Annotated in this window: 104 protein-coding genes (2 of these 104 only partly in view); 43 read left to right on the forward strand and 61 right to left on the reverse strand. The window is 66.5% G+C overall.

What is annotated here, in order from left to right:
• The 10 genes from yvcK to BIU82_RS11145 all read right to left on the reverse strand — a co-directional run.
• Positions 1-814, reverse strand: the 5' portion of a protein-coding gene (yvcK, locus tag BIU82_RS11100) for a uridine diphosphate-N-acetylglucosamine-binding protein YvcK (RefSeq protein ID WP_070349530.1). Its footprint begins 203 nt before the window's first position; 814 of the gene's 1,017 nt are visible here — the first part of the coding sequence; its start codon is at positions 812-814; its stop codon lies beyond the left edge, outside the window.
• Positions 815-1,738, reverse strand: coding sequence for an RNase adapter RapZ (gene rapZ, locus BIU82_RS11105; RefSeq protein WP_070349531.1), 924 nt, complete (start codon positions 1,736-1,738; stop codon positions 815-817).
• Between the two features lie 85 nt (positions 1,739-1,823).
• A complete protein-coding gene (uvrC, locus tag BIU82_RS11110) occupies positions 1,824-3,827 on the reverse strand; it encodes an excinuclease ABC subunit UvrC (protein ID WP_070349532.1) in 2,004 nt (667 codons plus the stop codon).
• 41 nt (positions 3,828-3,868) lie between these two features.
• Complete coding sequence (locus BIU82_RS11115) at positions 3,869-4,537, reverse strand: lysophospholipid acyltransferase family protein (RefSeq protein WP_070349533.1); 669 nt, start codon at positions 4,535-4,537, stop codon at positions 3,869-3,871.
• Entirely contained in the window at positions 4,524-5,258 is a 735-nt protein-coding gene (locus BIU82_RS11120; protein WP_070349534.1) for an HAD hydrolase-like protein, read from the reverse strand. The genes BIU82_RS11115 and BIU82_RS11120 overlap by 14 nt, the downstream gene beginning before the upstream one ends.
• Positions 5,259-5,392: 134 nt before the next feature.
• Entirely contained in the window at positions 5,393-8,314 is a 2,922-nt protein-coding gene (uvrA, locus tag BIU82_RS11125) for an excinuclease ABC subunit UvrA (RefSeq protein ID WP_070349535.1), read from the reverse strand.
• 41 nt (positions 8,315-8,355) lie between these two features.
• Positions 8,356-8,736, reverse strand: coding sequence for a GntR family transcriptional regulator (locus tag BIU82_RS11130; RefSeq protein WP_070349536.1), 381 nt, complete (start codon positions 8,734-8,736; stop codon positions 8,356-8,358).
• Positions 8,733-10,508, reverse strand: coding sequence for an ABC transporter ATP-binding protein (locus tag BIU82_RS11135; protein WP_253182747.1), 1,776 nt, complete (start codon positions 10,506-10,508; stop codon positions 8,733-8,735). Before BIU82_RS11135 ends, BIU82_RS11130 begins: the two co-directional genes overlap by 4 nt.
• A gap of 62 nt (positions 10,509-10,570) precedes the next feature.
• Positions 10,571-12,352 (reverse strand): ABC transporter ATP-binding protein, encoded by a 1,782-nt coding sequence (locus tag BIU82_RS11140; RefSeq protein ID WP_070349537.1) that lies wholly within the window; start codon positions 12,350-12,352, stop codon positions 10,571-10,573.
• 136 nt (positions 12,353-12,488) lie between these two features.
• Positions 12,489-13,274 (reverse strand): trans-aconitate 2-methyltransferase, encoded by a 786-nt coding sequence (locus BIU82_RS11145; RefSeq protein WP_070349644.1) that lies wholly within the window; start codon positions 13,272-13,274, stop codon positions 12,489-12,491.
• A 58-nt stretch (positions 13,275-13,332) separates the two neighbouring features.
• On the opposite strand from BIU82_RS11145, the gene BIU82_RS11150 reads away from it, so the two are divergent.
• From BIU82_RS11150 to BIU82_RS11165, 4 genes are read left to right on the forward strand one after another with little or no spacing between them, the layout of a single operon-like run.
• Positions 13,333-15,879 (forward strand): DEAD/DEAH box helicase, encoded by a 2,547-nt coding sequence (locus BIU82_RS11150; protein ID WP_070349538.1) that lies wholly within the window; start codon positions 13,333-13,335, stop codon positions 15,877-15,879.
• Between the two features lie 7 nt (positions 15,880-15,886).
• Positions 15,887-17,263: a CoA transferase gene (locus BIU82_RS11155; protein ID WP_083292288.1), complete on the forward strand. Its 1,377-nt coding sequence runs from the start codon at positions 15,887-15,889 to the stop codon at positions 17,261-17,263.
• On the forward strand, positions 17,260-17,763 hold the full coding sequence (locus tag BIU82_RS11160) for a GNAT family N-acetyltransferase (protein ID WP_070349539.1): 504 nt from the start codon (positions 17,260-17,262) through the stop codon (positions 17,761-17,763). The genes BIU82_RS11155 and BIU82_RS11160 overlap by 4 nt, the downstream gene beginning before the upstream one ends.
• The gene (locus tag BIU82_RS11165; protein WP_070349540.1) at positions 17,756-19,093 is read left to right on the forward strand and encodes an alpha/beta fold hydrolase; all 1,338 of its coding nucleotides are present in this window, start codon (positions 17,756-17,758) and stop codon (positions 19,091-19,093) included. The genes BIU82_RS11160 and BIU82_RS11165 overlap by 8 nt, the downstream gene beginning before the upstream one ends.
• Here the strand turns inward: BIU82_RS11165 and BIU82_RS11170 are convergent.
• The 4 genes from BIU82_RS11170 to coaE all read right to left on the reverse strand — a co-directional run bounded on the left by BIU82_RS11170 (position 19,090) and on the right by coaE (position 25,114).
• The gene (locus tag BIU82_RS11170; protein ID WP_070349646.1) at positions 19,090-20,406 is read right to left on the reverse strand and encodes an MFS transporter; all 1,317 of its coding nucleotides are present in this window, start codon (positions 20,404-20,406) and stop codon (positions 19,090-19,092) included. The two genes, BIU82_RS11165 and BIU82_RS11170, sit on opposite strands and share 4 nt — an antisense overlap.
• Before the next feature lie 122 nt (positions 20,407-20,528).
• Entirely contained in the window at positions 20,529-21,557 is a 1,029-nt protein-coding gene (locus BIU82_RS11175) for a TerC family protein (protein ID WP_070349541.1), read from the reverse strand.
• A 164-nt stretch (positions 21,558-21,721) separates the two neighbouring features.
• Positions 21,722-23,839: an excinuclease ABC subunit UvrB gene (uvrB, locus tag BIU82_RS11180; RefSeq protein WP_070349542.1), complete on the reverse strand. Its 2,118-nt coding sequence runs from the start codon at positions 23,837-23,839 to the stop codon at positions 21,722-21,724.
• 63 nt (positions 23,840-23,902) lie between these two features.
• Positions 23,903-25,114, reverse strand: a complete 1,212-nt coding sequence (gene coaE, locus BIU82_RS11185; protein ID WP_070349543.1) for a dephospho-CoA kinase — start codon at positions 25,112-25,114, stop codon at positions 23,903-23,905.
• Between the two features lie 18 nt (positions 25,115-25,132).
• Here coaE and BIU82_RS11190 point away from each other — a divergent pair, with 18 nt between their 5' ends.
• Positions 25,133-25,819, forward strand: a complete 687-nt coding sequence (locus tag BIU82_RS11190) for a YigZ family protein (RefSeq protein ID WP_070349544.1) — start codon at positions 25,133-25,135, stop codon at positions 25,817-25,819.
• 147 nt (positions 25,820-25,966) lie between these two features.
• Here BIU82_RS11190 and rpsA read toward each other — a convergent pair whose 3' ends face one another.
• From rpsA to polA, 4 genes are all read right to left on the reverse strand, one after another.
• Entirely contained in the window at positions 25,967-27,442 is a 1,476-nt protein-coding gene (gene rpsA, locus BIU82_RS11195) for a 30S ribosomal protein S1 (RefSeq protein ID WP_070349545.1), read from the reverse strand.
• 200 nt (positions 27,443-27,642) lie between these two features.
• Complete coding sequence (locus BIU82_RS11200; protein ID WP_070349546.1) at positions 27,643-28,575, reverse strand: polysaccharide deacetylase family protein; 933 nt, start codon at positions 28,573-28,575, stop codon at positions 27,643-27,645.
• A 54-nt stretch (positions 28,576-28,629) separates the two neighbouring features.
• Positions 28,630-29,943 (reverse strand): GNAT family N-acetyltransferase, encoded by a 1,314-nt coding sequence (locus BIU82_RS11205; RefSeq protein ID WP_070349547.1) that lies wholly within the window; start codon positions 29,941-29,943, stop codon positions 28,630-28,632.
• A gap of 149 nt (positions 29,944-30,092) precedes the next feature.
• Complete coding sequence (gene polA, locus BIU82_RS11210) at positions 30,093-32,927, reverse strand: DNA polymerase I (RefSeq protein WP_083292289.1); 2,835 nt, start codon at positions 32,925-32,927, stop codon at positions 30,093-30,095.
• Here polA and BIU82_RS11215 point away from each other — a divergent pair.
• Entirely contained in the window at positions 32,926-33,393 is a 468-nt protein-coding gene (locus BIU82_RS11215; RefSeq protein ID WP_070349548.1) for a hotdog fold thioesterase, read from the forward strand. The genes polA and BIU82_RS11215 overlap by 2 nt on opposite strands.
• Before the next feature lie 60 nt (positions 33,394-33,453).
• Here BIU82_RS11215 and BIU82_RS11220 read toward each other — a convergent pair whose 3' ends face one another.
• From BIU82_RS11220 to BIU82_RS11245, 6 genes are all read right to left on the reverse strand, one after another.
• The gene (locus tag BIU82_RS11220) at positions 33,454-34,008 is read right to left on the reverse strand and encodes a dihydrofolate reductase family protein (protein ID WP_070349549.1); all 555 of its coding nucleotides are present in this window, start codon (positions 34,006-34,008) and stop codon (positions 33,454-33,456) included.
• Positions 34,009-34,021: 13 nt separating this feature from the next.
• The gene (locus BIU82_RS11225; protein ID WP_070349550.1) at positions 34,022-34,924 is read right to left on the reverse strand and encodes a hypothetical protein; all 903 of its coding nucleotides are present in this window, start codon (positions 34,922-34,924) and stop codon (positions 34,022-34,024) included.
• Entirely contained in the window at positions 34,921-35,874 is a 954-nt protein-coding gene (locus tag BIU82_RS11230) for a hypothetical protein (RefSeq protein ID WP_139146583.1), read from the reverse strand. The genes BIU82_RS11225 and BIU82_RS11230 overlap by 4 nt, the downstream gene beginning before the upstream one ends.
• 179 nt (positions 35,875-36,053) lie before the next feature.
• Entirely contained in the window at positions 36,054-36,275 is a 222-nt protein-coding gene (locus BIU82_RS11235) for a hypothetical protein (RefSeq protein WP_070349552.1), read from the reverse strand.
• Positions 36,272-37,471, reverse strand: coding sequence for an inorganic phosphate transporter (locus BIU82_RS11240; RefSeq protein ID WP_070349648.1), 1,200 nt, complete (start codon positions 37,469-37,471; stop codon positions 36,272-36,274). Before BIU82_RS11240 ends, BIU82_RS11235 begins: the two co-directional genes overlap by 4 nt.
• Positions 37,472-37,602: 131 nt before the next feature.
• On the reverse strand, positions 37,603-38,151 hold the full coding sequence (locus BIU82_RS11245) for an HAD domain-containing protein (RefSeq protein WP_070349649.1): 549 nt from the start codon (positions 38,149-38,151) through the stop codon (positions 37,603-37,605).
• A 224-nt stretch (positions 38,152-38,375) separates the two neighbouring features.
• On the opposite strand from BIU82_RS11245, the gene BIU82_RS11250 reads away from it, so the two are divergent.
• The 4 genes from BIU82_RS11250 to BIU82_RS11265 are packed head-to-tail and all read left to right on the forward strand — an operon-like array spanning position 38,376 to position 41,769.
• Positions 38,376-39,617 (forward strand): aminotransferase class V-fold PLP-dependent enzyme, encoded by a 1,242-nt coding sequence (locus BIU82_RS11250; protein ID WP_070349553.1) that lies wholly within the window; start codon positions 38,376-38,378, stop codon positions 39,615-39,617.
• Positions 39,614-40,468: a PaaX family transcriptional regulator C-terminal domain-containing protein gene (locus tag BIU82_RS11255; RefSeq protein WP_070349554.1), complete on the forward strand. Its 855-nt coding sequence runs from the start codon at positions 39,614-39,616 to the stop codon at positions 40,466-40,468. The genes BIU82_RS11250 and BIU82_RS11255 overlap by 4 nt, the downstream gene beginning before the upstream one ends.
• 9 nt (positions 40,469-40,477) lie before the next feature.
• Positions 40,478-41,098, forward strand: coding sequence for an L-threonylcarbamoyladenylate synthase (locus tag BIU82_RS11260; RefSeq protein WP_070349555.1), 621 nt, complete (start codon positions 40,478-40,480; stop codon positions 41,096-41,098).
• Entirely contained in the window at positions 41,095-41,769 is a 675-nt protein-coding gene (locus BIU82_RS11265) for an alpha/beta family hydrolase (protein WP_070349556.1), read from the forward strand. The genes BIU82_RS11260 and BIU82_RS11265 overlap by 4 nt, the downstream gene beginning before the upstream one ends.
• 16 nt (positions 41,770-41,785) lie before the next feature.
• Here BIU82_RS11265 and hrpB read toward each other — a convergent pair whose 3' ends face one another.
• Positions 41,786-44,425 carry an ATP-dependent helicase HrpB gene (gene hrpB, locus BIU82_RS11270; protein ID WP_070349557.1) on the reverse strand — a complete coding sequence of 880 codons (2,640 nt, stop codon included), beginning with the start codon at positions 44,423-44,425 and terminating at the stop codon, positions 41,786-41,788.
• Between the two features lie 236 nt (positions 44,426-44,661).
• Between hrpB and BIU82_RS19705 the strand changes: the two genes are divergently transcribed.
• The 4 genes from BIU82_RS19705 to BIU82_RS11285 are packed head-to-tail and all read left to right on the forward strand — an operon-like array spanning position 44,662 to position 46,926.
• On the forward strand, positions 44,662-44,832 hold the full coding sequence (locus BIU82_RS19705; protein WP_139146584.1) for a DUF4175 domain-containing protein: 171 nt from the start codon (positions 44,662-44,664) through the stop codon (positions 44,830-44,832).
• A 24-nt stretch (positions 44,833-44,856) separates the two neighbouring features.
• Positions 44,857-45,114, forward strand: coding sequence for a DUF6458 family protein (locus BIU82_RS11275; protein WP_070349558.1), 258 nt, complete (start codon positions 44,857-44,859; stop codon positions 45,112-45,114).
• A gap of 33 nt (positions 45,115-45,147) precedes the next feature.
• Complete coding sequence (locus BIU82_RS11280) at positions 45,148-45,963, forward strand: DUF1206 domain-containing protein (protein ID WP_070349559.1); 816 nt, start codon at positions 45,148-45,150, stop codon at positions 45,961-45,963.
• 6 nt (positions 45,964-45,969) lie between these two features.
• Complete coding sequence (locus BIU82_RS11285) at positions 45,970-46,926, forward strand: DNA topoisomerase IB (protein ID WP_070349560.1); 957 nt, start codon at positions 45,970-45,972, stop codon at positions 46,924-46,926.
• Here BIU82_RS11285 and BIU82_RS11290 read toward each other — a convergent pair.
• On the reverse strand, positions 46,923-47,255 hold the full coding sequence (locus BIU82_RS11290) for a MerR family transcriptional regulator (protein WP_070349561.1): 333 nt from the start codon (positions 47,253-47,255) through the stop codon (positions 46,923-46,925). The genes BIU82_RS11285 and BIU82_RS11290 overlap by 4 nt on opposite strands.
• Positions 47,256-47,377: 122 nt before the next feature.
• On the opposite strand from BIU82_RS11290, the gene BIU82_RS11295 reads away from it, so the two are divergent.
• The 4 genes from BIU82_RS11295 to BIU82_RS11310 all read left to right on the forward strand — a co-directional run bounded on the left by BIU82_RS11295 (position 47,378) and on the right by BIU82_RS11310 (position 49,377).
• Entirely contained in the window at positions 47,378-47,800 is a 423-nt protein-coding gene (locus tag BIU82_RS11295; protein WP_070349562.1) for an Hsp20/alpha crystallin family protein, read from the forward strand.
• A 92-nt stretch (positions 47,801-47,892) separates the two neighbouring features.
• Entirely contained in the window at positions 47,893-48,210 is a 318-nt protein-coding gene (locus BIU82_RS11300) for a J domain-containing protein (RefSeq protein WP_070349563.1), read from the forward strand.
• A gap of 46 nt (positions 48,211-48,256) precedes the next feature.
• Positions 48,257-48,823, forward strand: coding sequence for an isochorismatase family cysteine hydrolase (locus BIU82_RS11305; RefSeq protein WP_070349564.1), 567 nt, complete (start codon positions 48,257-48,259; stop codon positions 48,821-48,823).
• An 89-nt stretch (positions 48,824-48,912) separates the two neighbouring features.
• Positions 48,913-49,377 (forward strand): SRPBCC family protein, encoded by a 465-nt coding sequence (locus BIU82_RS11310; RefSeq protein ID WP_070349565.1) that lies wholly within the window; start codon positions 48,913-48,915, stop codon positions 49,375-49,377.
• A gap of 22 nt (positions 49,378-49,399) precedes the next feature.
• On the opposite strand, the gene BIU82_RS11315 is transcribed toward BIU82_RS11310, so the two are convergent.
• The 13 genes from BIU82_RS11315 to BIU82_RS11375 form a co-directional block, all read right to left on the reverse strand.
• Complete coding sequence (locus tag BIU82_RS11315; RefSeq protein WP_253182748.1) at positions 49,400-50,566, reverse strand: cytochrome P450; 1,167 nt, start codon at positions 50,564-50,566, stop codon at positions 49,400-49,402.
• 133 nt (positions 50,567-50,699) lie between these two features.
• Positions 50,700-50,948: a hypothetical protein gene (locus BIU82_RS11320; RefSeq protein ID WP_070349567.1), complete on the reverse strand. Its 249-nt coding sequence runs from the start codon at positions 50,946-50,948 to the stop codon at positions 50,700-50,702.
• Positions 50,949-50,961: 13 nt separating this feature from the next.
• Positions 50,962-52,122 (reverse strand): Vms1/Ankzf1 family peptidyl-tRNA hydrolase, encoded by a 1,161-nt coding sequence (locus BIU82_RS11325; protein ID WP_070349568.1) that lies wholly within the window; start codon positions 52,120-52,122, stop codon positions 50,962-50,964.
• Positions 52,119-52,352, reverse strand: a complete 234-nt coding sequence (locus BIU82_RS11330; protein WP_070349569.1) for a hypothetical protein — start codon at positions 52,350-52,352, stop codon at positions 52,119-52,121. Before BIU82_RS11330 ends, BIU82_RS11325 begins: the two co-directional genes overlap by 4 nt.
• A gap of 9 nt (positions 52,353-52,361) precedes the next feature.
• Positions 52,362-52,898, reverse strand: a complete 537-nt coding sequence (locus BIU82_RS11335) for an SRPBCC family protein (RefSeq protein ID WP_070349570.1) — start codon at positions 52,896-52,898, stop codon at positions 52,362-52,364.
• Positions 52,899-52,986: 88 nt separating this feature from the next.
• A complete protein-coding gene (locus BIU82_RS11340) occupies positions 52,987-54,747 on the reverse strand; it encodes an alpha-amylase family protein (protein WP_070349571.1) in 1,761 nt (586 codons plus the stop codon).
• Between the two features lie 2 nt (positions 54,748-54,749).
• Positions 54,750-55,724, reverse strand: a complete 975-nt coding sequence (locus BIU82_RS11345) for a TIGR03885 family FMN-dependent LLM class oxidoreductase (protein WP_070349572.1) — start codon at positions 55,722-55,724, stop codon at positions 54,750-54,752.
• A 78-nt stretch (positions 55,725-55,802) separates the two neighbouring features.
• Positions 55,803-57,650 carry a gamma-glutamyltransferase gene (gene ggt, locus BIU82_RS11350; protein ID WP_070349573.1) on the reverse strand — a complete coding sequence of 616 codons (1,848 nt, stop codon included), beginning with the start codon at positions 57,648-57,650 and terminating at the stop codon, positions 55,803-55,805.
• Between the two features lie 124 nt (positions 57,651-57,774).
• Positions 57,775-59,382, reverse strand: coding sequence for an ABC transporter ATP-binding protein (locus BIU82_RS11355; protein ID WP_070349574.1), 1,608 nt, complete (start codon positions 59,380-59,382; stop codon positions 57,775-57,777).
• Complete coding sequence (locus BIU82_RS11360; protein ID WP_070349575.1) at positions 59,375-60,208, reverse strand: ABC transporter permease; 834 nt, start codon at positions 60,206-60,208, stop codon at positions 59,375-59,377. The genes BIU82_RS11355 and BIU82_RS11360 overlap by 8 nt, the downstream gene beginning before the upstream one ends.
• A complete protein-coding gene (locus tag BIU82_RS11365) occupies positions 60,201-61,142 on the reverse strand; it encodes an ABC transporter permease (RefSeq protein ID WP_070349576.1) in 942 nt (313 codons plus the stop codon). The genes BIU82_RS11360 and BIU82_RS11365 overlap by 8 nt, the downstream gene beginning before the upstream one ends.
• Positions 61,143-61,158: 16 nt before the next feature.
• A complete protein-coding gene (locus BIU82_RS11370; protein WP_253182749.1) occupies positions 61,159-62,718 on the reverse strand; it encodes an ABC transporter substrate-binding protein in 1,560 nt (519 codons plus the stop codon).
• Positions 62,719-62,887: 169 nt separating this feature from the next.
• Positions 62,888-63,901: a 2-oxoglutarate and iron-dependent oxygenase domain-containing protein gene (locus tag BIU82_RS11375; RefSeq protein WP_070349578.1), complete on the reverse strand. Its 1,014-nt coding sequence runs from the start codon at positions 63,899-63,901 to the stop codon at positions 62,888-62,890.
• A gap of 147 nt (positions 63,902-64,048) precedes the next feature.
• Here BIU82_RS11375 and BIU82_RS11380 point away from each other — a divergent pair, with 147 nt between their 5' ends.
• Complete coding sequence (locus tag BIU82_RS11380; protein WP_070349579.1) at positions 64,049-65,326, forward strand: MFS transporter; 1,278 nt, start codon at positions 64,049-64,051, stop codon at positions 65,324-65,326.
• Here BIU82_RS11380 and BIU82_RS11385 read toward each other — a convergent pair.
• The 4 genes from BIU82_RS11385 to BIU82_RS11400 all read right to left on the reverse strand — a co-directional run bounded on the left by BIU82_RS11385 (position 65,323) and on the right by BIU82_RS11400 (position 68,753).
• A complete protein-coding gene (locus tag BIU82_RS11385; protein WP_253182750.1) occupies positions 65,323-67,128 on the reverse strand; it encodes a bifunctional polysaccharide deacetylase/glycosyltransferase family 2 protein in 1,806 nt (601 codons plus the stop codon). The genes BIU82_RS11380 and BIU82_RS11385 overlap by 4 nt on opposite strands.
• Positions 67,125-67,616, reverse strand: coding sequence for a hypothetical protein (locus BIU82_RS11390; protein ID WP_070349580.1), 492 nt, complete (start codon positions 67,614-67,616; stop codon positions 67,125-67,127). Before BIU82_RS11390 ends, BIU82_RS11385 begins: the two co-directional genes overlap by 4 nt.
• A gap of 69 nt (positions 67,617-67,685) precedes the next feature.
• The gene (locus tag BIU82_RS11395) at positions 67,686-68,060 is read right to left on the reverse strand and encodes a cupin domain-containing protein (protein WP_070349581.1); all 375 of its coding nucleotides are present in this window, start codon (positions 68,058-68,060) and stop codon (positions 67,686-67,688) included.
• 99 nt (positions 68,061-68,159) lie between these two features.
• Positions 68,160-68,753, reverse strand: coding sequence for a TetR family transcriptional regulator C-terminal domain-containing protein (locus BIU82_RS11400; protein WP_070349582.1), 594 nt, complete (start codon positions 68,751-68,753; stop codon positions 68,160-68,162).
• Positions 68,754-68,855: 102 nt separating this feature from the next.
• On the opposite strand from BIU82_RS11400, the gene BIU82_RS11405 reads away from it, so the two are divergent.
• The 3 genes from BIU82_RS11405 (at position 68,856) to BIU82_RS11415 (ending at position 72,896) form a co-directional block, all read left to right on the forward strand.
• A complete protein-coding gene (locus tag BIU82_RS11405) occupies positions 68,856-70,814 on the forward strand; it encodes a primary-amine oxidase (RefSeq protein ID WP_070349583.1) in 1,959 nt (652 codons plus the stop codon).
• Positions 70,815-70,833: 19 nt separating this feature from the next.
• Positions 70,834-71,349 carry a hypothetical protein gene (locus BIU82_RS11410; protein WP_070349584.1) on the forward strand — a complete coding sequence of 172 codons (516 nt, stop codon included), beginning with the start codon at positions 70,834-70,836 and terminating at the stop codon, positions 71,347-71,349.
• A 137-nt stretch (positions 71,350-71,486) separates the two neighbouring features.
• On the forward strand, positions 71,487-72,896 hold the full coding sequence (locus tag BIU82_RS11415; protein WP_070349585.1) for an aldehyde dehydrogenase family protein: 1,410 nt from the start codon (positions 71,487-71,489) through the stop codon (positions 72,894-72,896).
• Positions 72,897-73,004: 108 nt separating this feature from the next.
• Here BIU82_RS11415 and BIU82_RS11420 read toward each other — a convergent pair whose 3' ends face one another.
• Complete coding sequence (locus tag BIU82_RS11420) at positions 73,005-73,439, reverse strand: Hsp20/alpha crystallin family protein (protein WP_070349586.1); 435 nt, start codon at positions 73,437-73,439, stop codon at positions 73,005-73,007.
• 211 nt (positions 73,440-73,650) lie between these two features.
• On the opposite strand from BIU82_RS11420, the gene BIU82_RS11425 reads away from it, so the two are divergent.
• A complete protein-coding gene (locus BIU82_RS11425; RefSeq protein ID WP_070349587.1) occupies positions 73,651-74,247 on the forward strand; it encodes a dihydrofolate reductase family protein in 597 nt (198 codons plus the stop codon).
• Here the strand turns inward: BIU82_RS11425 and BIU82_RS11430 are convergent.
• The 4 genes from BIU82_RS11430 to BIU82_RS11445 all read right to left on the reverse strand — a co-directional run bounded on the left by BIU82_RS11430 (position 74,244) and on the right by BIU82_RS11445 (position 77,621).
• Positions 74,244-74,843, reverse strand: a complete 600-nt coding sequence (locus BIU82_RS11430; RefSeq protein ID WP_070349651.1) for a dihydrofolate reductase family protein — start codon at positions 74,841-74,843, stop codon at positions 74,244-74,246. The genes BIU82_RS11425 and BIU82_RS11430 overlap by 4 nt on opposite strands.
• A gap of 11 nt (positions 74,844-74,854) precedes the next feature.
• The gene (locus BIU82_RS11435; RefSeq protein WP_070349588.1) at positions 74,855-75,760 is read right to left on the reverse strand and encodes an alpha/beta hydrolase; all 906 of its coding nucleotides are present in this window, start codon (positions 75,758-75,760) and stop codon (positions 74,855-74,857) included.
• Between the two features lie 46 nt (positions 75,761-75,806).
• A complete protein-coding gene (locus BIU82_RS11440) occupies positions 75,807-77,324 on the reverse strand; it encodes an MFS transporter (protein WP_083292290.1) in 1,518 nt (505 codons plus the stop codon).
• 105 nt (positions 77,325-77,429) lie between these two features.
• Positions 77,430-77,621 carry a three-helix bundle dimerization domain-containing protein gene (locus tag BIU82_RS11445; protein ID WP_070349589.1) on the reverse strand — a complete coding sequence of 64 codons (192 nt, stop codon included), beginning with the start codon at positions 77,619-77,621 and terminating at the stop codon, positions 77,430-77,432.
• A 116-nt stretch (positions 77,622-77,737) separates the two neighbouring features.
• On the opposite strand from BIU82_RS11445, the gene BIU82_RS11450 reads away from it, so the two are divergent.
• Positions 77,738-78,793 carry a DNA polymerase IV gene (locus BIU82_RS11450; RefSeq protein WP_070349590.1) on the forward strand — a complete coding sequence of 352 codons (1,056 nt, stop codon included), beginning with the start codon at positions 77,738-77,740 and terminating at the stop codon, positions 78,791-78,793.
• A gap of 2 nt (positions 78,794-78,795) precedes the next feature.
• On the opposite strand, the gene BIU82_RS11455 is transcribed toward BIU82_RS11450, so the two are convergent.
• Together BIU82_RS11455 and BIU82_RS11460 are read right to left on the reverse strand one after the other, a co-directional pair.
• Positions 78,796-80,250 carry an NCS1 family nucleobase:cation symporter-1 gene (locus BIU82_RS11455; protein WP_083292302.1) on the reverse strand — a complete coding sequence of 485 codons (1,455 nt, stop codon included), beginning with the start codon at positions 80,248-80,250 and terminating at the stop codon, positions 78,796-78,798.
• A 194-nt stretch (positions 80,251-80,444) separates the two neighbouring features.
• Complete coding sequence (locus BIU82_RS11460) at positions 80,445-81,215, reverse strand: DUF6299 family protein (RefSeq protein ID WP_070349591.1); 771 nt, start codon at positions 81,213-81,215, stop codon at positions 80,445-80,447.
• A 354-nt stretch (positions 81,216-81,569) separates the two neighbouring features.
• Between BIU82_RS11460 and BIU82_RS11465 the strand changes: the two genes are divergently transcribed.
• Genes BIU82_RS11465 through BIU82_RS11480 form a run of 4 tightly spaced genes read left to right on the forward strand, consistent with a single transcriptional unit; the run spans position 81,570 to position 83,536 of the window.
• Positions 81,570-81,899, forward strand: a complete 330-nt coding sequence (locus BIU82_RS11465; protein WP_070349592.1) for a DUF3040 domain-containing protein — start codon at positions 81,570-81,572, stop codon at positions 81,897-81,899.
• Positions 81,900-81,909: 10 nt separating this feature from the next.
• On the forward strand, positions 81,910-82,206 hold the full coding sequence (locus BIU82_RS11470; RefSeq protein WP_070349593.1) for an SHOCT domain-containing protein: 297 nt from the start codon (positions 81,910-81,912) through the stop codon (positions 82,204-82,206).
• Between the two features lie 29 nt (positions 82,207-82,235).
• The gene (locus BIU82_RS11475; RefSeq protein ID WP_070349594.1) at positions 82,236-82,676 is read left to right on the forward strand and encodes a universal stress protein; all 441 of its coding nucleotides are present in this window, start codon (positions 82,236-82,238) and stop codon (positions 82,674-82,676) included.
• 5 nt (positions 82,677-82,681) lie between these two features.
• Positions 82,682-83,536: a universal stress protein gene (locus tag BIU82_RS11480; RefSeq protein ID WP_083292291.1), complete on the forward strand. Its 855-nt coding sequence runs from the start codon at positions 82,682-82,684 to the stop codon at positions 83,534-83,536.
• 205 nt (positions 83,537-83,741) lie between these two features.
• Here the strand turns inward: BIU82_RS11480 and BIU82_RS11485 are convergent, their stop codons facing one another.
• Positions 83,742-84,608, reverse strand: coding sequence for a universal stress protein (locus BIU82_RS11485; protein ID WP_070349596.1), 867 nt, complete (start codon positions 84,606-84,608; stop codon positions 83,742-83,744).
• A 407-nt stretch (positions 84,609-85,015) separates the two neighbouring features.
• Here BIU82_RS11485 and BIU82_RS11490 point away from each other — a divergent pair, with 407 nt between their 5' ends.
• Positions 85,016-85,702 (forward strand): response regulator transcription factor, encoded by a 687-nt coding sequence (locus tag BIU82_RS11490; protein WP_070349597.1) that lies wholly within the window; start codon positions 85,016-85,018, stop codon positions 85,700-85,702.
• Between the two features lie 11 nt (positions 85,703-85,713).
• Here the strand turns inward: BIU82_RS11490 and BIU82_RS11495 are convergent, their stop codons facing one another.
• Entirely contained in the window at positions 85,714-87,456 is a 1,743-nt protein-coding gene (locus BIU82_RS11495) for a GAF domain-containing sensor histidine kinase (protein WP_070349598.1), read from the reverse strand.
• A 121-nt stretch (positions 87,457-87,577) separates the two neighbouring features.
• On the opposite strand from BIU82_RS11495, the gene BIU82_RS11500 reads away from it, so the two are divergent.
• Entirely contained in the window at positions 87,578-88,051 is a 474-nt protein-coding gene (locus BIU82_RS11500) for a pyridoxamine 5'-phosphate oxidase family protein (RefSeq protein WP_070349599.1), read from the forward strand.
• 47 nt (positions 88,052-88,098) lie between these two features.
• Here the strand turns inward: BIU82_RS11500 and BIU82_RS11505 are convergent, their stop codons facing one another.
• On the reverse strand, positions 88,099-88,899 hold the full coding sequence (locus BIU82_RS11505; protein WP_070349600.1) for a universal stress protein: 801 nt from the start codon (positions 88,897-88,899) through the stop codon (positions 88,099-88,101).
• A gap of 51 nt (positions 88,900-88,950) precedes the next feature.
• Positions 88,951-89,373 carry a pyridoxamine 5'-phosphate oxidase family protein gene (locus tag BIU82_RS11510; protein WP_070349601.1) on the reverse strand — a complete coding sequence of 141 codons (423 nt, stop codon included), beginning with the start codon at positions 89,371-89,373 and terminating at the stop codon, positions 88,951-88,953.
• A gap of 193 nt (positions 89,374-89,566) precedes the next feature.
• Here BIU82_RS11510 and BIU82_RS11515 point away from each other — a divergent pair, with 193 nt between their 5' ends.
• The 5 genes from BIU82_RS11515 to BIU82_RS11535 all read left to right on the forward strand — a co-directional run bounded on the left by BIU82_RS11515 (position 89,567) and on the right by BIU82_RS11535 (position 93,663).
• Complete coding sequence (locus BIU82_RS11515; RefSeq protein ID WP_070349602.1) at positions 89,567-90,049, forward strand: pyridoxamine 5'-phosphate oxidase family protein; 483 nt, start codon at positions 89,567-89,569, stop codon at positions 90,047-90,049.
• Between the two features lies 1 nt (position 90,050).
• Positions 90,051-90,569 carry an NUDIX domain-containing protein gene (locus BIU82_RS11520; protein ID WP_070349603.1) on the forward strand — a complete coding sequence of 173 codons (519 nt, stop codon included), beginning with the start codon at positions 90,051-90,053 and terminating at the stop codon, positions 90,567-90,569.
• Positions 90,570-90,856: 287 nt separating this feature from the next.
• Positions 90,857-92,269: a multicopper oxidase family protein gene (locus tag BIU82_RS11525; protein ID WP_070349654.1), complete on the forward strand. Its 1,413-nt coding sequence runs from the start codon at positions 90,857-90,859 to the stop codon at positions 92,267-92,269.
• Positions 92,270-92,342: 73 nt separating this feature from the next.
• A complete protein-coding gene (locus BIU82_RS11530) occupies positions 92,343-92,561 on the forward strand; it encodes a hypothetical protein (RefSeq protein ID WP_070349604.1) in 219 nt (72 codons plus the stop codon).
• Positions 92,562-92,628: 67 nt separating this feature from the next.
• Positions 92,629-93,663 carry a GTP-binding protein gene (locus BIU82_RS11535; RefSeq protein WP_070349605.1) on the forward strand — a complete coding sequence of 345 codons (1,035 nt, stop codon included), beginning with the start codon at positions 92,629-92,631 and terminating at the stop codon, positions 93,661-93,663.
• Between the two features lie 77 nt (positions 93,664-93,740).
• Here the strand turns inward: BIU82_RS11535 and BIU82_RS11540 are convergent, their stop codons facing one another.
• Both BIU82_RS11540 and BIU82_RS11550 read right to left on the reverse strand, forming a co-directional pair.
• Positions 93,741-96,080, reverse strand: a complete 2,340-nt coding sequence (locus BIU82_RS11540) for an FdhF/YdeP family oxidoreductase (protein ID WP_253182751.1) — start codon at positions 96,078-96,080, stop codon at positions 93,741-93,743.
• Between the two features lie 774 nt (positions 96,081-96,854).
• Complete coding sequence (locus tag BIU82_RS11550) at positions 96,855-98,639, reverse strand: serine/threonine-protein kinase (protein WP_070349607.1); 1,785 nt, start codon at positions 98,637-98,639, stop codon at positions 96,855-96,857.
• A 407-nt stretch (positions 98,640-99,046) separates the two neighbouring features.
• Here BIU82_RS11550 and BIU82_RS11555 point away from each other — a divergent pair, with 407 nt between their 5' ends.
• Entirely contained in the window at positions 99,047-102,577 is a 3,531-nt protein-coding gene (locus BIU82_RS11555) for a hypothetical protein (protein ID WP_070349608.1), read from the forward strand.
• Positions 102,578-103,583: 1,006 nt separating this feature from the next.
• Here the strand turns inward: BIU82_RS11555 and BIU82_RS11560 are convergent.
• Complete coding sequence (locus tag BIU82_RS11560) at positions 103,584-103,952, reverse strand: type II toxin-antitoxin system death-on-curing family toxin (protein WP_070349609.1); 369 nt, start codon at positions 103,950-103,952, stop codon at positions 103,584-103,586.
• Complete coding sequence (locus BIU82_RS19330; protein ID WP_253182752.1) at positions 103,949-104,155, reverse strand: ribbon-helix-helix protein, CopG family; 207 nt, start codon at positions 104,153-104,155, stop codon at positions 103,949-103,951. Before BIU82_RS19330 ends, BIU82_RS11560 begins: the two co-directional genes overlap by 4 nt.
• A gap of 1,191 nt (positions 104,156-105,346) precedes the next feature.
• Between BIU82_RS19330 and BIU82_RS11575 the strand changes: the two genes are divergently transcribed.
• Both BIU82_RS11575 and BIU82_RS11580 read left to right on the forward strand, forming a co-directional pair.
• Positions 105,347-105,946, forward strand: a complete 600-nt coding sequence (locus BIU82_RS11575) for a hypothetical protein (RefSeq protein ID WP_070349612.1) — start codon at positions 105,347-105,349, stop codon at positions 105,944-105,946.
• A gap of 238 nt (positions 105,947-106,184) precedes the next feature.
• Positions 106,185-106,883 carry a TIGR02391 family protein gene (locus BIU82_RS11580; protein ID WP_070349613.1) on the forward strand — a complete coding sequence of 233 codons (699 nt, stop codon included), beginning with the start codon at positions 106,185-106,187 and terminating at the stop codon, positions 106,881-106,883.
• 211 nt (positions 106,884-107,094) lie between these two features.
• Here the strand turns inward: BIU82_RS11580 and BIU82_RS11585 are convergent, their stop codons facing one another.
• From BIU82_RS11585 to fbaA, 3 genes are all read right to left on the reverse strand, one after another.
• Positions 107,095-107,667, reverse strand: a complete 573-nt coding sequence (locus tag BIU82_RS11585; protein ID WP_074466433.1) for a maltotransferase domain-containing protein — start codon at positions 107,665-107,667, stop codon at positions 107,095-107,097.
• A 75-nt stretch (positions 107,668-107,742) separates the two neighbouring features.
• Positions 107,743-108,726: a class II fructose-bisphosphatase gene (gene glpX / locus BIU82_RS11590; RefSeq protein ID WP_253182753.1), complete on the reverse strand. Its 984-nt coding sequence runs from the start codon at positions 108,724-108,726 to the stop codon at positions 107,743-107,745.
• Positions 108,727-108,740: 14 nt separating this feature from the next.
• Positions 108,741-109,760 carry a class II fructose-bisphosphate aldolase gene (gene fbaA / locus BIU82_RS11595; protein ID WP_070349616.1) on the reverse strand — a complete coding sequence of 340 codons (1,020 nt, stop codon included), beginning with the start codon at positions 109,758-109,760 and terminating at the stop codon, positions 108,741-108,743.
• 215 nt (positions 109,761-109,975) lie between these two features.
• Here fbaA and BIU82_RS11600 point away from each other — a divergent pair, with 215 nt between their 5' ends.
• The 5 genes from BIU82_RS11600 to BIU82_RS11620 form a co-directional block, all read left to right on the forward strand.
• The gene (locus tag BIU82_RS11600; RefSeq protein ID WP_083292294.1) at positions 109,976-111,316 is read left to right on the forward strand and encodes an FGGY family carbohydrate kinase; all 1,341 of its coding nucleotides are present in this window, start codon (positions 109,976-109,978) and stop codon (positions 111,314-111,316) included.
• A gap of 51 nt (positions 111,317-111,367) precedes the next feature.
• The gene (locus BIU82_RS11605; RefSeq protein WP_070349618.1) at positions 111,368-112,135 is read left to right on the forward strand and encodes an ATP-binding cassette domain-containing protein; all 768 of its coding nucleotides are present in this window, start codon (positions 111,368-111,370) and stop codon (positions 112,133-112,135) included.
• Entirely contained in the window at positions 112,132-113,139 is a 1,008-nt protein-coding gene (locus BIU82_RS11610; protein ID WP_070349619.1) for an ABC transporter permease, read from the forward strand. The genes BIU82_RS11605 and BIU82_RS11610 overlap by 4 nt, the downstream gene beginning before the upstream one ends.
• 55 nt (positions 113,140-113,194) lie before the next feature.
• Positions 113,195-114,181, forward strand: a complete 987-nt coding sequence (locus tag BIU82_RS11615; RefSeq protein ID WP_070349620.1) for an ABC transporter substrate-binding protein — start codon at positions 113,195-113,197, stop codon at positions 114,179-114,181.
• A gap of 70 nt (positions 114,182-114,251) precedes the next feature.
• Positions 114,252-114,601 carry the 5' end (the start) of a DeoR/GlpR family DNA-binding transcription regulator gene (locus BIU82_RS11620; protein ID WP_070349621.1) on the forward strand. Its footprint extends 448 nt past the window's final position, so 350 of the gene's 798 nt are visible here — the first part of the coding sequence; its start codon is at positions 114,252-114,254; its stop codon lies off the right edge, out of view.

Here is a 114,601-nt window from a genome sequence, read left to right on the forward strand (position 1 = left end):
GGGCGTCCAGGTGGTCGGCCGCGGTCATACCGGACGTTTCCTTGGTGTCCATGGCCAGGTTCATGGTGAGGCACCGCTTGGCCGGCGTGCTGACCAGCGCCTGCCGCATTTCCGGCAGGAGCAGGTGCGGCAGGACCGAGGTGTACCAGGAACCCGGTCCAAGGACTACCCAGTCGGCGAATTCGATGGCGTTCAGGGCCTCATTGCAGGCCGGTGCGTCCTGCGGGATGAGCCGGACGTCTTCGAGCGACCCGGCCACCGCGCACTTGGCCTGGCCGCGGATGGTTTCCAGTCCATAGCCGCCGCCCGGCAGCGGTACGCGGACGTCGCCTTCGATGGTGAGCGGCACGCTGGACATGGGCAGCACCTGGCCGCGCGCGCCAAGCAGCGCACCGGCCCATTTCAAGCCGGCCACGGTGTCGCCCAGCAGTTCCCAGAGGGTGACGATGAGCAGGTTCCCCATGGCGTGGTTGTCCAAGGAGCCTTCACGGCCGTCGGGTGCCTTGAAGCGGTGCTGCATGACGTCGCGCCAGGTGCGGCCCCAGTCGGTGTCGTCGCAGAGGGCGCTTAGGGCCATGCGGAGGTCTCCCGGCGGGAGGACGCCGTACTGTTCGCGGAGCCGCCCGGACGAGCCGCCGTCGTCGGCTACTGTCACGATGGCGGTGAGCTCGGAAGTGAGCAGGCGCAGCGCGGACAGCGACGCGGCCAGCCCGTGGCCGCCGCCCAGGGCGACCACCGACGGACTCTTCTCCTTCTGGCTGCCGGGCGTGCCCTTCGGCGGGATCAGCGGCAGCGGACCCGTCAGGACCCCCATCTATTCGCGGCCCAGGTCGCGGTGGGTGGTGGTGACGGTGACGCGCGGATATTGCGCCAGGCGTTTGGAGAGTTCGACGGCGACCGCCACCGAACGGTGCTTGCCGCCGGTGCAGCCCACGGCGATGGTGGCGTAGTGCTTGTTCTCGGTGCGGTAGCCGTCCAGCACGGGCTCCAGTGCGTGGACGTAGCGGTCGACGAATTCCTTCACGCCCGCGGCCTCGAACACGTAGTCGCGGACGTCGTCATCGAGGCCCGTGTGCGGGCGCAGCTGCGGCACCCAGTGCGGGTTGGGGATGAAGCGGGCGTCGGCCACGAAGTTCGCGTCGACGGGCAGGCCGTACTTGAAGCCGAAGCTCATGACGTTCAGCCGCAGAGTGACAGGGCCGGTTTCGCTGAAGAGCTCGGTGATGGCGGTGGCGAGGCCGTGGACGTTGTAGCTGCTGGTGTCCAGGACGATGTCAGAAGAGTCCCGCAGTTCCCGCAGGAGTTCGCGCTCGGCGGCGATGCCGTCCAGGATGCGCCCGCCTGCCTGCAGCGGGTGCGGCCGGCGGCCCTGCTCGAAGCGGCGGACCAGGACGTCGTCGCTGGCGTCGAGGAAGAGCACCCGGTAGGCGACGCCGCTGGCGCTCAGGGCACTGAGCGCGCTGCGGATATCGGTGAAGAGGCCTTCGCTGCGGACGTCCACCACCACCGCGAGCTTCGGAATGGACCGCGGTGCGTGCGACACGATCTCGGCGAGCGTGCCAAGCATCTGCGGCGGAAGGCCCTCGACGACGTACCAGCCGTGGTCTTCGAGGGCGTCCGATGCGGTGCTCCGGCCGGCGCCCGACATGCCCGTGACCACCAGCAGTTCCGCTTCAACAGGCTTGACGGGAACGAGCCCGTCCTGCTCCGCGCCGGATTCTGCCGTTGGCTCTGACATCAAGTCTCCCCGTATTTCGATCGTCCAGGTCCGGGGCCGCCGCGGCGGCGCCCGGTTCCAGCGTTGGCTGGCGTTCCTACCCTAGCTAATCTTCGATGATTTCGCCGGTGGTCATGTTCACGGCGACAGCGGTGCCGTTGCTGTCAGCGGCCTCGCCGAGGTGCCGGCTGATGGCCTCCGCCAGGGCCGGTCCGATGCCCTTCGCCGCCGTGAGTTCGACGACGGACGCCGCCTTGATCTTCTTCAGCGAACCGAAGTGGGACAAGAGGGCCTTCCGCTTGGCTTCGCCGAGGCCGGGGACACCGTCCAGAGCCGAGACAGTCATGGCCTTGCCACGCTTCTGGCGGTGGAAGGAAATGGCGAAGCGATGGGCTTCGTCGCGGATGCGCTGCAGCAGGTACAAACCCTGCGAAGTGCGCGGCAGGATCACCGGGAAGTCGCTGTCCGGCAGCCACACTTCCTCGAGCCGCTTGGCGAGGCCGACCACGTAGACGTCGTCGACGCCAAGGTCCGCGAGGGCCCGGGCGGCGGCGTTCACCTGCGGCTGGCCGCCGTCGACGACGACGAGGTTGGGCGGATAGGCGAACTTCGCCTTCGCGGCCGGCACGACGGCGTCATCCGCGCCCTGCTGTGCGTCCTGCGGGAGGTCGCCGGACAGGATTTCGCCGGATTTGGGCGGCTGGGCCGCCTTGTCCTGCAGGTAGTGCCGGAAGCGGCGGGTCAGGACGTCATGCATTGCGGCGGTATCGTCCCGGGCCGCCTCGCCCGTGATCGAGAACTTGCGGTAGTCGGCCTTCTTCGGAAGGCCGTCCTCGACCACCACCATGGACGCAACCACGTTCGTTCCCTGGACATGGGAGATATCGAAGCATTCGATGCGCAGCAACGGCACAGGCAGCTCCAAGGCTTCCTGGAGTTCCTGCAGCGCCTGCGACCTGACGGTGATGTCACCGGCCCGGCGTACCTTATGCAGCTTCAGCGCCTGTTCGGCGTTCTCGCGGACCGTGGACATCAGGGCGGCCTTGTCTCCGCGCTGCGGCACGCGGACGTCCACCCTGGCGCCACGCAGGCCGCCGAGCCATTCGACGAGCTCGGCATGGTTCGCCGGGATTTCCGGAACCAGGACTTCGCGCGGAATCCGTTCCTGGTACTCACCGTCCTCCCCGTAGACCTGCTGGAGGAGGTGTTCGATGAGTTCCGGCGTCGTGACGTCTTCGACCTTCTCCACCACCCAGCCGCGCTGGCCGCGGATCCGGCCGCCGCGGACGTGGAAAACCTGCACGGAGGCTTCGAGGTCGTCCTCATGCAAGGCGAAGACGTCGGCCTCGGTGTCTTCCGAGAGCACGACGGCATTGCGTTCGAACACCTTCCGGAGCGCGGCGATGTCGTCCCGGACGCGTGCGGCACGTTCGTAGTCGAGTTCCGCGACGGCGCTGGCCATCTCCTTCTCCAGGCGGCGGATGAACTTGCCCGCTTCGCCGCCCATGAAGGAACAGAAATCCTCGGCAAGCTGCCGGTGCTCCTCCGGCGTGACCCGGCCGACGCAGGGGGCCGAGCATTTGTCGATGTAGCCCAGCAGGCAGGGCCGGCCGCTGGCCTGGGCCCGCTTCAAGACGCCGGCGCTGCAGCTGCGCACGGGAAAGACCCGGAGCAGGGTGTCCATCGTTTCGCGGATGGCGCCGGCGGTGTACGGGCCGAAGTAGCGGGTGCCTTTGCGCCGCTCGCCGCGCATCACCTGGACACGGGGAAGCTTCTCCCCCATGGTGACCGCAAGGTAGGGGTAGCTCTTGTCATCACGGAAGACCACGTTGAAGCGCGGCTTGAATTCCTTGATCCAGGTGTATTCGAGCTGCAACGACTCCAGTTCGCTGGCCACCACAGTCCACTCGACGCTGCTGGCGGCATGCACCATGGCGTGCGTCTTCGGCAGGAGTCCGGCCGGGTTCGCGAAATAGGAGTTCAGCCGCGACCGGAGGTTCTTCGCCTTGCCGACATAGATGACACGCCCGTGCGGGTCCCTGAAGCGGTACACGCCCGGCGTCGTCGGAATTTCGCCCGTCCGGGGCCGGTAACTCGCTGGATCTGCCACGGATCCAGTCTAGTAAGGCGCAGCGGGTGCTGTTGCCGCGCCTATTCGGCGGACTTGCTCTGGTTGTAGCCGGAGGCGCGTTCCTGGCCGCTCAGTTCGGCGATGGCATCCATGATCTTGTCCGTGACCTCGCGACGCGCGGGCAGGGAATGGTCCGGGCCGGTCTTTTCGAAGTACAGCGGCTCGCCTACCTTCATGGTGAAGTGCTGCGGGCGGACGGCGTTGGTTTCAATCGACTGCAGCTTGTCCGTGCCGATGAGGCCCACCGGGATGACCGGCGCGCCGGTGGTCAGGGCAAGCCAGCCGACGCCGGTGCGGCCGCGGTACAGCAGGCCGTCACGGGAGCGGGTGCCTTCAGGGTAGATTCCGATGCCCTTGCCGGCGTCGAGGATGTCCAGCAGCGTCTTGAGTGCCTGGACACTTGCGGCCTGCTCGCCGCGCTCCACGGGAATAGAACCGACGGCTTCGAAGAACGCCTTCATGGCGCGGCCCTTCAGGCCCTTGCCCGTGAAGTATTCGGCCTTCGCGAAGAAGGCCACACCACGGGGCATCAAGGCCTGGACAATCACGCTGTCCAGGAAGGACAGGTGGTTCGGGGCCACGATGAACGGGCCGTCCTTGGGCACGTTCTCCAGGCCGATCACCGTGGGCCGGCAGCTCCCGGAAATCAATCCGCGGGTTGTCCAGCGGATGACATCAAAGGCTTCCATCGTTCTGCACCTCGCTCAGCGCCGCCGCACGGACAACGTCCAATTCTTCAATCTTCTTCCGCAACTCATCCGCGCTGTCCACGACGGCGACCGCTCCCGCGTCCTCCAGCTCGCCGTCGGGGGCAAATCCCCAACGGACGCCGATGCAATCAAGCCCGTTGGCCAGGGCGCCAGCGACATCCTGGTGCCGGTCCCCCACCATCACGGCGCACTGGGCGTCCAGGGCGGCCAGCGCGGCGGCCACGATTTCGACCTTGCCCGACGGGACGGTTCCACCGGCGGCAGTAAGGGCACCGGCCGATTCGTCATCGGACGATCCACAGATGGCGGCGAAGAAGCCGTCGATCCCGTGGTGTTCCAGGACAACCCGGGCGAGGCCTTGGGGCTTCTGCGTTGCCACCGCGACCGGACGGCCTGCGGCGGAAAAGTAGTCCAGCAGGCCGTGGATTCCCGGGTAGAGCCGGCCAGCGGCGATTCCGGTGGCCAGGTAGTGGGCCCGGTAGCGGGTGATCGCTTCGTCCACGAGTTCCGCGGGAACCCCTGCGATGGTGCCGAGGGAGTCGCTGAGCTTGGGCCCCACCATGGATTCCAGGATGTCCTGGTCCGGGACGGGCAAGCCCATTTCACTCAACGCAGCGGCGATTCCGCCTGTGATTCCGCCGGCGGGATCGACAAGGGTGCCGTCCAGATCGAAGATTACAGGCACCGATGTTTGAGTCACCGGCTTAGTTTCTCACGAGTTCAGGCATGCCTGAAATTCACATTCCGAGAGGGGAATATGTTCCGTCGGCGGAGCCGCTGGAAAGAGTGATGCCCGCCCGGGGTTCATGCCCGGGCGGGCATCGTTGCGGCTTTCTAGCCCAGGATCTCCGCGAGGAAGGTGCCGGTGTGGCTGTCCGGGGACTTGGCCACCTGCTCCGGGGTACCCGTGGCGACGATGCGTCCGCCGCCGGATCCGCCGTTCGGGCCGAGGTCCACGATCCAGTCCGCGGACTTGATGACGTCCAGGTTGTGCTCGATGGTGATCACCGTATTGCCCTTGTCCACGAGGCCCTGGAGCACGAGAAGCAGCTTGCGGATGTCCTCGAAGTGCAAGCCGGTGGTGGGTTCGTCCAGCACGTAGATGCTGCGGCCGTTGGAACGCTTCTGCAGCTCCGATGCGAGCTTCACGCGCTGCGCCTCGCCACCGGACAAGGTAGTGGCCGGCTGCCCGAGCCGGACATAGCCCAAGCCGACGTCCACAAGGGTGTTCAGGTGCCGCGCGATCGGGGTGAAGGCTGCGAAGAACTCCGCGGCTTCCTCGATGGGCATGTTCAGCACGTCCGCAATGGTCTTGCCCTTGTAGTGGACTTCAAGGGTTTCGCGGTTGTAGCGGGCACCGTGGCACACCTCGCACGGAACGTAGACGTCCGGGAGGAAGTTCATTTCGATCTTCAGGGTGCCGTCACCCGAGCAGGCCTCACAGCGCCCGCCCTTGACGTTGAAGGAGAAGCGTCCGGGCTGGTAGCCGCGCACCTTCGCCTCGGTGGTTTCGGCGAAGAGCTTGCGGATGTTGTCGAACACGCCCGTGTACGTGGCCGGGTTGGAGCGCGGGGTACGGCCGATGGGGCTCTGGTCCACGTGCACCACCTTGTCCAGGTGCTCGAGGCCCTGGACGGAGCGGTGGCGGCCCGCCACCTGCTTGGCGCCGTTAAGCTTGTTGGCCAACACCTTGTACAGGATCTCGTTGACCAGGGTGGACTTGCCGGATCCGCTGACACCCGTGACCGCCGTGAGGAGTCCCAGCGGGAAGGTGGCATCCACGTTGTCCAGGTTGTTTTCCCGGGCGCCGATGACCTTGAGCTCGCGCTTCTTGTCGTATTTGCGGCGCTTGGCGGGCACCTCGATGCGCCGCCGCCCGGACAGGTAGTCGCCGGTGAGCGACTCCCGGTTCTCCAGGAGCTCCTTGTAGGTACCGGAGTGCACCACCTGGCCGCCGTGCTCGCCCGCGCCGGGTCCGATGTCCACCACCCAGTCGGCTTCGTGGATGGTGTCCTCGTCGTGTTCGACCACGATCAGGGTGTTGCCGAGGTTGCGAAGCCGCGTGAGGGTTTCGATCAGGCGCCGGTTGTCCCGCTGGTGCAGGCCGATGGACGGTTCGTCCAGGACGTAGAGTACGCCCACCAGGCCGGATCCGATCTGGGTGGCCAGGCGGATGCGCTGGGCCTCCCCACCGGACAGGGTGCCGGAGGGGCGCTCCAGGTTGAGGTATTCGAGCCCGACGTCCAGCAGGAAGGTCAGGCGGGCCTGGATTTCCTTGAGGACCTGGTGGGCGATCTGCGCTTCACGGCCGGTCAGCGTGAGGTTGCCAAGGAAATCGGCGCATTCGCGCATGGGCAGCGCCGAAACTTCGGCGATGGACTTGCCGTTGATCAGGACCGACAGCGAGGCCGGGTTGAGGCGCGCGCCGTTGCACTCCGGGCACGGGATCTGCCGCATGTACTCTTCGTACCGGTCGCGGGCCCAGTCTGAGTCCGTTTCGCCGTGCTTGCGGTGCACGTACTGGATGGCGCCTTCGAAGCCGGTGCTGTACTTCCGCTCCCGGCCGAAGCGGTTGCGGTACTGAACGACCACCTTGTGGTCCTTGCCGTGCAGCACGGTCCGGCGGACCTCCGCGGACAGCTTTTCCCACGGCGTGTCCATGGAGAAGCCCAGTTCGAGGGCCAGGCCCTCGAGGAGCCGGTTCCAGTACTCGGTGGTAGCGGTCCCCAGGGACCACGGCGCGATGGCTCCCTGGTTGAGCGACAGTTCGGGATTGGGAACCACCAGCTCTTCGTCCACTTCGAGCTTGGTGCCGATGCCGGAGCAGGCAGGGCAGGCGCCGAAGGGGTTGTTGAAGGAGAACGAACGCGGTTCGATTTCGTCGATCGCCAGCGGGTGCTCATTGGGGCACGCGAGGTTCTCGGAGAACGCCCGGATGCGGGCGGGGTCTTCGGCGTCGAGGTCCACGAATTCGGCGAGGACGCGGCCTTCGGCCAGGGACAGCGCCGTTTCGATGGAGTCGGTGAGGCGCTGGGTAATGCCTTCCTTCACCACCAGGCGGTCCACCACCACTTCGATGGTGTGCTTGAACTGCTTGCCGAGCTTGGGCGGATCACTCAACTGGATGAGCTCGCCGTCCACGCGGGCACGGGCGTAGCCCTTGGCGGTGAGTTCCTTGAAAAGTTCGACGAACTCACCCTTGCGGCCACGCACCACCGGCGCCAGGACCTGGAAGCGGGTTCCGGCGTCGAGCTCAAGGAGCTGGTCCACGATCTGCTGCGGGGTCTGCCTGGTGATCGGCTCATGGCAGACGGGACAGTGCGGCCGGCCGACACGCGCCCAGAGGAGGCGCATGTAGTCGTAGATCTCGGTGATGGTGCCCACGGTGGAACGCGGGTTCTTGCTGGTGGACTTCTGGTCGATGGACACGGCCGGCGACAGGCCCTCAATGAAGTCGACATCCGGCTTGTCCACCTGGCCGAGGAACTGCCGGGCATAGGCCGAGAGCGACTCGACATAGCGGCGCTGGCCTTCGGCGAAGATGGTGTCGAAGGCCAGCGACGACTTGCCGGACCCGGACAATCCGGTGAACACGATCATGGCGTCCCGCGGGAGGTCCAGGTCCACGTTGCGCAGGTTGTGTTCGCGCGCACCCTTGACCACCAGCCGGGACAGATCATGCCGGGCGGGCGCGGGAGCGTCGGGAACGCTGGTGAGGGATTCGACTGCGGAGTCTTCAGCTACGGCTTTGGGCACCCACTTATGCTAATCGAAAACTTCTTCGAATTTCCACGCGCCTACTGTTCGTCGTAGGCAGCCGCCAGAAGCTGGACCGCCTCGGCGAAGCTGGCACCCTGGGCCTTGGCCGCGGCCGCGTATTCGGCGGCGACTCCGGCCAACACGCTATGCCGTTCGTCGCGGGCACAGACCACGGTTCCGTTCCTGCCGCGGGTGGCTACAACACCGGCGGCCTCAAGCTCCTTGTATGAACGCGCCACGGTGTGCGGTGCGACGTCGAGCTCTTCAGCGAGCTTGCGCACGGCCGGCAGCCGGCTGCCCACGGGAAGCGCGCCGCTGTCGGCGAGGTCGATCACCCGCAGGCGCAACTGCTCGAAAAGCGGAACCGAACTCGACTGCTTGGGCCGCCACTCCCCCGGGAACACGGCCTGGGCGTTCATCGCACGGCCCCCGCGCCGGCGTCGTCGAGCGGCAGCCCGGGTTCATCGCTCCCGGCGAACTGCGCTTCGTGCAGGCGGGCATACTGCCCGCCGCGGGCCAGCAGGGTCTGGTGCGTGCCGTGTTCGACGATCCGTCCATGGTCCATGACGAGAATTAGATCAGCGTCCCTGATCGTGGACAAGCGGTGGGCAATCACGAAGGACGTCCGGTTGCTCCGGAGCCGGTGCATCGCCTGTCGGATCAGCACCTCGGTCCGGGTGTCCACCCAGGAGGTGGCTTCATCGAGCACCAGCATGGGACGGCCTGAAAGCCTGGCCCTTGCGATGCTGAGCAATTGCCGTTGGCCCTGGCTGAGGGGCTCGCCTCCGTTGCTGAGCATGGTGGAGTAGCCCTCCGGCAGTGAGCGCACGAAGTGGTCCACATGGCTGGCTTCGGCGGCCGCGATGATCTCGGCCTCGCTGGCCTCAGGGTCGCCGTAGGCAATGTTCTCCCGGATGGTCCCGGTGAAGATCCATGGCTCCTGGAGGACGACTCCGAAGTTCTGCCGCAGCGCGTCCCGCGGCATCTCCGCAATGTCGACCCCGTCCACCGTGATGCGGCCGGCGTCGGGCTCGTGGAAACGCATGAGCAGGTTGACCAAGGTGGTCTTGCCCGCGCCGGTGTGGCCCACGATCGCCACCGTCTGGCCCGGACTGACAGTGAAGGAAAGATCTTCAATCACAGGCGTACCGGGCCGGTAGCTGAAGGAAATGTGCTCGAATGACACCGCTCCCCTGCGGCCGTTCGCTGTCGCGGGATCGGGCGCGGTGGCAGGTTCGGCGGACAGTTCCGGCGCATCCAGCAGTTCGAAGATCCGCTCGGCGGACGCTGCGCACGATTGGAGGAGCTGCACCATGCCGCCGATCTGTCCCAGGGGCTGGCTGAACAGCCGGTTGAACTGGATGAAGGCCTGGATTCCGCCGAGGGTCATGTGCCCGGCAAGGAACTGCAGGCCGCCGACCAGCGCGACGCCGACGTAGCTGGCATTGGCGACGAAAGCCATCAGGGGCTGGACGAGTCCGGACAGGAACTGCGCTTTGGCGCCGGCCGTGTAGAGGCTCCGGTTCCGGACGGCGAAACGGTCCGCCATGAGTCCGCGGGCCCCGAACAGCTTGATGGTTTCGTGGCCGGACGCGGTTTCCTCGACGAGGGAATTCACCTCGCCCGTGGCCGCCCATTGCCGGGCGAAGTAGCCCTGGGCCCGCTTGCTGACCGCGAAGGACAGGAGCGCTGAGACCGGAACGGCCAGCAGCGCCACGAGCGCAAGCAGCGGCGAAATGATCAGCATCATGCACAGGGAGCCGAAGACCATCAGCAGGGACGTGATGAGCTGGCCCAGCAGTTGATTGAGGAGCTGGGCCACGTTGTCGAGGTCGTTGCTGGCACGGCTCAGCACGTCGCCGCGGCTTTGGGAGTCGTAGTAGGCGACGCGGACGCGGTGCAGCTTGTCCTCGACCCGTTCGCGGAGCCGGTAGGCCAGGCCCTGGACCGCGGCCGCCGTCAGCATTCCCTGGGCCCAGCTGAGCAAGGAGGCGATCAGGTACATGACGGTGACCGGGACAAGGAGCGACACGAAACGCGCGGCGTCGAAACTGCCACCCATGACGGCCGCGGCCACGACGTCGGTGGCGTCGCCGAGGATCTTGGGAGCGGTGACGTTGAGGGCCACGAAGCCGCAGATGCAGAGCAGCGCGCCGGCCATTGCCGCCCGGGAAGGCTTCATCAGCCCCATCAGCCGGAGCAAGGGAGGACGCACTGCCGGCGGAACCACGTTCTTCGAAGCTTCGGCGCCGCTCACGGAGTCCCCGCCGAGTCGAGCTGCGAGGACACGATCTCCTGGTAGTGCCGCGATCCGGCCAGCAGTTCTGCGTGGGTGCCGCTGCCGACGATCCTGCCGTTGTCCACGACAAGAATGCGGTCCGCGGACTCGATGCTGCGCACCCTTTGCGCGACCATGAGCACTGCCGCGGACGCCAGCCGCTCTCCCAAGGCCGCGAAAATGCGTGATTCGGTCAGCGCGTCGAGCGCGGAAAAGCTGTCGTCGAAGAGATAGGCCGACGCCGGACGGAGCAGCGCGCGGGCAATGCACAGCCGCTGCTTCTGCCCGCCGGAGAGCCCGCCGCCCTGGGCGAGCACCGTGTCGATGCCGTCCGGCAGCGCCGCCACGAACGACGCCGCCTGGGCAGCTTCCAGAGCGTCCCACAGTCGGGCGTCGTCCGCCGTCGGGAGGGAAATCCGGAGGTTTTCTGCCACGGTTCCGTCGAAGAGCCACGTGCGCTGCGGCACGGCGGCGATGCTGCGGCGGAGGACCTCGAGCGGCATGGCCGCGGTGTCCTGCCCGCCGAGGGTGATGCGTCCGCCGCTGGGTTCCAGCAGCCGCGGCACCAGGCGGAGCAGGGTCGATTTGCCGCTGCCCGTGGATCCGATGATGGCCGTGGTTGTTCCCGGACGCGCCTCGAAGCTGATGCCCTCCAGCACGCAAGCCTCGGCTCCGGGGAAGGCGAAGGAGACGTCGTCGAAGCGCAGCGCCGGCCCCGGGCCGGTTTGTGCTTCCGCGGCTGAATGCCTGCCGTGCCGGTTGCCGGCGGGCACCTGGGCGGGCTCCGGGACGGGGGGTTCCCGGCGGTCGTCCTGGGCGTTGAGGACCTCGGCGATGCGTTCGGCGCTGACTTCGGCGCGCGGTGCGGCGGAAAGGACGTACATGACCATCATGATCGCCAGCAGGATCTGCATGATGTACGCCGTGAACGCGGTGAGGGCGCCAAGTTCCATGCGGCCGTCGACGATCCGCAAGCCGCCGAGCCAGACGACTGCCACCGAGGACAGGTTCACCACGATCATCACGAGCGGGAGCATCGCGGCGACGATCCGGGCGGAGCGGAGATTGTTGGCGGTCAGGGCACCGTTGGCGGCGGCGAAGCGCCTCCTTTCAAAGGAGCGCCGGACGAACGCCCGGATCACCATGACACCGAGGATCTGTTCGCGGATTACCGTGTTGATCCGGTCCACCAGCCCCTGCCCCTGCCGGTACAGGGGGACCAAGCGGCGGACGATCCGGAGCATGATGACCATGAGCACGGGAATGATGGCGAAGACGAGCCAGGCGAGGGTTCCGTCCTGTTCGACGGCGAGGACCACACCGCCCACGCCCATGACAGGCGCGGCGACCAGCATGCCGAAGACGAGGACGACGGTGGTCTGCACCTGGAGTACATCGTTGGTGGTGCGGACCACCAGGCTGGCCGGGCCGAAGCGTTCGGCCTCCTGGGCGGGCAACGCGTGGATCTTCTCGAACAGCTCCTGCCGCAGCCGCCGTCCGATCCGCATCGCGACGACGGCGCCGAGGTACGTTGCGGACACGGCAGCCAGCACCTGCACGAAAGCGAGGGCAAGCATCCGTCCGCCGAGCTCGAGGACCACCGCACTGTTTCCGGCCACAAGGCCGTCGTCGACTATTCCGGCGTTGAGCGTGGGAAGGAGGAGGGTGGCACCGACCTGGATGAGCTGCAGCACCACGATGGCCAGGACGTGCCAGCGGTACGGGGAAAGACGCCGCAGTACAAGCGCTGCGAGCATCTGGCCTCCGATCGTTCCCCAACGGAGCTGCGCATGCCTGCAGCCCCCACTGTCGCGCTAGCCATTGTAGTTCAGGTCACAGTCGTTCGTGAAAGATCTTTTTCAGAATTGGCCGGCGTGTCGCCCTCCCCTGCCTTCAGCGTCCGGCTGCTTTGTGCCCGACGGCGAAGATCCGGCGGAAGGGAAACACCGTTCCGTGCGGTCCGGCCGGGTACGCCTCGCGGAGCAGCGCGGCATACTGCTGCTCGAAGCGGGCGGCATCCTCCGGCGGAAGAGCGGCGAGCACCGGCCGGAGGCCGGTGCCCCGGACCCATTCCAGGACGGGGTCCGGCCCCTGCAGCAGTTGCTGGTAACTGCTCTCCCACGCGTCGGCAGCCCATCCGGCGTCGAGCATGACGGACAGGTAGTCCGCAAGCTCCCCCACGGCGTCGTCATGGCGGAGCACCCCGCCGAGCCGGGACGCCCACTCGGCTGAGGCGGCCAGCTCCCGCATCAGGACATGCGAAGGAGCGCCGAAGTTGCCCGGCACCTGCAGCGCGAACCAGGCGTCGGGCGGCAGGGCGTCCAGCCAGCGCGGCAGGAGGTCCAGGTGGCCGGGTACCCATTGCAGGGCCGCGTTGCTGACGACGACGTCGCATTCCGGGCCTGGCGTCCAGTCCCGGATATCCGCCGCCACGAAGGAAAGGCCCGGCACTGCTGTCGCCAACAGCTCCGCCCGCTCCAGCATTTCCGGCGAGGAATCGACGCCGAGCACCGCCGCACCGGGCCAGCGCGTTGCCAAGGTGGCCGTCAGGTTCCCGGGACCGCAGCCGAGGTCCACCACCTGGCGCGGCGCCTCGGCCGCGATGCGGGCGGTCAGGTCGAAGAACGGCCGGTCCCGGTGGTCGCCGAACTGGACATACTTGGCGGGGTCCCATGCCATGGCCTGTGCCATCTGCTGCCTCCTCGTGAGCGTGTGGCTCCACACTAAGCTGGAAGCAATGAAACTTCTTGAGCAGCTCTCCGGCATGTCCCTTGGCGGCCCGGACGGCGGATCCCCCGAGCCCGACGATATCTACACCCGCTTCGTTGACTGGACGGAGAGCCGCGGGCTCCAGCTCTACCCGGCACAGGACGAAGCCATCATGGAGCTGTCCGCCGGCGGCAACGTCATCCTGGCCACGCCCACCGGCTCAGGGAAATCCCATGTGGCCATCGCGGCCCATTTCACGGCCATGGCACGCGGCGGACGCAGCTACTACACCGCGCCGATCAAGGCACTGGTCTCGGAGAAGTTCTTCGCCCTCTGCGATATTTTCGGCGCGGAGAACGTCGGCATGATCACCGGCGATTCCGGCGTGAACCAGGACGCGCCGATCATTTGCTGCACCGCGGAGATCCTGGCGAACATCGCCCTGCGCGAAGGCGCCGCAGCGGACCTCACCGCCGTCATCATGGACGAGTTCCACTTCTATTCGGATCCGCAGCGCGGCTGGGCCTGGCAGGTGCCGCTCCTGGAACTGCCGCAGGCCCAGTTCCTGCTGATGTCCGCCACCCTCGGTGATGTAAGCCGCTTCGAGAGCGGGCTCACCGAGCTCACGGGACGCCCGACGGCGACCGTCAGTTCCGCGGAACGTCCCATTCCGCTGCACTACTACTACCAGGAGACCCCGGTCCACGAGACCCTGGAGGAACTCCTCGAAACCAAGCAGGTTCCTGTCTATGTGGTGCACTTCAGCCAGCTTGAGGCGATTGAGCGCGCGCAGAACCTGATGAGCATCAACATGTGCACCCGCGAGGAGAAGGACCGGATTGCCGAGCTGATCGCCGGATTCCGCTTCGCCGCCGGCTTCGGCAAGACCCTCAACCGCCTGGTGCGGCACGGTATCGGCGTCCACCACGCCGGCATGCTGCCCAAGTACCGCCGCCTGGTGGAGCAGCTGGCCCAGGCCGGGCTCCTGAAGGTCATCTGCGGCACCGACACCCTCGGCGTGGGAATCAACGTGCCGATCCGTACGGTGCTGCTTACCGCGCTCAGCAAATACGACGGCGTCCGCACCCGCCTGTTGAACTCACGCGAGTTCCACCAGATTGCCGGGCGGGCCGGCCGGGCGGGCTATGACACCGCCGGCACCGTGGTGGTCCAGGCGCCGGAGCACGTCGTGGAGAACGCGAAAGCCATGGCGAAGGCCACCGCGAAATTCGGCAATGACCAGAAGAAGCTGCGCCAGGTGGTGAAGAAGCGCCCGCCCGAAGGCTTTGTCTCCTGGGGCCAGCCGACCTTCACCAAGTTGGTGGAGTCCGTCCCGGATCCCCTGTCCTCCAGTTTCACGATCACCCACGCCATGGTGCTGAACCTGATGGAACGCCCGGGCGATCCTTTCGTGGCCGCCCGCCGCCTGCTGACGGAGAACCATGAGACCCGGCCGGCGCAGCTGAAGCTGATGAAGAAGGCACTGGGGATCTGCCGGGAACTGCTTGCGGCCGGCGTGGTGGAGCGGGTCCCGTCGGAGGAACAGGCAGCCGAGGGCCGTTCGCTCCGCCTGACAGTCCACCTGCAGCCGAACTTCGCCCTCAACCAGCCGCTCTCGCCGTTCGCGCTGGCGGCGCTGGACCTGCTCGACCCGGAGTCGCCGTCGTACGCCTTGGACGTAGTGTCCGTGATCGAGGCGACCCTGGAGAAACCCCGCCAGATCCTCTCCGCCCAGGAGAAGAAGGCCCGCGGCGAAGCCGTGGCGGCCATGAAGGCGGACGGCATCGAGTACGAACAGCGCATGGCGATGCTCGAGTCCGTGAGCTACCCGAAGCCCTTGGCGGAGATCCTGGGTGATGCCTTCGAGGTGTACCGCCGGGCGGCACCCTGGGTGGGCGATTTCGAGCTGGCGCCCAAGTCCGTCATCCGGGACATGTACGAACGGGCCATGAACTTCGGCGAGTTCGTACAGTTCTATGGGCTGGCGCGCTCCGAAGGCATCGTGCTGCGCTACCTCGCGGACGGCTTCCGTGCGCTGCGCCAGACCGTGCCCCAGGACGCACTTCGCGAGGACCTCGAGGACCTCATCGCCTGGCTGGGCGAACTGGTGCGCCAGGTGGATTCCTCCCTGCTGGACGAATGGGAAGAGCTCACCTCCGGCGCCGCACCCACGCCGCACGACGCTCCCCCGCCGCCACCGCCGGCGCTCACCTCCAACATCCGGGCGTTCCGGGTGATGGTCAGGAACGAAATGTTCCGCCGGGTGGAACTGTTCGCGGCGGAAGACTCCGACGCCCTGGGCGAGCTCGACGGCGGCAGCGGCTGGGATGCCGCGCGCTGGGAAGAGGCGCTGGATGACTACTTCGACGAACACGACGACATCGGAGACGGCCCGGATGCCCGTGGCCCCGGGCTGCTCATCATCACCGAGGAGCCAGGGCTGTGGAAGGTCCGGCAGATCTTCGACGACCCCGCGGGCAACCACGACTGGGGCATCTCGGCCGAGGTTGACCTTGCAGCGTCAGATGAGAGTGGAACGGCCGTGGTCACGGTCACGGACGTGAACCGGCTGTAGGCAGTCCATGGAGGCCGTGCCGGACCTGACCGCCAGCTTGCGGGTGCTGCCTGCGCTCCGCAGCCAGGAGCGTGCGCACTGCAGCGGCCCCAGGACCTGGTGGTCCGGCCCGCTCGACGTCGAAGGCCTCGCCTTGGGTGCCGTGCAGGCGGCCGCCACCGCCCTCAACGCGTTGACGTCTTCCACCCGCCATTCGATCGACTCCGTCAGGGTGGCCGCGGCCTTCGATTCCCTGGGGCACCTGCGAATCAACGGGCGCCGGGCCGAAGGATTCGCATCGATGTCCGGCTTCCGGCGGACCGCCGACGGCTGGATACGGCTCCACGCCAACTATCCGCACCACGCCGAACGGCTCCTCCGGGCGCTGTCCGTATCCGCCCCCAGCGAGGTGGATTCTGCGCTTTCCGGCCTTGCCTCAGAGGAGGCGGAAGAGCTGATTGCCGCGAACAACGGGGCCGCGGCCGCTGTGCGGGCGCGGGATGCATGGTGCACGACGGCGATGCATACTGCCGCTGCCGACGGACCGTGGATTGCCTTCTCGCTGTCTGATCCGCCGCGAAAGCGGGGCCGCGCACCATGGCGCCCGGCGCCCGGGGCGGGCCGTCCCCTGACGGGCCTCCGGGTGCTGGACTTGACCCGCGTCATCGCCGGCCCGGTGGCCACCCGCCTTCTTGGCGCCTTGGGAGCGGATGTGCTGCGCATCGACCCACCCGGCCTGCCGGAACTGGCCGATGCCTTCATCGACACGGGTTTCGACAAGCGCAGTGCCGAAGCCGACTTGGCGGAGCCGCTTGTGCTCGACGTGGTCAAGGAATTGATCGCCTCCGCCGACGTCCTCATCAGTGGCTACCGTGGCGGCGCCTTGGCACGCTTCGGCCTGGACCCGGAGTCCCTCAAGGAACAATGGCCCGGCCTGGTGGTGGTCAGCCTGAACGCATGGAGCATCCAGGGGCCGTGGAACGGACGGCGGGGTTTCGACAGCCTCGTACAGGCTGCATCGGGCATCGCGGAAGCGTACGGCAGTGCCGGAGATGATGGCCTTCGGCCCGGTGCACTGCCGGTCCAGGCCCTGGACCATGCCACCGGCTACGGCGTTGCCGCAGCGGCGCTGGCCCTCCTGGCCCAACGGAGCGGCAGCGGGACCGGTGGCACCGCGGACTTGTCCCTGGCGAGGACCGCTGAGGAATTCTTTGCCCTCCCGGCCGCCGCGGCGGGCGGGAAGGTCGTACCGGATCCTCCGTTGTCCACCATGGACAGTCCGTACGGCCCGCTGCTCCACGTGGCTCCTCCGCTGCTGGCCGATGGCCTTCCCCTGGAGTACACGCGCCCGCCCGTCCGTTACGGATCATCCGTACTGGGTTGGCAGGTAAGCTCGAAACCATGAGTGTGATCCGTACCGCAACCCCTGCCGATGTCCCCGCAATCCTCCAGATGATCCACGAGCTGGCTGTCTACGAAAAAGAGCCGGACGCCGTGAAGAACACCCCGGAAATGCTGCACGGCGTGCTGTTCGGCGACAACCCGCGGGTGTTCGCCAACATCGCCGAGAACGAGGCAGGCGAGGTGCGCGGCTTCGCGCTCTGGTTCCTTAACTACTCCACCTGGGAAGGCGTGCACGGCATCTACCTGGAGGACCTCTACGTCACTCCGGAGGCACGCGGCGAGGGCCACGGCAAGGCGCTGCTGCAGCATCTGGCGGCCACCGCCGTCGAGAACGGCTACGCCCGGGTGGAATGGAGCGTACTGGACTGGAACGAACCCTCCATTGCCTTCTACAAGAGCCTCGGCGCCGTGCCGATGGACGAATGGTCCACCTTCCGCCTCACCGGCAACGCGCTCTCGGCGTTCGGCACCGCCGCGGCCAAGGCCCCGGCCCGTGGCTGAGGCGCCCGCAGCCTTGGCCGCCGGGCGTGCGGCCGCTCACCGCATCCGTGCCCGCCACGAGTTCCGCGGGCTGCGGACCGTGGAACACTTCTTCACCGTGCCGCTCAACCACACGCAACCGGGAGGCGAAGAGATCACGGTCTTTGCCCGGGAATACGTCTCCAGCGAGCACACCGAAGCCGAGGCCGCTGCCCTGCCTTGGCTGCTGTTCCTGCAGGGCGGCCCGGGCGGACGCGGCAACCGCGTCACCTCCCTGTCCGGGTGGATGAAGGCCGCGGCCCGCAGCTTCCGGATCCTGATGCTCGACCAGCGGGGCACGGGACTGTCCACGCCCGCAGACCGCACTACCCTGCCCTTGCGTGGCTCAGCGGCGGAACAGGCCGCATACCTGTCCCTGTTCCGCGCCGATTCGATCGTGGCCGACGCCGAACTGATCCGTGCCGCCCTCGGAGCGGCCCCGTGGACGGTACTGGGCCAGAGCTTCGGCGGCTTCTGTGCCCTGACGTACCTGTCCTTCGCGCCGGCCGGCCTGAAGGAAGTCCTCATCACGGGAGGACTGGCGCCGCTGCACGGCCCGGCAGAGCGGGTCTATCGCGCCACCTTCCAGCGGGTTGCCGAACGCAATGCCGAATACTTCGGCTGGTACCCGGAGGACCGGGACACAGTGACCAGGATTGCCCGCCACCTGACAGCGCAGGAAGAACTGCTTCCCGATGGCAGTCGGCTCACCCCGGAACGCTTCCAGATGGTCGGCTCCTTCCTGGGCGGCAACACCCGGGTGGATGCCCTGCATTACCTCCTGGAGGACGCCTTTGTGCCCGGCCCTGGCGGCGAACGGCTCTCCGACGCTTTCCTCGAGCAGCTGCACCCGCACCTCAGCCGGGCCGCGAACCCGTTGTACGCGGCCCTCCACGAATCCATCTACGGGCAGGGACAGGCGACGGACTGGGCCGCATGGCGTGTCCTGGAAGAATTCCCGCAGTTCCGGCCCGACGCCGCCGAGCCCTTGCTGACGGGCGAAATGGTGTACCCGTGGTACTTCGAGCAGGACCCGGCGCTGCAGCCACTGCAGGAAGTGGCGGGGCTCCTTGCCGCCAAGGACGACTGGGCGCCGCTCTATGACCCGGAGCAGCTGGCCGCCAACACCGTGCCGGTGGCCGCCGCCGTATACCGCGACGACATTTACGTGGACTACGAGCTGTCCATGGAGACCGCTGCGGCGGTCCGCGGCCTGCAGGCCTGGACCACCGGCGACTTCCACCACGACGGCATCGCCGAGGACGGCGAGGGCATCTTCACCCGCCTGCTCGGAATGGTGCGGCCGGCCTAGGCGGCCGCGCCCTCCTTACGGAGCATCCGGAGCAACACCGCCGCGATCACGACGGCAGCCAGGAGCCCCGCCGCGAGGTTCAGGCCCGGGTAACCCAGCCAAGCCAGGAGCAGCCCGGAGAATCCGCCGCCCACGGCACCGGCCGCCCCCATCAAGGTGTCCGAAACGCCCTGGACAGTGACCCGGTCTTCCTGCGCCACGCTCTCGGCCAGCAAGGTGGAACCGCCGATCGTCGAGGCGGACCACCCCAGGCCCAGGATGACGAGTCCCGCCGTGACCGCCGCTGTTTCGTGCTGGCCGAATCCCGCCACGCAGCTGGCCGTGATCAGCAAGGCGAAACCCAGTGCGATGGTGGGCAGGCGGCCGGCCCGGTCGGTCAGCCAGCCCATCAGCGGCGAGAGCGCGAACATGCCTGCGATGTGCAGCGAGATCGTGAAGCCGATGATGGTCAGCGCGTCGGTGCCCACATGGTGCGTTCCGTGGTGGCCGGTCAGGGAACCCTCCACCAGTTGCTGCAGGTGCAGCGGCGTCATGGACATGATGCTCACCATGATCCCGTGCGCCGCGACCACCGCGGCCAGCGCCAGCATGGACATCGGTGACGAGCGGACGGCCTTCAGGCCCAGCGAAAGGGAACGGCCGCGCGGGGCCGGTGCGCCGCCGTCGGGCCCTGTTCCGCTCAGCCGGCGCGACAGCAGGAGCGGGTCCGGCCGCAGTCCGGCGATCAACAGCACGGAAGCCAGCAGGAGCCCCGCCGCGGAGAAGACGAACGGTCCCGCCGTAGCGGGCAGCCCCAGGGCCTGGCCGACGGCGGCGCCCGGCTGGATCAGGTTGGGCCCGGCCACCGCGCCGATGGTGATGGACCAGACCACCGTGGACAGGTCGCGGCCGCGGCGTTCCGGATCCGCGAGGTCGACGGCGGCGAAACGGGCTTGGAGGTTCGCGGCGGACCCGAGCCCCAGCAGTGCGCCGCCCAGCAGGAGCAGCACAAAGCTCCCGGCAGTCGCCGCGACAATGATGGACAAGGCCCCGAGCATGGCCGCAAGCATTCCGGTGACCAGCCCCACGCGCCGGCCCCTGCGCTCTGCGAGCCCGGCCAGCGGCAGCGCGGCGACGGCGGCGGCGAGCGTCAGGATGGTGGTCACGGATCCTGCCCAGGCCTCCGAGCCGCTGAGCTGCACGGCCAGGAGGGAACCGATGGAAAGGGTTGCGCCGTTGCCGATGCCGCTGAGCAGCTGCGCTGCGCTCAGGAACAGGACGGTACGCCGCTGGACTGCTGCGGGGTCGAGGGTTTCTGTCGGAGTCAAAGCCACCACCCGAGCATATCCCCGACGGCATCGCCCGCCTCCCGGAAACGGCGGAACCCCGGTCACAAGGTGACCGGGGTTCCAGACGTGTCTTGCTACGGACTGCTGTGCAGGCCGTAAGCGTGCTGCTAGTCGACGTCGCTGAGGCTCTTGCGCGAGTCTTCCTCGAGGCGGGCATCCAGCTTGGACTGCTTGGCCGCCGGGCTCAGGAGGCTGGCAACCACCGCGATGATGATGGTACCGATGATGACCGCCAAGGACACGAAGGTGGGGATCTCCGGAGCCCATTCGATGTGGTGGCCGCCATTGATGAACGGCAGTTCGTTCACGTGCATGGCGTGCAGGACCAGCTTCACGCCGATGAACGCCAGGATCACCGACAGCGCGTGCTTGAGGTAGACCAGGCGGTTCATGAGGCCGCCGAGCAGGAAGTACAGCTGGCGCAGGCCCATGAGGGCGAAGATGTTCGCGGTGAACACGATGAAGGCGCTCTGGGTCAGGCCGAAGATCGCCGGGATGGAGTCGACCGCGAACAGCAGGTCCGTCATGCCGATGGTCACGAAGACGATCAGCATGGGGGTGAAGACCTTCTTGCCGTTCACCGTGGTACGCAGCTTGCCGCCGTCGAACTTCTCGGACATCGGAAGGACCTTGCGGAGCCTGGCAACCAGCGGGTTCTCGGCGCCTTCTTCTTCGTCATGGCCGTCGTCCTTGGCCTGCTTCCAGGCAGTCCAGAGCAGGAAGGCACCGAAGATGTAGAACACCCAGCTGAACTGCTCAATGACCACGGCGCCCAGGGCAATGAAGATGCCGCGCAGGATCAGCGCGATGATGATGCCCACCATCAGCACTTCCTGCTGGTATTTCCGGGGCACGGCGAAGCGGGCCATGATGATGATGAAGACGAACAGGTTGTCGATGCTGAGGCTGTACTCGGTCACCCAACCAGCGATGAACTGGCTGCCGTATTCAACGCCGGTGAAGGCAAACATGGCGCCGGCGAAGGCCAGGGCGAGGGCCACGTAGAAGGCCACCCACAGGCCCGCCTCCTTCATGGACGGCTCGTGCGGGCGCTTGACGACCAGGAGGAGGTCGACAAGCAGGATGATTCCGAGGACGACGAACGAGCCGACCTCGAACCAGACAGGAAGCTGCATGAAAATGCCTTTCGCAGGGTACGTGAAAGCGGTGTAAGTCTCTCCGGCCTGCCTGCGCACTTGGTGCTGAATGGGTGGCCCGCTGCGTCCGGCGAGGCATCTGTGCCTGGCGTGTTGACGGACGTAGCGCTCGGGATACTCCCCTACGTTTCCACTACTTTACCCTAGGCATGCCCGGCAGACTGCATCTGGCGCAGTTCACGCTTGAGTTCACCCACCTCGTCGCGCAGCCGGGCGGCGAGTTCGAACTGCAGCTCCGCGGCAGCGGCATGCATCTGCTCGGTGAGCTGCTCAATAAGGCCCACCAGGTCCTCGGCCGGAGCGGCAGCGAGTCCGTCGCTGCGTACCGTGGCCGCACCCTTCTTGGCCCCCTTGGCACCCTTCGCGGAGGCGATGCCGCGCTTGCCCTTGCCATAATCGAAGCCGCCCAGCAGTGCGTCGGTGTCGGCGTCTTCCCTGGCCAGCTGGTCCGTGATGTCCGCGATCCGCTTGCGCAGCGGCTGGGGATCGATCCCGTTCTCCTGGTTGTACTTCACCTGGATCGCACGGCGGCGGTTGGTTTCCTCGATCGCGTGCGCCATGGAATCGGTGATCTTGTCCGCGTACATGTGGACCTGGCCGGACACGTTTCGTGCTGCACGGCCGATGGTCTGGATGAGTGAGGTGGACGAACGAAGGAAGCCTTCCTTGTCCGCGTCCAGGATGCTCACCAGGGAGACTTCCGGCAGGTCCAGGCCTTCACGGAGGAGGTTGATGCCCACCAGGACGTCGAAGACGCCGAGCCGCAGCTCACGGAGCAGCTCGACGCGGCGCAGGGTGTCGACGTCGGAGTGCAGGTACTGGACCTTGACCCCGTGACCGAGCAGGTAGTCGGTGAGGTCCTCGGCCATGCGCTTGGTGAGCGTGGTGACCAGGACGCGCTCGTCCCGTTCCACGCGGGTACGGATCTCGCCGAGGAGGTCGTCGATCTGGCCCTTGGTCGGCTTCACGATCACCTCGGGGTCGATCAGGCCGGTGGGACGGATGATCTGCTGCACGTAGCCGTCCGCCTTGCCGAGTTCGTACTTGCCCGGGGTGGCGGAGAGGTAGACGGTCTGGCCGATGCGTTCCAGGAATTCATCCCACTTCAACGGCCGGTTATCCATGGCCGAGGGCAGCCGGAAGCCGTGGTCCACGAGGGTGCGCTTCCGGGACATGTCGCCTTCGTACATGGCACCGATCTGCGGCACGGTGACGTGCGATTCGTCGATGACCAGCAGGAAGTCGTCCGGGAAGTAGTCCAGGAGGCAGTGCGGGGCGGAGCCCGCCCCGCGCCCGTCGATGTGCCGGGAGTAGTTCTCGATGCCGTTGCAGAAGCCCATCTGCTGCATCATTTCGAGGTCGTAGGTGGTTCGCATGCGCAGTCGCTGGGCTTCGACCAGCTTGTTCTGGCCTTCCAGGACCTTCAGCCGCTCTGCCAGTTCGTCCTCGATTGCCTTGATGGCCCGGCTCATCCGTTCCGGACCGGCAACATAGTGCGAGGCCGGGAAGACGTACATCTCGGTCTCTTCGCGGATCACGTCGCCGGTGACCGGATGCAGGGTGTAGATGTTCTCGATCTCATCGCCGAAGAACTCGATCCGCAGCGCCAGTTCCTCATACATGGGAATGATCTCCACGGTGTCGCCCCGCACTCGGAAGGTGCCGCGGTGGAAGTCCATGTCGTTGCGGGCGTATTGCATGGAGACGAACTTCCGGAGGAGGTCGTCCCGGTTCATTTCTGCGCCCTTGCGGAGCGTGACCATGCCCGCGATGTACTCTTCCGGCGTGCCGAGGCCATAAATGCAGGACACCGTGGCGACCACCACGACGTCGCGCCGGGTGAGCAGCGCGTTGGTGGCCGAGTGCCGGAGACGTTCCACTTCCTCGTTGATGGAGGAGTCCTTCTCGATGAAGGTGTCCGTCTGCGGGACGTACGCCTCGGGCTGGTAGTAGTCGTAGTAGGAAACGAAGTATTCCACCGCGTTGTTGGGCAGCAGCTCCCGGAATTCGTTGGCCAGCTGCGCCGCGAGGGTCTTGTTCTGCACCAGCACCAGGGTGGGGCGCTGCACCTGTTCGATCAGCCAGGCCGTGGTGGCGCTCTTGCCGGTGCCGGTGGCGCCAAGCAGCACAACGTCCTTTTCACCGTTGTTGATGCGTTCGGTCAGCTCCGCGATGGCGGTCGGCTGGTCACCCGCCGGCTGGTATTCGCTGACGACTTCGAAGGGCGCGACGACTCGGTTGATTTCCTGGGCGAGGCTCATGCATCAAATCTACCCCTGCCCGCGGACAGTTACTGTCCGCGTTCGCGGACCCTTCCGAGCGTCCTAAGAAGAGTACGACGGCGGCTGCCAGCCGCTGCTGTCCGCCCAGGCTTCCATGAGGGGCAGCGCGTGTTCGGTGAACCAGGGCTCCTTCGCTTCGGCGTAACGGGCCGTGCTTGCATCCCCCGCGAAGCGTTCTGCGAGCTTTTCCTTTTCGGCCAGGTAGGCGGCCCTGCCGGACGGGTCGGCGCGGAGCCAGTCGCGGAACAACAGGGCGTACCGCCACCCCGGGCTTCCCGCGACACGCACGTGGACATTGACCGGCTGGCCCGGATCGGCGCTGGCGTGGAAGCGCTTCAGCCAGAGGGCCGGGTCTTCGAATCCGGGTTTCGCCGTATCCCGTCCCGCCCCGGGCACCAGGGGAAAACCGGCGTCGCCGAGCGCGTCGGCGACGCGGTCCGCCGTCGCGAGTGAATCAACGGTGAGCTGCAGGTCGATGACGCCCTTGGCAGGCAAGCCGGGGACCGACGTCGAGCCGATGTGGTCCACGGCAAGCAGCTCCGGAACCGCCTTGCGGATGCGCGCGGCGAGCCGTTCGGCGATGGCCGGCCAGGCCGGATCGGACGGGACCATCCTGGCGCCGCCCTGACGTGCCGCGCGGGTCCGGGTCGCCAGGTTCCTGGCGAAGGGAAGCAGGCGCTCCTCCCAGAGTGCGTCCACCTGTGCCACGATCTCCCCGCGGGAGCCGGCGTTGTCCAGGACCACGTCCGCAGCCGCTAGCCGTTCCTCCCGGCTGGCCTGTGCGGCGATCCTTGAGCGGGCCTCGGCCTCCGACATGCCGCGCAGCGAGGTCATCCTTTGCACGCGGAGCTCCTCCGGTGCGTCCACCACGAGGACCAGGTGGAAGCTGCTCCCCTGCCCCGTTTCGACCAGTAGGGGGATATCCTGGACGACCACGCTGCCGGGGGACGCAGCCCGCATGAGTTCTGCGGCGCGGGCCCGGACCAGGGGATGGACAATCCCGTTGAGGACCTCACGGCGTGCGGGATCGGCAAAAACGATGCCGCCCAGCCGGGCACGGTCCAGCCTGCCGGCCGGGTCCAGGACCTCGTGGCCGAACGCCTCCGCCACACGCTGCAGGCCCTCGGTGCCGCGTTCCACCACCTCGCGGGCGATCACATCCGCATCGATCAGGATGGCGCCCAGCTCATTCAGGCGGGCGGCGACCAGGGATTTTCCGGAGGCGATTCCGCCCGTGAGTCCGATCTTCAACACGCACACTAGACTAGCCCGGTGCCAGAACAAGAGAGCCGGGCCACCGGGTATACCACTTTGGCAGCCGGCGGGGACCTCCGCCACGAAATCGAGATCAAGCGTTCGCGGTTCATCACCGTGCTGCGCCGTTCCTCCGACGAGGAAGCGGCACGGTCCCTCGTGGCGGAGCTCCGCAAGGAATTCCACGACGCCCGGCACCACTGCTCAGCCTTCGTGCTGGGGCCGGACCGGGATGTGCAACGTTCCAGCGACGACGGCGAACCGTCCGGAACCGCCGGAATTCCCATGCTGGAAGCCCTGGTCAAACGGGAGACCCTGCCCGGGGTGAGCGACCTCAGCGACATCAGTGCCGTCGTCGTGCGGTATTTCGGCGGAATCCTGCTGGGCGCGGGCGGGCTGGTGCGCGCCTATTCGGAGTCGGTGTCCTCGGCACTGGACGCCGCTCCCCTGGTGCGCCGGAGGCGCTTGCGGATCTGCACGGTCCCGGTGCCCCACGCCCAGGCAGGCCGGCTGGAAAACGAGCTGCGCGCTGCCGGATTCGTGATGGCGGACAGCAGCTACGAAGCGGACCACACAGTCCTGCGGCTCGCGCTGGCGGACAACGCCGAAGAGATCGCCGACGCCGGCACCCGCCTGGCAGCGCTGACGGCCGGCAGCGCCGGGCTGCTGCCGCAAGGCACCGAGTGGATCGATGGCGGAGCGTAGGCCGGGAGGCCCCTCGCGCTAAGACCCAACGCGGGGTCAGTTACGGCCCATGTTCGGCGGCGACATGGGCCGTAACTGACCCCGCGTTGGTGGTTAAAGGGGAAAGCCCCGTCCGGCGAACCGGACGGGGCTTTCCTTGTGGCTGAATTAGTTGCCGGTGAGCTTCTCGCGCAGGGCGGCGAGAGCCTCGTCCGAAGCCAGGGTGCCCGAGGAAACCTCGGAAGCGGCCGGCTCGGAGGAGTAGCTGGTGGCAGCGGACTCGTTGTCGCCGGAAGCGGCGGCAGCGGCGTCGTCAGCAGCGTGCTGCGCAACCTGCTTCTTGTGGGCTTCCCAACGAGCCTGGGCGTCAGCGTACTGCTGCTCCCATGCGGCGCGCTGTGCTTCGTAGCCTTCGAGCCATTCGTTGGACTCGGGGTCGAAGCCCTCGGGGTACTTGTAGTTGCCCTCTTCGTCGTACTCAGCGGCCATGCCGTACAGAGCCGGGTCGAACTCGGTGCTGTCGGCGTCAACGCCCTCGTTCGCCTGCTTGAGGGAGAGGGAGATGCGGCGGCGCTCGAGGTCGATGTCGATGACCTTGACGAACAGTTCGTCGCCAACGGAGACAACCTGCTCAGCCAGTTCAACGTGGCGGACAGCCAGCTCGGAGATGTGGACCAGGCCTTCGATGCCGTCTTCGACGCGAACGAACGCACCGAACGGAACGAGCTTGGTGACCTTACCCGGAACAACCTGGCCGAGAGCGTGGGTGCGGGCGAAGGTCTGCCACGGGTCTTCCTGGGTGGCCTTGAGGGACAGGGAGACACGCTCGCGGTCCAGATCCACTTCGAGGACCTCGACGGTGACTTCCTGGCCGACCTCGACAACCTCGGACGGGTGGTCGATGTGCTTCCAGGACAGCTCGGAAACGTGGACGAGGCCGTCTACGCCGCCCAGGTCCACGAAGGCACCGAAGTTGACGATGGAGGAAACGACGCCGGGACGGACCTGGCCCTTTTCCAGCTTGTTGAGGAAGGTGGAGCGGACCTCGGACTGGGTCTGCTCGAGCCATGCACGGCGGGACAGAACAACGTTGTTGCGGTTCTTGTCCAGCTCGATGATCTTGGCTTCGATCTGCTGACCGATGTACGGAGCGAGGTCGCGGACGCGACGCATCTCGACGAGGGATGCGGGGAGGAAGCCGCGCAGGCCGATGTCGAGGATAAGACCACCCTTGACGACCTCGATGACGGTACCGGTGACAACACCGTCTTCTTCCTTGACCTTCTCGATGTCGCCCCAGGCACGCTCGTACTGAGCACGCTTCTTGGAGAGGATCAGGCGGCCTTCTTTGTCTTCCTTGGTGAGCACCAGGGCTTCGACCTGATCGCCGACGGCGACAACTTCGCCCGGGTCAACGTCGTGCTTGATGGAAAGCTCGCGGGAAGGGATGACACCTTCGGTCTTGTAACCGATGTCGAGCAGGACTTCGTCGCGGTCGACCTTGACGACGGTACCTTCGACGAGGTCACCGTCGTTGAAGTACTTGATGGTGGCGTCGACAGCGGCGAGGAAGTCCTCGGCGGTACCGATGTCGTTGATCGCGACGACGGGGGTACCGGGCTTCTCGGTGGAGGTGATGGTCATGTAGTAGGGGCTCCGTTGTGGATAGTATGTCGGTCAGGCAAACCGCCCGCAGCCGGTTTCCGGGCCTCGGGACGCAGCACAAGGCCGGGTCATCCTGAATTGTGGATTGTATTGATCACGTGCACGTAGTACACGCCCGTTTATTCTAGTCGTACGCGCCAACGAGGGTCAAAAGCGGTGTCATGGCGACGGACGGCCGGCTACACCAGCCGCGCGCCCACCTCCGCGAGGTGCGCAAACTCCACTCCGCGCTCCAGCAGTTTCGGTAAGGCGGCCGCGTAACCGGCCGCGGTTCCGCCGTCCGGGCGGTTGAAGTGCGCGATCACGATGTCTCCGCCCCGCACCCCGGCCAGCGCAGCGGCGACCTCTGACGCAGCGAAGGTGGCTCCGGCGTCGCCGTTCACACTGAAGTTCACCGGCACCTGGCCGAGTTTCCGCGCGATGGCGGCCGCGACGTCGTCGTAATGGGCCGTCCCGGAGCGGAAGAAGCCGCACGGCTTGCCGCTGAGCTTTTCCAGCACCGCCTGGTTGCCGGTCAGTTCGTCGTACACCGCGCCGACGTCCGTGGTTCCGGGAATTCCATAAGCCTGCCGCCCGTCCACGGACAGCGGCAGGTGCGCGGTGCCGTGGTTGGCGAGCTCGAACAATGGCTCCTTGGCCAGCCCGGCGGCCAGTGCCGGATTGGCCGCGATCCAGCGTCCGTTGAGGAACAGCGTGGCCGGCACCTTCAACTCGCGGAGGGTGTCGAGGAGCCGTTCGTCGCAGGCCGTTCCCCCGGGTCCGCCGCAGGCATCGAAGGTCAGGACCGCCTTCGAACTGGTGCTGCGGGTGGCGACCCCCGGGACTTCCAAACCCCACTGCACCGGCCGCCGGCCACCGAACGCCGCGACGACGGACGCCCGGGACGGCAACGGCGGCCTGCTGGCTGCCGTCGGGGTGGCGGGCGCAGTGCGGACCGGTGCCGCCGCCGTCGGCCGGGCGGAAGGAACGGACGACGGCGGCGCGGGCACGGGCGGTTCCGGTGCCGTTCCGCTGCCCGAGCAGGCAGTGGCGGCACTGACAGCCATGCCTGCGGCGGCGAAGAGAACAGTGCGGCGGCCGGGCAGCCCGGCACCGGTGATGGAGTCCCCCATGGATTCCTGTTCTGTGATGGCCCGCCGGAGCGGGAACTGTTGCGGAACGCGCTGCTAGAAGTGGGTGGCGCAGTGCGTTGGGCGTTCGACGGCGAAAAGCTGCTGCGCGCGGAAAGCGGCACCCGGAGTATGTTCCCGGATCCGCCCTGCCGCGAGCAAGGTCAGCGGGCTGACCGCGCCAAGGTAGATCGAGCCGAGGTCCGCGATGTCGAGGGAAAGATCCGTGGCGGCTCCGTCCGGCGCCTCGGTCACGACAGCATCGCTGCCCGCGGTATTGAGCAGCCAGCGGCCCTCGCCGTGGCCCTGCCCGTCGCTGACATCGAGCACCAGGGTGTCCTTCGCGGCGTAGCGTCGCGCGGAGAGCGCTGCGGGAACATCGAGGATCCTGAGCCAGAGCATGTCCCGGTGGTCGGAGGCGGACACGCAGCGCGGATCCACCAGGGCCCACGCCAGCGGGTCCTCCACCGGAGCGTCCTGCCAGCTGATCTGTTCCACGAGGTCGATGCTGCCCAGGAACTGCCACAGCTCCAGGTAGGCGGCGTCCGTGCCGGCCACAATGTCCAGGAGCTCCACGGTGGTGGGCTTGCTGTCCCATCCGGCGAACTTGTAGGAGACATACCCGTCCACAGTGCCGTCGGCGTCGTAATGCAGGGCGCACTTGACCGTGCGGTCTTCCTTGCCGTCGCGGCCGATCACACCTGAAACGAAGTTCCGGTAGAACTCCTGGCGGATGATCGAGCCCGGCGTGCGGTGGTGGGCTTGGGCGAAAACGGCGGGAGCCAGGTCCAGCAGCACCTTCGGATCGGCGATTTCCACGCTTCCCACGGGGTCGTGGAGCAGCCGGAACTTCGGGCCCGTGTCGACCTTGACGCTGCGTTCGAAGGTGGCCACGCCGAATCCGAAGCGGCCGTAGATGGAGGCTTCGGAAGCGGTGAGGGCGGCCACCGCCGTGCCCGCTTCCTTGGCGGCTGCGAGGTCGCCTTCCATCATCCGCCGGAGCAGGCCCTTGCGGCGGTGCGTGCCGCGGACCGTCACGGAGGTAATCAGGTGGGTCCGCAGCTGCCGGCCGAAGCCGATGTTCATGTCCTTTTCGAAGCTGCCGAAGGTGGCCACCGGATGGTCGGCGTCCAGCGCGTGGGTGGGAGCGCCGGCCGTGAGGTATGCGCCGGTCAGTTCGAAGTTGTCGGCGAGGTGCCTGCCGATGATCTTGTCGATGACCTCGTCAGCGCGGTGTTCGTCATGGAAGCCGTGCCCGACGGCGCGGATCCAGTCACGCGCGCGGCGGTAGCCTGCGTCGTTCCCGGAAGCGGTGTCCTTGGCCGCGGAGCGGAAGCGTTCGATTACGTATTTTTCCTTGGGATCTGCCACCCGAGTAAGCCTAGCCGCCGAGGGCCCCGAAGCGAGCGAAGCGAGCTTTGGGAGGCGGCCGGGCGCTGCCAGACGCACGCAGGGCGCGCCACCATTCCGGCGGCGCGCCCTGCGCGGTGTTTCGTGCCCGGTTTCCCGGGAGCGTCCGGCTAGTGGCCGGCGTCGTGCCAGCTGGTGCCGACGCCGATCTGCACGTCCAGCGGGACGCTCAGCTGCGCTGCGGAGCCCATCTGCTCGGCCACCAGCTTCTCCACGGCCTCGCGTTCGCCCGGGGCGACTTCCAGGACGAGTTCGTCGTGGACCTGCAGCAGCATGCGGGATTTCAGGCCCTGGCTTGCCAGTTCGGCGGACACACCCAGCATGGCGCGCTTGATGATGTCCGCGGCAGAGCCCTGGATGGGCGAGTTCAGCGCGATGCGTTCGGCGAGTTCGCGGTGCTGCCGGTTGGTGCTGGTGAGGTCCGGCAGGTAGCGGCGGCGGCCTTCGATGGTGGAGGTGTAGCCGTCCACGCGCGCCTGCTCGACGACGCCGCGCAGGTAGTCGCGCACGGCACCGAAGCGGTCGAAGTAGTCCTTCATCAGGGTCCGGGCTTCGTCCACCGAAATCTCCAGCTGCTTGGACAGGCCGAAGGAGGTGAGGCCGTACGCCAGGCCGTAGGACATCGCCTTGACCTTGGAACGCATGGCGCTGGTGACGTCTTCCGGGGCCACGTTGAAGATGTGGGAGCCTACGTAACGGTGCAGGTCCTCGCCTTCCTTGTACGCCTGGATCAGTCCTTCATCGCCGGACAGGTGGGCCATGATGCGCATTTCGATCTGCGAGTAGTCCGCGGACAGCAGGCATTCGTAGCCTTCGCTGACCACGAAGATGCCGCGGACACGCCGGCCTTCCTCGCTGCGGACCGGGATGTTCTGCAGGTTGGGGTTGTTCGAGGAGATACGGCCGGTGGCGGCAACATTCTGGGCGTAGTCCGTGTGGATGCGGCCGTCTTCCGCCACGGACTTCTTGAGTGTTTCCACCATCTGGGCAAGCTTGGAGGATTCCCGGTGCGCCATGAGCTGGACCAGGAATTCGTGGCCGGTCTTCTCCAGGAGGGCCTTCAAGGACGCGGCATCCGTGGTGTAGCCGGACTTGATCTTCTTGGTCTTCGGCAGACCGAGCTCCTCGAAGAGGACGGTCTGCAGCTGCTTGGGCGAGCCGAGGTTCACCTCGTGTCCGATGGCTGCGAACGCCTGCTCCTGGGCGTGCTGGACCACCTTGGACAGGTCCGCGAGCTGTTCGTTCATGCGGTCCGTGGACACGGCGATGCCGGCCAGTTCCATGTCCGCCAGGACCCGCGCCACGGGCAGTTCCAGGGTGGTCAGCAGCGCACCGGCCTGGCGGTCGCTGAGTTCCTTCTCGAAGTGCTTGCTGAGGGTGTGCACGACGGCGGCCTGCCGCACCAGCTCGATGGCGGCGGCGTCGTCCGGGCCGTCGCCCAGGTCCAGTTCCAGTTGTCCGGAGGCGGTTGCTGCCGGCGCCAGGGTGATCTTGAGGTGATGCTGGGCGAGTTCCGCCAGCTCATAGCTGCGGCGGTCCGGCTCGATCAGGTAGCCGGAGATCGAGGTGTCATCCACCACGCCTTCAAGGCCCAGGCCGCGGTGGTGCAGGGCCTTCAGGGCAGCCTTGAACTCATGCATCACCTTGGCTTCTTCGGGATCCTTCAGCCAGGCAGCGACGACAGCTTCGGCCTCGGCGTCGAGCGAGGTGAGGTCAATGAAGGCTGCCCCGTTGGCGCGCACTACGGCCAGGGCATCGGCGTCGAAACCGATCCGGCCCGGCGCCATCTGGACCGCAAGGGCCGAGCGCATGCCGGCGCCGTCAGCGAAGAAAGCCTGAAGCTGTGCTGCCTCCACCAGGGCCGTGAACTCCGGAGCGTCGATGGTCTCCGGGGCTTCCCCCGCGGTGTCTTCGCCGTAGAGGTCGAACAGGCGCGTGCGGAGGGTCTTGAATTCGAGTTCGTCGAAGAGTTCCTCGATGGCCTGGCGGATGGGCCGGGGCTCGGCAAGTTCCTGCAGGCCCACGGGAAGGTCCAGGTCCGTCAGGAGCCGGTTGAGCCGGCGGTTGCGCTTGACGGCTTCGATGTTCTCGCGCAGCGCGCCGCCCACCTTGCCGCCGATGGAGTCGAGGTTTTCGAGGATGCCCTCAAGTCCGCCATAGAGGTTGATCCATTTGGCAGCGGTCTTGGGGCCGACGCCCGGAACACCGGCCAGGTTGTCCGCAGACTCCCCCACCAAGGCCGCGAGGTCCGAGTAGCGGTCCGGAGTGACGAAGTATTTTTCCTCGATGGCCGCGGCGTCCATGCGCGGAATGTCGGAGACGCCCTTCTTGGGGTAGAGCACGAAGACGTTGTCCGTGATCAGCTGGAAGGAGTCGCGGTCGCCGGAGACCAGCAACACCTCGAAGCCGGCGGCCTCACCCTGCGCGGCGAGCGTGGCCAGGATGTCGTCCGCCTCGTAGCCGGGCATCTTGATGGTCTTGATGCCCCAGGCTTCCATGACGCGTTCAATCAGCTCGATCTGGCCGCTGAATTCGGCGGGCGTTTCGTTGCGGCCGCCCTTGTATTCGCTGTATTCGGCCTTGCGGAACGTGGTGTCATCCGAAACGTCGAAGGCCACGGCCACGTGGGTGGGCTTCTGGTCCCTGATGAGGTTGATCAGCATGGAAGTGAAGCCGTGCACCGCGTTGGTGTGCTGGCCCGCCGAGGTGGCGAAGTTCTCGGCCGGGAGGGCGTAGAAGGCGCGGAAGGCCATCGAATGGCCGTCGAGGACCAGCAGCCGGGATTGGCCGGCTGCGCCGGTTCCGGGAACGGCGTCCGGCAGGACGACGCCTGACGCCGCTGGCTCTGCCGCCGAGACTTCGACAACGGCGTTTTCGACGGACGGGTTTTCGGCAACAGAGGCCGGTTTGGTTGTTTCGCTCACAGGTGCCAGCCTAGTTGCCATGATGGACAATTTCACGCCGGGCAGGTTCACCGATGAGCTCAACGCCGCAGGCGTTCCGCAGGAACTCCATGGCTGGCTGGAACGCTATGGCGTGGGGGCCCTGGTGGTGAAGATGGGCATCCGTTTCCTGGAGCTGGCACCCGAACGGACCGTGGCCACCATGCCTGTGGAGGGCAACACCCAGGTGGCCGGAATCCTGCACGGCGGGGCGCACGTGGTGCTGGCCGAGACCTTGGGCTCTTTTGCGGCTGCGCTGCACGCCGGACCCGGCCGCCACGCCGTCGGCATCGAAGTGGGCGCCACGCACCACCGTTCAGTGGCCTCGGGCCTGGTCACCGGAACCTGCACGGCCATCCATTTGGGCGGCACCCTCGTGACCCACGAAGTCGTCATGACCGACGACGCCGGACGCCGCCTGTCCACCGCCCGCATTACGAACATGATCCGGGACAACCGGGGCCGCTGAACGCCGGGACCACAGTGCGCCGGGACCACTGAGCGGCTTGGACTCTGTGCCTGGCAGACCCTACCGGTCGGCGCCGCCCGGCAGCCGGTACCGCAGCTCCACCGCCGCCCCGCCGATGGTGCGTGACGAGAGCAACTCAAGGGGCGGCGTCGGGCCGTCCACGGGGAGCAGCCGCTTGCCCGAGCCGAGCACCACGGGGATCAAGGTGACGATCATTTCGTCCAACAGGCCGGCCCGGGCGAACTGCGCCACGAGGTCCCCGCCGCCCACCAGCCAGACGTTGCGGCCCGCCGCGCTGTCGATGAGGTCTCCCGCGAATTCGGCGACGTCTCCGCGGACGAAGGTGATGTCCGCACCGGCAGGCGCGGAGTACTCGCGGTGCGTGAAGATCCAGCACGGCAGGCCCGGATAAGGCCACTTTCCGTCCTCGTGCTGCAGGAGCCAGCGGTAGGTCTGGCCTCCCATCACCACGCAGCCGACCCCGGCCATGAAGGCCTCATAGCCTTCGCTGACGCCCTCCGTGTGGTCGAACTGGAGCAGCCAGGCGAGATCGTCGTCAGGGGTCGCGATGAAGCCGTCAAGGGATGAAGCCACGTAGTACTGGAAAGCCGACATGGCCCCAGCGTACTCACCGCGGCGGAGGGTTCCCAGACCCCGGATTGCCGTACTCCACCCGCACGCTGCCGTCGTCCGGAAGCACCACCACGCGGCCGTCCTTCAGCGTCCAGCCGTCGTTGAGCAGGAAAATCCGGCCGCCGCTGACCACCAGGAGGCGCAGTCCGCTGTAGCGGTAGAGCGGCTCCGCGATACTCCCGGCGGACGCTTCGAGGACGTTCGGTGCCGAGACCGCCAGCCGTTCCTTGCTGTAGACGACGGCGGTGGGCAGCAGTGCGGAACGCTCCTGGTAGTCGACGGCGGCGCCCCGCCCCAGTGCCTGGGCATAGTCGGCTGTCCCCCAAAAGAGCAGCAGCGTCACCAGAACGAACATGAACGCACGCTCCAGCCCGCGCGGAGTCAGGACCGGACTGCGGACGGGCTGCTGCCGGGTACGGCGGCGCAGCGCCACCCCCCAGCTGCCAAGCAGGAGTCCACCGGCGATGAGGTACGGCACGTAGAGCAGCGTGCGTTCCGGCTGCACGGCGACGACGACCCACAGGACGGCGGCGAAAAGATACCCGCCCGCAGCCAGCAGCCCCGCAGCCGCCCGCAACGCCCGCGGGTAGCGGCCCGCGGCTATGAGCTTGTTCAGTGCCCGGTCGGCCATGAGCCAGGCGAGTCCGATGAGTGCCAGCCACGCGAGCGGACGGAAGAGGGACTGGATGCTGCGCAGGATGAAGTCCTGCACGGAGTAGCCGAAGAGGCTCACATCCAGGCCCATGGACTTGGCTTGTGCGTCGCTGCGGGCCCAGCCGAAATACACCAGCAGGGCGGTGGCCACCGTAAGGGGCGGGCCGATGACGGAAAGGACTTCCAGGGTGCGCTGCCAACGCGTGTCCACGAGGGCTTTTCCGGCCGGTTCCTCCCCGCTCACGGCGCGTCCGTGCTTCCGGGTCCTGCCGGGGCGCCGGGGCCTGCGGTGGCCGTTTCGCTCGGGGCCGGCCCGGCGGTTCCCGTCTCCGACGGCGTGCCGCCACCGGTGGGAGCGGCATCGTCGTAGAAGAACTGCGCTTCCCCGGGAGCGTCGAGTGTGTCCGTGATGGAAACGGTGATTGACTCCTTGCCGTTGGCCGGCGGCGTCCTGAAGTACACCGGGAAGTAGTCGCCTTCGCTGCGCGTCTCGACGCCCGCGGGCTCGCCGTCGAGCAGGACCTCGGAGACCCGTACGTAGTAGCCGTCCAGGCGGACCCACGTTCCGCCGGACCGCGGCCCGGACGGGCGGCTGAGGCCGGGCACCGGCACGAAGTCCTCATCCACCACTGTCAGCCCGCCGAGCCGCCGCGGGCAGGCCTCGCCGCTGCCGGCTTCCACTGCGACAGGCGCTGCCGGGTGGGCGTTGTGGTGCTCGACGGCGGCACGCGCCACTGCGAGGACGGCCAGTTCCAGGCAGCGGCCGTCCGGCGGTTGCTGGATGGTGGCCAGCGCTGCCGCGGCTTCCTGCCAGAGCGCAGCAGTGTTGTCCCGCAGGGCGTAGCAGACCGCACCTGTGGCCCGCCAGATGTCCTTGAAGGTGGTGCCGTCGACGCCGTCGCGCAGTTGATCGCAATCGCGGGCCTGGGCGAACAGGTACATCCGCCCTTCCTGGGGGTCGTTGGGACCAACGGGGCCGATGGGGATCCAACGGAGCACCGGCGCCTCGGCGGCAGGTGGCACGTCGGGAACAGGCGGGCCGGGTTCCGGGAGGACCGTCGGTTCGGTGACGGGCGAAGGGCCGACGGGTGTTCCCGCCGTCGTGAGGGCAGGCCCACCCTGCGGGCCGCCACTTTCCGCCGGCGCGGGCGGTCCGCAGGAGACGAGCGCAACCGCGAAGGCGGCAGCAAGCACCGGAGGGAAGCCCCTCCGCGAACGTTTCCGCACCGGCAGTCCGTGCATGGCCCCACACCCGACCCAGGGCGGCGCAATGGCCCCCGGAAAGGAGGCCGGTCAGCTTGCGCAGCTACACAGCCGATTATTCTCCCGAATGGAGTGAACGGCCAGAGCCCGGCCGCCCGGAATCCGGGCCGCTACTTGCTGAAGTACGGGACGATCAGGTAGATGCCGAACAGCACGGCCGCACCGCAGGCGGCGAAGCATACGTATGCGAGGGAGCGTGCCAGCGCCGGCGACTTGTTGCCGGCGTCGGCAGCCACGGCGGTCAGGCGCACGCCCAGGGAGTACAGGACCACCAGGACCACGGCAGAGACCAGGGTTGCACCGGCAACCTGCAGCAGTTCCAACCACTTCATCGCTGGGCGTCCTTGCTCTTGTTCTTTGCGGACTTCTTCTTCTGGAACCTGACGGCGGTCCCGGCTTCTTCGACCTCCACGGCGTTGTGGTGGCCCACGTGCGACTTCCGGGAGTAGAGGAACATGAACAGCACAGCGGCGCAGCCGACGACGGCGGCGATCACGACGCCGACGGTGCCGGTGCCCACGAGCAGCGCCGTCAGGGCACCCACCGCTGCGGCGGCCGGCAGGGTCAGGAGCCAGCCGACGCCGATCCGGCCCACCATGCCCCAGCGCACCGTAGTGCCCTTGCGGCCGAGGCCGGAACCGATGACGGAACCGGAGGCCACCTGCGTGGTGGAAAGCGCGAAACCTAGGTGGGAGGAGGCCAGGATGGCGGAGGCGGTGCTGGACTCGGCGGAGAAGCCCTGCGCCGGCTTGACCTCAGTGAGGCCGGAGCCCATGGTGCGGATGATCCGCCATCCGCCGGCGTAGGTGCCGATGGCGATGGCGAAGGCACAGGCTGCGATGACCCAGAACTGCGGGCCGCTGCCGGGCTCCTGGGTGCCGCCGGCGATCAGCACCAGGGTGATGATGCCCATGGTCTTCTGGGCGTCGTTGGTGCCGTGGGCCAGTGCCACAAGGCTTGAGGTGAAGATCTGGCCGGTACGGAATCCGCCGCGCTTCTGGGTGAGCTTGTCACCGGTTTCGGGATCGTGCCGGGACGTGAGCGCATAAGCCAGCCGGGTGCAGACATAGGCCACTGCACCGGCGATCAGCGGGGCGAACACCGCGGGGAGGATGACCTTCATGAGCACGGTTTCGAAGTTGACCGAGTGGAAGCCGATGCCCACCAGCGCGGCACCGATCAGGCCGCCGAAGAGGGCGTGGGAAGAACTGGACGGCAGGCCCTTGAGCCAGGTGAACATGTTCCAGAGGATGGCGCCCATGAGTCCGGCAAAGATGATGTCCGGGGTGATGTGGATGCCTTCCGAACCTTCGCGGATCAGCCCGCCCGAGACGGTCTTGGCGACCTCGGTGGACAGGAACGCACCAACCAGGTTCAGCACGGCAGCCAGGGCCACGGCGGTCTTGGGCTTGATGGCGCCGGTAGCGATGGGGGTTGCCATCGCATTGGCGGTGTCGTGGAAGCCGTTGGTGAAGTCAAAAAATAAGGCCAGCGCTATGACAAGCGCGACCATGAAGGTGATTTCCACCTGGTTGCCCAATCTGCAGAGTCGACGTTCAGCAGTTCCACTCCCCGCGCCGCCACATCACAAGTTCAACAGACGTTTACCTGTCAACCCTTGCGGAGGTCATCCATGGCTGGCATGAAACCTTTAGAATCCTACGTTGCATCGGGGGCAGCGCAAAACACTTCCGCGGCGGATTCCGGATCAAAGAAAGCCTCGACGGCATCGAGGTGCCGGGGCGTCAGTCCCCGCCTCGGATCGGGTGAAATATGGAGCATCCGCCTGCCCCACCCTTCGGCCCACGCCAAGGCCTGCGGCTCATGGTCGAGCTGGTCGTCCAGCCAGATCAGGCGATCGGCGGGATTACGGGCCACATCGCGGCGGATGGCGTCCAACTTCCACCAGTTGCCGCCATGGTCCCGTCGGGCGCCGGAGAGCACCGGCCAGGCTCCGCCGTCGAGCATGATCGCCGGACAAAGAAGTTCCGGAGCCATGCGCTCCCATGTGGTCAACCACACACATCTCATTCCGGGCCGGACCGCCAGCGCATTGAGCCTGCTGACGAGTTCCGGAGCGAAGGCGACATCCAGGACGCCCGCGTCAGCCAGCACCCAGTCGCCTCCCCAGCCGGTGCGCCCGCATGCGCCATAAGGATTGATGACCCCGTCAACGTCGAGGTACAAGGTAGCGCTTGATGTGCGCATCTCCCCGGACATATCAACTCCCGCGCCCGGCACCGCGTCCGCCGCGGCCGCCGGGGGTCCCAGCGTAGCGCCGCCACGGCCGGCAGAACAGGGCTGCGACCTGTTTTTCAGCCCGGCATTTCCGCGCTGAATTTCACTATCGCAACGACCGTCACGCAAATGTTATCCTGAAGCCACTTGCGGCCCCGCAACCGCGCCCCGCACCGAGTGATGAGGAGCTTCCTTTGAGCACTGCCACCGCCCCGGATTTCGCCACTGCCTCGGCCGCGCTCGATGCCGCCGATCCCCTGGCCGCCTGCCGGGAGCTCTTCTACAGTCCAGCCCCTGACGTGCTTTCGGCCTACCTCGACGGCAACTCGCTTGGACGTCCCCTCAAGGCCACGGCGGAGAATCTTCCGCGCTTCGTCGAAGACGCCTGGGGCAGCCGGCTGATCCGGGGCTGGGACGAGAAATGGATGGACGAGCCCCTGGCTGTCGGCGACCGCCTGGGCGAGGTGGTGCTCGGCGCCGCACCCGGCCAAGCGTTCGTGGGCGACTCCACCTCGGTGCTGCTGTACAAGCTGATCCGTGCCGCCGTGGACGCCAACCCCGGCCGCGACGAGATCATCGTGGACCGGGACAACTTCCCCACTGACCGCTTCATCGTCGAAGGCATCGCGGCCGAACGCGGTGCAACCATCCGCTGGGTGGAATCCCGGCCGTCCGACGGCGTCCGCCCCGCGGACCTGGCGGAACTACTCAACGAACGCACCGCCGTCGTGGTCCTGAGCCATGTGGCCTACCGCTCGGGGTTCCTCGCGGATGCCCCGGCCATCACGGCACTGGTGCACCAGGCCGGCGCCCTGATGCTGTGGGACCTGTGCCATTCCGTCGGCTCGGTGCCGCTCGAACTGGACGCCTGGGGCGTCGACCTCGCCGTCGGCTGCACCTACAAGTACCTCAACGGCGGCCCCGGCTCCCCCGCCTTCGCATACGTGAACAAGGCGCTGCAGGGCCAGCTCCGGCAGCCGATCCAAGGGTGGATGGGCGCACACGATCCTTTCGGCATGACGGACAGCTACCGCCCGGCCGACAACCTCCGCCGCTTCATCACCGGAACTCCGCCCATCCTGGCGATGCAACCACTCAAGGACATGGTGGAGCTCATCGGCTCCGTGGGCATGGACGCGGTCCGGGAGAAGTCGGTCAAGCTGACGGAATACGCGCTCGAGCTCGCCGATGCGCTGCTGGTGCCGCTCGGCGCCAAGGTGGTCAGCCCGCGTGATCCCGCCGAGCGCGGCTCGCACATCACGGTGGACCACCCCCGCTTCGCCGAGGTCACGCAGAAACTTTGGGAGCGCGGCGTCATCCCGGACTTCCGTCCGCCGCACGGCCTCCGGATCGGGCTCTCCCCGCTCAGCACGGGTTTCGCCGAACTTGAGCACGGAGTGCTCTCCATCCGCGACGTGCTGCTCGAACTTTCGTGAGCGCTTTCCTCGACGACCTGGACTCCCGCCCGGGGAGCACCACGTCACTGTTGCGCACGGTGATCGGACTGTACCTGCGCGACGCCGGAGGCTGGCTGCCGTCGTCGGCCTTCCTGCGGATCATGGAGGCACTGGAGGTGCCTGCCGCCGTCACCCGCACGACGCTCAGCCGCCTGAAGAAAAAAGCAGTCCTCGAGCAGGAGGCGCGCGACGGCGTCGCGGGCTATGCCCTGACGGCGGACGCCGCCGTGATGCTGGCCCGGGGCGACAGCCGGATTTTCGACCCGCAGGAAATGGCCGAGGGCGAGCCGTGGTGCCTGGTTTCCTTCTCGATTCCGGAGACCGAGCGGGAGAAACGCCATCAGCTCAGGCGGCGGCTCCACTGGAGCGGCTGCGGCACGGTGGCGTCCGGCCTATGGATCGCCCCGGGATTCCGGCAGGCGGACATCGAAGAGGTCCTGGAAGCCCTGGATGTGCGGACGCAGGCGACGTTGTTCCTGACGTCTACCCCCTTGCCGGGCGGAAGCCTGCGGGCAGCCGTGGCGCAATGGTGGGATCTCGACGCCGTTGCCGGACTGCACCGCGGCTTCCTCCGGGACGCGGCGGGGTACTTCCGATCCGGGGAGCTGACGGAAGCAGCCGCCCTGGCAGCCTACGTGCGGAGCATCGACAGCTGGCGGGCCATCCCCTACCTGGACCCCGGCTTGCCCGTTTCCTGCCTTCCGGAGGACTGGCCCGGCAGGGAGTCTGCTGCCCTCTTCCGTGCTGCGACGGAAGCGTTCGCCGCTCCGGCCGCCGCCTACGTGCGCGAGGTGGTGGAAAGCGGTGCCGCACGGGCCGCGTCCCAGTAAGCTCGGGGCATGGCCAGATTCTTCGACGTCCACCCGGATGATCCGCAGCCCCGCTTCGTGTCCCAGATCGCGGAGATCGTACGATCCGGCGGCCTGATCGCCTACCCCACGGATTCCTGCTATGCCTTGGGCGCCCAGCTGGGCAACAAGGAGGCGCTGGAACGCATCCGCGCCATCCGCAGGCTCGATGACAAACACCACTTCACGCTGGTCTGCAAGGACTTCGCGCAGCTGGGGCAGTTCGTCATGATCGACAACGACGTCTTCCGCAGCATCAAGGCCGTCACGCCCGGCAGCTACACCTTCATCCTGCCCGCCACCAAGGAAGTGCCGCGCCGCCTCCTGCACCCGAAGAAGAAGACCGTGGGCGTGCGCATCCCCAAGCACAACTTCGTCCACGCGCTCCTCGATGAACTCGGCGAGCCCCTCTTGTCGAGCACACTGCTGTTGCCCGGCGAAGAGGAGCCGCTGACCCAGGGCTGGGAAATCAAGGAGCGGCTGGACCATGCCGTGGACGCCGTCGTCGAGGCCGGGGACGTGGGTTCCGAGCCGACCACGGTGGTGGACTTCTCCGGCGGCGGTGCCGAGGTGGTCCGCCGCGGCACCGGCGATCCCTCGAGGTTCGAATGAGCGCGCCGGCTGTTGCTGAAGAACCCGTCTCCATCGACGTGGACGGCACCGCGGTCTCCGGGTTGTATGCGCGTCCGGAGAACCCCTACGCCACCGTGGTTGTGGCGCACGGGGCCGGCGCCGGGATGGAGCACCCGTTCATGGCGGGTTTCGTCCGGGCCTTGAACGACGACGGCGCCGCCACTTTGCGCTTCAACTTCCCCTACCGCGAGGCCGGCCGGAAGTTCCCGGACCGCCCGCCGCTGGCGATCGCTACGTGGCGCGCCGCCCTGGCCGAAGCGCAGGCCCGCTCGCAGGGGGAACCGTTGTGGGCGGCCGGCAAGTCCTTCGGCGGGCGCATGGCCTCGATGGCCGTGGCGGAAGGGATGCCCGCGGCGGGCCTCGTGTACCTGGGCTATCCCCTGCATCCGCCGGGTAAGCCGGACAAGCTCCGGGACGAGCACCTCTACGGCATCACAGTGCCGATGCTGTTCCTCCAAGGCACCAAGGACACCTTCATGACCCCGGAGGTGCTGGAAAACGTGGTTTCCAGGATCGGCCCGAACGCCGTCCTGGAGTGGCGGGAAGGCGGCGGCCACACCTTCGAGGTGGCCGGGCAGAAGCGCAGCCCCGCGGAACTGGGCGCCTCCCTGGCGCCCTCCGTGGCGGCGTTCATCCGGGCACGCCCGTAAGCCGGCCCCTGGACGCTCAGCCCCGCGGTTTGGTGCGGGCCGTCGCCTGGGCGGTCCACGGGTCTTCGGGCCACGGATGCTTGGGGTAGCGGCCGCGCATTTCGGCCCGGACCTGCGCATAGGGCCCGGCCCAGAACGATTCGAGGTCGTCGGTCACGGCCAAGGGGCGGCGGGCCGGTGACAGCAGGTGGAACAGCAGCGGCACGCGCCCCCCGGCAATCCGTGGCGTCCCGGCCCAGCCGAAGCATTCCTGCAGCTTGACCGCCACCACCGGGCGGCCGCCGTCGTCGTCCGCTTCCGGGTACTCGATCATCACGTGTGAGCCGCTGGGCACCTCCAGGCGTTCCGGAGCCAGTTCAGCGAACCGGGAGGCGTCCGGCCAGGGAAGCAGCCGGCGCAGCGGCTCGGCCAGATCTATCCCGGCAGCCGCGGCACCGCCGGCCAGGGCGTCCAGTTCAGGGCCCAGCCACTCATCCAACCGTGCCAGAAGGGTGGCTTCCGAGACATCAGGCCACGGCTCCCCCAGTTCCCGGTGCAGCAACGCCATCCTGCGCCGGAGCGTATCGGCGGCAGGCGACCAGCCGATCATCGCCAAGCCCTGCTCCGCCAATGCCGCAGCGACCGCGGCGCGGCCCTCCGGGTGCCCCGGCCGCACCGGCGTCGACGACAACACGATCGCTCCGAGCCGCTGCTCCCGGCGCGCAGTTACCTTGCCCTTCACGAAGCGGGCGTCGACCGTGTCCGAAAGCAGGTGGGAGGCGGCGGCTTCGGCGGCATCCGCCGGGAGGGGTACCGCGGCACGGATGACGGCGCCGGTCCCGGCTGCATCCCTGCCCGCTGCCCGCGACACCTCGGCCACGGCGAGCCAGTCATGCCCGGCCAAAGGACTTCCGGAGGGCAAGCCCGCCCGGGTCCCGGAGGCAAGGAGGTATTGCGGCGCGCCGTCGCCCGGAACGCGGCGCGCCACGCGGTCCGGGTACGCCAGGGCCACCACGAACGCCAGCGCGTCCTTGCCGCGCAGTCCTTTCGGGAACCCGCCGGGATCTCCGACGGCGTCCGTCTGGCTGCGCGCGATCGCTTCAAAACGGCGTACATCCTCGGCCCAGCGTTTGGCCCCGGGATCCTTGCCCTGCCGCAGGGCCGGCAGGAGTCCGGCCACATCCGCCCCGGAGGCGCGCTGCTCGCCGGAAACCAGGGCCACTGCTTCGGCGGCAGTGCGGGTGCCGACGACGGCGGCTCCCTCCAGCAGGGCACGCGCGAGCCGGGGCTCCGCGGGGACGCCGGCCAGGACGCGGCCGAGGGCGGTGGCATGCCCGGCGTCGTCCACGGCGCCAAGTTCGCGCAGGAGTTCCACGGCGTCCTCCATGGCAGCACGCGGCGGCGCATCGGGGAGGGCGAGCCCCGCCCCTCCGGGAGCGCCCCAACAGGCCAGCGTGAGGGCGGCTCCGCTCAGTTCGGCGACGGCGATCTCCGGAGTCCGGTGTGCCGGCGCGGCCGCGAAAGCCTTCTGCTCGTAACAGCGGACCACGGTACCGGGGCCCTGACGTGCCGCGCGGCCCGCGCGCTGTTCGGCGGATGCCCGGGAGCAGGACACCGTCACCAGCCCGGTCATGCCGCGGCCCGAGTCGCGGCGCGGTTCGCGGGACAGGCCCGCGTCCACCACCAGCCGGACGCCCGGAACCGTCAGCGAGGATTCGGCGAGCGCAGTGGACACGATGATCCTGGGTGCCCCGCCGGGCTCACGCCCTGAGACGGCGCGGTCCTGGGCCGCGGGTCCGATCTGCCCGTGGAGTTCGAGGATTTCCGTGCCCTCCGCCTGCTGCCTGAGCCGTGCTGCCACGTGGGACACTTCCCGTGCTCCGGGGACGAAAACGAGGGCGTCCGTGGCGGGATGGGCAGCGAGCGCCGCCGTATGGGCGCCGGCGGCAGTGTCGGCCACATGGTCGAGGAAGGCCCGGGTCACGCCCCGTTCGTCCAGCCGGGGCACCGGAGCGGGCGACCAGACTGTCTCCAGCGGGTACAGCGCGGAGGCGCAGTCGACGACGGGAAGCGGCCCGTCGCCGTCGGAGGCCAGGAGAGCGGCGAAGCGCGGGGCGTCCACGGTGGCGGACATGGCCACCAGGCGGAGGTCGCCGCGGAGTTGGCGTACCTCGGAGAGCATGCCCAGGAGGAGGTCGCTTTCGAGTCCGCGCTCGTGCACTTCGTCGAGGACGACAGCCTGGGTTCCTTCAAGCCCGGGGTCCGCGAGGAGGCGGCGGAGCAGGATTCCGGGGGTGACGAATTCGACGGCGGTGCGCGGCCCGGCGAGCCGTTCGCCACGGACGGTGTAGCCCACTTCCTCCCCCGGCCGGCCGCCATGCAGGGCGGCGAGGCGGCGTGCGGCCGAGCGTGCGGCGACGCGGCGCGGCTGGGTGACGACGACCTTGGGCGTACCGCTTCCAGCGGGCCCGGCAGCACACAGCTCCGCGACGAGCGGCGGAACCAGCGTGGTTTTGCCGGTCCCGGGCGGCGCCTGTACCACGGCAGCGGATCCCGGGTCCTCGAGTGCCGCGGCCAGTTGCGGCAAGGACCGGGCAAAGACGAGGCCCGCGCCAATGCGGTGGAGGTCGAACAGGGCATGTCCGACGGCGGCACCGGACGAAGAAGCTGAGGTCACCTTTCCATTGTCGCCGCCGCTGACGGGTGCCCCTCAAACTTGATAAGCATGCTTACTAATGCCATGATGTGAGGTATGGGACGGTTTTGCCGCAGGACCCGCACGGACACAGCACCGTGACCGGCACCGCGGCACTCCGCCGCTGACCATCCTTCGGACGAGGCCGGGGCGCCCGACGGGATCGCCGCACTTGATGCCTTCACGGCGCAGTGCATACGTCGAAAGGAAATCCCATCATGAATACCCTCCTCATCGTTGCAGGCGTCATTGCAATCGTCCTGCTGCTCGTCGGCGGATTCACGCCGGCACTGAACTTCCTCCTCTGGGTAGGAGTCATCCTGCTCGCCATCGCGGCCATCGGCTGGCTCCTGAGCTACAGCAACGGCCACCGCACGACGGGACTTTAGAGGGGGCTACGAAAGGAGCACGGGATGTACATAGGCACCTCGATCTTCCTCATCGCAGTGGGGGCCATCCTGGCCTTCGCCCTGACACCCGGCATCATTCCGTTCCTGGACCAGCAAATGGCCGGGTACATCCTGATTGTCGTCGGAGCCATCGGCCTGATCGCATCGTTGATCTGGGCCGGCCCGCGCCGCCGGCACAAGACCAGTGAAAGCCACCGGTCCGTGGATCCGGACACCGGCGAAGCAGTCACCCGCAGGGAGACCCGTGACACCGGCATCTGATCCACTCCACACCGCGCCGTTCCCGGACGCACCATGAACCGGGCGGCGCGGAACGCCGCCAAGTCCGCCGAGGCCGCGAGCAATTCCACGTCACTGGAAACCGCGGCCCGGGCGGGCTTTGCTGCGAGCGGCGTGCTGCATGTCCTCATTGGGGCGATCGCCCTGCAGCTGGCGCGCGGATTGAACGGAGAAGCGGACGTGGGTGGCGCCGTCGCGCAACTCGCCGCCCGGCCGGGCGGCCCCTTCCTGTTGTGGACCTGTTTTGCCGCGTGCGCGGCCCTGGCCCTGTGGCAGGCAGGCAACGCCGTCTTCGGCAAGCCGCGGGCACACGGCAAGAAGCCCACCACGCGCCTGAGTGCCGCAGCCCAGGCGGTTGCCTTCTCAGCGATGTCCCTTACGGTGCTTGTCTTTGCCCTCGGGGGCCGCAGCGACAGCCGCGAATCCACCAGCGACTTGAGCGTGGCGATCAGCCGGGCGCCCTGGGGCACAGCACTCCTTGCCGTGATCGGCCTTGCCATCATCGGCACCGGAATCTTCTTTGCCGCACGCGGAGCCCGCGGCGGCTTCAGGAAGGACCTCTTCCTGCCCGGCGCGACGCTCCCCCGCAGGCTTGTGCTGGTGGCCGGGACGGCCGGGTACCTGGCCAAGGGCCTTGCCCTCCTCCTGGTGGGCCTGCTGGTCATCATGGCCGCGGTGCACCGGCAGCCTGAGCAGTCCACGGGTCTCGACGGCGGCCTGAAGGCCCTGCGTGAACAACCATACGGACCGTACCTCTTGGCAGCATTGGCGCTCGGCCTGGTCTGCTACGGCTGCTTCCTGATCCTCAAGTCCAAGTACGCGCGGATGTAGCGGGCGATGGTCCGGCTCAAGCGCAGCGATCCCGCCCGCCCGGGCATCCGGCGGCGGCGTTCCGGCCGCGGTTTCAGCTACCGCGACGCTGACGGCCGCCCGCTGGCGCCTGAGGAGCGGGAACGCGTCAGGCAGCTGGCGATCCCGCCGGCGTGGCGGGACGTGTGGATCTGCCCGTTTCCGAACGGCCATATCCAGGCCACCGGAACCGACGGCGCCGGCCGCCTCCAGTACATCTACCATCCGCTCTGGCGCGAGCGGCAGGACGCCGAAAAGTTCCAGCGCGCCGCACGCCTTGGCCTGGCCTTGCCGAAGCTGCGCGCCATGGTTGCCCGCCACTTGCGGGAAGCAGCCTCCCCGAAGACCCGTACCCTGGCAGCGGCCGTCCGTCTGATGGACCGTGGCGCCCTGCGCATCGGCGACGAAAGCTACCGGAAGCAAAACGGCTCGCACGGACTGACCACGTTGCGCTGCCGCCATGTAAGCATCGACGGCAACATGGTGCATCTTCGCTTTCCAGGAAAGAGCGGGCAGCGGTTCGAATGCAGTTTTGCCGACGCGCGGCTGGCTGCCTTCCTGGAGCCCCTGGCCGCGCGTGCCCCGCGCGAGCCGCTTCTCGCCTTCGAGTTGGACAGCGGTCGGTTTGCACTGGAGGCAGGAATGCTCAACGACTACATCCGCCGCTGCGCCGGCGACGGCTTTACCGCGAAGGACTTCCGCACGTGGAAAGGGACCGTTACGGCGGCACTCAGCCTCATCCGGGCCTCCAGCGACACCCCGCCACGGGCCGCCCTGGCACAAGCCTTCGAGGACGCGGCGGCGCTGCTGGGCAACACCGTGGCGGTCGCCCGGGATGCCTACGTGGACCCGCGCGTCATAGCGGCCTTCCAGGACGGCACGCTCCGGACCCTCCCGCCGCGGGAGGCCGCCGTCGCGCAGTTCCTCACGGACAAGGCCAGCTAACCGGCCGGTTTTCGCCGCCGGGCCTCGGCCGCCTGGGACTCCGCTGCCTTGGACTTGGCGAGGTCTTCGCTGAGGGAGCGGTTTTCCGCCTCAAGCTCAAGGACCATGCGGATCCCGGCCAGATTCAGGCCCTCCTCCAGGAGGACCGCTATGCGTCGCAGGACAACAAGGTCCAGCTCGCTGTAAAGACGGGTGCCGCCGGCCGTCCGCGCCGGCGTCACCAAGCCCCGACGCTCATACAGGCGAAGATTCTGCTGCCCGGTGCCCACCAGCTCAGCTGCCACCGAAATAGCGTAGACGCCGCGCGCCTCAACTCCGGGACGGGCCATGCAACTCCTCCTGATAAAAAGCTGTTGCACCAGCTGGGTGCCGGTGCTATAAGAAATATATACCCGCTGATATAGATTTAGCGGGCTGAAGGGTAGTAATCATCCGTAAGGAGTGAGAGACCATGCTGATGCGCACCGATCCCTTCCGCGAGTTCGACAGGCTCGCACAGCAGGTGTTCGGTACCACCGCCCGCCCGGCCGTCATGCCGATGGACGCCTGGCAGGAAGACGATGAATTCATTGCCGCGTTCGACCTTCCAGGCGTGGACCTGGAAACCATCGACCTCGATATCGAGCGCAACGTCCTGACCGTCCGCGCCGAACGCAAGGCTCCCGCTGGAGAAGGCACGGAACTGGTCGCGGCCGAGCGCCCGCAAGGTGTCTTCAGCCGCCAGCTGATCCTCGGCGACGCGTTGGACACCGAAGGCGTCAAGGCAAGCTATGACGCCGGCGTCCTGACCGTCCGGATTCCGGTTGCCGAAACAGCGAAGCCCCGGAAGATCGAAATCTCCTCCAGCGAGCAACGCCAGGAGATCAGCGCCTGACCCATCCCTATCCCCCGATCACACCGTCCGTTCGATGGCCTCCGGTACCGCCCGGGGGCCATCGGCACCTGCCGCACGAAAAGCGCCTGTCCATGCTTCCCGACTACTACGCCCACCTTTCTGTGTCCCCCGCTGCCACCCGGGCCGACATCGCCCGCGCCTACCGGATGCTCATGCGCACCCACCACCCCGACGCCGGCACTCCCGACGGCGGGGCCGACCCGCAGGCTCTCCAGCAGGCCATGGACGCTTACGCCGTGCTGTCCAGCCCAAGTCGCCGTGCCGCCTACGACCGTGCGCTGAAGCAGCAGGCACGGCCGGACCGCCCCGCCGCTCGGCCACGCAGATCCCGCACCCAGGCAGACGGGCTACTCATCGCCGTCGGGCCCGTCCGCATCGAAAGGCGCTAGGCTACCGGAACGGGGCGCTACTGGAACGGGACACCAAGGAGGCAGAATGATCGCGGTGCTGGTCATCGACATGCAGAACGCCTACTTTGAGGATCCGGCACTGGACGTGCACCGCGAACGGACCATCCAGGGATGCAATGCCCTGATCGCCTCCGCCCTCAGCCACGCGGTGCCGGTGCTGCTGGTGAAAACGGAACACGAACAGGACCGCTCCACCTGGACCCTGAACATGCTTGATGACAATCAGGGCTTCATCTTCCGCGGAAGCAGCCAGGCGGAGTTCCTGCCCGGACTGATCACGGCGGGCCTGCCGCAGCTCACCAAGATCCGCGACAGCGGTTTCATCGGAACCGAACTGCTCTGGCGCCTGCACAACTGGCGGGTGGACACCTTGGTCCTGGCCGGGGTCTCGGCCCACAACTGCATCGCCCAGACGGCCGCGGATGCCTTCGCGCACAACTTCCGCGTGATCCACGCCGTGGAGGCGATCGCGGGCAACGATCCGGAGCTGGAAGACAGGACGCGGGAGCTCCTGGCTCGCGAATACCGGCAGAAAATGCTCAGCAACGCGGACATCACGGCACTGTTTGCCACGGCGGGCGCCACCCCTTGAACCCGCCTGCCCTTGGTCCTAGCGTGGAAATGAGGCCAAAGGCCCTCGAACCGTCCAGGGCCTGACCGGGATCGCAGGAGGGATCTGCCATGGCCACTGTCCACGAATCAATCCGCGTCAACGTGCCGCTGTCCCAGGCGTATAACCAGTGGACACAATTCGAGGAATTCCCGCACTTCATGAGCGGAATCCAGGAGGTCCGCCAGGTTGACGAAGCCCTGGTCCACTTCACCACCGGGATGGCCGGTGTCCGCCGGGAATTCGACGCACGGATCACCACCCAGGTGCCGGACGAGAAGATCGCCTGGGAAAGCGTGGATGTCCCGCACAACAAAGGCGAAGTGACGTTCCACGCCTCCAGTCCCACCGAAACCGAAGTCACCGTGGACCTGGACTGGGAGCCGGAATCGCCGGCCGAACGGCTGGGCGCAGGCGCCCACCTCGACGAACGCCTGGTGAAGAAGGACCTCCGGAAATTCAAGGAGTTCATCGAAGGCCGCGAAGTCGAGACCGGCGCATGGCGCGGAACCATTACCGAAGGGCACGTGGAGTAGCCGGTTTCAAGGAGCGGCGCAGCTACCGCCGCCTGCGCCGCTCCAGTACCAGGCCGCTGCGCGGCAACGCCGGGATCTTCGCCAGGTCCACAGTGAGGTCCTGCGCGGGCACGGTCCATCGCTCATCCGTGGCCAGGATCCGCAGCGCACGGTGCAGCAGTTCCATGGTCATGTCTTCCCCCGGGCAGCGGTGGCCTTGCAAAGGATCGCCCGCGCCCTGCGGAATGAGGCCGAACGGCCCCGGCTGCACGTCCCCCGTGGCGGCGGGCCGGAACCGTTCGGGCTGGAACGCCCCGGGATCCTCGAAGATCCGCGGGTCGTGGTTGCTTCCGTACAGGTCGAGGATGGCCCAGTCACCCTGCGTGAAGGAGTGGCCGTGCCACTGCAGGGCCTGCCTGGCCGTGCCCGCCACGAAGGGGAAGAACGGATAGAAGCGGCGGACTTCCTGCGCGAAGCATTCGAGGTCCACCTTGTCGCCGCCGGCCAGGACGGGCCGCCACTCCGGATGGCGGTGCAGTGCCAGCGCGGCGAAGACGATGTACCGGCCCACGGCCACCACCGGGCGGAACAGGTTCAGGAGTTCGACGGCGGCAACCTCCTCGGGGAGCAGCCTCCCCTGCAGGTCGCGGTGGAGTGCGACGGCGAGCGCCGGGGCCAGCTGCGCGAGCATCGCGTGGTGCCCGGCGCTGTCCGTGTCCCCGATACGGCTGCCTCCGGCACCGTCCGCGCCGGAACGGAGCCGCCGGACGCAGTCCCGGGCCCAGGCTTCTGCCGCGCGGCGCCGCCGTCGGGCATGCCAATTGGCCGGTCCGAAACCCGCGGCCTGTTCGACCATCAGCTGCAGGTCCCTCGCCCGCAGGGCCGCCGTGCCGGGATCCACCGGGAGGCCGGACCAGCGGAACACGGCGGAGGCCAGCACCGCAGAGACGTCTTCGTACAGGATGATCCTACGCGGCCGGCGGACCTCGGCACGGTCCCATTCTTCGTCGAAATAGTGGCCGAGCTCCTGCGCTCCATGCCCCTCGGCCACATCGATGAAGAGGTCCTTGCGGTGGCGGTGTGCTTCGCCTTCGAGGGCCTGGACGCTGCCGGCATCCTGCAGCAGGTGCTTGGCTGAGCGGGGTATGGCACGTGCGCGGACGAAGCGTCCGCCGTCGTAGAAGAACTCGGCCGCCTCGGCGCCCCGCATGCACACCACCGGGCGCAGGAACAGGCGGGTCCGGAAAGCATCCGTTCCCAGCCTGTCACAGGTGGCTGAGACAAAGGTGTAACCCTGCCTCAGGAGAGGCAGGGTACTGTCGGGCAGGCGCGGGATCATGCGGCTAGTCGCTCGGGCTCAGCTTCGTGGTCAGGCTGCGGTCGTCCACAGTGGCATCGTCCTTTTCCTCCGCGGGCCCGCTGGGGTCCTTGGACCCTGCCATTCCGGGCAATCCCGTGGATTCTCCGCCCAGGTTTCGCGGCGCACGGACTTCGGGCCCGTCGTCGCCGGCTTCCCCATAGGCGTCGCGGGGCACCAGGTGCGCGGGGTTCTGGATGCCGTCATGGACCAGTGGCGCGCTCTTGCGCTTCATTGCTCTTTCCTCCTCAGGCCGCAGGTTCAGCCGGGGTGGGCGGCCCCACCGGCCACCTCAGCAATGCGGCGATTTCCACTCCTCCGGGCATTTCCGCGCCCGGAAGCATTGCAACGCCGGCGTCCGTCAACACGGCCGCGCGCAGCAGCGCAGCGGGTGCGGGAGCCTCTCCCAGCACGCCGGCGCCGGAGCTTTCGGCTTCGGTGGACGCGATCCAAGGCTCGGCGTCCAAGGCCAGGACGCGGCGTTCGCGCAGGGCCTCATCGCCAAGGATGAGGGTGTCCACCTGGGCCTGCTGCAGGGCGTGAACCACTGAACCCAGTCCGGTGACGCACAGCGGTGCGGCCTGTCCTTGTTCCTCGGCAAGCCGGTTCACCAGCGCTTCGTCGTCCTCGGCCCATTCCCGGGCCACGATCACGGCCACTTCGGCGTCGAGGGCATCGGGGTCCGCGCCGCCGGTGCGACTGTGCAGGTCCACGGTGCGCAGTTTGGCACGGGTCTCTTCAGCAAGGGCACCAGCCACCAGTTCGCGCGCCTTCACGTCGCCGGCGAGGATCACGATCCTGGCACCGCTTTCCCGGGCGAGCGCGTCCAGCCGGGCCGCAACCTCGGTGGCGTTCTGGCGCCATACCTCTTCGGTCCGGTGCTGGTAGCTGTACTGCGCCCAGCCGCCGCCGGGATGCTTGCTGACGTTTTCGCCGGAGCCCTTTACTTCTTCAGTGCGGACGGCGTCCTTGGCGTGGCCGGCCAGCGAGCGCCCTGCCCGGTGCAGCCGGATCTCCGCGTCCTGGCGCCCCACTTCTGCCACCACATAGGGGTAGTCGTCAGGTTGGTGCAGCGCCAAGGGCAGCAGGTCCGGAATGACGCCGGCAGTTACCTGCTCGGCGATCACGGGCGGCCCCGGAAGGATCTCGTTGACGTCCACCTGGCCATGGCTCACCACTGCGAAGCGGCTCACCGGCTGCGGTTCTCCGGCGGCCGGCTGGAGGACCTCCACCAAGGCGTCGACGTCCGTGCGCGCGGCGCCTTGGCCGGCGAGGGCGTCACGGATGTTCCCGGGCGCGGCATCGGCGGCCTCCATGCGCTCCACCGTTCCGGCACCGGCATCCACGTAGGCCGTGCACCAGGGGCCACGGCGGCGGAGCAAGGGTGCCAGGTCTGCGAGGCAGGTCATCGTTCATCGCCGCCTCGGTCGTCGCCAGTGGCGCCCTCGTCCGCGTCATCCCTGTCCGTGTCATCGGGGAATGGTTCGGTTTCCCGCCATTCTTCAACGTGGGCGGGCTTGTTGCCCTTCATGGCCCCCTGGGTTTCCTGTTTCATCTTGTCGTCGAGCCGCGGGCCGTGGGTGGTGTTTCCCCGCTCGGCTTCCTGCGCGGCTCCGGATTCAACTCCGTAGTCAGCCATGGCTGCTCCTCAGAAGTCCCTTCCGCCGGTGGGCGGAGGCGGCTCCTCGTCCAGCATGGTTCCGCCGGAGCCTGCCGGCGGCTCGTCGACTTCGCCAGCCACCACGGTGGAGCGCCAGGCGCCGGTCTCCGTGCCGCGGTTCTCGATGAACTTCTTGAATTTGTTCAGGTCTGCGCCCACCTGGAGTTCGTCGACTCCGACGGCGGCACCGGTCTTCTCAGCGACGCCTTCCGGCGTCCACTCGATGGTGACGTTGACGCGCGTCCGGTCCGGGCCCAAGGGCTCGAAGCGCACCAGTCCGGCGTTGCGCGGCCCGTCCACGCTTTCCCAGCTGATGACGGAGTCCGGCACCTGGTCCAGGATCCGGGCATCGTATTCACGGTGCACGCCCGCGGTGTTGGTCGAGAAATGGAGGGTGGTGTCATCAAGTTGCCTGACGGACTCCACCCCGCTCATGAATTCGGGGAAGGTTTCGAACTGTGTCCACTGGTTGTATGCCGTGGTCACCGGAACCTCAACCTCAATGGTCTGATCGACAGTAGCCATCACGTTCTCCTCACATAGTGGATTCGATGGGATGCGGTGCTACCTTTTTCACGCTATCGAGGGCTCCGGCGAACATCAAGGCATTTTGCTAAGTCTGCTTATCTTTTTTGCCGGAAGTGTTCCGGGCCTCCGCTTCCTTGGCGGAGTAGGTGGTCTGGACCTCGGGAACAACGCCCTGGCCGCCACCGTCCGAGGCCAGCCGGAGCCAGCGGAAACCGTAGGGCCCCAGCCGAAGCCGCAGCGCACCGCCGTCGCCGATGTCCCGGCCCGGCCCGCCAAGCAGGTCCCGCACGGTGGCTCCTTCGTGCTCCGCGCCGAGCTTGAGGGTCACTGTTGCCGGTTTCGCGGCGAAGTTGTGCACCGCGATCATCGAAGCCCCGTCCCAGCTGCAACGGTGGGCCAGCACGTTCGGCACCGGCTGTTCGAGGAGCTCGAAGCTCCCCCACGCCATTTCCGGGTACTCGCGGTAGATGCGGATCAGCTCGCGGATGAAGTTGAAAAGCGACGCCGGGTCCCGCTTCGCTGCTGACACGTTGACGTGCCGCGGCCCAAAGCTGCCCTTCACCGGCGGGCGGGCCAGTTCGGACGCCGGGCGCGCCGAAAACCCGCCGTTGGGTGCGGAGCCCCACTGCATCGGGGTACGGACCGCCATCCGGTACCCGAGCGAGGCATCCTCCCCCATGCCGATTTCCTCGCCGTAGTACAGCGACGGCGTGCCCGGGAGCGAGAACAGCAGCGAGTAGGCAAGCCTGAGGCGGGCGGGATCGCCGTCGAGCATGGGGGCGAGCCGCCGCTTAAGGCCGCGGTTGTACACCTGGAACTTCTTCTGCGGCCCGAAGGCGGCAAAGACCTCGGCGCGTTCGGCTTCCGTCAGCAGGTCCAGCGCAAGCTCGTCGTGGTTCCGCAGGAACGTGGCCCACTGGACGGCGGCCGGCACCTCCGGGCGGTTCTTCAGCACGCCGGCCACCGGCCCGGCATCTTCCCTGGCCATGGCGAGGTAGCAGCTCTGCATGAGCGGGAAGTCGAAGATCATGTCCAGTTCTCCGCCGTCGGATCCGCCGAACAGCTCCAGCTGGTGGCGGTACATCAGGTCCACCTCGCCCAACAGCACGGAGTGCCCGCGGCGGCGGCCCATGAAGGTGCGCAGCTCGCGGAGGAAACCGTGCGGATCGGTGAAGCCAAGTTCGTTTTCGATGGTGTCGTGGATGCCCACCGTCAACAGCTGCGGGACCGCATCCACGCGGAAGCCATCGAAGCCCAGCTCCAGCCAGAAGCCGATGATCTTGGCGATTTCGTCCCGCACCTTCGGGTTGGCCATGTTCAGGTCCGGCTGGTGGGCGTAGAAGCGGTGCAGGTACCAGTGCCCCGTGATGGGATCGTGGTTCCAGATGCTGTCCTCTTCCTCGTGGAACACCACCGCGTCCGAGGTGTCCGGCGGCGGGTCGGCCCGCCACACGTAGTAGTCGCGGAAGCGGTTGTCCACGCTGGAACGCGACTCCTTGAACCAGGGGTGCTCGGTGCTGGTGTGGTTGACCACGAGGTCCGCGATGACCCGGATGCCGCGGTGGTGGCACGCCCTGAGGACCTCCACCAGGTCGCCCAGGCTGCCCAGCCGCGGGTCGACGCCGTAGAAGTCGGTGATGTCGTAGCCGTCGTCGCGGTTGGGGCTCGGATAGAACGGCATCAGCCACAGGCAGGTGACCCCGAGGTCGGCGAGGTAATCAATCCGTTGGGCCAGGCCGGCGAAGTCACCCACGCCGTCGTCGTCCGAGTCCATGAACGTTTCCACGTCCACGCAGTAGATGACCGCGCTCTTCCACCAGAGATCGGCGGAGTCCGAGATGCGCATGCCTACTCCTTCCCGTCCCGCGCCTCAACAAACGGCAGGACCTCCCGGCCGAAGCAGTCGATGAAGGGCCCCAGTTCCTGGCCCACGTGGTGCAGGTAGATCTCCTCGAAGCCCAGCCGGGCGAAGCCCGTCAGCCACTCAATGTGCCGGGCCGGATCCGCAGACACCAGCACGGCCTCGGTGACATCGTCGACGGCGGCGCCGGCCGAATGCTGTTCGAACTCTTCCGTCGTGGCCAGGTCCCAGGCATGCGGCGGCGACACCGTCGCATTGCGCCACTGCCGGAGCGCGAGCTCCTCCGCCTCGGCTTGGGTTGCCGCCCAGCTGAGATGGACCTGCAGCACGGCCGGACCGCGCCCTCCGGCGGAACGGTACGCGTCCAGCACATCGCGGAGGGCAGGCTCCGGCTGGTTCACCGTGATGATGCCGTCGGCCCAGGCCGCCGAGCGCCGTGCCGTCTGCGGGGACACCACGGCGGCCAGCAAGGGCGGCCGTTCGGCGGGCCGGTCCCAGACCTTGGCGCCGCTGAGCCGCACCAGGCCGTCATGGTCCACGGTCTTGCCCTCGTGCAGGGAACGGATGGCCTGCGCGCATTCCTCCAGGCGGCGCTGGCGGGTTTCCTTGTCCGGCCAGGCATCCCCGGTAATGCTTTCGTTGATGTTTTCGCCGCTGCCCAGGGCCATCCAGAACCTGCCCGGGAACATGTCGGCCAGGGTGGCCGAGGCCTGGGCGATGACCGCCGGGTGGTAGCGCTGGCCGGGCGCGGTGACGGTGCCGAAACGGAGCCCGGTATCCGCCAGCGCCGCCCCCAGCCAGGACCAGGCGAAGCCGGAATGCCCTTGCTCGCGGGACCACGGGTTGAAGTGGTCCGAGCACATGGCTGCGGCGAAACCGGCGGCTTCCGCGCGGCGCATGTCCGCGAGCAGGCGGCCGGGCCCGATTTGTTCGTGCGAAGCGTGGATTCCGATAAGCACCATTGCCTTCCGGTCTATCATCGCCCCGGGGGTCGTGTCGATGCCCCCGGGCCCGTTGAGCCAGGCGGCATGGCCGCAGGCTCAGGGCGCCGGGGTGACCACCATGGCCGAGCCGCCGCCCCGGCGGCGCGGCTCCGCGGCGGCGAGCAGGCCGCCGTCGGGCAGGAATTCGATGGCCGTCGCGGCCCCGATCTCGGCCGCCGAGGTGAAGGCGTCACCGGACGGGACCAGCTTGTGCCCGAACGGGGCCAGCTGGCTTCCGTAGGCCGTGATGAACTCCGGTTCGGCCGTGACATTGGCTGTATTCCGTTGGGCCGCCCGCGGTGCGGCGAGCGCCTCCGGCGTGGTCATGCCGCGGTCCACCCGGTTCAGGATGGTCTGCAGCACGGTGGTGATGATCGTGGAGCCGCCGGGCGAACCGAGGGCCAGGAAGGGCTTGCCGTCCTCCAGGATGATGGTGGGCGACATGGACGAGCGCGGCCGCTTGCCGGGTTCGATCCGGTTGGGATCGGCCGGGTTGTACACGGTGGAGAAGTCCGTGAGCTCATTGTTCAGCAGGAAGCCGCGGCCCGGCACCACGATGCCCGAGCCGCCGGTCTGTTCGATGGTCAAGGTGTACTCGGCCACGTTTCCCCACTTGTCGGCGACGGTCAGGTTGGTGGTGGAGATGTTCTCCGTGTCCGCCTCTTCGGCGAAGGCCGCAGCGGCGGCCGGGCACGCGCCGTCGTAGTTGGTGACGTCACCGGGGGCCACGGGCTTCACCACCGCCTGCAGCGGATCGACTTCGCAGGCACGCTCCTTGCCGAACAGCTCATCGGTGAGGGCCGCCGTCGGGACGTCCACGAAGGCGGGGTCGCCCACGTACTTGCCGCGGTCGGCGAAGGCCAGGGCACTTGCCTCCAGGTAGTGGTGCAGCGCGTCGGCGTCGGGCATCTCCGACACGTTGAAGGTGTCCAGGATGTTGAGCGCCTCGCCCACCGTGGTGCCGCCGCTGCTGGACGGCGCCATGCCGTAGACGTCCAGGCCGCGGTAGTTCACGTGGCTCGGGGCCTGGTCCAGCACGCGATAGGCGGCCAGGTCGGCTGCCGTCATGTGGCCGGCCGGGACGGGCAGCTGCGTGTCCGGATCCTTCGGCGGGGCCTGGACCGTGGCGGCAATCTCTTCGGCGAGCGCGCCGCCGTAAAAGGCGCCCGCTCCCTGTTCCGCGAGCAGCCGGTAGGTGGCGGCGAGCTCATGGTTCCGGAAGACGCTGCCGACGGCGGGAGCGTCGCCGCCGGGGAGGAACAGCTTGCTGGTGGAGGTGAACGCCTCGAAGCGGAGCTTGTTGTCCAGGGTCTGCTGGCGGAAGGTCTGGTCCACGATGAAGCCGCGGGTGGCCACCTTGATGGCCGGTTTGAGCGCTTCGCCAAGCGTCAGGCTGCCCCAGCGGTCCAAGGCGCGGTTCCAGGTGGCAGGCGTCCCGGGAACGCCGACCGAGACGCCGCTGGTGACCAGCTCTGGGGTGAAGCGGTAGGGGCTGCCGGCGGGGTTCTCCGGGGTGACGGTGGCAGGGTCGATGAACGCGTCGTGCGGCATCGCTGCCGGCGCGGTTTCGCGGCCGTCGATGGTGCCCACCTCGCCGCTGGCGGCATCGTAGTAGACGAAGTAGCCGCCTCCACCGATGCCGGCGCTGTACGGTTCCGTGACGCCGAGCGTTGCGGCGGCTGCGACGGCGGCATCGGCCGCGTTGCCTCCCTTGCGCAGGACCTCGATCGCCGCTGCCGAAGCCTCCGGGTCCACGGTGCTCACCGCTCCCCCGTAGCCGGTGGCGGTTGCGGTCTTGGTTACCGTCCGGGGGTCTGCGCTGGCCGGGCTGAGGACGGCTCCGCTGGTGATGCTGAGGGCCAGGACTGCCGTTGCTGCGGCGAGACGGCGTTTCACTTCAGGCATGATCGCTCCCTTGGGTCAGGTGGAGTCGGTGCGGGTGGAAGTGCGCCCACCCTACTCCGGCGCCGGAGCGGACTCAATGGCGGGCCGGTGCGCGGGCCTCGGGCCCCACGGCCCGGCCAGCAGCTCAGTCAGCTGCGGAGACGAGCCTGCCGAGGTGCAGGCCCTTGCACGGGATGGAGGCTTCCACGAGGGCGCGGCTGTGCTCGTGCTGCGGCGCCGAGAAGAAGGTTCCGGTGTCCGCGAGCTCCACCAGGGAACCCTGGTACATGACGGCAACGCGCTGGCACATGTAGCGGACCACGTCCATGTCGTGGGTGATCATCACCAGGCTGAGCCCGCGTTCCCGCTGCAGCCGGCGCAGGAGATCCAGGATGGTCCGCTGGGTGAGGGCGTCCAGCGCCGAGGTGGCTTCGTCGCAGATCAGCACCTGTGGTTCCAGGAGCAGGGCGCGGGCGATGGTGGCGCGCTGGAGCTGGCCGCCGGAACACTGCCGGGGACGGTGGTCGAGCAGGGCCGGGTCCAGGCCGACCTCCACGACGGCAGCCCGGATGCGGCCCTCACGCTCCTCGTTGCTCAGCGGGCTCTGCCGGAGGGGCGCTTCCAGGCTGCTCCGGAGGGTCATCCGGGGGTCGAAGGAGTCATAGGGTTCCTGGAACACGAGTTGGACCGCGCGGCACATCGATGCGGTGTGCGCAGTCCCGGTACCGGCGATGGCGACCGTGCCGGCGTCGGCCCGTTCCAGTCCGAGGACCAACCTGGCCAGCGTGCTCTTACCCGAGCCGGACTGGCCCAGGACCCCGAGGATCTCGCCCTTCCGCAGTTCGAGGGACACACCGTCGACGGCGGCCCTGGCCTTGCGGCGCGGCGCGAAGCTCTTGCTGACGCCCCGGAGGGAGAGGGCTGCCTCCGGCTCGGCGTGGACGCCGTTGCGCGCCGAGGAGGTCCCGTGCGGTTGCAGGATGGACGCTTCCAGGAGAGACCGCGTGTAGGGTGACTTGGGCTGGGCCAGGACCTCGCGGGTGGGCCCGGACTCCACCAGCCGGCCCTGTTCCATCACCAGCACACGGTCTGCGAAGGCGGCAACGGACGCCAGGTTGTGGGTGATGTACAGGATGCCCAACCCTCGGTCCCGGCGTTCCTGGTCCAGCAGCTGCAGGATCTGGCGTTCCAGCACCTTGTCCAGGGCCGAGGTCGGTTCGTCGGCCAGGAGGAAATCGGGCCGGCCTGCCAACGCCAGCGCGGCCATCGCCCGCTGGGCCATGCCGCCGGACAATTGGTGCGGGAAGGAACGGGCACCGGCTGCGGGGTCTTCGAAGCCCACTTCGGCCAAGAGCTCAATGGCCTTCCGCTGTGCAGCGGTCCCGCGCAGGCCGGCGTGCAGCTTCAGGGGCTCGCGCAGGTGCCTGCCGATGCGCCGGTTCGGGTTGAACATGCGCTTGGGCTGCTGGAAGAGCATGCCGATCCGGCCGCCGCGGATCCGGTCCAGCTCCGCGTGCCCGGCGGTGGTGAGTTCGGTCTCGCCCAGCCGGATCGATCCTCCGCTCACCGCCAGCCCCTGGGGCAGCAGCCCGAGCACGGACATCGCCGTCATGGTCTTGCCGGAACCGGAACCTCCCACCAGGGCGACAAACTCGCCGGGCGCCACGTCCAGCGCTACTCCGTCAAGGAGCGGAGCCCCGGGGCGCGCCGTGTCCCTGACAGTCAGGCCGTCCACGGTCAAATGGTCACGCATGCGCCACCGCCTCCTGTTTCGTGCGGGCCGCCGCCGTGGCGTGCTGGCCGATCAGGGTGACGCACAGGGCAACCAGGAAGATCGCCAGGCCCGGGGCGATGATGCCCATCGGCGCCCGCTCGGCGTACGGCTGCGCGGCCGCCAGCATGGACCCCCAGTCCGATTGCGGCGGCTGGACGCCCAGCCCCAGGTAGGACAGGGCGCCGACGCTGATCAGCAGCTGGCCGAATCGGAGCGTCGCCTGCCCGAGCATCGGAGCGGCCAGATGCGGCAGGATGTGCCGGAAGACGATGAACGACGGCGGGCAGCCCACCACGCGGGCCGCTTCCACAAAGCCGCGGGCCGAGACATCGTAGGCCAGGGTGCGGGCCAGGCGGGCGAACGGGGTCCAACCGGTAACGGTCAGCGCGATCAGCAAGGGCCCGAAGCCGGTGCCCATCGCGGCCACGATGAACAGGGCCACCACCATTTCCGGAAGCGCGAGGAGCACGTCGTTGCTGCGGGTGAGGAACTCGTCCAGCCACCCCCGTCGGCGCGCACTGGCCACGCCCACGGCGGTGCCGAGCACGGCGGTGAGCACGGTGGCGGCCACAGCCATCAGCATGGAGAAGCGTCCGCCGTCGAGCAGCCGGCTCAGCAGGTCACGGCCCAGGTGGTCCGTTCCGAGCCAGTGCTCCGGCCCGGGTGGCGCCAGCCGCCGCGCGAGGTCCTGCGCTTCCGGCGCGTAGGGGGCGATCCAGGGCGCCGCGGCGACGGCGAGGACGACGACGGCGAGCACCGCGAGTGCGGCGCGGTCCGCCGTGATCCGGGTACGGACGTTACACAAGGGCGGCACCCGCCTTCGGGCTCAGGAGGCGATGGACGAAGTCCGCGAGGGTGGTAATGCCGACGGCCAGCGCCACGACGACGACCACCCCGCCCTGCGCCAGCGGGATATCGCTGTTCACGACGGCGTCGTACAGGAGGCGTCCCATGCCCGGCACCGCGAAGATCACCTCGACGATCACCGAGCCGCCCAGCAGGCCTGCGAACCAAACGGCCAGCAGGGTGGCGAGGGGAAGCAGTCCGTTGGGGATGACATGGTCCAGGACGGTGCGTGTCCGGCCGAGGCCCCGGGCGCGGGCCGCGAACACGTGCTCCGCGGACAGGGCGTCGATCATGCCCGATCGCACGGCGGCCGTGAAATAGCTGGCCGGGCGCAGGGCGAGGGTCGCGGCCGGAAGGACCACCGAGGAGGCGTCGTTCCAGCCGGCGGAAGGCAGTACCGCCAGCTTCAGCGCGAACAGCAGCACCAGCATGGGAGCCAGCCAGTATTCGGGCATCGCGATGAAGGACTGGGTGACCGCGGTGATCCACCGGTCGGTCCGGCGGCCCTGCCGGAGCGCGGCAGCGGTTCCCAGCGGCAGCGAAGCCAGGACGGCGGCACCCAGGGCCACCGTTACAAGGCTCACCGTCACGCCGAGGGCCGGCATGACCTGTTCCACCACCGGGGTCCGGCTCACGTAGGACAGGCCCATGTCTCCGGAAAAGAAGCTGCCGAGCCAGCGCAGGTACTGGACGAAGAGTGCGTCCTGCAGGCCCAGGCTTTGCCCCAGAGACTGCACCACGGATTCGTCCACCACGTCTCCGGCCACGCGGGACCGGATGATCTTGCGCACGGGGTCGCCCGGCGTGACATAGGGAATCAGGAACACCGCGAAGGACGACAGAAGAACGGCGGCCACGAGGGTCGCCGTTCTTCTGGCAATGAACTTCAGCATGACGCCGGGAGTAAAGCTAGGAGCCGGACTTGGCAGTCTGCGCCGTCAGGACGTAGCGGGACAGCGGGTCCTGGACGAAGCCCTGGACCTCCTTGCGGACGGCGTCCGTTGCCTGTTCGTTGACGAGCCACAGGTTCACGGCCTGCTCATCCAGGATCTTCCCGGCCCGGGCGTACAGCTTGTAGCGTTCCTTGCTGTCCGCGGCGCGGGAGGCTTCGCCGATGAGGCGGTCGTATTCGGCGTCGCAGAAGTGGCTGAGGTTGTAGCTGCCCTCGCAGCTGTAGTCGGCGGTGAGGAAGCCGATGGGATCGGCGATGTCGATGAGCCGGTTCCGCTGGCTGAGCAGCATGTCGTACTTGCCGGCCATGACGTCCGGCTCCGCGGCCGCGTATTCCTTGCTCTGGACCGCCACCGGGACGCCGATCTTCTTCAGGTTGTCCTGGAGGACGGTAGCGACGTCGGCGAATTCGGCGCGTTCGACGATCGCGATGACTTCGAGGGGCCGCTCCGGGGTGTAGCCGGCCTCGGCGAGGAGCTTCTTTGCCGCGTCCAGGTCCTGCTTGGGCGGGACCGCGCCGTCGATCGCCCACGGCTCGGAGGGCGCGAAGGGACCGGAAGCCGGCAGGGCGGCTCCTTCGTAGACGCTGGCGGCGAGCGCTTCGAGGTCAAGGGCTGCGCGGAGGGCCTTGCGGACCTTCGGGTCGTTAAGGGGCTTGCGCTTGTTGTTCAGGTAGAGAGTTGCCGTGCGCGGCGAGTCCGCCTTCAGGACGGTGACGTCGCGGGAACCTTCCAGGGAGGGAAGGCTGGCGACGGGGATGGACATGGAAATGTCCGCCTCGCCGGTCTGGACCTGCGCTGCCCGGGTGGCGCCGTTGGTGATGAAGCGTACCTCGGCGCCGGCCAGCTGGACCTTGCCGCCCCAGTAGTTCTCGTTGCGGTCAAGCGTGATGGACTGCTTCGCCTTTTCCGATACCGGAACGAACGGGCCGGTGCAATGCCCGAACGGATCCACCGACGTTCCCTTGTACGCCGCCGGGGCGAGCACGCCGGTGTTGACGCTGGCGAGGCGATACGGCACCAAGGGGCTTTCCACCGGGGTGGACACGCGGACCGTGCGGGCGTCGACCGCCTTGACGCCGCTGACCACCTTCTTGCTGAAGGCGCGCGCGGGAACCTTGGCCTCCAGCACGTGCTTGAGCGATGCCACGACGGCGTCCGCGGTGAGCGGGGTGCCGTCCTGGAACTTCACGTCGTCGCGGAGGGTGAAGTCCCATTCCAGGTCCGAAACCTGCTTCCAGCTGCTGGCCAGGAACGGCACCACCTTGCCTTCGGCGTGGTCGTACTTCGTCAGCGTTTCCAGGCAGCCGGACAAGGACAGGATGTACGCGGCATCGGATTCCGGGGCCCAGTCGGCAACGGGAGCGCGGAAGTTGTCCACGACGATCCGCTGGTTCGTGTCCACCGCCTTGTCCGTGCTTCCGGGATTGCCGCCGGTGCCGTTGCCAAGGCCGCAACCGCCGAGGGCGAGGACGGCAACCACTCCGAGGGCCGCGCGGGACCCCTTGAAAACACGCAAAAGAACCACCTGCATGGGACTGCCCGCGCTACGGCACGGACGCACGAAACATAACGACCACTAAGGTTAGCCTTACCTCGGCACGTTCGTATAACCGGCCCGTTCCGCGCGGGGTAACAAAGCGGCTGCGCGCCCCATTCCCCTAAGCAGGTTCAGCCCGTATGCAGGCTCAGTCCCGGAGCAGGTCCGCGTGCTGGGCGGCGACGACGTTCGGGTGGGCCCGCATGCGGTAGCGCAGGGCGTTGTCCCCGTAGGTTTCCAGGATGGGGCTGTTGGTAGGGTCCACCGAGAGCCCACGGGCCCGGGCCTGGAATTCCGGGCTGACGGCGAGCTGCGGCATGCGTGCGTCGAGGGCCGGGTTGTAGAAGAACGGCAGGGAGATCCGGTCCGTGCCCCGCAGCGGCGAGATGACCCGGTGCAGGGTGGCCTTGAGGTAGCCGTTGGTGGCGAGCTCCAGCATTTCGCCGATGTTCACCACGAAGCTGCCGGGGACCTGCGGGGCGTCGATCCAGTCGCCGTCGTGTTCCACCTGCAGCCCGCCCTTGCCCGGTTCCACCAGCAGCAGGGTCAGCACGCCGCCGTCGCGGTGCGAACCCACGCCCTGCTTGGGATCCGGATCGGATTCCCCCGGGTAGCGGACGATCTTCAGGACCGGGAACGCCCGGGCGGCAAAGGCTTCGTCGAAGGTGTCTTCCGGGGCGCCCAGGGAGACCGCGAGCGCGCGCAGCAGCTCCAGCGAGACGGCGCTCAGCCGTTCCATCCATTCGGCCACGATGCCCCGCATTTCGGGCAGCGCCTCCGGCCAGAGGTTGGGGCCTTCCAGCCGCCAGTAATCGGCGACGCCGGGCCCCGGCGCCACTGGGTCCCGTTCGACCCCGATATCGATCTGTTCGCGCCAGTCCACGGCGCCGGCGGTCAGCTCACCGCCCATCCGGGTGTAGCCGCGGAACTGCGGGCTGTGGATGTTTTCGAGGGCGAGCTTCTGCTCTTCCGGCAGCTCGAAGAAGCGCCGCGAGACATCGAGGATGGCGTCCGTGAGTTCCTGCGGGATGCCGTGCCCGGACAGGTAGAGGAAACCAACTTCGTGCATGGCATCCCGGAGCTCGTCGCGGAACCGGGCCGCCTCTTCCGGACCCGCGTGCAGGCGGGAGAAATCAAGGACGGGCAGGGTTTCGAGCGACATTTCCGGGCTCCTTCCGGAGGGCTTCACAGCCGAACGCGTGTAGTGGCACCAATACTACGGAGCGAAACCGGGCGTTGCCACGAATCCCCGGCCGCGTTGCTAGCGTTGAAGGCCCATCCGAAATCACTCCGGCAGAAAGCAGCCTCCATGACGTCAGCAGCCCCGGCTTCAGAGCTGGCCCCGCGCACCCGCCGGACGGCGCCGGATCCCCGCCTGCTGCTGGCCAGCCAGCTGATCTTCAACATCGGTTTCTTCTCCGTGGTGCCCTTTCTTGCCACCGTCATGCGGGACGATTTCGGCATGGGCGCGCTCGCCGTCGGCGTTGTCCTGGGTGCCCGGACCTTCGCGCAGCAGGGGATGTTCCTCTTCGGCGGCGCACTGGCCGACCGTTGGGGCGCGCGCCGCTCCATGGTCACCGGAACCCTGGTCCGGGTCACCGGATACCTCCTGCTGGCGTGGGCCACGGACTTCCCCACGTTCCTGGCGGGTGCGATCGTCACCGGGATCGGCGGTGCCCTCTTCTCCCCCGCGCTCGAGAGCCTCCTCGCCACCGCCGAAGCCGCGCGCAAAGCCGGCGCAGGCCACAAGACCAGCCTGTTCACCCTCCTGGTGATCTGCGGGGAAACGGGCGCGGTGACCGGCCCGCTGCTCGGCTCGCTGCTCCTGGGAATCGGCTTCGACGCCGCGCTGCTGGCGGGAGCGGCGGTGTTCGCGGTGATGGCCGCCGTCTTCCACCGATTCCTGCCCGCACACCGGCCGGCCACAACGAAAGCAGGCCCTGCCGACGGCACGAACCGGCCCGCCCGGGCAACCCCGTCGGGCGCGTGGTCCTGCCTGCGGGAGCGCCGCTTCGTGCTGTTCGCGGCGTTCTACAGCGTGAACCTGCTCGCCTACAACCAGCTCTATTTCGGCCTGACGGTGGAACTCGAACGCAGCGGTGCGGACACCGGCGCGCTCGGACTCCTGTTTTCCTGCGCCTCCGTGATGACCATCGCCTTGCAGTGGCCTGTGTCGAAGCTGGTGCGGCGCATGGGCCGGACGCCGGCGTTCGCGATCGGCTTCGGCCTCCAGGGTGCCGGGTTCGCCGCACTCGCGGCCTTCGCAACGCAGCCCCCGGGCGCGGCGCCGATCGTGCCCGCCCTGGTGATGGTGGCGGCACTGTGCCTCGGCCACATGTTCGTGACTCCGCTGGCCATGGGCCTGGTAATCGATTTCGCCGCCGGCCGGCCCAGCGGCGCCTACTACGGCCTGCTTGCCAGCAGCGGCGGCGTGATGGTCCTGCTCGGCAACGCCGTGCTCGGCCCGCTCTACGAATTCGCGCGGACGCCGTCGCCGGCGGCCGCGGCGCCCTGGCTGCTGATGGCGGCTTTCACCGCCGTGTCCGCGGTGTTCCTGCCCCGCTGCCTGCCGCTTCCCCGGAGCTAACTCTCCGCCTGGGCCGCGCCCGGGCCGGCCGGCGGGACGCGCAGGCTGCCGTAGCGTTCCATCCTGTGCCAGCGCAGCCGGACCCCGGTGAGGGCGGTGACCACCGACTGGATCACCACCAGGTACATGAGCTGCCGGTAGACGAACTGCTGGAGCGGAAGCGTCCACAGCGGCCGGAGCGGTTCCCTGTCCAGGCGGAAGGCGTAGGCAGCCATAAGGAACTGGACCAGCAGGAAGGCGAGCCAGAGGGCGGCGATCCGGACCGGGTCCAGGAAGATCAGTCCATAGACGGCGAACACGTCGACCACGGGCGCGAACAGCGGGAGCAGCACCTGCAGGACCAACAGGTACCCCAGCCCGCGCCGGCCGAGCTTGCCGGCAGCCCCGCGCTGCACGACGGCGCCCCGGTGCTTCCACATGGCCTGCAGGGTGCCGTAGCACCAGCGGTAGCGCTGGCGCCAGAGCGCCCCGAGGCTGGCCGGCGCCTCGGTCCAGGCACGCGCGTCGTCCTGGTAGACCACGCGCCAGCCGGCGCGGCAGAGGGACATGGTGAGGTCGGTGTCCTCGGCGAGGGTGTCGTCACTGATGCCGCCCAGCTGCAGCAGCGCGTCGCGCCGGAAAGCACCGATCGCGCCGGGGACAGTCGGCATGCACTCGGCCACATCGAAGAGCCGGCGGTCCAGGTTGAAGCCGACGACGTACTCGATGTGCTGCCATGCCCCCAGGATTCCGCCCCGGTTGGCCACCTTGGTGTTGCCCGATACCGCGCCCACCATCGGATCGGCGAGCGGCTGCACGAGGGCCCGGACCGTGTCCGGTTCGAAGACGGTGTCGCCGTCGACCATCACCACCAGCTCGTGGCTGGCCGCGCGCGTGCCGCCGGCCTGCTCAGCGGCGCTCGCCTCGCGCATGCTCGCGATGCCGACGGCGTCGCCGACCGTGGTCACGCGGTACCCGCCGTCGGCGAGGCGGGCCAGGGAAGCATCGAGCGCGGCGACCGTCTGCTCCCGGTTCCCGCCGCCGTCGTGCAGGAGGACCACCTGGCCGTCATTGCCGGGCCGGCTCAGCCGCTTCTCGATCTCTCCGACGCCCGGCTCCTGCCAGTCCTTGCTGTCGAGGGTGCTGAAAACGGTCAGGTAGCCGGCATCCGCCGCCGCTTCCATGGCCTGCCAGCCGGCGTCGGTGATGGCCCGGTTGTGGGAGCTGTACGGGGGCCGCAGGAGGGAAACGACCCGCCCGGTGGTTCCGGTGATGGCCTGTTGCGCGCCCTGGAGCTCAAGCTGCCGCCGCCATCCCGGGGCGCCGGCAAGTTCGGTATGGGTCAGCGTGTGGGCACCGACTTCGTGGCCCTCCTGGACGATCCGGCGCATGAGGTCCGGGTGCTCGATCGCGGCCGATCCGAGGACGAAGAAAGTGGCGCGGACATGGTGCTTGCGGAGGACGTCGAGGATCCTGGGTGTCCACACGGGGTCCGGGCCGTCGTCGAACGTCAGGGCGAGGGTGCGGTCCGCCGGCCGCGCGGTCCTGACGGTTCCGCCGCGGGAGTCGACCACGGGACCGCCCTGGGAAACCGCCTTCGGCACTGAGTCTGCGGTTACGGGGCCTGCGGTTGCGGCGCCTGCGGTTGCGGGGCCCGGCGTCCCGGCCGCCTGGCGGGAATCGTCGGCCGCTCCGGCGAGGTGATGCATGTAGCCCTGCACGGTGAGTGCGGCAGCGAGGGCGAGGACGCATGCAAGGAGGATGAACCAGTGCGCCTTGGCGGCTGCCGGGGCGGTGCGCCGGGCAGCCCGGCGGGCGGTCACTGGCCCTTCGGGCCGGACGGACGCTTGGCCTGGCCCGGGGCCGTGTCGCTCTTGCCCTTGCCCGCATCCGCGCCGCCGGCGGCATCCGCGGCACTGCCGGGGGTGGTGGCGGAAGGAGCGGGGTTACCGGTGGCCTGCGGGGCCGGCACCGACTCGGACGGCGGCGCGGCCGGGAGATCCTGGGCCGGAACTGGCTGCGCGGGGACGGAAGGGGCTCCGGCGCCGCTTGGGGACGGCGCCGGTGTACCCGTGGAGGACCCGGGAGCCGCTGCGGGCAGCGCGGGCAGCGGAAGGTAGGGTGCGCCGATATTGGGACCTCCGCTCACGGCCACCACCAGGAGGGCCATGTATCCGGCCACGAGCCCGAGGGCTCCGAGGCCCAGCAGCTTCACCCACCGCCGGCGCCTGCCGGAAGAGTCCAGAAACACCGGCCCATGGGGAGGGACGGTGGGCTGCGGCTGGGTGGGAATGTCATCGAAAGAGGTCATTGGTCATCAATTTTACCGGATCGTTACACCGCAGGCCAAAGTCGCTCCCCTCCGGCCGGAACGGGCGTGCTACTCGGGCTTGGCGTAGCTGGCGGCGCTCATAAGCTCGTAGCCCACAAAGGGTTCATCGCCCTCCACCCAGGCGTCGTGCCCCGCCGGCACGGTATAGGCGTCGCCGGCCCTGACCGTGACGCGCGTTCCGTCCTCCATTTGGACGGTCAGGGTTCCCGAAGTGCAGAAGCCCAGGTGGTTGACCTGGCAGCTATCGGTGTGGACCACGGTTTTGACGGTTTCGGACCAGCGCCAGCCGGGTTCGAAGGTGAACCTGCCAAGGGTGGTTCCGCCGAGCGTGACGACGTCGACGGCGGTCTTAGGTGGGCGCCTTTTCTCATCGGGGTTGTCGAAGGACTTCGATTCAAGGCCAGTGACGGTAATTGCGGACATTTTCCTGCCTCCCCATCGGAGAGCTGTTTACAAGGTCATCCCAGCGACTTCAGGGTGCTCCGCACAGGCGCCCGCGTCAAGGGTTCCGGCTGGCCGGATTCAGGCCTTGGCGACGCCTCTGAGGAAGGACTCCAATTGCGCGCGGAGCTGCCGCGGGGAATGGTGCGACGGCGAGAGCGTGGCGGTGATCTGCGCGCCGAGGACAAAGGTCATCAGGCCGCCCACCACATCGTCGTCGTCAAGCCCGTCCCGCAACTCGCCGGCGTCGCGCGCTTCGCGCAGCCTGCCGAACAATTCCCGGCGCCACTGCTCCATGGAGGCGTCATGCAGGGCAGCCTTGTCCGGGTCCGTCAGGGCACGCTGCCAGTACGCGATGGCAATCCGCGCCTCGCTCAGCCGTTCGGCATCCAGCGGAAGGATTTCATGGCAGAAACTGCGCAGCGCGGCCAGGCCCTTCTTCTTCCCCGAAGAACCGGCGATCCGGGCGTTGGTCTGGTTGAAGACGTGAGCGAAGGCGAAGGACAGCAGATCGTCCTTGGTGGGGAAATAGGGCTTCAACGCACCGTTGGCGAAGCCGGCTTCCGTGGCGATCTCGCGCATTGTGGCGCCCTCGATCCCCCGCCGGGCGATGATCCGCCACGTGGCTTCCACCAGCTCAAGCCGGCGTTTGTCGTGGTCGACGATCTTCGGCACGTACTCCCCGCCTCTTTTTTTCTACAACCGTTGTGACTCAGCTTACACGCTGCTATTGTCTACGCACATAGAAAATAAACCGCCCATTCCCAAGGGGTTTTCATGAGCACTTCCGCCATTCCGGGCACCTCCGCCAATCCCGCAGCGACTCAAAGCAGCGCCTATGCACCCGTCACCGCAGACGAGGTCAGCGCCGTCACGGCCGCCCTCAACAACGCCGGGCTCTTCGACGAACACGCCCGCATCGCCTACCTGGGCCTGATGGACCCGCCGCGCGGCCACAACGCGGAAGCCGGCACCGCCCGTCGCCGCTTCCGGGTCTTCCTGCACGACGTCGCCACCGGCGCCGCCCGGGACGTCGTCGTCGCCGCTAGCGGGGACATCCTCCGGAACACCGGACTGGACACCGCCGCCACCGGCGGCCTGCCCGTCATCGGCGAGGAATTCGAATTGGTGGAGGCCGTCCTGGCCCAGGACGAACGCTGGCTGAAGGCGCTCGCGGACCGGAACCTCGACCTCGCCAAGGTCCGGGTGGCTCCCCTGTCCGCCGGCGTTTTCGAGTATCCCGAGGAGAAGGGCCGGCGCATCCTGCGCGGGCTGGCCTTCGTGCAGGAATTCCCGGAGGACAACGCCTGGGCGCACCCCGTGGACGGCCTGGTGGCCTACGTTGACGTGGTCAACAAGGAAGTCACCCAGGTGCTGGACTTCGGTGCGATGCCGATCCCCGCCGAACACGGCAACTACACGGATCCCGAATTGACCGGGCCGCTGCGCACCACCCAGAAACCGCTGCACATCACCCAGCCGGAGGGCCCCAGCTTCAGCATCGAGGGCGGGAACCACCTCGAATGGGAAAAGTGGAGCCTGGACATCGGTTTCGACATCCGCGAAGGCGTGGTGCTGCACAACGTCGCGTTCGACGACGGCGGCCGCCGCCGCAGCATCCTCAAGCGTGCGTCCATCGCCGAAATGGTGGTCCCTTACGGCGACCCCTCCCCCGTGCGTTCCTGGCAGAACTACTTCGACACCGGCGAATACCTGGTGGGCCAGTACGCCAACTCCCTGGAACTGGGCTGCGACTGCCTCGGCGAAATCACCTACCTGAGCCCGGTGGTCAGCGATTCCTTCGGCAAGCCGCGCGAGATTCGCAACGCCGTGTGCATCCACGAAGAAGACTGGAGCATCCTCTCCAAGCACAGCGACCTGTGGAGCGGAGTCAACTACACGCGCCGCAACCGCCGCCTGGTGGTCAGCTTCTTCACCACTGTGGGCAACTACGACTACGGCTTCTACTGGTACCTCTACCTGGACGGCACCATCGAATTCGAAGCCAAGGCCACCGGCGTGGTGTTCACCAGCGCCTTCCCCGACGGCGGCTCGGACAATATCTCCCAACTGGCGCCCGGCCTGGGCGCGCCTTTCCACCAGCACCTGTTCAGCGCCCGCCTGGACTTCGCGCTGGACGGTTTCACCAACCGGGTGGAGGAAGAGGACGTGGTCCGCCAGGCCATGGGCGAAGGGAACCCGCGCGGCAACGCGTTCTCCCGCAAGCGCACCGTGCTCACTCGCGAATCCGAGGCTGTCCGGGAAGGCGACGCCCGCAACGGCCGCAGCTGGGTGATTTCCAATCCGGAATCCCGCAACCGCCTCGGCGAGCCCGTGGCCTACAAGCTGCACTCCGAAAACCAGCCCACCCTGCTGGCAGACCCCGCCTCCTCGATCGCGCGCCGCGCCACCTTCGCCACCAAGGACCTGTGGGTGACCCGCTACGCCGAGGACGAGCTCTACCCCACCGGCGACTTCGTCAACCAGCACCCCGGCGGTGCCGGCCTGCCCGCCTACATCGCCCAGGACCGGGACATCGACGGCCAGGACATCGTGGTGTGGCACACCTTCGGCCTCACCCACTTCCCGCGCCCGGAGGACTGGCCCATCATGCCCGTGGACACCGTGGGCTTCAAACTGCGGCCGGAAGGCTTCTTCGACCGCAGCCCCGTGCTGGACGTCCCGGCCTCCGCCAAACCCGCCGCCGCCGCCGGCCACTGCCACAGCGGCAGCTAAACCTGAACGGTCCAAGCCGATGCAGGCCTTCCTTACCGCCGTCATGCTGGCCTGCTGCGGCATCGGCATGCTGTGCCCGCTGCTGGAAAGGAAGCCCGGCCAATGGGTACCCATGGCCGTCATGCTCGCCGCCATGGCGGACACCACGCTCGGCCCGGGGATCCTGCCGGGCGTGGTGTGGGGCCTCCTCCTGCTGCTGGCGGTGCCCCTCCCACTGCTGTCCTCGCGCAGGGAGCGGCGCAGCGGCATGGAGCTCCACCGGGCATTCTCGGTGCTGGGAATGTTCGCGCTCCTCGTCACCGGCCTCCACGCGGCGGGGCTGGACACGGCACAGCCAAGCCATGCTCACCCCGCTGCCGGCGGCTTCGCACCGCTCCTCGCCTCGGCGCTCGCCATCGCCGTCGCCGGCTATTCGCTGGCGATCGCCGCACGAATGCTCCGGCACGGCAAAGCTGCCGGCCGCGCTCTGCACCCGCTCGAGGCGCTGTCCTCGGCCGGGGCGCTCGGCGCCATGTTGTTCATGGCCGCCGCCTGAACTTGTTCGCCCCGCATCAAGTGCCCTTCCCGGATCGACAAGCCCGCCCCGGCCGGGGCAGGCAGACTCGACGCAACGCTTCACAGCCGTCCATACCAACCATCCAGCGCAGCACCTACTCGAAGTGGAGTAAACCCTTGGAAAGCTACGACGCCCTCCTGGCTTCAATCACCCCGGACACCGGCGAAACCCGGACCATCCTCGATCCCGCCACCGGAACCGCCGTCGGCGAAGCCCCCGTGCACTCCGTCGAGGACCTGGAAAACGCCATCGCCGCCGCTGCGGCTGCCCAGCCGGCCTGGGCCGCCCTCGGCCACGAGGCCCGCAGCGCCGCGCTGCTCAAGGCCGCCGACGCCGTCGAGCGCTCCGCGGAGGAGCTCGCCCGCCTGCTCTCCCGCGAGCAGGGCAAGCCGCTGAACGGCCCCAACGCCCGTTTCGAAGTCGGTGCGTGTGCCGCCTGGCTGCGCGCGGCAGCCGGCACGCCGCTGGAGGCCGAAACCGTGGTGGATGACGGCGAAACCCGCGCCGAACTGCACTACCGGCCCATCGGCGTCGTCGGCGCAATCGGACCGTGGAACTGGCCCATGATGATCACCGTGTGGCAAGTAGCTCCTGCGCTGCGGATGGGCAACGCCGTGGTGGTCAAGCCCTCCGAGTACACCCCGCTGAGCGTGCTGGCACTGGTCAAGGTGCTCAACGAAGAGCTCCCGGAAGGACTGGTCCAGGTGGTGTCCGGCGGCCGCGAGGTGGGCGCCCGGCTCGCCGAACACCCCGCCGTCGGCAAGGTCATGTTCACCGGCTCCACCGCCACCGGCAAGGCGATCATCAAGTCCTCCGCGGACACGGTCAAGCGCCTCACCCTGGAGCTCGGCGGCAACGACGCCGGCATCGTCCTTCCCGACGCCGACCCCAAGGCGATCGCCGAGGGCCTGTTCTGGGGCGCGTTCATCAACACAGGCCAGACCTGCGCCGCCCTCAAGCGCCTGTACGTGCACGACTCGATTTACGATGCCGTCTGCGAGGAGCTCACCGCCGTGGCGAAAGCCATGCCGATGGGCGTCGGGCTCGAGGAAGGGAACGTCCTGGGCCCGCTGCAGAACAAGCAGCAGTTCGACATCGTTGCGCGCCTGGTGGACGCCGCCCGCGACTCCGGCGCCCGGGTGCTGCTGGGCGGCGAGCCGGACGCGGACCAGGCCGGCTACTTCTACCCCACCACCCTGGTGGCCGATATCGACAACGACAATCCGCTGGTCGCCGAAGAGCAGTTCGGCCCGGCCCTGCCGATCATCCGGTACAGCTCGGTGGACGAGGCGGTCGCCAAGGCGAATGCGCTCGACGTCGGACTGGGCGCCTCGGTCTGGTCCGCGGACCCTGCCGCGGCCCGCGAAGTCGCCGCGCGCATCCAGGCCGGCACCGTCTGGATCAACAAGCACGGCGCAGTTGACCCACGCGTCCCCTTCGGCGGGGCGAAGCAGTCCGGCTACGGACTTGAGTTCGGCGTCGAAGGCCTCAAGGCGCTCGGCGTGCCGCAGGTCATCAACGGCTGACTCCGCGCTCTCTGCGGCTAAAGCACGACGGCGTCCGGCTCCTTTCGAACGGAAGGAGCCGGACGCCGTCGGCGGCTGTGTTCCGGCCGGCGATCTGCTTCAGGCCGCTCAGCCGCGGCGGATCGGGATGGTCCGCTTCGAGCCTTCCTCGCCGCGTTCGGGCAGCGGGGCCCGGATCTCCAGCACACCGTCCTTGTACGTGGCGCAGATGTCCTCTTCGTTGACTCCCTTCGGCAGCGGAATGCTGCGGAACATCGAACCGTAGCGGAATTCGGAGCGATAGCTGTCGTCCTCCTTCTTCTCGCTGCTTTCCCTGCGTTCGGCCTTGATCTGCAAGGTGCCGTCGGTGACGGCAATCTCGACGTCCTTGTCCGGGTCGACGCCCGGCAACTCCGCACGCACGGTCAGCACGTTGTCCTTGATCTCTTCTTCGACCCGCATCATGGAGCGCTCGGGTTCGCCTTCGAAGAGCCTGCGGAAGGGCTCCATCAGCTCCATGGCGTTGCGGCGGTCGAACGGCGGCCACCGCAGAAACTCATTCATGGTTCCTCCTGTGTGGATGTGGCTGTTGCCCCGCCCGGCGGGGCGCGGATCCGGCACTCTCCATAGGCACCACCTACTTCCTTTTCCACTTAACCCGCGTCAGCGGCCGGACGGTAGGGGCCCCGGCAGATTGCTTCCCCGGCGACCCGGTTCCCGCTAGCGTGGGCGGTGCTGACGTGCACGCGACGAGCCACCACTACCGGAGGAAATCATGAACACTGTCACCTGCGACCTCACCGTTTCCCTGGACGGCTATGTGGCCGGCCCGAACCAGACCCCGGAAGAGCCCCTCGGGGAGGGCGGCGAAGAACTGCACCGCTGGATGTTCGAAGAACCGGAGGCCAACGCGGAGGCAGTCAAGGGAATCCTTGAATCGGGCGCCTACATCATGGGACGCAACATGTTCGCCGGGCCGGGCGCCGGACCTTGGGCCCCGGACTGGCGCGGCTGGTGGGGTGAAGAACCGCCGTACCACGCACCGGTCTTCGTGTTGACCCACCACCCGCGCCCGCCCTTGAAGATGGAGGGCGGAACCACTTTCCATTTCGTGGCGGACGGGATCGAGTCTGCGCTGGCGCAGGCGCGGAACGCCGCCGGTGACCGCAACATCGCGGTCGCGGGCGGCGCGGAGACGGCCGCGCAGTTCCTGTCAGCCGGGATCATCGACGAACTGCGGCTCCACATTGCCCCGATCATCCTGGGCGGAGGCGCCCGGCTGCTCGACGGCGTCGGGAAGCTGAAACTGGAGCCGACGGAAACGCGCGGGACGGGTCTGGTGACCCACATCCGTTACCGGGTGACGCGTTAGCTCCTGAGCACGGTGGGCACGTACTCGAGGAGTTGCAGGCGGCCGTCGAAGGTGCGGCTGTCCACCATCTCGAGGAGGACATCGGGGTATCCGTCATAGATCCGCTCCCGCCCGGTGATCCCCGTGATCACCGGGAAGACAACCAGGCGGAACCTGTCCACCAGGCCGGCGGTCAGCAATGAACGGGACAGGCTGATACTGCCCAGCGTGCTGAGGGGTCCGACGCCGTTGCGCTTCATTTCGCGCACGGTTTCCACGGCGTCCGCCCGGACGAGTTTCGAGTTCGGCCAGCTCAGCGGCGCTTCGAGGGAGGCGGAGAAAACCACCTTCGGCACCGCCGCCAATCCGCGGAGCGCGGCGCCTTCGGTGTCCGAGAAACCGGAGTCTTCGGCGGCCGCCTGCTCGGACATTCCGGACATCACGCGGTATGTGTTGGCGCCCATGAGGAAGGTGTAGCCCTTCTTTTCCTCCTCGCCGAGCCAGGCCAGGTATTCCGGGGCTTCCATGCCCCACCAGCCGGGCCAGCCTTCGGCCGAGGCGTAGCCGTCCAGCGAGATGATCAGATCCACCATCAGGGCGGACCCTTTGCCGTTCATGGCTGCCTGGTTCATGGCTGCCTCCCCGCTTGCGGCTGGGACTCAAGAACGGACCGCAGGGTAGCGCCGAACTCGGCCGGCTTGCCGGCGTAGGGATTCTCCGGCCCGCCACCAGCAAAGCCGCCGTGGTGGCTGGGGAAGACAACGGGCGGCGTGCCGAGCCGCTCGGCGACCGCTTGCGCGGTCCGCGCCGTGATGGTGTTTCCGGTTTCTTCGCCGATGCCCAGGACCACCCGGGCCGGAGAGGCCTTGACGGCGTCAAGGTCGTACTCGTAGCGGGTGACGGTCAGGCTGCGCTCCGACAGCAAGGGATCGTTGCGGTTGCCGTCGTCCTGGACCGGCATCCCGAACATCGCGGGGTCCGCCGGCGGCTGCGCGAAGTACTCGCTGGTGAACTCGCCGGGCCACATGGTCAAGGCGATGAACTGTGCCATGCCGTGGCCGAAGCCGGCTTCCTGGTAGCTCTGGCGTACCTTCGCGAAGGCCCGGTCCGCCTCCTGTGCGTCACCGGGAAGCACCCAGGTGGAGGGCGGCTCGTGCGCCACCAGGATGTTCACGTCGTCCGGGTAGCGCGCCACCCACGCCAGGCCGGCTACGGCTCCGCCGCTGCTGCCGAAGACGTCCACCTTGCCCGCACCCAGGTGTTCCACCAGGGCGTGGAGATCATCCGCCTGGTCCTCGGGCCGCTGGTCATTGCGCCCATCGCGGCGGACACTGCTTCGGCCGAGGCCACGCGGGTCATAGGTCACCACGGTCCGCTCCGGGAACTGCGCCGCCAGGTCCGCGAACCCTTCCGCCGTCATTGGTTGGCCGATCATCACCAGGACCGGCCGGCCGCCGTCGCCCGGCTGCGGCCCGTGGACGTCATAGACCAGGTCGACGTCGGCGAGCTCCAGGGTGTGCGTTGCGGGGGTCATGTGAGCCTCCTTGCGGGCTGTCCATCAGGGTTGGTTTCGCTTCCGTTCACGCTTCCCCGGCTCCTACTTCGCCCGGGGGCTCCTTGGCTGCGGCCTCGGCATAGGACGCCGACACCCGGCGGTACACCGGAGTCAGGAAAGCCAGCAGGGCGGTGACGATCATGATGCTGCCGGCCACCAGGAACACCAGTGCGATGCCGCGGGATACCCCTTCGCCAAGCAGCGGCTCCAGCGCGGCCGCGCCCTCGCCGGAACGCGCCCACGGGATGATCCAGAACTGGGCGATCGGGGCGATCAGGAAAGCCGTGACCGGCGCCGCCGCGGATTCGAAGGCCATCGCGAAGCCGAACACCCGGCCCTGACGGTTGAGCGGCACCACCTGCTGGATGACGGTCTGTTCGGCCGCTTCCACCACGGGTACCAGCACGAGGTAGAGCCAGATGCCCAGGATGTACAGCCATGCCCATTCACGGACCGTGAACAGCGCGCCAAGGACGCCCATCACCACCACGGCGAGGAGCATGGACCGCAAGGGATTCCTGCCGAGGCCGAACTTGCCCACCAAGGCGCCACCCACGATGAAACCGGTGGAGCCCAGTGCGAAGACCAGGCCCCAGCCTTCCACCGGGAACATTTCCAGCCCATAGGGATCCATCAGGGCCATGTACACGCCGCCGATGAAGTTGTTGAAGGTGGAAAACAGGATCAGCGCGAACAAGCCGGCGATTGCCAGGACAGCGGCGATCGAGCCGCGCAGGTCGAACGCGCCGTGGGCGTCCGTGGCTGCCACGCGCACTTCCTCGGGCATGCGCAGCGTCAGCAGGTGCGCGAAAGCGAGCGCCGTCAGGGCCACCGCCACGACGACGGTCCAGCCCATGCCCAGCAGGCCCACGGAGAGTCCGGAGAGCACCGAGGTGACGATGAACGCCAGCCCCTGCACCATGCCCACCATCCCGTTCGCGTTGGCGCGGCGGTCAGGCTCGATGAGGATGGTGACGGTGGTGGACAGTGCCACGTTGCGCATGTTCTCCACGACGGCACCGATGAGGATCACCAAAGTGAAGACCCAGAACCACGGCTGCCCCAGGTCCAGGAGCGCGGCCTTGGGAAGCAGCGCGAACATCACGCCGGACAGGATGAACATCACCAGGGTGAAGACCGCCGCGAAACGCATGACGGCAAGTTTCCGGTACCGGTCCACGAAGGTGCCGAAGCTGATGCTGGAGAGCGCGATCAGCAGCATGTAGGCGCCGCCCACCACGCCCGTGGCGATCACGTTCCGCGTCTCCAGGTACACCCAGAACGTCAGGGCGAACCAGAGATAGCTGGTGGTGATGTTGGCGAGTGCGGTGTTCACCAGGATCCCGGTGAACGTCCGGGAGCGTTCGGCGGGGCTGCGCAGGGAGGTGTCGACGGCGTCAGGATCCAGGAGCCCTGGAATTTCTTCTGTTCCGGCCTCCGCGGCAGGAGTCACCGCCGCGTCCGTGCGGACCTTGCTGTCCGGCACCGCGGCGCCGTGGGGAACTGCAGCGGCCCCGGGAGGGGCCGGTTCCTGCCCGGTCATGCGTCCCAGTGTACTGACGGGGTCCGGGCGTGGGTACCGTCGGGTGAAACTGCAGAGACTCAGTTCCGAAAGGGCGGCGGCCTGCGTAGGCCTGCCGGGCGGGCATCAGCCCCTGAGGCGTGCTTTGGCTGCCCGTTCGACAAGGAGGGGAACAAAATCACGGATCCGGCCGTCGTCGAGCTTGCTGTGTTCCTCGGCGACCACCGACTCGATCTCGGCGCGCGGCTGGTCAGGAAATTTCCCGGCAAGGCGGTCAACAACGGCCAACAAAGCCAGGACTTCAGACTCCATTGTCATTGGAAAAGGATGGTCCCCCGCGGTCACGGCGTCAATGGTTTCCTCCTTGCCTCCGGGGACCCGGTGCTTGCTCCCGCGGATTGGGGCACACTGTTCCTGTGGGCGGAATCCGGTGGGTGCTGCACGTTGACCTCGACCAGTTCATTGCGGCGGTCGAGGTACTCCGGCGGCCGGAGCTCGCGGGCAGGCCGGTGATCGTGGGCGGCCACGGTGATCCGAACGAACGTGCTGTGGTGTCCACCGCGTCCTACGAAGCCAGGGCCCTCGGTGTGGGTTCCGGCATGCCTTTGCGCATCGCCGCCCGGAAAGTCCCCGAGGCGGTCATCCTTCCCGTGGACCACGAGGCCTACATGGAGGCATCCGATGCCGTGATGGCCACGCTGCGCTCGCAGCCGGGAGCCACGGTGCAGGTCCTGGGCTGGGACGAAGCCTTTGTGGGGGTCGAGACGGAGGACCCGGAAGCCTATGCCCGGAGCCTGCAGGCGGCGGTCCTGGCACGGACCCGGCTGCATTGCAGCGTCGGGATCGGCGACACACTGGTCCGCGCGAAGAACGCCACGGACTTCGGCAAGCCGGCCGGCATCTTCCGCCTCACCAAGGAGAATTGGCTCGATGTCATGGGCGAAAGGCCCACGAAGGAGCTGTGGGGCGTGGGAAACAGGATCTCCGCACGCCTGGCCGCGCTCGGCATCACCACGGTTTCCGGGCTTGCCGCCGCAGATCCCCTCAGCCTGGTGCCGGAATTCGGCCCGAAAATGGGGCCATGGTACGCCCAGCTCGGCCGGGGTGACGGTACCGCCGTCGTCGACGACACCCCCTGGACAGCGCGCGGGCACAGCCGCGAGACCACTTTCCAGCAGGACCTCACCGAGGCGTCCCAGGTGGACGACGCCGTCCGGCAGCTGACGGCGCAGGTGCTGGAGGATGTCGCGGCCGAAGGGCGGCCGGTCACCGGGCTGACCCTGAAGGTCCGCTACGCGCCCTTCGTCACGAAGACCCATGCGAAGAAGATTCCCGAAACCTCCGATCCGGAAATCGTGCTCGCCCGCGCCTTGGACCTTGCGGCTGCGATCGAGCCGGACCGGCCGGTCAGGCTCCTGGGATTGCGGGCCGAGATGGCCATGCCGGACGATGCCCGGAAGGGACACACGCCGACCCGCAGCGGTTGGTGACTTCAGCTCAGGACAGTTCCTGGACTCGTTTCCGAGGCTGCCGCCGCCCGCACCGATTCGGCCAGGGTCGTGTCGTTGCGCGACATGGCGTAGTGCACCGCCGCGGCCAGGATGGCTCCGATGAACCAGGAAAACGCTGAGAAGGCGGCGAGGGCGGGAAGCAAGGCAAAGACCACGGCCGGAACAGCCGAGACCATAAAGGAGAGGATTGCCTTGCGGTTCCAACCGCCCGTGTAGCTGTAGTAACCGTCCTCCCTGAAGAGGTCCGGCACCACTACGTGCTGCCTGCGAAGCACAAAGTAGTCCACCATGATGATCCCGAACAACGGACCCAGCAGCGCTCCCAGGCCGCCGAGGAAGAGGTTGATCACCACCGGGCTGTTGAACAGGTTCCACGGGGTGATGACCAGGGCGATCATCGCCGAGATCAGGCCGCCGCGTTTGAAGTCGATGCGCGAAGGCCAGGCATTGGCGAGGTCGTACGCCGGCGAAACGAAGTTCGCCACCACGTTGATGCCGAGGGTTGCCACTGCGAAGGTGACGGCACCGAGCAGGAGCGCCCAGATGCTGTCGATCCGGCCCACGATTTCAACGGGATCGTAGATGTACTCGCCGTACACCTTGAACGTGCCCGCCGTAACCACCACGGACACCACGGAGAACGCAATGAAGTTGACCGGAAGTCCCCACAGATTGGCCGTCCATACCGCCCTGCGAGAGGGGGCGAACCGTGAAAAGTCGCAGAAGTTCAGCAGCAGGGTGGAGAAGTAGGTCACCGTGAGGGCGGTAGCTGCGAAGAAGGCGTGCGTCACGCCCCACGTCGCGTTGCCGCCGGGCAGGTCGAAGGAAATGTCCCAGCCGGCGTTGATCAGGATGTAGATCACCAGCAGGCCCATCACCGCCCACACCGCGGGGCCGGCCCAGTCCTGGAAGCGCCGGATGGTCTCCATGCCGTTGCGCAGCAGGAGCAATTGCAGGGCCCACATCAGCAGGAACGCCAGCCAGCCCAGGGTCGATTCGCCCAGGAAGTCATTCTCGGTCAGGGCGCCCAGCTCCGGCCAGATTTCGAGCGCGATGATGATCACGGCACGGGACGCCAGCCACGTCTGGATGCCGTACCAGGCGATCGCCACCAGGGCACGGATCAGGGCGGGCAGGTTGGCGCCGAAGGTTCCGAAGGAAATCCGGGCGAGTACCGGGTAGGGCACCCCGGTCTTCTGGCCTGCGTAGCCGGAGAAATTCATCAGGAAGAAAACGATCAGGATCCCCGCAACCAGGGCGAGGAAAACCTGCCAGGCCCCCAGGCCCAGTGCGAAGAGACCTGCGGCGAATGTGTAGCCGCCGAGTGAGTGGATGTCCGACATCCACATCGCGAACAATGAATAGAAACCCCAGGAGCGGTGTTCGGCCGGCGCGAGATCTTCGTTGTAGAGCCGCGGGCTGGCCCCTGTTGGCATGACGTGGGACACCTGTTCCTCACTTTCAACACCTTCATGCGGAAAGTCGGTCCGGAACCCTTTGGACCCGCACCGGCAGCGCATCCAATGCTGTCAATATACCCAGCGCGCGCCTGTGGAAACAGGGGTTGTGGACGCGGAGGAGGGCGCACGGGGTGCACGCCCTCCCCCTCGGGATGCTCCGCTACAGCCGGCTATTTCCTGCCGCTGAGGAGGATGACGCGTTCTTCGAAGTCAACGCCGCAGGCGAACATCCCGCAGGCCACGGCGAAGGTGACGCTGGCCGCTTCGCCGCCCTTGAAGACACCGTTGGAGCCCACGATCTCCATGGACCACGGCCGGGTGACGCCGTCGCATGTCAGGCCGGCGCCGCCGGCGCCGGTGATCTTGAACCGCCCCACCTGCTGGGTGAGTTCGGCGTTCAGGAAGGCGAAGTCAGCGGCACCCGTGCAGCTGACCTGCCCGCTGATGATCGCCGAACCGGTCCTGGAGAATTGGCCCGTCGGGTTGACGGTCACGTCGAGTGCGGGCGGAGGTGGAACCTCGTCGATGGTCAGTTGCATTGCCCCGCCGTTGCCGCCGCCGTCGCTCTGGTCATCGATCACGGCAATCGCGTAAGTTTGGCCGGCGACGGCGGACCAGGACGCCGCTCGCGGCGCACAGGCCTGCACGACGAATGATCCGGGACTGCCGCTGGCGATGAAGACTCCGGCGCCGTAGCCGGACTTGCTCACATCGGCCACGAGTGTGGCATTTTCGGTGGCCGTGAATTCGTACCAGACACTCGCGTCCATGGCCGGCGCACCGCACGTCCCGTTCAATTCGGCATCAATGGCATCCGTCGTTGCCTCGGACGTGTCCTGGGTGAGGGTGGCCGGGAACGACGGGATGGCGATCCGCCCGGCGTACGTGTCATTGTCCGGCGGTGCCGCCGATGCCGGAGCGGCAGCTCCGAGAACAGTCATTGCCACGGCAAAGGGTATTGCGAGGAACTGCAATTTCATGGAATTCCCTCTCAACCTAAGGCGGCCTCCCGCGCCGGATTTATGAAAATCGCCAAACGAAGTCATCGAAGACTATTCCCCCGGAAATCCGTGTAACAACAATTCAAAAAACATTCCTTCGGACTTTTCTTCCTCGGTTCAGGATTCCTTGCTGAAACGGAGCCTAGGCATATTGGGACTAATCTTCCCGGGTTATTTCAGCCGTCGCAGGCTCCGTGACTTTTGGCCCTGTTGCCGCCACCGGCACGCCACCATGCTTGGAACAAAGGCGACCGCGACACATGTGGAGAAAGGAACTCCGGGAAGGAGGGAACGATGGCCCTCACCGATCACGAGAAGCGCCAGCTGGAGATGCTGGCCGCCCGGCTGCTGCAGGAGGATCCGCGCCTGGCTGCGAAGCTGTGCGGCGGGCCGGCCGAATCCGTGCGCCCTACGCACCTCGCGGCCGGAGCTTTCACCCTCTTGGTGGGGTCGTTCGTCTTCCTGGCAGGAATTGCCGCCCAGTCAACACTCCTGGGCCTCCTGGGGTTCATCATCATGGCGTCCGGAGCGTACCTGATCTTTGCCCGGACCAGCCTGCGGCTCAGGCGCCGGCCTGCCGCACCGCCCGCGGAGCCGGGCGATCCAACAGCCGGCACGATGTAAAGGACCTGCCATGTATTGGAACACGCAAATGGGCGGCTGGGGTTATGTGCTGATGGCGGTGACCATGCTGTTCTTCTGGGGGACGCTGATCGCCGCCACCGTCCTCTTTGCCCGATCCCTCTCCAGGCCGCAGCAGCCCGGCCCGCAGCAGCCCGGCCCGCAAGCGGCCGGACCCTACGCCGCTTTCCCGACGCCGGCCGCCCGCCCGGCCGAGGACATCCTGGCCGAACGCTTCGCGCGGGGAGAGATCAGCGCCGAGGAGTACCAGCGGTCCCTCGCGGTCCTGCGGGGCCGCCCGCAGACATAGCAGCCCCGTTTCGACAGCCAGGAGGAACCATGGAAGATAACGGCAACGGCAGGATCGTCGTGGGCGTGGACGGATCGGAGGCTTCCATCGAAGCCCTCCGTCAGGCACAGCAGCTCGCAGCCTCCTTGGGCCTGCGGGTCGAGGCCTCCGCCTTTTGGGACTATCCGCAGATGTACGCCGGGTACGTGGCCATGGGCATTGAACGCTTTGAAGAGGCCGCCGGAAATACCCTCCGTGAGGCGGTCGAAAAGGCCTTTGGCCCGGAGCTGCCGGACAACGTTGTTTCCCGCCTGGTCCGCGGCCACCCCCGGAGCATGCTCATCGAGGCCAGTAAGGACGCCGACATGATTGTGGTGGGCCGGCGTGGCCATGGCGGTTTCGGCGGCTTGCTGCTTGGCTCGGTGAGCTCGGCGGTGGTAGCCCACGCCCATTGCCCGGTGCTCGTCGTCCACGCGCCGGAGAAGGAGTGACCGCCATGGGGACAATCGTCGCAGCCTACGACGGCTCACCGGAGGCGGCCATCGCCGTGCGCTGGGCCGCGCGGCAGGCGTCGCTGCGGAACGACGCACTCACCGTGGTCCATTGCTCCATGTGGCCTGCCTTCACGCATGACCTTGGCCCTGTTCCCGGCATCGCCGACAGCGGCCTGCGGCATGCGGCCGAAGCCGTCCTGGCGGAAGGCGCGGTCATCGCCCGCGAGGAATCCCCCGGCGTCCCGGTCACCACTGTGCTGAAATACGGCTGGGCCGCCGGGCTGCTGCGCGATGTCGCCGGCGGGTCCGGCGCCGCCATGCTCGTGGTGGGCAGCCGTGGCATCGGCGGATTCATGGGCCTCCTGCTCGGTTCGGTGAGCCTTGAACTTGCCGCCACGGCGGACTGCCCCGTGGCGGTCATCCGTGAGGGAACGCATCCGGACGGGCCCGTCGTCGTCGGTATCGACACCGCGCACCCGCATTGGGAACCGATCGTCCGGCAGGCCTGCACCCTGGCGACGCTCACAGGGGCGTCCCTGAAGATTGCGCACGTCCACGCCAAGCACGGCGGAAAGCGCCACACTGCACCGCCCGGGCCACACCGGCCCGAGGAAGTGCTCGACGACGTCGAACGCACCGTGCGCCGCTGGTCACCCGTGCTCGACGTCAAGGCACACACGCTCCCCGGAAGCTCGACGGCGGGGACGCTGCTCGAGGCGGCGCGCGATGCGTCGGCGATTGTCGTCGGCGCCCACGGCACCGGGGTGGTGCAGGGAAGCATGGGGTCCACCGCGCATGCGGTGCTGCACCACGCCCTGTGCCCTGTGGTGGTTGTCCGCCCGGTGGAAGAGTCCTAGGACGCGTCCCCGGGCTGCCGCCCGCAGGCCTCCACCGCGCTCGTCACCGTCGGAGCACGCACAATGACGCCCCGGCCCCCAGGTCCGCGAACATAGCCTCCCGCCTGCCGCCGCGGCGCGGCGCATCGCGGCGGGCGGGGCCGGCGGCTCCGGCGGCCATTCCGGGGCGCCCTTTCGCTGTCCGGCGAGCGGCCGCCGTCGACCGCTACTCGCCGTCCTTGGCCGGGACCAGCCTGGTGACAATCGCCGGGCACGGCAGGTGGGAGAGCACGGCGTGCGCCGTGGAGCCCATCAGAAGCCGTTTGAACGCGCCTTTGCCCCGGCTTCCCAGGACGAGCAGGCGCGCATTTCCCGCAGCCTCCACCAATGCCTTCGCCGGCTCGGTGTCCACCGCGAGGACCTGGTGCACCGTGAGGTCCGGGTACTGCTCAGCCAGGCCGGCCGCGGTCTCGGAGAGGACTACCCGTTCCTCTTCCGCCGCCTGCTCGGCGAGCGCGCTCCCGGGCAAGCCGTGCGGCACCCTGAAGCGGGGGCTTCCGAAAGCGTGCAGGATGGTCAGCTCCTGGCCTTCCCGGTCGGCTTCCGCCGCGGCGAAGGCGACCGCCTGGACGGATTCTTCCGAACCGTCCGCACCGACAAGCACGCCGCGGCGGCCGTCGTCGTCGATGTTCCTGCCGATCACCGCCACAGGACAATGGGCGACGGCGGCAATCTGCAGCGCCCGGTCCGTCACCGCACCGCCGAAGCCGGAGGCACCGGTACCGACGACGACCATGGACGCCTTGCGGGACTGCTTGCGCAGCACGTTGCCAACACTGCCCGACGCCAGTTTGGTGGCGACGTCGACGCCCGGCTCGACTTCGAGGGCCCTCGCCCTCGCCTTCTCCAGCAATTCCTCGCCGAACTTCCTGATCGCTTCGACGAAGGCGTAGTTTTCGTAGGACCAGCGGTCATCCAGGGCGTGCACCAGGAGCACCGGCAGCTTCAGCGCCGCCGCCCTGTGCATGGCCCAGGCAGCCGCGGCCCTGCTGGCTTCAGTGTCGTTGACCCCGACGACAAGTGGATTCTTCATGGTGTTCCCGTTCCTTTGTCCGTGTCCTGTATGCCCAGTGTTACGCTCCGGCCGTGGCGCAGTTAGGGCCGGAAGTCCTCTCGCCGCGCTACCGTGGCCGGTCCAGGGACACTGTTTCGAGGTACTCAGGAACCCCGGCGCTCCAGCCGAGGATGTCCGGAATCGCACCGTCGCGGCGGAGCCTGGCCAGATACAACAGACCACTCCCCCCTCGTTTGGCGACCCGGTTCACGACGTCGGCCAACCCGCTGGAGGAGCCCGCCGGCGGATACTTCAGGGCCGAACGTCATGAACGGGGCGGGGCCCTTCGGCCCTTGTAAGGGATCCGGCACGGGGGAAGGATTGGCTTTGCCGGCGGGGACATTCCCGGCCAGGCGGCTTATCGATGTGCGGGGGACGGGAGAATCATGGACAACCAGGACGTTATTCGCAGGGACTCCGAAGGAGCCATCCGGGTGTTCATTCTCGACGACCACGAACTGGTGCGCCGGGGCCTCCAGGAGCTCCTCGAGAGCGAAGGCTTCATCATTGCCGGAATGTCCGGTTCAGCGGAAGAAGCCGCCCGCCGGATCCCGGCGCTGCGGCCCGACGTCGCCGTCCTCGATGCCCGGCTGCCGGACGGCACCGGCATCGAGGTCTGCCGGGATGTTCGCTCGGTTGATCCGTCCTTGGTCTGCCTCATCCTCACCAGTTACGACGACGAACAAGCCTTGCGTGGCGCCGTACTGGCCGGTGCGGCCGGGTATGTGATGAAGGAGATCGGCGGGACAGACCTCGTAGGTGCGCTCCGCCGGGCTGCCCGCGGGGAATCGCTGTTCGATGCCGGCTTGAAGGCCAAGATCGTCCAGGGCCTCACTGAGCCGGAACGGGTTGATCCCAGGGTCGCCTCACTGACGCCGCAAGAACGCAAGGTCTTGGAACTCGTCGGCGAGGGACTCACCAACCGCCAGATCGGCGAACGGATGATCCTGGCGGAGAAGACAGTCAAGAACTACGTGTCATCCATGCTGGCCAAACTCGGATTCGAACGCCGCACCCAGGCCGCTGTCTTCATGGCCCACGGCCCCGACGCGGAAAACAGGCTCGGCCGCTGAGAACCGCCGGGCTACGGCAGCGGAACCGCCCATTCCAGCAGCGTCCCCGACTCAGGGATGCTTGTCACCGCGAAGGTACCGTTCAGTTCGCGCGCGCGGCGCTCCATGTTGGCTAAACCGTTCCCGGGCGTTGGATCGCTGAAGCCGCAACCATCGTCCTCCACGGCCAGGCGCAGCCTGCCGGACTCGGCGGAAACCGTGACGCTCAACGATTCCGCTCCCGAATGGCGTACGACATTGCTGACTGCCTCGGAAATGACGGCCAACAGATTGGCCGCCGTCCCGTCGTCGACGATCAAGTCCACCGCACCGTTCAGGACCAAATGGGGAGCGAACGGCAAGGAACGCGTGGCGGCCCGGACCGCCTGGAGAACACGGCTGCTTAGCAGCGCCCGCTCTCCGGCGCCGGCACGCAAGGAGTAAATCGTGTCCCGCAGCTCCCGGATGGTTTCATCCAGTTCGCCGGTAATGGAATCGATCCGGGCCAGGGCCGCTCCGTCGCTCGTGAAGCGCCGCAGGCTCTGGATACTCAGCCCGGCAGCGAAGAGCCGTTGGATCACGATATCGTGCAGGTCCCTGGCGATCCGGTCGCGGTCGGTGAACAACACGAGTTGTTCCCGCAGCCTGTGCACCCGGTCGAGTTCCAAGGCGAGCACCACATGGGAACCAAAGACCGCGCCCATCTCAACGTCCGTGGCGGAAAAGCGGCCCGCACCCCGGGATTTCACGAGAATCAGGAGTCCGTGGTGCACGCCGTGTGAGCTGAGGTCGATCGCCAGCAGCTTCCCCAGGCCCGTTTCGCGCCCCTTACCGTTGCCCAGGAGCTCGCGGGCGTTGTCGATCTGGACGGGCGGGCCGCCGGCGGCCACCGCCCGCAACGCTTCGGATTCCAAGCGCAGGACCTTCCCGGAGAATTTGCCGGCCGGTTCGCCGGAGGCACCCAGGACTGTATAGGACCCGCTTTCCCCGGCCGGAATCAGGATCAGGGAAAGATGGGCCCCGGACTCCCGCAGTGCCCGGTCGGCGATCAGGTCCAGCCCCCAGTTGCTCTCTTCCAGCGGTTGGTCCTGCCCGAGTTCCTGCCTGCCGCCGAGCATTTTGCCGGTGACGTCCATGCAGGCCTCCAGCCAGGACGCCCTGCGCCGGGAATCTTCATACAGGCGGGCATTCTCGATCGCCACACCGGCCGCGGCGGCCAAGGCGACCGCAAGATCCTCGTCCTCGGGCGTGAAATCCTGTCCGTCTTCCTTCTCCGTCAGGTAGAGGTTGCCGAACACCACGTCCCGGACGCGGATCGGCACGCCGAGGAACGATTTCATGGGAGGGTGATGGGCGGGGAAGCCATAAGACTTGGGGTGCTCCTGCAGGTCGTGGAGCCGGAGGGGCATCGGCTCGTTGATCAGCAGCCCCAGGACGCCGTGCCCGGTGGGGCGTGGGCCAATGCGCCGGGCGAGGTCCTCGTCGATGCCCACGGTGACGAAATGGCTCAGCGCCTTGTCTTCACCTATCACCCCCAACGCCCCGTACCGAGCCTTCACGAGGCGGCAGGCAGAGGTAACCACCCGGTCCAGGACGGCCTCAAGGCTCAGGTCCTCGGCGACGGCCACCACGGCTTCCAGCAGTCCGCGCATGTGCTGCTGGGCGTGGAGCAACTCCCCGGCCTTGGCCAGGAAGTCTGAGAGCAGTTCTTCGATCCGGATCCCGGCGACCGGAGGGTGCCCGGCCCGTTCCGGGTCCGGACTGGACGCGTTCATCGGCCCCTCCCCATCGTGTCCGAAGCCAGCCTACCCGGGAGGGACCCACCCTTCCAGCCCCTCATCCGGCGAAGGTCTTTGTGCCCTGTTGATGTCCGTGCGGCGGGCGTACGGTCAGGCCATGACTAGCAAAGAAACATCCGTGCCAGGGGTTGAAGACCTGTCGCCCGAACAATGCTGGGAGCAACTGCGGGGCGTCTCCGTCGGGCGGCTCGCGGTCTGGGTGGAGGACCACCCGGACATCTTCCCGATCAACTACAAGGTGGACCACGGAACGCTGGTCTTCCGCACCGGGGAAGGCACCAAGCTCCACGCGGCCCTGGGTGGGGCGGCGGTGGCGCTCGAGGCCGACGGCGTCGACCAGGACTCCGGAATTGCCTGGAGCGTCGTGGTGAAAGGCCAGGCCGTCGCGGTGAAGCTGACCCAGGAGGTACTCGACACTGTGGGGCTTCTGCTCTTTCCCTGGCAGGCGGGGCGGAAGGATGCCTTCGTCAGGATTGTCCCGACGTCGGTAACCGGCCGCCGCTTCAAGGTGGCACCGCCGCTTACCTGGTGGAGCCCTTTGGACGATGCCACCCGGGCAGGTTTGGAATGACCACGGAGCACCAGGACCCCGATTCCTGGCGCTTCGCGGCTTCCTGGCTAGGTGACGGCCGCGCGGGTAATCAGGGTGGGGCACTGGATATCGAACAGGACTGCCTTCGCGACCGAGCCGACCAGGACCCGCAGGCCTCCCCTGCCCTTGCAGCCGAGCACCAGCAAGGCGGCATTCCGCGCGGCTTCCCGCAACGCTTCGGGCGCATCATGGTCCAGGTCGAGAAGTTCACGGACCGGAACACCCGGGCTCCCAGCTGTGGCAGCCGCCTTGGCGGATCCAAGGATGGTCCTGCCTTCCGTGACATCGCCGGCTGCGTGCACTACGGTCAAGGCGGTTCCGGTGCGCCGGGCCTCCGCGGCGGCCCGTGCCACGGCGATCGCGGCGTCCCGGGAGCCGTCCGTCCCGACGACGATTCCGCCGTCCGCTGCTCCCGTAGCGGCCGGCACCACCGCCACCGGGCAGCGGCTCATGATGGCGGTCTGGAAGCTCACTGACCCGAAACCCTCACCGTGGATGTCGGGGGTGCGGTCCGTGCCCAGGGCCAGCAGTTCCGCGCCTCCGGACAGTCTGCACAGGACCTGGGCCGGCTCTCCGTCGTCGAGGAGCCGGCGGGCACGCAACCCGGGTTCGTTTGCCTGCAGGCGTGCGGTCTCGCCGTCGAGCAGTTCCTGTCCACGGGTACGGGCGGATATATAGTCGCTGCCGCCCGGAAACATGCCCCGCCCGGGCACGGCGTGCGCAAGCACGAGCTCACCGCCAAGGTCCACAGCCCGGCGCGCAGCCCAATCCGCGGCCGCCCGCGCCGCGCGGGAACCGTTGACGCCAACCAGAATCCTGCTGACCATGATCTCCCCCTGCCGCGCTTAATGCCGGCCGGCCGCCTGGTCCTGTCCGGGCTAGTACCGTTCCGGCTCGTCGCCGAGTTCGAAATAGCGGCCATGGATACGCTCAGGAGTGATCTCCACGTAGGTGTACTTGAGCGTCGGAATCCACGGCCTGAGGGGAAGCTTGTTCAGCCGGTCCACCTCGGACTGCGATTCGACTACCCGCGCCGTGCCCGTCACCACCACGCTCCATGCCTCCCCGTCCACCACCTCGTCCACTTCGAACGCGACGCTTGAATTGACGGTGAGCTCGGCAAGCTTGGTTCCCGGATTGGTCCTCATCAGCACGACGCCGTTGTCCGCGATGTAGTTGATCGGATAGATATCGGGCTTGCCCAGGACTGACACGGCCAGCCGGCCATGTCCGCACCGGCGCAGCACGTCCCACGACTGCTGTTCGTCGAGCACCGTACCCGGCCTCTCATCGTTTTCCATGGGTTCTCCTCCTTGGAACTGCTCGGTGGCCGGGCCTCCCGGCCCTGCTGTCCGCCCAGTCTTTCGCTGCCCGGCGCCCGCCAACAGGGTCGAAAGTCACGACGGCGGCCGCCTCCTTGCGGTACGACACCGCCGGACGCGGGTGGGACTTTCTACCCTGCCGGCGCCGGGCACGAAAGCCTACGCTCGGTGCATGGATACGCCCGCCCCCGCTGCCGGAACCTCATCCCTCGCTGCGCACGAATGCTGGAAATGCCTCGAAAGCGCTTCCGTGGGCAGGGTGGCGCTGGTGAACGGCGACGAACCGGAGATCTTCCCGGTCAATTACCTTCCGGACTTCGGCACGCTGATCTTCCGGACCGGACCGGGGACCAAGCTCGCCCTGGTGCAGGGTGGAAAAGCGGTCGCCTTTGAAGCCGACGGCCTCAACCGCTACGGCACCATCGCCTGGAGCATCATCGTCAAAGGAACGGCAGAGCTGGTCGAGGACGAGGAAGAACTCCGCGAAGCCGCGGCAACCGGGCTTTCGCCGTGGGAGGCCGGCAGCAAGGACCAGCTCATCCGCATCATTCCGAGTGACGTCAGCGGGCGCCGCTTCGTTATCAAGGAACCTTCGCGGTGGTGGCCGCCTCTGGCCTCCAGCCCGCAGGGTACCGCCCCGGACAATGATTCCTGACATGGCAGGAAAAGGCCCGGCACGAAGTGCCGGAATCCTCTTGTACCGCTTCGCGGACTCAACCGTGCACGTCTGGATCGCACACATGGGCGGACCGTTCTGGGCGGGCAAGGAGACCGCGGCGTGGTCCATTCCCAAAGGTCTGTATGACGGCGACGAAGACCCGTGGCAAGCTGCCCGGCGTGAATTCACGGAGGAGACCGGCTACCCGGTTCCTGCTGCCGCATTCTTCACCTTGGGTACTTTCAGGCAACCCTCCGGCAAGCTCCTCACGGCCTTCGCAGGTGCGCCGGACGCTGGTACGGGCGGCTTCGATCCGACGAAGATCAGCAGCAACACCTTTGCCCTGGAGTGGCCGAAAGGTTCCCGCGTGCTCCGCGAGTATCCCGAGCTCGACCGGGCGGAATGGACCTCCATCGCCGGAGCCCGCGAGCGCCTGGTCAAAGGCCAACGTCCGCTCCTCGACGCGCTCCTTCAGCACCTCGAGGACACGGAAACGGAAGAGAATCGGATGCTGTAGCCACAGGCTCCGGTCGGAAACCGAACGAGGACGAGCCGCGCCGTCGAACAGCGTCCCGGCCGTGTCCGGTTAACGGGCGCGTCAGCAGCTGTGGCCAGGGCTCCGGCCGCTGGCACCCTGGTGCATGCCGGGGTCAGATGGGTGATCATGACCATGATCGTGGCACCGCTCCACCCTCAGCTGTAGTGCCATTGGTCCCCTCCGGGTCCTTTGGCTCTGGCGGCGCGGATGTCCGGAACGCAGGCTCTAAGCATCAGTCGTCAAGGGATGGAAGGAGTGTGCTCCTGATGCAGCCGGTCAGCCGCCGGGCGGCACTGCTGTTGGGCGGCCTCGGACTGGCGGGAACAGCCGCCGGGGCTGCCGGGCTCTACCTGTACCTGGCGCCCTCGCCCGAACAGGCCGGCGGAGTCGGCCTTGCCCAAGCGCCCGTCCTGCGGAGCTCTGCCGGCCGCCTGGAGCTCCGCCTCGAGGCAGCGCAGGTGACGGTACCGATTGCCGGCCGGCCGGCGTCGTGCTTTGCCTACAACGGGAGTGTCCCCGGCCCGACGCTTCGCCTCCGGGCAGGCGACACGCTGGCGGTCCGCCTGGTCAACAATCTCCGGGAGGCGAGCAACCTGCACGTCCACGGCCTGCATGTCTCACCGCAAGGCAACGGGGACAACGCCTTCGTCACCGTGGAGCCGGGACGCAGCTTCGACTACGAATTCCGCCTCCCGGACCACCACCCGCCCGGCGTGTACTGGTACCACCCGCACCTCCACGGGAGCGCCGCGGACCAGGTCTTCGCCGGCCTGTACGGGGCGATCATCGTGGAAGAACCCCGGCCGCCGGAGGTAGCCCGCGAACGGATCCTGGTGGTCTCCGACATCACCGTGGACGGCTCCGGGAACATCAGGCCACCGTCGGCGATGGAGAGGATGGCCGGGCGGGAGGGCCGGCTCCTGCTGCTCAACGGCCAGGTGGCGCCGGTGATCGAAGCCCGGCCCGGCGAGCGTGAACGGTGGCGGATCGTCAACGCCTGCGTGGCCCGCTACCTCAGGCTCAGCCTCGACGGCCAAGCGCTTCAGCAGCCTGGGGACGGCACAGTGTTCCTGGCGCCGGGTAACCGCGCGGACTTGCTGTTCACCGCCGCGTCCGGCGAATCCGTGCTGCGGACGCTTCCCTACGACCGGGGCGGCGGAGGGATGATGGCCCCCGGCGGACCCGGCGGCGGTTTGCCCGACGGCGGTGCGGAACTGGCCAGGGTGCGCGTGTCCGGTGATCCCGGGCCCCCTTTGGCACCCGTAGCCGGGCGGGAGGCCCCCGCGGACCTCCGCCGGGCGCCCGTGGCAGCGCGGCGGCAGCTCGTCTTTGGCTCCCCCGGGCCGATGGGAATGATGGACTTCACCATCAACGGCAGGCGGTTCAACCCGGCGAGGACCGACATAGCCGCAGCTGCCGGCAGTGTCGAGGAATGGACGCTGCTCAACAACACCCCCATGGACCATCCGTTCCACCTGCATGTCTGGCCGATGCAGCCGGTTGAAGAGGACGGCCTGCCGCTCGGAACGGTGCGCTTCCAGGACGTGGTGAACGTACCTTCCGGGCGAAGCGTCAAAGTGCGGATCTCGTTCAACGACTTCACGGGCAGGACCGTCTATCACTGCCACATCCTGGACCACGAGGACCTCGGGATGATGGGGGTGATCGAGGTCCGGTAGCCCGGGCTGACGCACGTCCCACCCGCAGGTCACGGCTGCCCTTCGCTCCATGATCGAGGCACAAGGAATATCCATGACCCAGCTGCTGGTGGCAGCCCTGTTCGAGGTGACCGGCACGGAATGCTTGGTTTCGAGCAGCAAGTCCGGGACCTCTCGCCCTTTTACGCACTCGCCGGTGACCACCACTGCGGGAACGGACTGGAGCGGCGGCTTCCGGATGCTTGGAATCGCCGCCGTCACGGCGCTTGCCGCGTTGCTCGCTGCACTCCGCCGGGAGGTGGCTTCCGCCTGAGTGCCGTAGCCCCTGCGTGGCGAACCCGCTCCGATTAATGCGAACCGTTCGTGATAACGTAGCGGCTGTGGCTGCCATCCCCGTCATTGTCCTCACCGGCTATCTCGGCGCAGGCAAGACCAGCCTGCTCAACCATCTCCTCCGGCAACCGGGAGCGCGGGTAGGGGTCATCGTCAACGACTTCGGCGACATCAACGTCGACGCCGGACTTGTCACCGGGCAGATCGACGAGCCCGCGTCCATCTCCGGCGGATGCATCTGCTGCCTGGAGGATGCCGGCGGGCTCGATGACGCACTCGACCGCCTCTCCGCTCCCCGGCTGGCCCTGGATGTGATCATCATCGAGGCTAGCGGCCTGGCCGAACCCCTCACCCTGCGTCAGCTGGTCCAAACCACGGCGGTGGAGCGCGTGCGGTTCGGCGGCCTGGTGGACGTCATCGACGCCGTGGAGCACTTCAGGACGGTGGACACGAAAGACCTGCCGCCCCTCAGGTACAGTGCCGCATCGCTGGCCATCGTGAACAAGTTGGACCTCGTTCCGGCGCCCGAAAGGGAGGAAACCCTCGAACGGATCACGCTACGGATCAGGGAGCGCAATTCCCGGATCCTCGCGGTCGGCGCGAGCGGCGCGGCCGTTGACCCGGAGCTTCTCTACGACGTCGCCTCCATGGAAGAAGACGAATCCCAGCTGCCGCTGCGGCAGCTCCTCATTGAGGCCCAGGCGTCGAGCGACGCACGCCACGCCCATGCGCATGACCATCAGCATGCCAAAGCCGTCACGGTGGCATCGCAAGGCTCCATCGACCCGGACCGCATCCTCGACTTTCTTGAAAAGCCGCCCGCCGGCGTCTATCGCATCAAAGGCACAATCACCACGCGGCACGGCGGAAAATTCCGCGCCTATGCGGTCAATGTGGTCGGCGCCCAGATCCATATCGCCACAAGCAAAGCAGCCTCGGAAAACGTCCTTGTCGCGATCGGACTGGACGTGGACGCCCAGGCAGTCCGCACGGCGCTCGAAGAAGTCCTCTCCCCCATCGCCGGACCCGGCTCCGCCAAGGGACACGAAAGACTCCGCCGGTACCAGCGCCTGAGCCATTGACCCGCGCCCGCAAACAGCCGACGACGGCGGCCCGCCTTCGCGCTGGAGGCGCGTGCCGCCGTCGGGGTTTCCTCCGCCTATGTTGCGCTGCGCGCGATGGTCACCTTGAGGTGTTTCATGATCGGCTGGTCACTTTGCGTGCTGTAATCGCCGATCGCGCAGAGGACATTCATTTCCGGCATGTACCCGGCGGCGCAGCTGCGCGGAATGTCATACGGCACGGCGAGGTATCCTTCGACGGACCGCACCGAACCGTCCTTGGCCGTGGCCACGATGTCCACGGAATCAAATTCCTTGATACCGCGTTCCGCCATGTCTTCCGGATTCATGAACACGAGGGTGCGCAGATTCTTGATTCCACGGTAACGGTCGTTATCGGAGTAGATGGTGGTGTTCCACTGGTCGTGGGAGCGCATGGTTCCCAAAGCCAGGGTTCCCGGAGCAGGGATGACATCCGGCAATGGAACCGCGGAGAATTCGGCGCGGCCGGACGGCGTGAGGAACACCAGTTCGCGGGCCGGTTGCTTGAGCCTGAAGCCCAAGGGAAGGCGCACGCGGCGGTTGAAGTCTTCGAAGCCGTCGAAGACCTCGGACATGGTGTCTCGGATGCGGTCGTAGTCCCCCACATACCAATTCCAGGGCGTGTTGCTCTCAGGCAATGCCGCCTTGGCGATCCCCGCAATGATGGCCGGTTCGGACAACAGATCCGGGGAGGCAGGCTTCTTCATGCCGACGGACAGGTGGACCATGCTCATGGAGTCCTCCACTGAGGTGCTCTGGAGGCCGTTTTCCTGTTCGTCCTTTTCGGTGCGGCCCAGGCAGGGCAGGATGAGGGCCTGCCGGCCGTGCACCAGGTGGCTGCGGTTGAGCTTGGTGCTCACGTGCACGGTCAGCTCACAGTTTCGAAGCCCGGCGTACGTGTAGTGCGTGTCCGGGGCGGCCAAGGCGAAGTTGCCGCCCATGCCGATGAAGACCTTCACGTCGCCACGGTTCATCGCCTCGATCGTGGCTACTGTGTCCAGGCCGTGCTCGCGCGGGGAATTGATGCCGCATACCTTGTCCAGGCGGGCCAACAAGGCTTCGGAAGGCCTGTGGTCGATGCCGCAGGTCCGGTTGCCCTGGACGTTGCTGTGGCCGCGCACGGGTGATGGCCCGGCGCCTTCACGGCCCAGGTTGCCGCGCATCAACAGCAGGTTCACGATCTCGCGGATGGTGTCCACGCCATGCTCGTGCTGGGTGATGCCCAGGCACCAGCTGATGATGCTGCGGTCCGCGTCCCGGTATACCTGGGCTGCTTTGAGGATGTCGGTTCTCGTCACACCGGACTGGCGTTCGATCTCGTCCCAGGGCGTTGCGTCGCACACCTCCCGGTAATCCTCGAAGCCCACCGTGTGGCGTTCGATGAATTCCTTGTCCAGGGCTTTCGGGTCCGTGGCCGACATGTCCAGGATGGCTTTGGCCATGCCCCTCAGCAGCGCCATGTCCCCGCCGATGCGTGGCTGCAGGGTCATGGTGCTGGTCTGGGTGGCACGGAACATCGCCATGTCCCGGATGTCGTGCGGCACGATCGTCCGGGTGGCGGCGGCTTCGATCAACGGATTGATGTGCACGATCTGCGCGCCGCGGCGGTGCGCTTCGGCCAGCGCGGTGAGCATCCTGGGTGCGTTGGACGCGGCGTTGACGCCCATGATGAACAGGGCGTCCGTGGTTTCCCAGTCCTCCAGGTCCACCGTGCCCTTGCCGGTCCCCAGAGCGGCTTTCATGGCCCGGCCGCTGGCTTCGTGGCACATGTTGGAACAGTCAGGCAGGTTATTGGTGCCGAGTTCCCGCGCCATGAGCTGGTAAAGGAAGGTGGCCTCATTGCCCAGACGGCCGGACGTGTAGAAGGATGCCTGGTTGGGATCGTCCAGCTCATGCAGCGCCCGGCCGATCATGTCGAAGGCTTCGCCCCAGCTGATGGGAACGTAGTGGTCCGTGGCGGGGTCGTAGACCATCGGTTCGGTGAGGCGGCCTTTGTTCTCGAGCTCGAACTCGGTCCAACCGGACAACTCGCTGACGGAGTGCTGTGCGAAGAATTCCCGGCCCACACGCTTGTGGGTCATTTCCCACGTGACGTGCTTGATGCCGTTCTCGCAGATGTCCAGGTGCAGCCCCTTGGTGTCATCCGGCCACGCGCAGCCCGGGCAGTCAAACCCCTTGCCCTCGTGGTTCATCCGGAAAATCGCCCTCGGGCCGTCCAACAGTGCCCGCTCACGGACCAGGATCTTCCCGACACTCATGGCGGCGCCCCACCCGGCGGCGGGGTGATGGTACGGCCCGCTGAATTCCGGCTTGTCCTTGGGCTCCGGGCCTTCACCTGCGTCCTGCCGCCCGGTACCGGATTCGTCCAACTGCTGCTTGCTCTCGAAAGCGTTCAAGGAGTACCCACCTGCCCACAGAGTCAGGGCGTGCCGGACACACGCCATCACGCAGGAGCCTAGCCGTCCCGGCCGCGCGGCGACCAGCCCCCAGATGAGAGCGGAACGCGAAACCGGCCGCCCGGCGTCGGACGCGTTCCCGGGATTGCCTTCCCACCACACCATCACCCGTTCTCAAACTGAAACGAGGACCTCGCAGGCCCGGGCCGCAAATGCGAATGGCCGCGCGACCGGCGTCCTCAAGCGTCGAGCACTGTGTCGTTCCGGTGCTCCCCGTAGTGCGCAGACTGTGCTTCCATCAGCTGAGTCATTGAAGTTTCCCGGGACACACCGTAGACGGTGCCAGGAAAATCGAGCGTCCGTTGGATGCTCCAGATGTCATCATGCTGGGTAGGCGGCAGGATGCTCGCAGGGTTTCCGACCGCGACCCAGCCGATTGATACTACCGTTTCTGGGTCCAAGCTTGAATTCACATGCACGACGCCGTTGATGCGTACTTCCGCTCCGGCGCCCACGGATGCCCCGGGGAAAAGAGAAGCTCCGGTGGCAATAAACGCCCCGTCGGCAACAATGCAGGGATTCGACAGGCGCCTGCGGCATCTTGGCCGTTAGCGCGACCTTTTGGTCAACCGCGCATCACGACTCTGTTCGGACGGCCGCCTGGCTCCGCAGGAAGTCCGCTTCTTCTCTCTCTGCGATTCAAACCCTTGTGCCCGCGCGAGCGTTCGTGGCCTCATCGATTACGGAGACTATTAGGTCTAGCCCTGGAGCCTCCTAGATGTCGCGGAGGCCCAAGACTTTAGCCAATGTGTTAGGGATGTCGAAGGTCGACCCCCAAGTAAGTGCAACAAGATCCTCGTATTCGTCATCCGTTCGGAGCAAATCGAGCACGTCGCCCTCGAAGATGTAGTCCTGGGCTGCAATGGCGAGGGCTTCCTTGCTGAACTGCTCGTAGTCGCCGGACGACTTGAAGTGAATTGAGTACCTTCCGTCGTTCTGTTTCACGAATGAGGCATTCCATTTGTCCCTGAATTTCTCAAGGATGGTCAGAATTTCGGCCTCGTCAGAGGGGTTGAAAAGGTCGAAGCCGACGGCCACTCGCTCCGGATCATCCAGACGTGTTCCCGCCCAGTCGACGTACACATGGCGTTCGAACTCAATCTCATGAAGGTTCTGCGACGACATCTCGAAGACGTCGGTCTTGAGATACCTCCTCACGTTCTGAACGATCCAGAGGATAGGGGCGCTCACAAGATTGCTATGAAGGGATCCGTCATATGGTCCCTTTGAGACCGTGAGCTCTCGGTGTGCTCGCTCTAGGATCTCTTTGCAGTGGTAGTCCTTACTGAAGCGGAAATAGTGAGCGGCCATACGTGGCAACTTAGCCCAAATGGAGCTCCTGGTAAGGGGGTACTGACTCTGGATTGATTCAAATTCATTCAGAAGCCGAGCCTTAAGCGGGGAAACCACCAAATTTAGGTCTGACTCACCCCAAGCACCGTTAGCTTCATACTCGAACTTCGCTTTGCACATTGAGTACAGGATTGATTGAACGCATCCGTTATAAAGCTCATCACTCACGCGGTAGCTGATCTGGCAGTGATAGTTCGGGTTGTAACGCGAGAGTTCCTCGCCGGAGGTTCGCTCGAAAATGTACTTCGCAGACAGGACATCTGTGCCAGCCTGCTCAAGGATTAGATCGGTTCTGGAGACGTCTCCGCTGATCGGCTCATTAATCGGGCGTAGTTCTTCCACGATCTCCCCGATGCGTGCGCCTACCTGTTTACGGATCAGGTTGAGAGAGTCCCGCGCGGCTTGAATTGAAATGCGTTGAGTCTCGTCCTGAAGCATCATGCTCTCGACAAGTAGGTCGAGGTTGGTGAGAAACGGATGGATATCGCCCACTCGCCGATGCCGTGCACCGCGAGCGTTCTGCTTGGTGAATACCTCTGTGAAGATGAGTCCTAGTGCGAAAATATCCGCAGGCTTCCCGACGTTTTTGGCATTATTCCTTGCCATCTGCTCCGGCGCCTGGTAGTTGCGATTTGCTAAGAGATCACTCTGCTGAGTCAGAGACGAGTCCTTGAAATGAGCGATGCCGAAATCCGCAAGGACGACCCGTCGATTCTTACTGTCGACGAGGATATTTTCAGGCTTGATGTCCCGGTGCACCACCCCTCGATCATGCACATAGGCAAGACCATCGCATAGTTGTGAGAGGTAATCGAGAAGCACCCGGTAGTCAGCTTCCTCCTCGATGATGTCGCGCAAGTTCTTCGGGTACAGGTCCATGGTGTAGTAGAAGTACTTCCCGTCATCGAACTGCGCGTGAATTTTCACAACGTGATCATTGCTCGAATCCAAACCGAACGCGATTTCTTGGAGGAACCTCTCGTTGCGCTCTGATCGAGCGTCTTTCTTTATTTGCTTGAGTGCGTAGACCTTGTCATCTGCCGAGGAACGCACTTTACAGACCGTGCCCGCCCCGCCTTGGCCCAACTGTGGCTCGACGACGGTGTAAGAGTCACCGTCGATCTCCAGAATCATCCCCTTCTTCATAATGACTAATCCTATTGAACTTGCGGGTGGATCGGCTTGCTCCTCCACGGCGAAGACAGGCCGCCTACGGTCATTGCCACAATTCGGATCCTTTACGGCCGTCCGAACCCCTCCCCTAATCCGACTCGATGTGTCTCGAAACCTCAGCGCCTCCAAACAATAGGGATTTGCAATACATGAAGCGGCCACGCCCTCGGCCCGAAATGAGGTCCCATCGTCCGCTTCGGATACTCTGAACCAGACCTGAACTGTCTGCGCCCGCATAGTGAGTGTTCGACGTCATCTTGCCCGAGACGATCCGCTCTGCCATTCGACCGCATTGCATCTTGCTAAACCATGAGAGGTGGATGCCGCGATGTCGCCATTCGCGCATAAACTCCCTCCATGGGACCCGTCAACAAGTTCGGATGCAGATCACCGAGGTGGTTGAGGTGAACTTGCTCGACCGCATTGATCAACGTCTTTCCGATACGCGCGCGCGGATCAACCCGCACCATTTTGAAGACTGTGCTACCTCCTTGCTCAGTCCTGTCCACCCCGCACTCGTGCCCATAGTCGGAGGCTCCGACTATGGGCTCGACGCAGAAATCACCGAGGATTCGCGGATCACCGGTCTCATCATCACCTCCTCGCGGAGTTGGGATGGTGCGAAGCGGAGTTTGCGAGGCAGCCTGGCGTCAATGCGGAAGAACCACGTCCCCGTCCAGCGTGTCGTCGCCGTCAACCTGGCAGAAGCCAACAGATCCAAGCGCGAGAAGCTCAAGGACATCGCGAAAGAGTTCGATTGCGAGCTGGTGCAGGTCTACGACCGAGCATGGTTCGCGAACCAATTCCGGGAGAACCCCGACTGGCGGCGCAAGGTTCTCAACATCGAAGGCGGACCGTTCAGCTTCTCGCGTCAACCGCGCGGAGCACGCCCTGACGAACAACAACTTTCGACCGTCGGACGTGACGCCCTCATCGCCGAAATAAACCAGTCCGACTCCGACGTGATCCTGTTCGGAGTTCCAGGCGTGGGAAAGAGCCACGTAGCCAGCAAACTTGGCGGTGCCCTATTCCTCGAACGGCAACCCACGCCCGAACGCCTTCTCGATGACCTCATCGAAGCTAAGCCCGCGCTGGTGGTGGTCGACGACTCCGGCGCGCGACTCCAAGACGTCGATCTGCTCCTACAACTGCGCAACGCGGAGGGGCTCAACTACCGCATCATCGCAACATGCTGGCCACACGAAAGGGACCGGATCGCAGACCACCTGCCAAACTCGGTCCAGCTCGAGGTCGACCTCCTTACCCGCGAAGAACTCGGAGCAATGCTCCGCGAACGCGGCATCACCCGGCTTTCAGTGGTCGTGCACCTACTCACACAAGCTGCCGGCCGCCCAGCCTGGGCACTGAACCTTGCCGACCTCCTCATTCACGAACGTGACTGGAAGTCCGTATGGACCGGCAACGCGCTGCGCGATCATATTTTCGCCTTCCTACGCATGTCCAACACATCGGAAGACGCAGTCGACGTGCTCGGCACTCTGGCACTCCTCGGCCAGGTCAATGACGACCAGTTGCGCCGCATGGCCGATCTCCTACAGATCCGGCAACCCGAACTCATCCGGCTCATTCGATCCGTCGCGATCGCCGGCCTCGTTGACGTCCAAGACCACAAGCACTACAACTATGAAGCCCAACAGATCGAGCACGACCAGACTTACCGCGTCCAACCGCACATTATTGCCGCCGCCGTCGCATCCGAGGTCTATTTCTCCGGCACCGCCTCACCTGTCCGGTTGCGCGACATCCAAGCCACATTCCCTGAACTCGCTGCCAACCTTATGCAGACCCAGATCTACACGAAACTCCTCGGCGCAACGCACCCAAGAGTACCGACTACCGGCGAACTAATCGCACTGCTGCCCGACGCGAAAAAGGATGTCGAACTCCTACGAAGCTTCGGCCAACTCGGCCCTGAACAAGCGCAAGCCGTCGTCGACATACACCTAGCCCGCGTCGCGACAGCGATGAATGCCGGGGATCCCACGACTGCCGAGAGGGAAGCTAAGCTTTTAGCCGCACGCGTCGCAGATGCAGTAGGCGGCAATCTCCCCGGCGCCCTTGGCACCTTCGTCAAGGCACTCTCCCTTCTTGAAGACGCAGGATGCGACATCAAGCCGGCAGTCAAGGAGCTCGTCGAAGAAGTCCGCGACGCGCGCAGCGGCGACCAACCCCAGCTCACCGGTCTCTTGAAACTCGTCGAAGCGCTCCGGACCGTGCCCGACGCCGACCTCATCGACACCGTCTGGGCACCCTTCATTTGCGAAATCCTCGCCCCGACATTCGACGGCAACTACTTGAGCCCCGAGGTCCTGAACCAGGTCATCCTGCAGTCGTTTACATGGGACGCCACGCACATGGAAACGCTGTACGACGCCGTTCGTCCAGCACTCGCAACACGCTCCCCAGGGCTAACGCCCGCCGCCCAGCTCACGCTGATCGACCTGCTCGACAAATGGGTGCGGATCGCGAATGGATGGAGCCTCCCATTCGGCGGCAAAACCACCGACGCCCAAATGCGCGCCGGCAAACGCATCGCGAACAACATCGCGAACATCCTCGCCCCGGTCATCACCACTCCCGGCGTGCGCGCCCGGTTCAACAAAGCGGCAAGCACAATTAAGATCCGGCTCAATGAACCAGACAAGCTGTTCGCAGCCATTACGCACGAAAGCGATCGCCTGACCGACTACCACGAAACCAGGCGCCGTAAAGAAGCCGCACTCGACAAAGCTCTCGCTCCATTCCAGCAAGAGGCACCCGAAGCCCTAATGGAGTGGTTGAAGGCCCACGAGCCCGATCTCACGACCGCAGGCCAAACGACCACAGGGACCTGGCAAGTGTTTGCGCGTCTTGCGTACCAGCCGGACCCGGAACCGACCAAGTGGCTCACATCGGCTATCGACCACGGCCTTGCAGGATCAGCTTCAGCGCTTACCGACGTATGCGCCCGCACGAACCAACTCACCGGCGAGATCGCCGACCGACTACTTGCCGATCCGAAAGGCCGACACGGCCTCATCAGCGCCATCATTGGCCAATCGACGAACCCGTCCCTTGTTCAACAGGTCGTCGACCAGCTTACCCCCCGTGACGTCCAGCAACTCGAGTCAGCATTCGCACTGAAACACGCCCCCGAATCAACCAGGCACGCGCTGTTCACTCACCCAAACGCCGGAGTCCGCGGAACCGCGGCAGCACTATGGGTCGCCGAATGGTCCTACGACAACGACCCCACGCCGCATGACCCGGAATGGCTCTACGCCATGAAGTCCTACACTGTCCCTGAGAGCAGCAGACACGAGCATATCCACACTCAAGCGCTCGCTGCACTCGCAAAAGCATCACCAGAGGTCTTCATCGAAGTCTTCACCAAGCACGCCACGACCACGATGCGCAGTACCTACCGAGATCTCGACGAATGGAAAGAGCCCGTCCAGCTCCTCGCCCCACCTGAACGGAAGAAGCTCTGGCAGCAAGTTAGAGACACCGAACTAGCCTCCGAACTCTTCTGGGTCATCGCAGGCAAGGACATCGACTGGATCACCGAAACGGTCAGCGAACCTTCTTTCAGCATCTCCGTCCGCGACCTCCTTGGCGCACTCCAGTTTCAATTCGGACACCGCTATCCACTCGACACCCTCGCAACCATGCTCCGGCCCCTTAAGCCCGAGTCATACGACCTCCTCAACACCCTTGAAGTCGGATCTTTCTCCGGTGAGGACCACGAACGATACGCAGCCAAGCTCGACACTCTTCGAAACCTCACCGTCTCCGACGACGAGGACATCGCCCGTCTCGGCCGACGCGGCATAGAAATTTACGAGCCGTTGCTCAAAGAAGCCCTGGTCAAGGCACGGCGGGCGGCTGTCCGCGGCATCAGCAACTACTAACGACAGCTGTCCTTGGCCTGCGCGGAGCACATTTCCGCGTCGAGGTGTGTCTTGAAACCTAGTTGTCTCAACTCGCCAGCGATTTGAGACAACTAGGCAACAGGTAAGAGCCGGCCGACTCCCTCGTAGAACCGCCGAGGGGCGTCCGAAGGTGACATACAGGTGCCGAAGCAATGCCATTGTTCGGACCAAACCACACCCCGTGACCACGTTGTGCTCCAAGAACCACGAGCCGGGCACCATGATCGAGATGTTTATGGCCCAACCGACAACTGGACGCACGGCCTCGCGGCCGTCTAATAGGGCAGACGTAAGTGTGGACACTGTCCGCACCCTCTTTGGCGAGACAAACCCTATTGTGATCGCCGCCGCGAACCACACCCGGGAATCAGCCAGCGGCATGTAGCACCGCCACTACCCCACCGTGGACAAGCAAGACCGCGGAACCAACAACCAGCGAAGAAGGCGAGGCACCCCGCCAACGAAAAAAGGCCCCCGAAGGGGCCCATTCGTGAACATTTGTCCACACTCAGCGGCCAACCGGCCCCTGACCTGGGAAAACACGTGCCCGAGGTGGGACTCGAACCGGGTTCCAAGCCCCGGAAACATTGGTAACTCTTGAAAACATGCCGAGTACGGCCCAATCCGGCCGATGTACGGCCCAGTCCGAAGCCAAATGTGTGGACAGTGTCCACACCCCTTTTTCACCGCTCCAAAGACCACAGGCCAGCCGCCGCACCCTGCATAGATAGGTGCGGCAATTCTTTGTCCCCACGAGGAAATTCCGGCAGGCGGAGTCCAAGCGCAGTTGCACCTCGTCATGCGCAAGCCGGCCCCGGGACTCCTGCCCAGGAGCAGCGACACACATGGTCTGCGGCGTCTTCAAAGCGACTCCACCTCCTTCAAACGTTCATAGTCCGAGCGGCGGACAGCTGCATGACCAGGGCATTGCACCTGGCGGCGGCTCCGAGCCAGGTACCCGTAGTTCCGCGGCCTTCACAGAGATCTAGCGGGGCACCAGATGGCTTGAAATCATAATGGCGGAATCCCTCAGGTCGATGTTGCCAGCAGCGACTCCCACGACAAGCTCGAAACCCTCATCAGTCGTGAAGTCATGACAGTAACCATTGACCCACAACAGCAACACCATCAGCGTCCAAGCAGTCCGCTTATTACCATCGATGAGCGGATGAAAACGCGCCACCGACTCCATCAACGCGGCCGCCTTACCCGCTAACTCGGGATAGGCCTCAGCACCCATGACCGTTGTGGCAGGTCTGGCCAGCGCCGAAGCAAGCAGCCCTACATCCCGGATGTGAAAGCCATATCGGTCAACAACCTGCAGAGCATCCTCAATATCAAGGTACGCAGTCACGCGTCCTCAAGCCGAGTAAGCAATTCAGCGTCATGGCTCATCACAAAGTCCAACCCTTCACTGATTTCCCGGCGGCGGGCATGCCGCTGCAAGACCAACTCAGCCCCCTGCAGCAGAAGCGCAGACTTGGACGTATGCTCTTCAGCTGCAAGCTGCTCAAGCCGGCGATCAAGGTCTTCCGGGACACGCAGATTCATAGCCATAGGGCCATGGTACCAAACCAGTACCACGCTGGTTTGGTACCAGCGTGCAGCAAGTCGCAGTTCCTACACAGGGTCCTCCTGTTCCGGCAGACCCTGCGAGGCCGAGAAGAACACCGCCAGCAAGTAGCAGTCAGCCATTCGGGCGTCAGAAGGATCCAGGCCCGGTACGGCACGAAATGATCAGATTATTCCGGTAACGCCAAGGATGGGTTCCTCCTTATGGGCGGAGGTCGAGAACACCAAGCAATCGTTGCGCCGCCCACCGAGGTTCCGCTCGGTTGCGAGAACGATTGAGTTCATAAATCTGGTCAGACACTCGCCGAAGAGCGCACTGTAACCATTGATCCACAACAGCAACACCATGGCCATGGCCTCTTCTCTGGCTGCTTTCTAGCCAGAAGCTCCTTTGAGCCACGCGAAGACTCGCGTCACTGTATGCGCGGGCCGCGGTACTTTGGAGAACACCTCGATCTCGAAGCACTACCCATGCCCGATGCCGAGACTGGACAGGTCATCTTCTCGGAGCCGCACGACCGCATGGCCTGCGGCCAGCAGGTCCATGGACTTGCGACGGTCGACTTCTACCTTGCTGGCTGGTGAGTGCCAATAGAAACCGTCGTACTCAATAGCCACTTTCCGTTCGCCATATCAGGTACGCGCCGGAGTGACGCTGAGGATTCAGATTTCTGTCTCGGCCAAGCAGCAATGCCGTTGTCCGCCAAGATCGAAATACCCAGGGCAGACACCAACTGCGCTCTGCAGAAACGCGTTCCCGCTCACCTCATGCTCCAAGCCGGAGTGGTTCGCGGCCCCGCCCTGACGCAGTGAGCCACGCTTATGCATCCACTGCTGTCAACTGGTGTCATTCCGCGCCGCCGTGTCGCCGCCGACCTTGCCGATACCACAAGGCACTAACAGTCCCAACTTGTGTGTGGATAGTTGCGCGAACAGCCCTATGGGCACCGTCAAGCAAATCTCTGCCGGGCGCTTCTGTGGATAATTCTGAACACAAACTCGACAGCGACTGACAACGAGGAGTCCTGAACTGGGCTCAACCGCTAGGGCAAGCGGAACTGGGACGCCCTTCCTCCGACACGCAGACTACAGTTCGTGTTGTTCGTGTAGTCGTGTCGTGTAGCCTGTTAGCAACGCGAAAGTTGAAACTGATCTCTGAACGGACAGGAGGACGGAGTGATCAAGTGGGATGAAGTACAGCGTGAGACAGAGTCAATGTTGAGCCAAGTGCGCAACCAGGTTGCTCTATATCGCAAGCGCATTGACGAGCTTGAGGCAGAGACGGCCAAACTGACCGCCACCATCGCAGTTGCCAGGAAGATGCAAGAGGGTGGTTACACAGCGGCGTTGAATTCCCAATCAAGCCTGCCTGTTACGCCGACGCCGTCTGAAGAGGACAAAAGCAAGAACTGGCAGACGGATCTAGTTGGTACTACCCCCGTTGCAGTAGCGTCCCCGCCTAAGCCGAATTGGCAAAGGGGTATCGACGCTCTGGGGGAGATCCCGGACCTGCCCCCGGCGATAGGTCTTCGCAGGCAGCCCAACAAGACGAACACGTCCTACCGTGCCGCTGCTCTGCTAAAGGAAGCAGCACGTCCGTTACATGTCGACGACATCATTGCCGAGTTCGATCGGCGACACTGGATTGACCCAACCTGGGCGAAGCCCAAGGAAGCTATCACTGTCGCAGTGAAGCGATCAGTTACATACGGGTGGACTGACGCCACCGGCAAGTACACATATGTCTACAGTCCTCGACACATTGATGAGGACTGACACTACATGATGGGAGAAGGTGATGAGCTGAAATGACAAGACGCAAGCGGAAGCGCAAAAAACTGTAGGTGCCCACCTAGACGTTCAATGCAAAGAACGGTGAGCACCCACATACACAGGACCCCGGGCTGCCAGCGCGCCAACGCTACAGTTCGCAGTCGCCGCAAGGGCGATGGGGACTGGGTAGCTCTCATAGTACCCAGTCCCACCTCAAGTAGAACAATCACAAGGAGAAATTGTGAGCTTTTTGCGGACTATGGGACGTTCCCATGGGACCAAGCAGGTAGTAATCATCAGCAAGCCTGGCACCGAAGATGAAGAGCGCAGGACCGTTGAAGCCATGATTCAAAGTGAGTCAGGCTTTTTTGAGGTTACGACGCCTATCTACGAAGGCGACCACGTTGAGATTCCCGATCCCCGAGGTGGGACTGATGTTCGCGTAGCCAGTGAAGTCAAGGTGAACGATTTCGGATCATCCACACTGCACCACACACAGGTGAAGTGGGGCAAGGCTCCAGCACGCCGTGTAGCACCCGTCCGCCGGCTCACGTTTGAAAACCTCCATCCGGACGTCCAGAAGGCCGCTGGCGACCTCTTTGCAGATGGACACATGGGATCTGCGGTAAGTGAGGCGTTCAAGTCCCTGGAGGTCCGTGTACGGCGTCTGTCGCGGCTTGATCAGTCTGGCTCCACGCTGATGTCTACAGCTTTCAATGCCAAGTCTCCCGTCATCGATGTCGCGACAGAGGACGGCAGGAGCGGTCAGGATGAACGTGAAGGCTTTATGGCACTGTTTCGGGGAGCAATGATCGGAATCCGCAACCCGAAGGCGCACGAGCTGTTCAGGGAGGAAGATCCTCAGCAGGCGCTTGAGTACCTGGCGTTCGCGAGCCTTCTCCACCGCAGGATCGACCTCACGGACCCGTCTGCTAACTAGTTGCGATCCCCCGGTGTATTGGCCATGCACTGGGGGTGCAATAGATTTGATGCCTCCTCTATGAACAGCACTCCGACGTACGCACCGGTACCTGCTATTGCCACCCTCTTGGTCAGGCGCAAGACACTAGATGACTTGCGCCTTAGTTCCAGCTCGCATCGGCAAGAATTTGGGCTGGCTCTCGAAAGTAGTGTCTCGTTGCTGTGACGAGTTAACGGATTGGTTGACCGGCAATGGCGGTGGGGATTCCCGCGCTTTGCCAGGCCGCGAGGCGTTCCTGCGGCGGGTGGCCGGTGTCTTCAAGAATTTTGGCCGCGGCAAGAAATTCATCCCTCTCAGATGCGGTGCGGCCTCCCTCCTCGGCTGCTCTCCGGAAGAGATGAACGCCTTCAGCGAGCATGGGTTCGATATCGATCCCGGCAGAAACTTCTATTTCGGCGTTGTGTTGCCACGTTCCATACGGGTCGTCCCACGCCTCAATGGTGAAGCTCCATCGTCCCGGCTCCCCCGGCGTCGGCATTCCGCCCCAACGATCCAGACCAGGTCCCAGCGACTCCAGCCTCATCCGCTGCACTTCTTTACCCAGGGGATCGTAGAGCACCGCCGAGGCTCCGAGGGAATCGTGCCCCTCGCGTGCCGCCGTCGCCAATACCGCTATTCCCTCACCCGGCAAGGCTTTGGCAGGGAAATCTCCTCCCGCGACGACGGGATGCACATCGGTGACAGGAAAGCGTCCGAAGCGGAGCTTACGAGCGGAACTTTGCAGGGATGTGGGATGGGCCATGTCAGGTCCTTTCACAGCTGAACAGCGATAAGGGAGCAGCATTGCACGGTCGTTGTCTTGGTACAGAGCGCTTGGCTATTGGGGACCGTACTGCATCCATTTGGCGAGGTGATGTTCGCCTTCGACGATGCGGACCGTGCCGGAGCGGGAACGCATCACGATTGATTCGGTGGTGATCGTCGACTTCCCGTACCGGACGCCTCCGAGCAAGTCACCATCGGTAATGCCTGTGGCCGCGAAATAGCAGTTGTCACTCCGAACGAGATCACCTGTGCCGAGGATGCGCGCAGGATCGTGACCAGCAGCGGCGGCCTTTGCTTGCTCTTCCTCATTCTGCGGTGCAAGCCTGCCTTGAATGGTCCCGCCGAGCGTCTTGATGGCGCAAGCGGCGACGATGCCTTCGGGCGTCCCGCCGGTGCCCATCATGGCGTCAACACCGGTGCCTGGCCGACAGGCCGCAATTGCCGCCGCCACGTCGCCGTCAAGAATGAACTTTGTTCTTGCCCCTGCGGCCCGGATTTCTTCGATGAGACTCTGATGGCGGGGCCGGTCCAGGACGGCTACCGTCAGCTGGTTGACCTTGACTCCTTTGGCTTTAGCAATCAGGTGGAGATTCTGTGCGATCGGAAGCCGCAGGTCAACCAGGTCCGCGGCGTCGGGCCCTGTGACGAGTTTTTCCATATAGAAGACAGCCGAGGGGTCGAACATCGCGCCCCGTTCGGTGACCGCGAGAACGGCGATTGCATTGTTCATACCCAGGGCGGTGAGTCGGGTCCCGTCAACGGGGTCGACGGCGACGTCGCACGAGGGGCCGGAGCCATCGCCGACGCTTTCGCCGTTGAAGAGCATGGGGGCTTCATCCTTTTCTCCTTCACCGATGACGACGGTGCCATCGAATCGGACGGTGGAGAGGAAGGCCCTCATGGCATCAACGGCAGCGCCGTCTGCGCCGTTTTTGTCGCCGCGGCCCACCCATTGGCCTGCGGCGATGGCGGCCGCTTCGGTGACCCTGACAAGGTCCAAGGCCAGGTTGCGGTCGGGCTGATTCTGTTCGGTCATCACGGTGCCTGCCATCAGAAGGTCTTGCCTGCCGAACCGAGCTGGCGGGCGGACTCCACGATGCGGGCGGCCATGCCGGCCTCTGCCGAAGCGCCCCAGACGCGGGGATCGTAGGTCTTCTTGTTGCCGATCTCGCCGTCGATCTTCAGCACGCCGTCGTAGTTGGCGAACATGTGGCCGGCCACCGGACGGGTGAACGCGTACTGGGTGTCCGTGTCCACGTTCATCTTGATGACACCGTAGGACACAGCGTCCGCGATCTCCTGGTCCGTGGAGCCAGAACCACCGTGGAAGACGAGGTCGAACGGGTTGTCCTTGCCGATCTTGGCGCCAACCTCGGACTGGATCTGCTTCAGCAGCTCCGGACGCAGCTTCACGCCACCCGGCTTGTACACGCCGTGCACGTTGCCGAAGGTCAGGGCCGTGATGTAGCGGCCGTTCTCGCCGGCGCCCAGGGCCTCGATGGTAGCCAGGGCGTCCTCGGTGGTGGTGTAGAGCTTCTCGTTGATCTCGTTCTCCACACCATCCTCTTCACCGCCCACCGTGCCGATTTCGACCTCGAGGATCATCTTCGCCGCAGCCGTGCGCTCCAGCAGCTCGCGGGCGATGCGCAGGTTCTCGGTGAGGGTCTCGTGCGAGCCGTCCCACATGTGCGAGTTGAACAGCGGGTTGCGGCCGGCCTTCACCTCAGCCTCGGAAGCAGCCAGCAGCGGCAGCACGAAACCGTCCAGCTTGTCCTTCGGGCAGTGGTCCGTGTGCAGGGCGATGTTCACGTTGTAGTTCTTCGCAACCTCACGGGCGAACGCGGCGAAACCCAGCGAACCGGCAACCATGTCCTTCACCGAAGCGCCCGACCAGTACGCAGCACCACCAGTGGACACCTGGATGATGCCATCCGACTCGGCCTCGGCGAAACCGCGGATCGCAGCGTTCAGGGTCTGCGACGACGTCACGTTCACCGCCGGGAAAGCGTAGCCGCCGGCCTTCGCACGGTCGATCATTTCCGAGTAGATCTCTGGGGTTGCAACGGGCATGGTGACTCCTGACTCCGGCCGGCTCGTGCGCTTGAAACGCAAATCCGGGATTGGAATTTATTGGACTTCTCGTGGGCCGCGGCAGGGAAACCTTCGGAGTTTTCCCGGCTTTTCCGCGCTCCGGCTTCTCAATCTTATGTGATGGTTGACACAAAACCAAGTGGATGCAAGCATATCCAGACAACTACAACCATTGAGTGTCAGTGAGGATATCAATGAGCCATGGCTTGCTCATCGGCCTGGACGTCGGAACTACCACCAGCAAGGCGGTGGCTTTCACCCCCGACGGTGAGGCAGTGGCTACCGGCCGGACCGCCACCCCGTGGGAGGTGTCCGGAGAGACAGTGCAGCTTGATCCCGTGCGCCTCGCCGAGGCCGCGGTTGCCGCCGTCGCACAGATTGCCGAGGCACGTCCCGGCGAGGAGATCCTCGGCATCGGCATCGCCAGCATGGGAGAGGCCGGCGTCCTGCTGGACAGCAATCGGAGCCCTGTTGCTCCGACCATTGCCTGGCACGACCGCAGGGACACTGAAGAACTGGAGAAGCTGGGGTCGGTAATCAGCCCATCAGCTTTCTCACGGCTCACCGGCCTGCCGTTCGGCCAACAGTGGTCCCTCACCAAACACCGCTGGCTGCTGGACAACGAAGCGGGTGCGCACACCGCAAGGCTCCGCTTGAACATCGCGGAATGGATCGCGTTCAAACTAGGAGCCGCGCCAGCCACGGAGCAATCCCTCGCATCCCGCACTGGCTGGCTGGACCTGGAACGGCGCGATTGGTCCGAAGAGCTACTTGCCTGGTCCGGCGCCAGCGCAGGAATGATGCCTGAACTGGTAACCTCCGGCACCCGGATCGGCAGGGTGGGTGCCGGGTCCGGTCTTTCCGCAATGGCAGGAGCAGCCATCACCATCGCGGGCCACGACCACCAGGCCGCGGCTGTCGGCGCCGGTGCAATCAGCGCAGGCGACGAGCTGGATTCATGCGGAACCGCCGATGCCCTTGTCCGGACCATCAACCCCGGCTTAGATGGCGGCCTGGTCACGCAGCTCACCGAGGCCGGCGTGACCGTGGGCTGGCACGCGCTGAAGGACCGCTGGTGCCTGCTTGGAGCAACCCAAGGCGGACTCGTCCTGCAGCGTACCCTCGCTGCCCTCGGCGTCGACCGGTCCGGGTTCCCCGGGTTGGACCGGGCAGCGGCCGTAGCCGACAGCGGAAGGGTGACCGCTTCCATTTCCGACGGCGCGATCCTGACGCTGGCAGGAATCCAGGACGGAGTGACCCCTCCGCATGTGTGGCGGGCCGCCGTCGACGAAACGGTCGAGCAACTCGCAACCATCCATCACGCGATGAGCTCACTGTCGGGGGCACATCGGAACTTCATCGTCACAGGCGGCTGGGCACGAAGCGAAACAGTCCTGGCCGCAAAGGGCAGGCGCTTCGGAAAACTCCACCAGCCAGGAGTCGAGGAAGCCGGAGCCCGCGGTGCGGCACTCTTTGCAGGCATGGCGGCCGGGCTCTGGCCCAATGCCGCGAAGGCCGGCTGGCACAGGAACTAAACCACAACGTACGAAGCAGTACCCCATCACGCCCGTTCAACGGAGAAAACCATGCAAGCTACACCCCTCTTGGAAGCCCGCGGAATCATCCGCCGCTTCGGTCACGTCGAAGCGCTGCGGGGAGCGGACTTCACCGTCTACCCCGGTGAAATCGTTGCCCTGATCGGCGACAACGGCGCCGGCAAAAGCACCCTCGTCAAAATCCTCTCCGGTGCAGACCAGCCCACCGAAGGAGAGATCCTCATCGACGGCAAACCCGTCCATCTGGCGTCCCCCCAAGGCGCCCGGGAGCACGGCATCGAAACCGTCTACCAGGACCTCGCGCTGGCGCCGGACCTGGATCCTTGCGCAAACCTGTTCCTCGGACGGGAACTCTACAAGCCTGGCCTGCTTGGAGCCTTGAAAGTCCTGGACAAGAAGGAAATGGCCCGCCAAGGCACGGTTGCCATCAAGGACCTTGGCGCAAAAATCAAAGACCCCGCAGCACCTGTATCCGATCTTTCCGGTGGACAACGCCAGAGCGTAGCCGTCGTGCGCGCCGCCATGTGGGCCAAGAGAGTCATCTTCATGGATGAACCTACCGCGGCGCTCGGCGTCGTCCAGACCCAGGGCGTCCTGGACCTGATCAAGCGCGTCCGGGACAAAGGCATCGCGGTCGTCCTTATCAGCCACAACATGCAGCAAGTCCTGGAAATCGCCGACCGCGTCGAAGTCCTCCGCCTTGGTCAACGGGTGGCACAGCTCCCGGCAAAGAACAACACCGTCGAAACCCTTGTCGCGGCAATGACCGGCGGCACCATCAAGGAACACACCTCATGAACCTCCTCAAAGAACGCACCGCCATCGCGGACACCCAAAGGTCATTCCTCCGCAGCCTCCTCAAGCGCCCGGAAGCCCGCATCTTCCTTGTCCTGGTCCTGCTGATCGCGTTCTTCGCGGTCGCAGCGCCGGCCAGCTTCGCGACAGCGCCCAATATCAGGAACATTGCCGCCGACGCTTCCGTGCTCATGATCCTCGCGGTAGGCAGCACCTTCATCATCCTGACCTCAGGAATCGACCTGTCGATCAACGGCGTCCTGGTCTTCTCCGGAGTCATTTCCGCCAAGACAATGACCGCACTCGGCGGAGACACAGCAGCCATCCTCCTGGGCCTTCTGGCAGGCCTGGTTTCCGGCTGCCTTTGGGGCATCCTCAACGGCATTCTGGTCGCAAAAGCCCGGATTCCAGCGCTCATCGTCACCCTGGGCACGCTCGGCATGTCACTGGGGGCAGCCCTGCTGATCACCGGCGGCGTGGACGAACGTGAGATCCCCCTGGATCTGACGTTGAACTTCGGTTCCGGCCGGATTGCCGGCGTTCCGTGGCTCGTCGTCGTTGCCGCCCTCGTGGCTCTCATTGGCGGGCTGGTCCTGGCCACCACCAGGTTCGGCCGCTACACCTACGCCGCCGGCTCAAACCCCGAGGCCCTTCGGCGTTCCGGCGTCAGCACCAGCCGGCACCTGATCAAGGTCTATGCCATTGCCGGGACACTCTCCGGTCTGGCCGGCTTCGTCAGCCTCGCCCGTTTCGCCACCACCACCCTGGGCGGCCACTCCACGGACAACCTGCAGACCATTGCCGCCGTCGTCATCGGCGGGACCAGCCTGTTCGGCGGCGTTGGCACCATGATCGGCACCGTCATCGGCGTCTTCATCCCCGCCGTCCTCCAGAACGGTTTCGTCGTCCTTGGCCTGCAGCCGTTCTGGCAGCAGGTGGCTGTCGGCGCCGTCCTGATCGGGGCCGTGTACGTCGACCAGCTCCGCCGCCGCAACAGGGACCGATGACTTTTCTCCCCACCGCAATATCCGACGCATCACCATCAACAAAAGGAAAGCACCCATGAAGAAATACCGTGCACTCATCGCCGCAGGCACGCTCGTCGTCGCACTCTCCGCATGCTCAGCCGGTGGCCAGCAGCCCGGCAACACCTCCGCCGACGGGCTGAAGGGCAAGACCATCTCCTTCATTCCCGGCGTTTCCGGAGACAGCTTCTACATCAGCATGGAATGCGGAGTCCGCTCCGAGGCCGAAAAGCACGGCCTGAAGGTGGACATGCAGGCACCCCAGCAGTTCGATCCATCCCTGCAGACGCCGATCGTCAACGCAGCCGTGGCGAAGGCGCCGGCAGCCATGCTCATCGCTCCCACCGATGCCAACGCCCTCGTCTCACCGCTGACCCAGGCCAAAGCCGACGGCGTAACCATCGGCCTTGTTGACACCACCCTCGCCAACGACTCCCTCGCCGTCACCTCGGTGTCCACCGACAATGAAGCCGGCGGCGCTGCGGCTGCGGACGCTCTGGCCAAGCTCATCGGGGACAAGGGGAAGGTCCTGGTCATTGCCTTCAAGGCAGGCGCATCAACCTCCGATGCCCGGCAGAAGGGTTTCGAAGAGCAAATCAAGAAGCACCCGGACGTGCAGTATGTCGGCGCCCAGATCAATGACAATGATCCCGCCAAGGCCGCCTCAATCGTCAGCGCAACCCTGGCCGCCCACCCGGACCTGAAGGGCATCTTCGCCACCAACCAGTTCGCCGCCGAAGGCGCCGCCACCGGCCTCCGTAACGCCGGCGCCCAAGGGAAGGTCCAGATCGTAGGCTTCGACGCCGGCCCGGTCCAGGTGCAGCAGCTCCGGCAGGGCACTGTCCAAGCCCTGATCGCCCAAAAACCCGCAGAGATCGGAGTGCAGGCGGTCAAGAACGTCGTCGCTTCCCTGACCGGCGGAACCGTGGAGAAGAACGTCGGGACCGATACGGTCACAGTGACGATGGACAACATCACCACCCCCGAAATCGAGGGCATGCTATACAAGACTAAGTGCAGCTAAACGTGGACCTTCCTGGTGCCGGGGACCGTGGTCCCCGGCACCAGTGTGTCCGGAACAAAGGAGCGGAACCATGGCCTCGGCACCCGATGAAGATGCGGTAGCACGCGCGGCCTTCGCCGACCAGCGGCACCAGCAGATCCTATTGAAGCTGCGGGCGGAACAGCGGGTGGATTCCGCCGAGCTCGCCGCGATGTTCGGGGTGAGCGGCGAGAGCATCCGCAAGGACCTGATCCACCTTGAACGGCACGGCCAGCTCAAGCGCGTCCACGGCGGCGCGATCCCCGCCGACACCGCTTCCTTTGAACCGGCAGTATCAGCCCGCACCGAATACTCGAACGAAAAATCAAGGATCGCGCGCGCGGCCTTGGAGTACCTCCCCCACCAGGGATCCGTGCTGATCGACGCCGGTTCCACCACGGA

Source organism: Arthrobacter sp. SW1 (assembly GCF_001766675.1).
In the GTDB taxonomy this organism is placed as follows: domain Bacteria; phylum Actinomycetota; class Actinomycetes; order Actinomycetales; family Micrococcaceae; genus Arthrobacter.

Bases quoted from the DNA above. Each gene is read 5' to 3' on its own strand.
- fbaA (WP_070349616.1), bottom strand. From the start codon at position 109,760: ATGCCCGTTGCAACCCCAGAGATCTACTCGGAAATGATCGACCGTGCG.
- BIU82_RS11345 (WP_070349572.1), bottom strand. From the start codon at position 55,724: ATGGTGCTTATCGGAATCCACGCTTCGCACGAACAAATCGGGCCCGGC.
- BIU82_RS11155 (WP_083292288.1), top strand. From the start codon at position 15,887: ATGGAGGCCGTGCCGGACCTGACCGCCAGCTTGCGGGTGCTGCCTGCG.
- BIU82_RS11260 (WP_070349555.1), top strand. From the start codon at position 40,478: ATGGCCAGATTCTTCGACGTCCACCCGGATGATCCGCAGCCCCGCTTC.
- BIU82_RS11290 (WP_070349561.1), bottom strand. From the start codon at position 47,255: ATGGCCCGTCCCGGAGTTGAGGCGCGCGGCGTCTACGCTATTTCGGTG.
- BIU82_RS11420 (WP_070349586.1), bottom strand. From the start codon at position 73,439: ATGAATGAGTTTCTGCGGTGGCCGCCGTTCGACCGCCGCAACGCCATG.
- BIU82_RS11300 (WP_070349563.1), top strand. From the start codon at position 47,893: ATGCTTCCCGACTACTACGCCCACCTTTCTGTGTCCCCCGCTGCCACC.
- BIU82_RS11525 (WP_070349654.1), top strand. From the start codon at position 90,857: ATGCAGCCGGTCAGCCGCCGGGCGGCACTGCTGTTGGGCGGCCTCGGA.
- BIU82_RS11495 (WP_070349598.1), bottom strand. From the start codon at position 87,456: ATGAACGCGTCCAGTCCGGACCCGGAACGGGCCGGGCACCCTCCGGTC.
- BIU82_RS11485 (WP_070349596.1), bottom strand. From the start codon at position 84,608: ATGAAGAATCCACTTGTCGTCGGGGTCAACGACACTGAAGCCAGCAGG.
- BIU82_RS11585 (WP_074466433.1), bottom strand. From the start codon at position 107,667: ATGGCCCATCCCACATCCCTGCAAAGTTCCGCTCGTAAGCTCCGCTTC.
- BIU82_RS11455 (WP_083292302.1), bottom strand. From the start codon at position 80,250: ATGCCAACAGGGGCCAGCCCGCGGCTCTACAACGAAGATCTCGCGCCG.
- BIU82_RS11175 (WP_070349541.1), bottom strand. From the start codon at position 21,557: ATGCAGCTTCCTGTCTGGTTCGAGGTCGGCTCGTTCGTCGTCCTCGGA.
- BIU82_RS11160 (WP_070349539.1), top strand. From the start codon at position 17,260: ATGAGTGTGATCCGTACCGCAACCCCTGCCGATGTCCCCGCAATCCTC.
- BIU82_RS11465 (WP_070349592.1), top strand. From the start codon at position 81,570: ATGGCCCTCACCGATCACGAGAAGCGCCAGCTGGAGATGCTGGCCGCC.
- BIU82_RS11550 (WP_070349607.1), bottom strand. From the start codon at position 98,639: ATGAAGAAGGGGATGATTCTGGAGATCGACGGTGACTCTTACACCGTC.
- BIU82_RS11115 (WP_070349533.1), bottom strand. From the start codon at position 4,537: ATGGAAGCCTTTGATGTCATCCGCTGGACAACCCGCGGATTGATTTCC.
- BIU82_RS11380 (WP_070349579.1), top strand. From the start codon at position 64,049: ATGACGTCAGCAGCCCCGGCTTCAGAGCTGGCCCCGCGCACCCGCCGG.
- BIU82_RS11440 (WP_083292290.1), bottom strand. From the start codon at position 77,324: ATGACCGGGCAGGAACCGGCCCCTCCCGGGGCCGCTGCAGTTCCCCAC.
- BIU82_RS11320 (WP_070349567.1), bottom strand. From the start codon at position 50,948: ATGAAGCGCAAGAGCGCGCCACTGGTCCATGACGGCATCCAGAACCCC.
- BIU82_RS11555 (WP_070349608.1), top strand. From the start codon at position 99,047: ATGCAGATCACCGAGGTGGTTGAGGTGAACTTGCTCGACCGCATTGAT.
- BIU82_RS11445 (WP_070349589.1), bottom strand. From the start codon at position 77,621: ATGACAATGGAGTCTGAAGTCCTGGCTTTGTTGGCCGTTGTTGACCGC.
- BIU82_RS11530 (WP_070349604.1), top strand. From the start codon at position 92,343: ATGACCCAGCTGCTGGTGGCAGCCCTGTTCGAGGTGACCGGCACGGAA.
- BIU82_RS11505 (WP_070349600.1), bottom strand. From the start codon at position 88,899: ATGGTCAGCAGGATTCTGGTTGGCGTCAACGGTTCCCGCGCGGCGCGG.
- BIU82_RS11135 (WP_253182747.1), bottom strand. From the start codon at position 10,508: ATGGGGCTGATGAAGCCTTCCCGGGCGGCAATGGCCGGCGCGCTGCTC.
- BIU82_RS11395 (WP_070349581.1), bottom strand. From the start codon at position 68,060: ATGTCCGCAATTACCGTCACTGGCCTTGAATCGAAGTCCTTCGACAAC.
- BIU82_RS11615 (WP_070349620.1), top strand. From the start codon at position 113,195: ATGAAGAAATACCGTGCACTCATCGCCGCAGGCACGCTCGTCGTCGCA.
- rapZ (WP_070349531.1), bottom strand. From the start codon at position 1,738: ATGTCAGAGCCAACGGCAGAATCCGGCGCGGAGCAGGACGGGCTCGTT.
- BIU82_RS11330 (WP_070349569.1), bottom strand. From the start codon at position 52,352: ATGGCTGACTACGGAGTTGAATCCGGAGCCGCGCAGGAAGCCGAGCGG.
- BIU82_RS11340 (WP_070349571.1), bottom strand. From the start codon at position 54,747: ATGCGCATCTCGGACTCCGCCGATCTCTGGTGGAAGAGCGCGGTCATC.
- BIU82_RS19705 (WP_139146584.1), top strand. From the start codon at position 44,662: ATGAATACCCTCCTCATCGTTGCAGGCGTCATTGCAATCGTCCTGCTG.
- BIU82_RS11200 (WP_070349546.1), bottom strand. From the start codon at position 28,575: ATGGGGGACTCCATCACCGGTGCCGGGCTGCCCGGCCGCCGCACTGTT.
- BIU82_RS11140 (WP_070349537.1), bottom strand. From the start codon at position 12,352: ATGCTCGCAGCGCTTGTACTGCGGCGTCTTTCCCCGTACCGCTGGCAC.
- BIU82_RS11265 (WP_070349556.1), top strand. From the start codon at position 41,095: ATGAGCGCGCCGGCTGTTGCTGAAGAACCCGTCTCCATCGACGTGGAC.
- ggt (WP_070349573.1), bottom strand. From the start codon at position 57,650: ATGCCTGAAGTGAAACGCCGTCTCGCCGCAGCAACGGCAGTCCTGGCC.
- BIU82_RS19330 (WP_253182752.1), bottom strand. From the start codon at position 104,155: ATGGCTATGAATCTGCGTGTCCCGGAAGACCTTGATCGCCGGCTTGAG.
- BIU82_RS11145 (WP_070349644.1), bottom strand. From the start codon at position 13,274: ATGGCATGGGACCCCGCCAAGTATGTCCAGTTCGGCGACCACCGGGAC.
- BIU82_RS11215 (WP_070349548.1), top strand. From the start codon at position 32,926: ATGATGGACAATTTCACGCCGGGCAGGTTCACCGATGAGCTCAACGCC.
- BIU82_RS11435 (WP_070349588.1), bottom strand. From the start codon at position 75,760: ATGACCCCCGCAACGCACACCCTGGAGCTCGCCGACGTCGACCTGGTC.
- BIU82_RS11475 (WP_070349594.1), top strand. From the start codon at position 82,236: ATGGAAGATAACGGCAACGGCAGGATCGTCGTGGGCGTGGACGGATCG.
- polA (WP_083292289.1), bottom strand. From the start codon at position 32,927: ATGGCAACTAGGCTGGCACCTGTGAGCGAAACAACCAAACCGGCCTCT.
- rpsA (WP_070349545.1), bottom strand. From the start codon at position 27,442: ATGACCATCACCTCCACCGAGAAGCCCGGTACCCCCGTCGTCGCGATC.
- BIU82_RS11520 (WP_070349603.1), top strand. From the start codon at position 90,051: ATGGCAGGAAAAGGCCCGGCACGAAGTGCCGGAATCCTCTTGTACCGC.
- BIU82_RS11220 (WP_070349549.1), bottom strand. From the start codon at position 34,008: ATGTCGGCTTTCCAGTACTACGTGGCTTCATCCCTTGACGGCTTCATC.
- BIU82_RS11470 (WP_070349593.1), top strand. From the start codon at position 81,910: ATGTATTGGAACACGCAAATGGGCGGCTGGGGTTATGTGCTGATGGCG.
- BIU82_RS11490 (WP_070349597.1), top strand. From the start codon at position 85,016: ATGGACAACCAGGACGTTATTCGCAGGGACTCCGAAGGAGCCATCCGG.
- BIU82_RS11150 (WP_070349538.1), top strand. From the start codon at position 13,333: ATGAAACTTCTTGAGCAGCTCTCCGGCATGTCCCTTGGCGGCCCGGAC.
- BIU82_RS11235 (WP_070349552.1), bottom strand. From the start codon at position 36,275: ATGAAGTGGTTGGAACTGCTGCAGGTTGCCGGTGCAACCCTGGTCTCT.
- BIU82_RS11295 (WP_070349562.1), top strand. From the start codon at position 47,378: ATGCTGATGCGCACCGATCCCTTCCGCGAGTTCGACAGGCTCGCACAG.
- BIU82_RS11375 (WP_070349578.1), bottom strand. From the start codon at position 63,901: ATGTCGCTCGAAACCCTGCCCGTCCTTGATTTCTCCCGCCTGCACGCG.
- BIU82_RS11425 (WP_070349587.1), top strand. From the start codon at position 73,651: ATGAACACTGTCACCTGCGACCTCACCGTTTCCCTGGACGGCTATGTG.
- BIU82_RS11325 (WP_070349568.1), bottom strand. From the start codon at position 52,122: ATGACCTGCCTCGCAGACCTGGCACCCTTGCTCCGCCGCCGTGGCCCC.
- BIU82_RS11480 (WP_083292291.1), top strand. From the start codon at position 82,682: ATGGGGACAATCGTCGCAGCCTACGACGGCTCACCGGAGGCGGCCATC.
- BIU82_RS11500 (WP_070349599.1), top strand. From the start codon at position 87,578: ATGACTAGCAAAGAAACATCCGTGCCAGGGGTTGAAGACCTGTCGCCC.
- BIU82_RS11285 (WP_070349560.1), top strand. From the start codon at position 45,970: ATGGTCCGGCTCAAGCGCAGCGATCCCGCCCGCCCGGGCATCCGGCGG.
- BIU82_RS11275 (WP_070349558.1), top strand. From the start codon at position 44,857: ATGTACATAGGCACCTCGATCTTCCTCATCGCAGTGGGGGCCATCCTG.
- BIU82_RS11610 (WP_070349619.1), top strand. From the start codon at position 112,132: ATGAACCTCCTCAAAGAACGCACCGCCATCGCGGACACCCAAAGGTCA.
- BIU82_RS11280 (WP_070349559.1), top strand. From the start codon at position 45,148: ATGAACCGGGCGGCGCGGAACGCCGCCAAGTCCGCCGAGGCCGCGAGC.
- BIU82_RS11315 (WP_253182748.1), bottom strand. From the start codon at position 50,566: ATGCGGGGCGCCGAGGCGGCCGAGTTCTTCTACGACGGCGGACGCTTC.
- BIU82_RS11510 (WP_070349601.1), bottom strand. From the start codon at position 89,373: ATGGAAAACGATGAGAGGCCGGGTACGGTGCTCGACGAACAGCAGTCG.
- glpX (WP_253182753.1), bottom strand. From the start codon at position 108,726: ATGACCGAACAGAATCAGCCCGACCGCAACCTGGCCTTGGACCTTGTC.
- BIU82_RS11245 (WP_070349649.1), bottom strand. From the start codon at position 38,151: ATGCGCACATCAAGCGCTACCTTGTACCTCGACGTTGACGGGGTCATC.
- BIU82_RS11410 (WP_070349584.1), top strand. From the start codon at position 70,834: ATGCAGGCCTTCCTTACCGCCGTCATGCTGGCCTGCTGCGGCATCGGC.
- BIU82_RS11365 (WP_070349576.1), bottom strand. From the start codon at position 61,142: ATGCTGAAGTTCATTGCCAGAAGAACGGCGACCCTCGTGGCCGCCGTT.
- BIU82_RS11515 (WP_070349602.1), top strand. From the start codon at position 89,567: ATGGATACGCCCGCCCCCGCTGCCGGAACCTCATCCCTCGCTGCGCAC.
- BIU82_RS11130 (WP_070349536.1), bottom strand. From the start codon at position 8,736: ATGAACGCCCAGGCCGTGTTCCCGGGGGAGTGGCGGCCCAAGCAGTCG.
- BIU82_RS11335 (WP_070349570.1), bottom strand. From the start codon at position 52,898: ATGGCTACTGTCGATCAGACCATTGAGGTTGAGGTTCCGGTGACCACG.
- BIU82_RS11600 (WP_083292294.1), top strand. From the start codon at position 109,976: ATGAGCCATGGCTTGCTCATCGGCCTGGACGTCGGAACTACCACCAGC.
- BIU82_RS11305 (WP_070349564.1), top strand. From the start codon at position 48,257: ATGATCGCGGTGCTGGTCATCGACATGCAGAACGCCTACTTTGAGGAT.
- BIU82_RS11390 (WP_070349580.1), bottom strand. From the start codon at position 67,616: ATGACCTCTTTCGATGACATTCCCACCCAGCCGCAGCCCACCGTCCCT.
- BIU82_RS11460 (WP_070349591.1), bottom strand. From the start codon at position 81,215: ATGACTGTTCTCGGAGCTGCCGCTCCGGCATCGGCGGCACCGCCGGAC.
- uvrB (WP_070349542.1), bottom strand. From the start codon at position 23,839: ATGAGCCTCGCCCAGGAAATCAACCGAGTCGTCGCGCCCTTCGAAGTC.
- BIU82_RS11310 (WP_070349565.1), top strand. From the start codon at position 48,913: ATGGCCACTGTCCACGAATCAATCCGCGTCAACGTGCCGCTGTCCCAG.
- BIU82_RS11355 (WP_070349574.1), bottom strand. From the start codon at position 59,382: ATGCGTGACCATTTGACCGTGGACGGCCTGACTGTCAGGGACACGGCG.
- BIU82_RS11605 (WP_070349618.1), top strand. From the start codon at position 111,368: ATGCAAGCTACACCCCTCTTGGAAGCCCGCGGAATCATCCGCCGCTTC.
- BIU82_RS11405 (WP_070349583.1), top strand. From the start codon at position 68,856: ATGAGCACTTCCGCCATTCCGGGCACCTCCGCCAATCCCGCAGCGACT.
- BIU82_RS11430 (WP_070349651.1), bottom strand. From the start codon at position 74,843: ATGAACGGCAAAGGGTCCGCCCTGATGGTGGATCTGATCATCTCGCTG.